At 67.2% G+C, this 113,864-nt stretch carries 100 protein-coding genes (2 of these 100 only partly in view); 63 read left to right on the top strand and 37 right to left on the bottom strand.

Annotated features, from left to right (window positions below):
* The 4 genes from WIX39_RS22060 to WIX39_RS22045 form a co-directional block, all read left to right on the top strand.
* Positions 1-274: the final stretch of a Bug family tripartite tricarboxylate transporter substrate binding protein gene (locus WIX39_RS22060; protein WP_106933919.1), read on the top strand. 719 nt of this gene lie to the left of the window's left edge; 274 of the gene's 993 nt are visible here — the last part of the coding sequence; the start codon falls outside the window, past its left edge; the stop codon is at positions 272-274.
* Positions 275-348: 74 nt separating this feature from the next.
* On the top strand, positions 349-936 hold the full coding sequence (locus WIX39_RS22055; RefSeq protein ID WP_106933920.1) for a TetR/AcrR family transcriptional regulator: 588 nt from the start codon (positions 349-351) through the stop codon (positions 934-936).
* A 94-nt stretch (positions 937-1,030) separates the two neighbouring features.
* Positions 1,031-2,164 (top strand): thiolase family protein, encoded by a 1,134-nt coding sequence (locus tag WIX39_RS22050; protein ID WP_106933921.1) that lies wholly within the window; start codon positions 1,031-1,033, stop codon positions 2,162-2,164.
* A 39-nt stretch (positions 2,165-2,203) separates the two neighbouring features.
* Positions 2,204-2,683 (top strand): MaoC family dehydratase, encoded by a 480-nt coding sequence (locus tag WIX39_RS22045; protein ID WP_106933922.1) that lies wholly within the window; start codon positions 2,204-2,206, stop codon positions 2,681-2,683.
* Positions 2,684-2,757: 74 nt separating this feature from the next.
* Here WIX39_RS22045 and WIX39_RS22040 read toward each other — a convergent pair whose 3' ends face one another.
* On the bottom strand, positions 2,758-3,570 hold the full coding sequence (locus WIX39_RS22040; protein WP_081267228.1) for a ferritin-like domain-containing protein: 813 nt from the start codon (positions 3,568-3,570) through the stop codon (positions 2,758-2,760).
* A gap of 37 nt (positions 3,571-3,607) precedes the next feature.
* Here WIX39_RS22040 and WIX39_RS22035 point away from each other — a divergent pair, with 37 nt between their 5' ends.
* On the top strand, positions 3,608-4,132 hold the full coding sequence (locus WIX39_RS22035) for a gamma carbonic anhydrase family protein (RefSeq protein ID WP_081267227.1): 525 nt from the start codon (positions 3,608-3,610) through the stop codon (positions 4,130-4,132).
* A gap of 39 nt (positions 4,133-4,171) precedes the next feature.
* Positions 4,172-5,170 (top strand): Hsp33 family molecular chaperone HslO, encoded by a 999-nt coding sequence (locus tag WIX39_RS22030; protein WP_106933923.1) that lies wholly within the window; start codon positions 4,172-4,174, stop codon positions 5,168-5,170.
* A 27-nt stretch (positions 5,171-5,197) separates the two neighbouring features.
* Here the strand turns inward: WIX39_RS22030 and WIX39_RS22025 are convergent, their stop codons facing one another.
* Genes WIX39_RS22025 through WIX39_RS21995 form a run of 7 tightly spaced genes read right to left on the bottom strand, consistent with a single transcriptional unit; the run spans position 5,198 to position 11,168 of the window.
* Positions 5,198-6,172, bottom strand: coding sequence for a hypothetical protein (locus WIX39_RS22025; RefSeq protein ID WP_106933924.1), 975 nt, complete (start codon positions 6,170-6,172; stop codon positions 5,198-5,200).
* 37 nt (positions 6,173-6,209) lie between these two features.
* Entirely contained in the window at positions 6,210-6,881 is a 672-nt protein-coding gene (locus WIX39_RS22020; protein ID WP_106937394.1) for an AAA family ATPase, read from the bottom strand.
* The gene (pnuC, locus tag WIX39_RS22015; protein ID WP_106933925.1) at positions 6,878-7,507 is read right to left on the bottom strand and encodes a nicotinamide riboside transporter PnuC; all 630 of its coding nucleotides are present in this window, start codon (positions 7,505-7,507) and stop codon (positions 6,878-6,880) included. The genes WIX39_RS22020 and pnuC overlap by 4 nt, the downstream gene beginning before the upstream one ends.
* Before the next feature lie 54 nt (positions 7,508-7,561).
* Complete coding sequence (ftsB, locus tag WIX39_RS22010; protein ID WP_106933926.1) at positions 7,562-7,840, bottom strand: cell division protein FtsB; 279 nt, start codon at positions 7,838-7,840, stop codon at positions 7,562-7,564.
* 19 nt (positions 7,841-7,859) lie between these two features.
* Positions 7,860-9,143 carry a phosphopyruvate hydratase gene (eno, locus tag WIX39_RS22005; protein WP_081267222.1) on the bottom strand — a complete coding sequence of 428 codons (1,284 nt, stop codon included), beginning with the start codon at positions 9,141-9,143 and terminating at the stop codon, positions 7,860-7,862.
* A 55-nt stretch (positions 9,144-9,198) separates the two neighbouring features.
* Positions 9,199-9,489: a DUF1330 domain-containing protein gene (locus WIX39_RS22000; RefSeq protein WP_081267221.1), complete on the bottom strand. Its 291-nt coding sequence runs from the start codon at positions 9,487-9,489 to the stop codon at positions 9,199-9,201.
* Positions 9,486-11,168, bottom strand: coding sequence for a CTP synthase (locus WIX39_RS21995; protein WP_081267220.1), 1,683 nt, complete (start codon positions 11,166-11,168; stop codon positions 9,486-9,488). Before WIX39_RS21995 ends, WIX39_RS22000 begins: the two co-directional genes overlap by 4 nt.
* A 123-nt stretch (positions 11,169-11,291) precedes the next feature.
* On the opposite strand from WIX39_RS21995, the gene coaBC reads away from it, so the two are divergent.
* The 4 genes from coaBC to WIX39_RS21975 all read left to right on the top strand — a co-directional run bounded on the left by coaBC (position 11,292) and on the right by WIX39_RS21975 (position 14,105).
* On the top strand, positions 11,292-12,515 hold the full coding sequence (coaBC, locus tag WIX39_RS21990) for a bifunctional phosphopantothenoylcysteine decarboxylase/phosphopantothenate--cysteine ligase CoaBC (RefSeq protein ID WP_409195840.1): 1,224 nt from the start codon (positions 11,292-11,294) through the stop codon (positions 12,513-12,515).
* Entirely contained in the window at positions 12,515-12,985 is a 471-nt protein-coding gene (locus WIX39_RS21985) for a hypothetical protein (protein WP_409195839.1), read from the top strand. Before coaBC ends, WIX39_RS21985 begins: the two co-directional genes overlap by 1 nt.
* A 2-nt stretch (positions 12,986-12,987) precedes the next feature.
* Positions 12,988-13,434 (top strand): dUTP diphosphatase, encoded by a 447-nt coding sequence (dut, locus tag WIX39_RS21980; RefSeq protein WP_409195838.1) that lies wholly within the window; start codon positions 12,988-12,990, stop codon positions 13,432-13,434.
* A gap of 170 nt (positions 13,435-13,604) precedes the next feature.
* Entirely contained in the window at positions 13,605-14,105 is a 501-nt protein-coding gene (locus WIX39_RS21975) for a glycine zipper 2TM domain-containing protein (RefSeq protein WP_409195837.1), read from the top strand.
* Positions 14,106-14,183: 78 nt separating this feature from the next.
* On the opposite strand, the gene WIX39_RS21970 is transcribed toward WIX39_RS21975, so the two are convergent.
* Positions 14,184-14,708: an FKBP-type peptidyl-prolyl cis-trans isomerase gene (locus WIX39_RS21970; protein ID WP_081267216.1), complete on the bottom strand. Its 525-nt coding sequence runs from the start codon at positions 14,706-14,708 to the stop codon at positions 14,184-14,186.
* A gap of 14 nt (positions 14,709-14,722) precedes the next feature.
* Between WIX39_RS21970 and WIX39_RS21965 the strand changes: the two genes are divergently transcribed.
* From WIX39_RS21965 to WIX39_RS21955, 3 genes are all read left to right on the top strand, one after another.
* Positions 14,723-15,865: a JmjC domain-containing protein gene (locus WIX39_RS21965; protein ID WP_081267215.1), complete on the top strand. Its 1,143-nt coding sequence runs from the start codon at positions 14,723-14,725 to the stop codon at positions 15,863-15,865.
* A complete protein-coding gene (locus tag WIX39_RS21960) occupies positions 15,862-16,362 on the top strand; it encodes a hypothetical protein (RefSeq protein WP_409195836.1) in 501 nt (166 codons plus the stop codon). The genes WIX39_RS21965 and WIX39_RS21960 overlap by 4 nt, the downstream gene beginning before the upstream one ends.
* A 94-nt stretch (positions 16,363-16,456) precedes the next feature.
* Complete coding sequence (locus tag WIX39_RS21955; RefSeq protein ID WP_081267213.1) at positions 16,457-16,762, top strand: hypothetical protein; 306 nt, start codon at positions 16,457-16,459, stop codon at positions 16,760-16,762.
* Between the two features lie 86 nt (positions 16,763-16,848).
* Here WIX39_RS21955 and WIX39_RS21950 read toward each other — a convergent pair whose 3' ends face one another.
* The 6 genes from WIX39_RS21950 to WIX39_RS21925 form a co-directional block, all read right to left on the bottom strand.
* Positions 16,849-17,625: an MBL fold metallo-hydrolase gene (locus WIX39_RS21950; protein ID WP_285409687.1), complete on the bottom strand. Its 777-nt coding sequence runs from the start codon at positions 17,623-17,625 to the stop codon at positions 16,849-16,851.
* Positions 17,626-17,630: 5 nt separating this feature from the next.
* Positions 17,631-18,722: an outer membrane protein assembly factor BamC gene (gene bamC, locus WIX39_RS21945; RefSeq protein ID WP_081267211.1), complete on the bottom strand. Its 1,092-nt coding sequence runs from the start codon at positions 18,720-18,722 to the stop codon at positions 17,631-17,633.
* Positions 18,723-18,864: 142 nt separating this feature from the next.
* A complete protein-coding gene (dapA, locus tag WIX39_RS21940; protein WP_106933931.1) occupies positions 18,865-19,755 on the bottom strand; it encodes a 4-hydroxy-tetrahydrodipicolinate synthase in 891 nt (296 codons plus the stop codon).
* A gap of 78 nt (positions 19,756-19,833) precedes the next feature.
* Positions 19,834-20,403 (bottom strand): class I SAM-dependent methyltransferase, encoded by a 570-nt coding sequence (locus WIX39_RS21935; protein ID WP_106933932.1) that lies wholly within the window; start codon positions 20,401-20,403, stop codon positions 19,834-19,836.
* 19 nt (positions 20,404-20,422) lie between these two features.
* On the bottom strand, positions 20,423-20,563 hold the full coding sequence (locus tag WIX39_RS21930) for a hypothetical protein (protein ID WP_199851906.1): 141 nt from the start codon (positions 20,561-20,563) through the stop codon (positions 20,423-20,425).
* Positions 20,564-20,581: 18 nt separating this feature from the next.
* Positions 20,582-21,805: an MFS transporter gene (locus WIX39_RS21925; RefSeq protein ID WP_106933933.1), complete on the bottom strand. Its 1,224-nt coding sequence runs from the start codon at positions 21,803-21,805 to the stop codon at positions 20,582-20,584.
* A gap of 158 nt (positions 21,806-21,963) precedes the next feature.
* Between WIX39_RS21925 and WIX39_RS21920 the strand changes: the two genes are divergently transcribed.
* Genes WIX39_RS21920 through WIX39_RS21900 form a run of 5 tightly spaced genes read left to right on the top strand, consistent with a single transcriptional unit; the run spans position 21,964 to position 28,019 of the window.
* A complete protein-coding gene (locus WIX39_RS21920) occupies positions 21,964-23,961 on the top strand; it encodes a DNA topoisomerase IV subunit B (protein WP_106933934.1) in 1,998 nt (665 codons plus the stop codon).
* A gap of 30 nt (positions 23,962-23,991) precedes the next feature.
* On the top strand, positions 23,992-24,450 hold the full coding sequence (locus WIX39_RS21915) for a hypothetical protein (protein WP_155742456.1): 459 nt from the start codon (positions 23,992-23,994) through the stop codon (positions 24,448-24,450).
* Between the two features lie 19 nt (positions 24,451-24,469).
* On the top strand, positions 24,470-25,372 hold the full coding sequence (locus WIX39_RS21910; RefSeq protein ID WP_106933935.1) for a lytic transglycosylase domain-containing protein: 903 nt from the start codon (positions 24,470-24,472) through the stop codon (positions 25,370-25,372).
* A 50-nt stretch (positions 25,373-25,422) separates the two neighbouring features.
* Complete coding sequence (gene parC, locus WIX39_RS21905; RefSeq protein ID WP_409195835.1) at positions 25,423-27,828, top strand: DNA topoisomerase IV subunit A; 2,406 nt, start codon at positions 25,423-25,425, stop codon at positions 27,826-27,828.
* Entirely contained in the window at positions 27,828-28,019 is a 192-nt protein-coding gene (locus WIX39_RS21900) for a hypothetical protein (protein WP_081267203.1), read from the top strand. Before parC ends, WIX39_RS21900 begins: the two co-directional genes overlap by 1 nt.
* A 29-nt stretch (positions 28,020-28,048) precedes the next feature.
* Here WIX39_RS21900 and WIX39_RS21895 read toward each other — a convergent pair whose 3' ends face one another.
* Positions 28,049-29,170 (bottom strand): MBL fold metallo-hydrolase, encoded by a 1,122-nt coding sequence (locus WIX39_RS21895; protein ID WP_409195834.1) that lies wholly within the window; start codon positions 29,168-29,170, stop codon positions 28,049-28,051.
* A 458-nt stretch (positions 29,171-29,628) separates the two neighbouring features.
* On the opposite strand from WIX39_RS21895, the gene WIX39_RS21890 reads away from it, so the two are divergent.
* The 10 genes from WIX39_RS21890 to WIX39_RS21845 all read left to right on the top strand — a co-directional run bounded on the left by WIX39_RS21890 (position 29,629) and on the right by WIX39_RS21845 (position 38,680).
* Positions 29,629-31,221: an esterase/lipase family protein gene (locus WIX39_RS21890; RefSeq protein ID WP_409195833.1), complete on the top strand. Its 1,593-nt coding sequence runs from the start codon at positions 29,629-29,631 to the stop codon at positions 31,219-31,221.
* A 22-nt stretch (positions 31,222-31,243) separates the two neighbouring features.
* Positions 31,244-31,780 carry a cysteine hydrolase family protein gene (locus tag WIX39_RS21885; protein ID WP_106933939.1) on the top strand — a complete coding sequence of 179 codons (537 nt, stop codon included), beginning with the start codon at positions 31,244-31,246 and terminating at the stop codon, positions 31,778-31,780.
* A gap of 128 nt (positions 31,781-31,908) precedes the next feature.
* On the top strand, positions 31,909-32,580 hold the full coding sequence (locus WIX39_RS21880) for an amino acid ABC transporter permease (protein ID WP_081267197.1): 672 nt from the start codon (positions 31,909-31,911) through the stop codon (positions 32,578-32,580).
* Between the two features lie 28 nt (positions 32,581-32,608).
* Positions 32,609-33,262 (top strand): amino acid ABC transporter permease, encoded by a 654-nt coding sequence (locus WIX39_RS21875; RefSeq protein ID WP_081267196.1) that lies wholly within the window; start codon positions 32,609-32,611, stop codon positions 33,260-33,262.
* Between the two features lie 62 nt (positions 33,263-33,324).
* Entirely contained in the window at positions 33,325-34,122 is a 798-nt protein-coding gene (locus tag WIX39_RS21870; protein WP_106933940.1) for a transporter substrate-binding domain-containing protein, read from the top strand.
* Between the two features lie 25 nt (positions 34,123-34,147).
* Entirely contained in the window at positions 34,148-34,903 is a 756-nt protein-coding gene (locus tag WIX39_RS21865) for an amino acid ABC transporter ATP-binding protein (RefSeq protein ID WP_409195832.1), read from the top strand.
* Positions 34,903-35,652 carry a sugar phosphate isomerase/epimerase family protein gene (locus tag WIX39_RS21860; protein ID WP_106933942.1) on the top strand — a complete coding sequence of 250 codons (750 nt, stop codon included), beginning with the start codon at positions 34,903-34,905 and terminating at the stop codon, positions 35,650-35,652. Before WIX39_RS21865 ends, WIX39_RS21860 begins: the two co-directional genes overlap by 1 nt.
* A gap of 10 nt (positions 35,653-35,662) precedes the next feature.
* Positions 35,663-36,616: a sugar kinase gene (locus WIX39_RS21855; RefSeq protein WP_081267192.1), complete on the top strand. Its 954-nt coding sequence runs from the start codon at positions 35,663-35,665 to the stop codon at positions 36,614-36,616.
* 5 nt (positions 36,617-36,621) lie between these two features.
* Positions 36,622-37,605, top strand: coding sequence for a 2-hydroxyacid dehydrogenase (locus WIX39_RS21850; RefSeq protein WP_409195831.1), 984 nt, complete (start codon positions 36,622-36,624; stop codon positions 37,603-37,605).
* A 52-nt stretch (positions 37,606-37,657) separates the two neighbouring features.
* Complete coding sequence (locus WIX39_RS21845) at positions 37,658-38,680, top strand: LacI family DNA-binding transcriptional regulator (protein WP_409195830.1); 1,023 nt, start codon at positions 37,658-37,660, stop codon at positions 38,678-38,680.
* Positions 38,681-38,966: 286 nt separating this feature from the next.
* On the opposite strand, the gene WIX39_RS21840 is transcribed toward WIX39_RS21845, so the two are convergent.
* Entirely contained in the window at positions 38,967-40,619 is a 1,653-nt protein-coding gene (locus WIX39_RS21840) for a GMC family oxidoreductase (RefSeq protein WP_106933945.1), read from the bottom strand.
* Between the two features lie 102 nt (positions 40,620-40,721).
* Positions 40,722-42,227 (bottom strand): FAD-dependent oxidoreductase, encoded by a 1,506-nt coding sequence (locus WIX39_RS21835; RefSeq protein WP_409195829.1) that lies wholly within the window; start codon positions 42,225-42,227, stop codon positions 40,722-40,724.
* A 46-nt stretch (positions 42,228-42,273) separates the two neighbouring features.
* On the opposite strand from WIX39_RS21835, the gene WIX39_RS21830 reads away from it, so the two are divergent.
* The 3 genes from WIX39_RS21830 (at position 42,274) to WIX39_RS21820 (ending at position 44,131) form a co-directional block, all read left to right on the top strand.
* Positions 42,274-42,762, top strand: a complete 489-nt coding sequence (locus WIX39_RS21830; RefSeq protein ID WP_106933947.1) for a MarR family winged helix-turn-helix transcriptional regulator — start codon at positions 42,274-42,276, stop codon at positions 42,760-42,762.
* Positions 42,763-42,815: 53 nt separating this feature from the next.
* Positions 42,816-43,463, top strand: coding sequence for a response regulator transcription factor (locus tag WIX39_RS21825; protein ID WP_409195828.1), 648 nt, complete (start codon positions 42,816-42,818; stop codon positions 43,461-43,463).
* 92 nt (positions 43,464-43,555) lie between these two features.
* Complete coding sequence (locus tag WIX39_RS21820) at positions 43,556-44,131, top strand: hypothetical protein (RefSeq protein ID WP_409195827.1); 576 nt, start codon at positions 43,556-43,558, stop codon at positions 44,129-44,131.
* A gap of 12 nt (positions 44,132-44,143) precedes the next feature.
* On the opposite strand, the gene WIX39_RS21815 is transcribed toward WIX39_RS21820, so the two are convergent.
* Genes WIX39_RS21815 through WIX39_RS21800 form a run of 4 tightly spaced genes read right to left on the bottom strand, consistent with a single transcriptional unit; the run spans position 44,144 to position 51,169 of the window.
* Entirely contained in the window at positions 44,144-45,982 is a 1,839-nt protein-coding gene (locus WIX39_RS21815; protein ID WP_409195826.1) for an ATP-binding response regulator, read from the bottom strand.
* 58 nt (positions 45,983-46,040) lie between these two features.
* Entirely contained in the window at positions 46,041-46,586 is a 546-nt protein-coding gene (locus WIX39_RS21810) for a hypothetical protein (RefSeq protein WP_409195825.1), read from the bottom strand.
* Positions 46,587-46,590: 4 nt separating this feature from the next.
* Positions 46,591-48,405 (bottom strand): LysM peptidoglycan-binding domain-containing protein, encoded by a 1,815-nt coding sequence (locus tag WIX39_RS21805; protein WP_409195824.1) that lies wholly within the window; start codon positions 48,403-48,405, stop codon positions 46,591-46,593.
* Positions 48,406-48,418: 13 nt separating this feature from the next.
* The gene (locus WIX39_RS21800; protein WP_409195823.1) at positions 48,419-51,169 is read right to left on the bottom strand and encodes a type VI secretion system Vgr family protein; all 2,751 of its coding nucleotides are present in this window, start codon (positions 51,167-51,169) and stop codon (positions 48,419-48,421) included.
* Positions 51,170-51,638: 469 nt separating this feature from the next.
* Between WIX39_RS21800 and WIX39_RS21795 the strand changes: the two genes are divergently transcribed.
* The 9 genes from WIX39_RS21795 to WIX39_RS21755 are packed head-to-tail and all read left to right on the top strand — an operon-like array spanning position 51,639 to position 59,823.
* On the top strand, positions 51,639-52,670 hold the full coding sequence (locus WIX39_RS21795; RefSeq protein ID WP_081267183.1) for an ABC transporter substrate-binding protein: 1,032 nt from the start codon (positions 51,639-51,641) through the stop codon (positions 52,668-52,670).
* Positions 52,671-52,676: 6 nt separating this feature from the next.
* Positions 52,677-53,459 (top strand): ABC transporter ATP-binding protein, encoded by a 783-nt coding sequence (locus tag WIX39_RS21790; protein WP_081267182.1) that lies wholly within the window; start codon positions 52,677-52,679, stop codon positions 53,457-53,459.
* 10 nt (positions 53,460-53,469) lie between these two features.
* On the top strand, positions 53,470-54,333 hold the full coding sequence (locus tag WIX39_RS21785) for an ABC transporter permease (RefSeq protein ID WP_285409724.1): 864 nt from the start codon (positions 53,470-53,472) through the stop codon (positions 54,331-54,333).
* Between the two features lie 51 nt (positions 54,334-54,384).
* Positions 54,385-55,767 (top strand): FAD-dependent oxidoreductase, encoded by a 1,383-nt coding sequence (locus WIX39_RS21780; RefSeq protein WP_409195822.1) that lies wholly within the window; start codon positions 54,385-54,387, stop codon positions 55,765-55,767.
* Positions 55,764-56,933 (top strand): CaiB/BaiF CoA transferase family protein, encoded by a 1,170-nt coding sequence (locus WIX39_RS21775; protein WP_409195821.1) that lies wholly within the window; start codon positions 55,764-55,766, stop codon positions 56,931-56,933. The genes WIX39_RS21780 and WIX39_RS21775 overlap by 4 nt, the downstream gene beginning before the upstream one ends.
* Positions 56,930-57,706 (top strand): enoyl-CoA hydratase-related protein, encoded by a 777-nt coding sequence (locus tag WIX39_RS21770; protein ID WP_409195820.1) that lies wholly within the window; start codon positions 56,930-56,932, stop codon positions 57,704-57,706. The genes WIX39_RS21775 and WIX39_RS21770 overlap by 4 nt, the downstream gene beginning before the upstream one ends.
* Before the next feature lie 28 nt (positions 57,707-57,734).
* The gene (gene fdxA, locus WIX39_RS21765; RefSeq protein WP_285409730.1) at positions 57,735-58,070 is read left to right on the top strand and encodes a ferredoxin; all 336 of its coding nucleotides are present in this window, start codon (positions 57,735-57,737) and stop codon (positions 58,068-58,070) included.
* A 27-nt stretch (positions 58,071-58,097) separates the two neighbouring features.
* A complete protein-coding gene (locus tag WIX39_RS21760; RefSeq protein ID WP_106933957.1) occupies positions 58,098-59,012 on the top strand; it encodes a LysR family transcriptional regulator in 915 nt (304 codons plus the stop codon).
* 49 nt (positions 59,013-59,061) lie between these two features.
* Positions 59,062-59,823 carry an SDR family NAD(P)-dependent oxidoreductase gene (locus WIX39_RS21755; RefSeq protein WP_409195819.1) on the top strand — a complete coding sequence of 254 codons (762 nt, stop codon included), beginning with the start codon at positions 59,062-59,064 and terminating at the stop codon, positions 59,821-59,823.
* 16 nt (positions 59,824-59,839) lie between these two features.
* On the opposite strand, the gene WIX39_RS21750 is transcribed toward WIX39_RS21755, so the two are convergent.
* Positions 59,840-60,850: a CbrC family protein gene (locus WIX39_RS21750; protein ID WP_409195818.1), complete on the bottom strand. Its 1,011-nt coding sequence runs from the start codon at positions 60,848-60,850 to the stop codon at positions 59,840-59,842.
* Between the two features lie 301 nt (positions 60,851-61,151).
* On the opposite strand from WIX39_RS21750, the gene WIX39_RS21745 reads away from it, so the two are divergent.
* Together WIX39_RS21745 and WIX39_RS21740 are read left to right on the top strand one after the other, a co-directional pair.
* Positions 61,152-61,910: a hypothetical protein gene (locus tag WIX39_RS21745; RefSeq protein WP_409195817.1), complete on the top strand. Its 759-nt coding sequence runs from the start codon at positions 61,152-61,154 to the stop codon at positions 61,908-61,910.
* Positions 61,907-62,911 carry a hypothetical protein gene (locus WIX39_RS21740; RefSeq protein WP_409195816.1) on the top strand — a complete coding sequence of 335 codons (1,005 nt, stop codon included), beginning with the start codon at positions 61,907-61,909 and terminating at the stop codon, positions 62,909-62,911. Before WIX39_RS21745 ends, WIX39_RS21740 begins: the two co-directional genes overlap by 4 nt.
* Here WIX39_RS21740 and WIX39_RS21735 read toward each other — a convergent pair.
* From WIX39_RS21735 to WIX39_RS21710, 6 genes are all read right to left on the bottom strand, one after another.
* Complete coding sequence (locus WIX39_RS21735; RefSeq protein WP_409195815.1) at positions 62,883-63,464, bottom strand: nucleotidyltransferase family protein; 582 nt, start codon at positions 63,462-63,464, stop codon at positions 62,883-62,885. The genes WIX39_RS21740 and WIX39_RS21735 overlap by 29 nt on opposite strands.
* A gap of 5 nt (positions 63,465-63,469) precedes the next feature.
* Positions 63,470-63,928, bottom strand: a complete 459-nt coding sequence (locus tag WIX39_RS21730; protein ID WP_409195814.1) for a RidA family protein — start codon at positions 63,926-63,928, stop codon at positions 63,470-63,472.
* On the bottom strand, positions 63,925-64,893 hold the full coding sequence (locus WIX39_RS21725) for a transglutaminase family protein (protein WP_081267170.1): 969 nt from the start codon (positions 64,891-64,893) through the stop codon (positions 63,925-63,927). Before WIX39_RS21725 ends, WIX39_RS21730 begins: the two co-directional genes overlap by 4 nt.
* Positions 64,894-64,915: 22 nt before the next feature.
* A complete protein-coding gene (locus WIX39_RS21720) occupies positions 64,916-65,752 on the bottom strand; it encodes a basic amino acid ABC transporter substrate-binding protein (RefSeq protein WP_409195813.1) in 837 nt (278 codons plus the stop codon).
* Between the two features lie 122 nt (positions 65,753-65,874).
* Positions 65,875-68,637, bottom strand: a complete 2,763-nt coding sequence (locus WIX39_RS21715; protein WP_409195812.1) for a circularly permuted type 2 ATP-grasp protein — start codon at positions 68,635-68,637, stop codon at positions 65,875-65,877.
* A 63-nt stretch (positions 68,638-68,700) separates the two neighbouring features.
* Positions 68,701-72,225 (bottom strand): DUF2126 domain-containing protein, encoded by a 3,525-nt coding sequence (locus tag WIX39_RS21710; protein ID WP_409195811.1) that lies wholly within the window; start codon positions 72,223-72,225, stop codon positions 68,701-68,703.
* A gap of 140 nt (positions 72,226-72,365) precedes the next feature.
* On the opposite strand from WIX39_RS21710, the gene WIX39_RS21705 reads away from it, so the two are divergent.
* From WIX39_RS21705 to WIX39_RS21670, 8 genes are all read left to right on the top strand, one after another.
* Positions 72,366-74,840 carry a DNA internalization-related competence protein ComEC/Rec2 gene (locus tag WIX39_RS21705; RefSeq protein WP_106933965.1) on the top strand — a complete coding sequence of 825 codons (2,475 nt, stop codon included), beginning with the start codon at positions 72,366-72,368 and terminating at the stop codon, positions 74,838-74,840.
* Between the two features lie 143 nt (positions 74,841-74,983).
* Positions 74,984-75,832, top strand: a complete 849-nt coding sequence (locus tag WIX39_RS21700; protein ID WP_081267166.1) for an oxepin-CoA hydrolase, alternative type — start codon at positions 74,984-74,986, stop codon at positions 75,830-75,832.
* 100 nt (positions 75,833-75,932) lie between these two features.
* Complete coding sequence (locus WIX39_RS21695; protein ID WP_081267165.1) at positions 75,933-77,432, top strand: circularly permuted type 2 ATP-grasp protein; 1,500 nt, start codon at positions 75,933-75,935, stop codon at positions 77,430-77,432.
* Positions 77,433-77,445: 13 nt separating this feature from the next.
* Positions 77,446-78,402: an alpha-E domain-containing protein gene (locus tag WIX39_RS21690; protein ID WP_081267164.1), complete on the top strand. Its 957-nt coding sequence runs from the start codon at positions 77,446-77,448 to the stop codon at positions 78,400-78,402.
* 263 nt (positions 78,403-78,665) lie between these two features.
* Positions 78,666-89,216, top strand: a complete 10,551-nt coding sequence (locus WIX39_RS21685) for a filamentous hemagglutinin N-terminal domain-containing protein (protein ID WP_409195810.1) — start codon at positions 78,666-78,668, stop codon at positions 89,214-89,216.
* A 15-nt stretch (positions 89,217-89,231) separates the two neighbouring features.
* Positions 89,232-89,735 carry a contact-dependent growth inhibition system immunity protein gene (locus tag WIX39_RS21680; protein ID WP_234382990.1) on the top strand — a complete coding sequence of 168 codons (504 nt, stop codon included), beginning with the start codon at positions 89,232-89,234 and terminating at the stop codon, positions 89,733-89,735.
* A 19-nt stretch (positions 89,736-89,754) separates the two neighbouring features.
* Positions 89,755-90,477, top strand: coding sequence for a hypothetical protein (locus WIX39_RS21675; protein WP_234382479.1), 723 nt, complete (start codon positions 89,755-89,757; stop codon positions 90,475-90,477).
* A 117-nt stretch (positions 90,478-90,594) separates the two neighbouring features.
* Positions 90,595-92,310, top strand: coding sequence for a ShlB/FhaC/HecB family hemolysin secretion/activation protein (locus WIX39_RS21670; RefSeq protein WP_106933968.1), 1,716 nt, complete (start codon positions 90,595-90,597; stop codon positions 92,308-92,310).
* A 28-nt stretch (positions 92,311-92,338) separates the two neighbouring features.
* On the opposite strand, the gene WIX39_RS21665 is transcribed toward WIX39_RS21670, so the two are convergent.
* Positions 92,339-93,973, bottom strand: a complete 1,635-nt coding sequence (locus tag WIX39_RS21665; RefSeq protein ID WP_409195809.1) for a phosphoethanolamine transferase — start codon at positions 93,971-93,973, stop codon at positions 92,339-92,341.
* A 250-nt stretch (positions 93,974-94,223) separates the two neighbouring features.
* Between WIX39_RS21665 and WIX39_RS21660 the strand changes: the two genes are divergently transcribed.
* Positions 94,224-94,691: an SH3 domain-containing protein gene (locus WIX39_RS21660; RefSeq protein ID WP_106933970.1), complete on the top strand. Its 468-nt coding sequence runs from the start codon at positions 94,224-94,226 to the stop codon at positions 94,689-94,691.
* A gap of 25 nt (positions 94,692-94,716) precedes the next feature.
* On the opposite strand, the gene glpK is transcribed toward WIX39_RS21660, so the two are convergent.
* Positions 94,717-96,213 carry a glycerol kinase GlpK gene (gene glpK, locus WIX39_RS21655; RefSeq protein WP_409195808.1) on the bottom strand — a complete coding sequence of 499 codons (1,497 nt, stop codon included), beginning with the start codon at positions 96,211-96,213 and terminating at the stop codon, positions 94,717-94,719.
* 24 nt (positions 96,214-96,237) lie between these two features.
* Positions 96,238-97,008 carry a DeoR/GlpR family DNA-binding transcription regulator gene (locus WIX39_RS21650; protein WP_081267160.1) on the bottom strand — a complete coding sequence of 257 codons (771 nt, stop codon included), beginning with the start codon at positions 97,006-97,008 and terminating at the stop codon, positions 96,238-96,240.
* A gap of 191 nt (positions 97,009-97,199) precedes the next feature.
* On the opposite strand from WIX39_RS21650, the gene glpD reads away from it, so the two are divergent.
* The 10 genes from glpD to WIX39_RS21600 all read left to right on the top strand — a co-directional run bounded on the left by glpD (position 97,200) and on the right by WIX39_RS21600 (position 106,619).
* Positions 97,200-98,780, top strand: coding sequence for a glycerol-3-phosphate dehydrogenase (gene glpD, locus WIX39_RS21645; protein ID WP_409195807.1), 1,581 nt, complete (start codon positions 97,200-97,202; stop codon positions 98,778-98,780).
* Between the two features lie 124 nt (positions 98,781-98,904).
* Entirely contained in the window at positions 98,905-99,909 is a 1,005-nt protein-coding gene (locus tag WIX39_RS21640) for a dialkylrecorsinol condensing enzyme (protein ID WP_409195806.1), read from the top strand.
* Complete coding sequence (locus WIX39_RS21635) at positions 99,899-101,035, top strand: beta-ketoacyl-ACP synthase III (protein ID WP_409195805.1); 1,137 nt, start codon at positions 99,899-99,901, stop codon at positions 101,033-101,035. Before WIX39_RS21640 ends, WIX39_RS21635 begins: the two co-directional genes overlap by 11 nt.
* Positions 101,036-101,037: 2 nt before the next feature.
* The gene (locus WIX39_RS21630; RefSeq protein WP_106933974.1) at positions 101,038-101,433 is read left to right on the top strand and encodes a hypothetical protein; all 396 of its coding nucleotides are present in this window, start codon (positions 101,038-101,040) and stop codon (positions 101,431-101,433) included.
* Entirely contained in the window at positions 101,430-102,410 is a 981-nt protein-coding gene (locus WIX39_RS21625; protein WP_409195804.1) for a BtrH N-terminal domain-containing protein, read from the top strand. Before WIX39_RS21630 ends, WIX39_RS21625 begins: the two co-directional genes overlap by 4 nt.
* Positions 102,411-102,711: 301 nt before the next feature.
* The gene (locus WIX39_RS21620; RefSeq protein WP_409195803.1) at positions 102,712-103,620 is read left to right on the top strand and encodes an ABC transporter ATP-binding protein; all 909 of its coding nucleotides are present in this window, start codon (positions 102,712-102,714) and stop codon (positions 103,618-103,620) included.
* A gap of 11 nt (positions 103,621-103,631) precedes the next feature.
* Positions 103,632-104,789: an ABC transporter permease gene (locus WIX39_RS21615; protein WP_409195802.1), complete on the top strand. Its 1,158-nt coding sequence runs from the start codon at positions 103,632-103,634 to the stop codon at positions 104,787-104,789.
* Positions 104,786-105,067, top strand: a complete 282-nt coding sequence (locus WIX39_RS21610; RefSeq protein ID WP_081267238.1) for an acyl carrier protein — start codon at positions 104,786-104,788, stop codon at positions 105,065-105,067. The genes WIX39_RS21615 and WIX39_RS21610 overlap by 4 nt, the downstream gene beginning before the upstream one ends.
* Positions 105,064-106,134, top strand: a complete 1,071-nt coding sequence (locus tag WIX39_RS21605; RefSeq protein ID WP_409195801.1) for a beta-ketoacyl synthase N-terminal-like domain-containing protein — start codon at positions 105,064-105,066, stop codon at positions 106,132-106,134. Before WIX39_RS21610 ends, WIX39_RS21605 begins: the two co-directional genes overlap by 4 nt.
* Entirely contained in the window at positions 106,131-106,619 is a 489-nt protein-coding gene (locus WIX39_RS21600) for a hypothetical protein (RefSeq protein ID WP_409195800.1), read from the top strand. Before WIX39_RS21605 ends, WIX39_RS21600 begins: the two co-directional genes overlap by 4 nt.
* A gap of 9 nt (positions 106,620-106,628) precedes the next feature.
* On the opposite strand, the gene WIX39_RS21595 is transcribed toward WIX39_RS21600, so the two are convergent.
* The 5 genes from WIX39_RS21595 to WIX39_RS21575 are packed head-to-tail and all read right to left on the bottom strand — an operon-like array spanning position 106,629 to position 112,332.
* Positions 106,629-107,249 (bottom strand): HD domain-containing protein, encoded by a 621-nt coding sequence (locus WIX39_RS21595; RefSeq protein ID WP_409195799.1) that lies wholly within the window; start codon positions 107,247-107,249, stop codon positions 106,629-106,631.
* A 5-nt stretch (positions 107,250-107,254) separates the two neighbouring features.
* A complete protein-coding gene (gene mltB / locus WIX39_RS21590; protein WP_106933982.1) occupies positions 107,255-108,358 on the bottom strand; it encodes a lytic murein transglycosylase B in 1,104 nt (367 codons plus the stop codon).
* A 53-nt stretch (positions 108,359-108,411) separates the two neighbouring features.
* The gene (locus tag WIX39_RS21585) at positions 108,412-110,433 is read right to left on the bottom strand and encodes a transglutaminaseTgpA domain-containing protein (protein WP_106933983.1); all 2,022 of its coding nucleotides are present in this window, start codon (positions 110,431-110,433) and stop codon (positions 108,412-108,414) included.
* Between the two features lie 16 nt (positions 110,434-110,449).
* Positions 110,450-111,415 carry a DUF58 domain-containing protein gene (locus WIX39_RS21580; RefSeq protein ID WP_106933984.1) on the bottom strand — a complete coding sequence of 322 codons (966 nt, stop codon included), beginning with the start codon at positions 111,413-111,415 and terminating at the stop codon, positions 110,450-110,452.
* A complete protein-coding gene (locus WIX39_RS21575) occupies positions 111,412-112,332 on the bottom strand; it encodes an AAA family ATPase (protein ID WP_106933985.1) in 921 nt (306 codons plus the stop codon). Before WIX39_RS21575 ends, WIX39_RS21580 begins: the two co-directional genes overlap by 4 nt.
* A 73-nt stretch (positions 112,333-112,405) precedes the next feature.
* Here WIX39_RS21575 and WIX39_RS21570 point away from each other — a divergent pair, with 73 nt between their 5' ends.
* Both WIX39_RS21570 and WIX39_RS21565 read left to right on the top strand, forming a co-directional pair.
* On the top strand, positions 112,406-113,359 hold the full coding sequence (locus WIX39_RS21570; RefSeq protein WP_106933986.1) for a histone deacetylase family protein: 954 nt from the start codon (positions 112,406-112,408) through the stop codon (positions 113,357-113,359).
* Positions 113,360-113,398: 39 nt separating this feature from the next.
* Positions 113,399-113,864 carry the 5' portion of a mechanosensitive ion channel family protein gene (locus WIX39_RS21565; protein WP_081267145.1) on the top strand. It continues 818 nt past the right edge of the window, so 466 of the gene's 1,284 nt are visible here — the first part of the coding sequence; the start codon lies at positions 113,399-113,401; its stop codon lies off the right edge, out of view.

Below are 113,864 nucleotides of genomic sequence, written 5' to 3'. Positions count from 1 at the left end.
CCAGGTGCCCACGCTGGGCGAGTTGGGCTACAAGGCGGCCAACATCAACTCGCTGTTCGGCGTGTTCGCGCCGGCCGCCACGCCGGCTGCGCTGGTCGCGCGGTACAACGCCGAGATCAACAAGGCGCTGGCCAGCCCCGAGCTGCGCGCCAAGCTCACGGCCACCGACAACGTGCCGACCGGCGGCACGTCTGCAGCCTTTGCGAAGGAAATCGCCAGCGAGTTCGAAAGCAACGGCCGCATCATCAAGGCGGCGAACATCAAGGCCGACTGAGCCGCCTCGCACCACCTGACGCCTGGAAGACACCTGCGCTTGTGGTTCGATTCTCCCTACCTTATAGTAGGTAGATGACCAGCGCCACAGCAGCCGTTCCCGCCCTTGCCACCGGCAGCACCCGCGAGCAGATCCTCGCGGTGGCGCGCGGCTTCATCGAAACCCGTTCCTACCTGGGCTTCAGCTTCCAGGACGTGGCCGATGCGGTCGGCGTGCGCAAGGCCAGCCTCTATCACCACTTTCCCAGCAAGGAAGCACTGGGCATCGCGGTGATCCGCTCCGCCACCCAGGGCTTCAAGGACTGGGATGCCGCCCGCGAGCGTGAGCCCAAAGACGCGCTCGAATCGTATTTCCGCATGTACCGCAACACGCTGAATGCCGGCTCCGGCATCTGCCCGGCAGGCGCGCTTGCGCCGGGCTGGGACGTCATCAACGACGAACTGCGCGAGGCGGTGCGCGAACTGCGCAGCACCCAGGTGACGTGGCTCACGGGCGTGCTGGGTGCGCTGATGCCGGAACGCAAGAAGGGCGTTTCGGTCGCTTCGCTGGCGGCTTTCGTGTTTTCTTCCTGCCAGGGTGCGCTGCTGTCGGCGCGCATGACAGGGCGCGTGGACGAGTTCGACGAAGCCATCGCGCAACTCAGGAGTTCATTGCCCGGCTGAGCGCCGGGCCTGACGCAGGCGCGCCTCGGCGTGCCTATTTTTTGACCTCGTAGCCTACCGATTGGATGGTAGGTTTCATCTGTTGGAGCCATTCATGAAAGCCGTCATTTCCGCCTATGCCCGTTCTCCCTTTCACTTCGCGAAGAAAGGCGCGCTGGCCGAGGTGCGCCCCGACACGCTGGCCGCCGACGTGGTGAAGGGCCTGCTGCAGCGCACCGACCTCGATCCCGCGCTGCTCGAAGACATCATCCTGGGCTGCGCCTACCCGGAGGCCTCGCAGGGCAACAACCTCGCGCGCATCGTCGGTCTGCTGGCCGGCCTGCCGCACGAGGTGGGCGGCATGACGGTGAACCGCTTCTGCGGCTCGTCGATGCAGGCGGTGCACATTGCCGCCGCGCAGATCGAGGCGGGCATGGGCGACGCGTTCCTGTGCGTGGGCGTGGAATCGATGACGGCGGTCCCGCAGGGCGGCTTCAACTTCTCGCCCAGCCCGGAACTGCTGGCCGACACCGACGCCTACATCTCCATGGGCGAAACCGCCGAGAACGCGGCGCAGCGCTGGAACGTGAGCCGCGCCGACCAGGAGGCCTTCGCGGTGGAGTCGCACCGCAAGGCCGCCGCCGCACGCGCGGAGGGCCGGCTGGCGGGCGAGATCGTGCCGGTGCGGCTGGCCTCGGGCGACATCGTCGATGCCGACGGCTGCATCCGCCCCAGCACTTCCGCCGAGGCGCTGGCGAACCTCAAGCCCGCATTCCGCCCCGACGGCGTGGTGACGGCCGGCACCTCGTCTCCGCTGACCGACGGCGCGGCGGTGGTGCTCGTCACCAGCGATGCGTTTGCCGCCAGGCATGGCCTGCAGGCGCTGGCACGCATCCGCTCGTTCGCGACCGTGGGCGTCGATCCCGCCGTCATGGGCATCGGCCCGATCCCCGCGACGCGCAAGGCGCTGGCCCGCGCCGGCCTGAGCGCCGCCGACCTGGACGTGATCGAGATCAACGAAGCCTTCTCGTCGCAGGCGCTGGCCTGCATCCGCGACCTGGGCCTCGACCCCGCGAAGATCAACCTCGACGGTGGCGGCCTCTCCATCGGCCATCCGCTGGGCGCGACCGGCGCACGCATCACCGGCAAGGCCGCGTCGCTGCTGGTGCGCGAGAAGGGGCGCTATGCGCTGGCCACGCAATGCATCGGCGGCGGGCAGGGCATCGCGACGATCCTCGAGCGCGCTTGAACGGTCCGAGAATGCGGCCACGAACCCCAAGGAGAACCGATGACGGCAACCCCTGAAACCGGCGCCAGGCCCAAGCTGTACCTCGAAGACCTGTCCGTCGGCGACCGCTTCCGCAGCACCGAACACGCGCTGGACGTGGCGCAGATCCAGGCCTTCGCGCGGCAGTTCGACCCGCAGCCCTTCCACACCGACGAAGAGGCCGCGAAGAAGACTTTCTTCGGCGGGCTGGCCGCGAGCGGCTGGCACACCGCGGCGCTCACCATGAAGCTGCTGGTCGAAAGCGGCATCCCGCTGGCCGACGGCATCATCGGTTCAGGCGGCGAGCTGCAATGGCCCAAGCCCACGCGGCCCGGCGACGTGCTGCATGTGGTGAGCGAGGTGGTCGATATCGTGCCCTCGCGCTCCAAGCCCGGCCGCGCGATGGTCACCATGCGCTGCCAGACGCTCAACCAGCGCGGCGATGTGCTTCAGCACTTCACGCCCAGGCTGGTGGTGCACGCCAGGCCGGCGGCGGCCTGAGTCGGGGTTTCAAAACACCCGCAGGCCCAGTTCCTCGACCAGCGAGGCGACCTGCCGGTGCGAGATCGCCTCGGTCATTCGGGGCGGGAGTCGGCCAGGGCGCGCAGTTCTTCGGGGCTGAAGCCGGCCCGGCTGCGCGCCTCGAGATTGAAGGGCGGCTTGTGGCGCGGCGCGTCGTAGCGCGCGACCAAGGCCGGATAGGTGGCCTCGGGGTCGATGCCGGCGCGCTCGCACAGCCAGCGGTACCAGTGGTTGCCGATGGCCACATGGCCCACTTCGTCGCGCAGGATGATGTCCAGGATCTCGACCGCCCGCAGCGCATCGGGCGTGTTCACCCGCTTGAGCTTGGCCTGGATCAGCGGCGTGGCGTCCAGCCCGCGCGCCTCCAGCGTGCGCGGCACGAGCGCCATGCGGCCGAGCACATCGTCCTTGGTCTTCTCGCACATGTTCCAGAGGCCGTCATGGCCCGGAAAGTCGCCGTAGCGCCAGCCCATGTCCTGCAGGTGCGTGTGCAGCAGCGTGAAGTGCAGCGCTTCTTCGTCGGCCACGCGCAGCCAGTCGCGGTAGTAGGCCTCGGGCATGCCGTCGTAGCGCCACACGGCGTCGAGTGCGAGGTTGATGGCATTGAACTCGATGTGGCAGATCGAATGGATCAGCGCGGCCCGGCCATCGGGCGTGAACGGCGAGCGCTTCTGCACCGCGGTGGCGGCCACGCGCACGGGCTTTTCCGGGCGGCCGGGCACGCCGGTGTCGTCGCCGGGTGTGCGGATCGGGTCGGTTGCTATGGAATCGGTAGCGCCGTGCAGAGAAATGGCGCGCGTTGCAGCCACCTTCTGTTCGGGATCGGAGAGGCGCAGCGCGGCCAGCGCGCTCAATCGGGGGTGCATCCCTACAATTCTAGTTTTGCCCCCGGAGACAACCACGATGGCGATTTATGAATTGGACGGCGTTGCACCGACCCTCGGCGAAGGCGCATGGGTGGCCGACAGCGCGCAGGTGATGGGCAACGTCAAGCTGGCCGACAACGCGAGCGTGTGGTTCGGCGCGGTGCTGCGCGGCGACACCGAGACGCTGACCATCGGACGCAACAGCAACATCCAGGACCTGTCGGTGCTGCATGCCGACATCGGCTGCCCGCTGACCATCGGCGACAACGTCACCGTGGGCCACCAGGTGATGCTGCACGGCTGCACCGTCGGCGACAACTCGCTCATCGGCATCCAGGCCGTGGTCTTGAATAACGCGAAGATCGGCCGCAATTCGATCGTTGGCGCCGGCAGCGTCGTGACCGAGGGCAAGGAGTTTCCGGACAACTCGCTCATCATCGGCTCGCCGGCCAAGGTGGTGCGCACCCTCGATGACGCCGCGGCCGCCCGGCTGCGCCAGAGCGCCGAGCACTATGTAGAGAACGCCCATCGCTTCGCGAAGGGCCTCAAGAAGATCGCCTGACCGGTTCGGTTGCAGGCACACAGAGAGAAAGAAAACGTTTTGAGCGAGCTGCACAAATTCCTGTTCGATGGCCTGCCGGTGCGCGGCATGATCGTGCGCCTGACAGATGCGTGGCAGGAGATCCTTGCGCGGCGCGCCTCCAACACCGCCACCGGCGCCTACCCGCCGCCCGTGGCCGAACTGCTCGGCGAAATGACGGCCGCCGCCACGCTGATGCAGGCCAACATCAAGTTCAACGGCGCGCTGATCCTGCAGATCTTCGGCGACGGCCCGGTCAAGGTGGCCGTGGCCGAGGCCAGGCCCGACCTGAGCCTGCGCGCCACCGCCAAGGTGATCGGCGAGCTGCCGGCCGACGCGCGGCTGCCCGACATGGTCAACGTGAACAACAAGGGCCGCTGCGCCATCACGCTCGACCCCAAGGACAAGCTGCCGGGCACGACGCCCTACCAGGGCGTGGTACCGCTGTTCGACGACAACGGCGAAAAGCTCGGCAAGCTCAGCGACGTGCTGCAGCACTACATGCTGCAGAGCGAGCAGCTCGACACCACCCTGGTGCTCGCGGCCGACGACAAGGTGGCCGCGGGCCTCTTGATCCAGCGCCTGCCCGTGAAGGGCGAGGGCAACCTCGAAGGCACTTCCAGCAAGGACCACGACCAGGCCAACGAAGACCAGATCGGCCTGAACGAGGACTACAACCGCATCTCGATCCTCGCCTCCAGCCTGACGCGCGACGAATTGCTCACGCTCGACATCGAGACCATTCTTCGCCGCCTTTTCTGGGAAGAGAGGCTGCTGCGCTTCGAGCCGCAGGCCGGCCTGCTGGGCCCGCACTTCGCCTGCACCTGCGGGCGCGAGCGCGTGGCGCAGATGATCCGCGGCCTGGGCGTGGAGGAGGCCGAGAGCATCCTCGCCGAGCGCGGCGACATCGAGGTGGGCTGCGACTTCTGCGGCAAGCAGTACCGCTTCGACGCGGTCGACACCGCGCAGATCTTCAGGCCGCCGACGGACCAGATTCCGGGCAGCCCGGTCGTCCAGTAGGCAGCCTGTCGAAGCGCGCTCGCGGACTCAGCGCGCTTCGCTGCTGTCGAAGCCGCCGAACGAAATGTCCGGCGCGCTCGTGTTGTGCTTCGACGGCAGGCTTCGGCCGAAGCGCACCTGCGTGGCCTGCAGGCTCTTGACCTCTGGCAGCGGCAGCACCTGCTGCGCGGCTTGCGGCGCGGCCTGCCAGCGCACTTCGCTCACGTCGGCGTTGTCCGGCGTCACGTACATCGAGCGCAGCACCGCGAAGGGCTGCGCATTCACCGTCGGCTTCGACAGGGTGACGTCGAGCGCGGTGCGCGTGCGGCTGATTTCGTCGACACGCGCCACCGCGCTGCCGCCGTTCGCAAAGCGCACGTGGATCGCCAGCGGCTTCGGCACGATGCGGATCGACGCGATGCTCACCACCGGCCGCGCGGCCGCCTCCACCGGCCCGAGCAGGAACGAAGAGCCGTACACGCCGTCGCCGAAGCGCGGGTCCGGCAGCGGCTTGAGCCGCCAGTAGCCGTCCGACGGATAGAGCACGATGGCCTCGAGCGCCTTGCCGTTCTCCTTCCTGAACACCTGCAGCAGATGGAAGCCACGGTCGCTGCGCTTGCCCACGGTCACGGGCACGCTCTGCGGGCGCCAGAAGGTCGGCAGCGTCATGCCGACGATGCGCCACTCGGCGTTGTCCAGCAGCACCACGGTGCGCTTCTTGAAGCGGTGCGCGGGGTCGGTGGGGTGGGCGCCGCCGTCGAAGTTGCAGCCCGAGAAGTCGGGCGCCGTGACGTCGTTGCCGATCTTGTCGAGATAGTCGGGCTGCAGCGCCTCGATGCGCATGTGGCGGATGCCGTCGCCGCGCAGGGTGAGGGAGACGTTGTCTTCCTCGGCGCAGGCGGTGGTCGTGGTGCCGTTCTCTATCGTGGCCGCGACGGGGGCGGCAGCGGCATGGCCGGCGGCCAGCAGCAGGGCGATGAATGTGGTGGCAGGGGCGAGGCGCGCGGCTGTCGAAAGGGGCATCGGGTCTCCGGTGAAGGGGATGGTGCGCGCCGCTGGGTTACTCGCGGCGCGCGATCAGGTCGCTGAAGAGCTTATGTTCGCATTCCGGGTCGGAGCATTTCTCGCAAGGCCATGACCACGAGGAGGGCTTGGCTTCGAGCCGGCCGCGTGCGCGCGTGCGGCCTTCGTTGCCCGCGATCGAGTTGATCGCGTTCCAGGCGTTGGCAAAGCGCTCGCCGCCGCTGCCATGCACCACGGCGAACGAGAGCCTGGCGCCGATGAGCGCGGCGCGCACCAGCGTGTCGGTCGGCTGCTGCGCATGCGGGCCGTCGCGCATGTCGTCGGCCACCCAGGGCAGGTCGAGCGCGGTGAGCAGCGTGATGGCATAGCGCCGCTGCGCGGCCAGGGCGCCTTCGTAGAGCGAGGTGTCGGCGAACAGCTGTTCGCTGTAGACCGCCGTCATGAGCGCGGTGGTGTCGGCCACCACAACGCCCGACGCGGCGGCGACGCCGATGCGGCGGGTCTGTTCGTCGGCGATGGCCTGCTGTTCGTCGGGGCGCGGCGTGCGGCCTTCGCGCTCGCACCATTCGCGCAGGTATTCGCCAACGAGCGTTACCGGGGTTCCGCGGTCCCGCAGGCGCTGCGCGATGGCGCGCGCCAGCTCGGTCTTGCCGGTGCTTTCGGCGCCCAGCAGCGCGATGACGCAGCCGGTCGGCAGGGTGGGCGTCATGCGCGTGCCGCCTGTGCCGCTTGCGGCAGGCGCTGCCGCCATGCCAGGTAACCGGCCACGCTGAGCGCGGCGAACACCGCGTACAGCCCGACCGTGAGCCAAAGGCCCTTGTGGATGAACAGGCCCACGCTGACCACGTTCACCGCCAGCCAGACCAGCCAGTTCTCGATGAACTTGCGCCCGAGCAGGAACTGCCCGACCAGGCTCAGCCCGGTGGCGAAGCCGTCCCACCAGGGCACGTCGGTGTCGGTGAAGCGGCGCAGGAAGAGGGCGACGGCCGGCCACGCCAAGGCGCAGGCGGCCAGCGCGAGGGCAATGCCGCGCGGCGAAAGCCGGCTGACATGCAGGGCGCTCCCGTCCGCCCGGTGGCCGCGCAGCCACTGGGCCCAGCCCCACAGGGCGACGAAAGCGAAAAAGACCTGGAGCGAGGCGTCGCCGTAGATGCGCGCCTTGGCGAAGACGGCCACATAGAGCAGCGAACTGACGATGGCCAGCGGCCATCCCCAGTGGATCTCGCGCATGTTGCACCCGACCATGGCGAGCGCGAGGAGCGCGGCGACAAGTTCGAGCCAGCTGACGGGAGAGCCCCAGAGCAGGAATGCAGGGGCCGAGAGAAGCTCAAGGATCAGATTCGCCCCCAGAGGGCACCGACACGAAGTGCGCGAAGACTGGGGGTCATCTTAGTGCGCGATCTGGACGAACACTTCGTTCGGCTTCACCATGCCGAGTTCCGCCCGCGCGCGTTCCTCGACCATTTCGAGGCCTTCCTTGAGGTCGTTGACCTCCGAGGTCAGGCGCTCGTTGTTCAGCGCGGCCTTGGCGTTGGCTTCCTTCTGGTCGGCCAGCTTGGTCCGCAGCTGCGCCACGTCGCGCACGCTGCCGCGCCCGTTCCACAGCTGCCACTGCAGGACGCCCAGCAGAAGCAGCAGGATGATCGGTGGAACGAGTCGGGCGCGCATGCGCGGGGCGTCCAGTGCGTTACTTCAGGTTGTAGAACGCGCCGCGGCCCGGGTACACGGCGATGTCGCCAAGGTCTTCTTCGATGCGCAGCAGCTGGTTGTACTTGGCGATGCGGTCCGAGCGCGACAGCGAGCCGGTCTTGATCTGGCCGGCGTTGGTGCCCACCGCGATATCGGCGATGGTGCTGTCTTCGGTTTCGCCCGAACGGTGCGAGATCACGGCCGTGTAGCCCGCGCGCTTGGCCATCTCGATGGCGGCGAAGGTCTCGGTCAGCGTGCCGATCTGGTTGATCTTGATGAGGATCGAGTTGGCGATGCCCTTGTCGATGCCCTCTTGCAGGATCTTGGTGTTGGTGACGAACAGGTCGTCGCCCACCAGCTGCACGCGCTTGCCCAGGCGTTCGGTCAGGTGCTTCCAGCCGTCCCAGTCGCCTTCGTGCATGCCGTCTTCGATGCTGATGATCGGGTACTTGTCGACCCAGGTCGCGAGCATGTCGGTCCAGCTTTCGGACGTGAGCGAGAGGTTTTCGCCCGACAGCACGTACTTGCCGTCCTTGTAGAACTCGCTGGCCGCGCAGTCCAGGCCCAGGGCGATCTGCTCGCCCGCCGTGTAGCCGGCCTTGTCGATGGCTTCCAGGATCAGCTGGATGGCCGCTTCATGGCTCTCGACGCTGGGGGCGAAGCCGCCTTCGTCGCCCACGGCCGTGCTGATGCCGCGGTCGCCCAGGATCTTCTTCAGTGCATGGAACACCTCGGCGCCGTAGCGCACGGCCTCGCGGAAGCTCTTGGCGCCCACGGGGATGATCATGAACTCCTGCAGGTCGAGGCTGTTGTTGGCATGCGCGCCGCCGTTGATGACGTTCATCATCGGCACCGGCAGCTGCATGCCGCCCATGCCGCCGAAGTAGCGGTACAGCGGCAGACCGGACTCTTCGGCCGCGGCGCGGGCCACGGCCATCGACACGGCGAGGGTGGCGTTGGCGCCCAGGCGGCCCTTGTTGTCGGTGCCGTCCAGGTCGATCATCGTGCGATCGAGGAAGGCCTGTTCGCTGGCGTCCAGGCCGAGCACGGCTTCCGAGATCTCGGTGTTGATGTTCTCCACGGCCTTGAGCACGCCCTTGCCCAGGTAGCGGCTCTTGTCGCCGTCGCGCAGCTCGATGGCTTCGCGCGAACCGGTCGACGCGCCCGAGGGCACGGCCGCACGGCCCATGGTGCCCGACTCCAGCAGCACGTCGCACTCGACGGTGGGGTTGCCTCGGCTGTCGAGAATTTCGCGGCCGACGATGTCAACGATTGCACTCATCTTTTGTCTTTCTCTTTCGGTTCTCTTTGGCGGATGAATAAATGGGGCAGGGGGCTCAGAGGCCCTCGACGGCGATCATGTTCATGATCGCGGCGCCGGCGCGCGCTTCGCGGGCCTTGAGGTATTCGGGCGTGTCGTAGAAGGCCTTGGCCTTCTCGAAGCTGGCGAACTTGAGGATGACGACGCGCGTGGGCTTCCAGTCGCCCTCCAGCGGCTGCACCTGGCCGCCGCGCACGCACACCTCGGCGCCGTGCGCCTGCATGGCGGCGCTCGACCACTTCTTGTATTCCTCGTACTGCGTCGGGTTGGTCACCTCGACGTGGGCGATGACGTATCCGCTGCTCATGCGACGGCCTTCAATGCCTTGTTGGTGCTGCCCGCGCCCTTTTCCTTGTGTTCGAGCGCCGCCTTGATGAAGGCGTTGAACAGCGGATGGCCGCCCCACGGGGTCGACTTGAACTCGGGGTGGAACTGCACGCCCATGAACCACGGGTGCACGTCCTGCGGCAGCTCGACGATCTCGGTCAGGTGCTCGCGCTGCGTGAGCGCCGAGATCACGAGGCCGGCCTTGCGCAGTTCGTCGAGGTAGTTGACGTTGGCTTCGTAGCGGTGGCGGTGGCGCTCGGTGACCACGTCGCCGTAGATGCTGTGGGCCAGCGTGCCGGGCGAGACGTCGGAGCTCTGCGCGCCCAGGCGCATGGTGCCGCCGAGGTCGGACTTCTCGTCGCGCGTCTTCACGGTGCCGTCGGCGTCCTTCCATTCGGTGATCAGCGCGATCACGGGGGTGGGCGTCTCGGGGTCGAACTCGGTGCTGTTCGCGTTCTTCAGGCCGGCCACGTGGCGGGCGTACTCGATGGTGGCAACCTGCATGCCCAGGCAGATGCCCAGGTAGGGGACCTTGCCTTCACGGGCGAAGCGGGCGGCCGAGATCTTGCCTTCCACGCCGCGCTGGCCGAAGCCGCCGGGCACCAGGATGGCGTCGTACTTGGCCAGGCGGGACACGTCCTGCGCGTTGATGGTCTCGGAGTCGATGTAGTCGATCTTCACGCGGGCATGGTTCTTCATGCCGGCGTGGCGCAGGGCTTCGTTCAGCGACTTGTAGCTGTCCGACAGGTCGACGTACTTGCCGACCATGGCAATCGACACTTCCTTTTGCGGGTGCTCGACCTCGTAGACCAGGTCGTCCCAGCGCTGCAGCTTGGCGGGTGGGGTGTTGATGCGCAGCTTGTCGCAGATCAGGCCGTCAAGGCCCTGCTCGTGCAGCATGCGGGGCACCTTGTAGATGGTGTCCACGTCCCACATCGAAATCACGCCCCATTCGGGCACGTTCGAGAAGAGCGAGATCTTGGCGCGCTCGTCGTCGGGGATCGGGCGGTCGGCGCGGCACAGCAGGGCGTCGGCCTGGATGCCGATTTCGCGCAGCTTCTGCGCGGTGTGCTGCGTGGGCTTGGTCTTGAGTTCGCCGGCGGCGGCGATCCAGGGCACGTAGCTCAGGTGCACGAAGGCCGAGTTGTTCGGGCCCATGCGCAGGCTCATCTGGCGCACGGCCTCGAGGAAGGGCAGCGACTCGATGTCGCCCACGGTGCCGCCGATTTCGACGATGGCCACGTCCACCTCGTGCGCAGTGCCGATGCCGGCGCCGCGCTTGATGTATTCCTGGATTTCGTTGGTGATGTGCGGGATCACCTGCACCGTCTTGCCGAGGTAGTCGCCACGGCGCTCTTTTTCGAGCACGGTCTTGTAGATCTGGCCGGTCGTGAAGTTGTTGGCCTTGCGCATCCGCGTGTTGATGAAGCGCTCGTAGTGGCCGAGGTCGAGGTCGGTCTCTGCGCCGTCATCGGTGACGAACACTTCACCATGCTGGAAGGGCGACATCGTGCCGGGGTCGACATTGATGTACGGATCGAGCTTGATGAGGGTGACTTGGAGGCCGCGCGATTCGAGGATCGCGGCGAGCGAGGCGGAGGCGATTCCCTTGCCAAGGGAAGATACGACACCACCGGTGACGAAGACAAATTTGGTCATGCCAGTTCCGGACTTTGCAATCCGGGCAGTGGGAAATTGCGATTATAGGTGTGCCCTTCGCGACACTTTCCGCCAGGGGCTTGTTGCCGCGGGTCGGATGGCATGTGAGCAACAATACAGCCCATGCAAGATCTCGCCGGCAAACACATCGTCCTGGGCCTCACCGGAGGCATCGCCTGCTACAAGTCGGCCGAGCTGTGCCGGCTGTTCGTCAAGGCGGGCGCGACCGTCCAGGTCGTCATGACCGAGGCGGCCGAGCAGTTCATCACGCCGGTGACCATGCAGGCGCTCTCGGGGCGCACCGTCTACACCTCGCAGTGGGACACGCGCGAGCCCAACAACATGCCGCACATCAACCTGAGCCGCGAGGCCGATGCGATCGTGCTGGCGCCCTGCAGCGCTGACTTCATCGCGCGGCTGGTGCAGGGCCGCTCCGACGACCTGCTGAGCCTGATGTGCCTGGCCCGCCCCATGGACCGAATTCCGCTGCTCATCGCGCCGGCCATGAACCGCGAGATGTGGGGCCATCCGGCCACGCAGCGCAACCTGGTGCAGGTGGCGGCCGACGGCGCCACGGTGCTGGGCGTGGGCAACGGCTGGCAGGCCTGCGGCGAAACCGGCGACGGGCGCATGCTCGAACCCGCCCAGCTGCTCGAGGACATCACGGCCTTCTTCAGCCCCAAGCTGCTGGCGGGGCAGAAGGTGCTGGTCACGGCGGGGCCGACCTTCGAGTCGCTCGACCCGATCCGCGGCATCACCAATCATTCGTCCGGCAAGATGGGCTTTGCCATTGCCCGCGCGGCCCGCGAAGCGGGCGCCGAGGTCACGCTGGTGGCCGGCCCGGTGCACCTGCCCACGCCGCGCGGCGTGACGCGCGTCGACGTGCTGTCCGCGCAGGACATGCTCGAAGCCACCACCCGTGCAGCGGAGTTTGCTAGCATTTTCGTAGCAACGGCCGCCGTGGCCGACTGGCGCCCGGCCACGCAGAGCGACCAGAAGATCAAGAAGGACGGCAGCGGCAAGACCCCGGTGCTGGAGTTCGTCGAGAACGCCGACATCCTGCTGACCGTCGCGCGCAGCGAACGCGCCCAGTCGAAGAAGCTCTTCTGCGTGGGCTTCGCGGCCGAAAGCGAGAACCTCGCGGCGCACGCCAAGGCCAAGCGCGAGCGCAAGGGCATTCCGCTGCTGGTCGGGAACATCGGCCCGCTGACCTTCGGGCAGGACGACAACGCGCTGCTGCTGGTCGATGCCGACGGCGTGCGCGAACTGCCGCGCGCGCCCAAGCTCACGCTGGCCCGCGAACTGATGACCGAGATCGCCGCACGACTTCCCGACTGGAGGGTCTGATGAACCTGAATCCCCAATGGAACACGCCGCCCAATGGCGATTTCGCGTGTTACGTCGAACGGCTGTCGGCCCAGGCCGCATTGCCCAGGCGCGCGCCGAAGGAGGGCGAACCGGGGCTCGACGTCGGCATGACGCAACCGCCCGGCCAGCAGGGCCCCGTCACGGCAGCCATGCAACGGCAGCAGCAACAGCAGGAACTCCCCAACGGCGAAGTACCCAAGGCCCAGCCCGGTGCGTTCGATCCGAAGGTGCTCAAGGTGATGGGCGTGGTCGGCGCGCTGGTGTTCCTCGTCCTGTGGGCTTCGGGCGTGCCTTTCGGCGTGCTCGTGCTCCTGCTGGGCGTGGCCCTGTGGTTCGCCAAGAAATTGAAGGGCGTGAAGTTCACCCCCGGTGTCGCCAAGTGGCAGCAGCTGCTGGAAGAGGCGAACCGCAAGCAAAGAGAACAGCAACAGAAGCAAGGCAGCAATTAAAAGTGAAAGTCGACGTCCGTATCCTCGATCCGCGCATGGTGGATCAATTGCCCGCTTATGCCACCCCCGGCAGCGCCGGCCTCGACCTGCGGGCCTGCCTCGACGCCCCCATCACGCTGGAGCCCAACGGCTGGCAGCTGGTGGGCACCGGCATCGCGATCCACCTGGCCGACCCGGCCTATGCGGCGATGATCCTTCCTCGGTCGGGCCTGGGTCACAAGCACGGCATCGTGCTGGGCAACCTCGTCGGCCTGATCGACAGCGACTACCAGGGCGAACTGAAGATCAGCGCCTGGAACCGCAGCGACACGCCCTTCGTGCTCAACCCGATGGAGCGGCTCGCGCAACTGGTGATCGTGCCCGTGGTGCAGGCACAGTTTCGGGTCGTCACAGAATTTGCACCTACGCAACGCGGCGAGGGCGGCTACGGCTCCACCGGCAAGAATTGAGCGATTCCTGAGCGGAGCCTGAGTTTCCGGGTGGTAAAGAACGGAACCCGGGCAGCCCCATTGCCTCGAAGGTTTCAACGTGTGTTTTGCGTCATCGTGGCTCTGGCTGCGGCGTTAGACACACGCAGGCGCATTGTTCGTGCGCCGTTCTATCCGAGGAGCCTCTCAACATGAAGATTTCAATGCGCTTCGTTTCCGTTACCGCTTCCGTGCTGGCAGTGGCCACGCTCACGGCGTGCGTGGCGCCGGCGCCCGTCTACCAGACCTCGCGCTACCCTTACCAGGCACCGCCGCAGGCCATCCAGTACCGTGAAGCCTCCTACGTCGAATACGGCCATGTGGCCAACATCGAGGTGCTGCGCAGCGAAACCGCCGGCACCGGCACCACGGGCGGCGGCGCAGTGGCCGGCGGCGTCATCGGCGGCGTGGTGGGCAACCAGTTCGGACGCGGCAACGGCCGTGCCGCGGCCACCGCGCTCGGCATCGTGGGCGGCGCCTTGCTGGGCAACACCATCGAGGCCCAGCAGAACGGTCCCCGGGTCTACGAGATGTATCGCGTGTCGGTGCAGACCGACCGAGGCGGCTATCGGGCCTTCGACGTGCAGAGCCCCGGCGACCTGCGCATCGGCGACCGCGTGCGCATCGACAACGGCCAGATCTCGCGCATGTGACGGATCCGCTCCCCGACCCATCGGGGGCATGAGAAAGCCGGGCAGTGCCCGGCTTTTTCATGGGCGCCACCGCCGTCGTCAGTGCAGCGTCTCGTTGCCCGGCGCCATCGGCGCGACCTTGAAGAAGCCGGTGCCGGCAGTGCCGCGACCGACTTCCTCTTCCGTTGCCTCGCGCACCGAACGCACGGTGATGTCGAGCCGGATCGCGATGCCGGCCAGCGGATGGTTGCCGTCGAGCACCAGGTGGTCGGGGTAGATCTCGGCCACGGTGTAGATCGCGTCCTTCGGAATGTCGGCGTTCACGCCCTTGGGCAGGGCGGAGCCGTCGAATGTCATTCCTTCTTCCGTGCCTTCGGGGAAGAGCGAGCGGGGCTCCAGGAAGAGCAGTTGATCGTTGAAGTCGCCGAAGCCCTGTTCGGGCTCGATCTGCAATTGGACCCGGGCACCGGGCTCATGGCCCTGCAGGGCCGCTTCGATCACGTCGAAGAGATCGTCGCCGCCGACCATGAATTCCACCGGCTCATCGAGCACGTCGAGCACATCGCCGAGCGTGTCTTTCATCGTCCAGGTCAAGCCGACCACGCATTGTTCAGAGATTTCCATTGCAGAATTCTCCCATGGAGATTAATCAACCGCTGCCGTTGCTCGGCGGCCTGAGCGCCGCGCAGTTCATGCGGCGGTACTGGCAGAAAAAGCCCTTGCTGGTTCGCCAGGCCATCCCCGCCATGGTGCCACCGATCGAGCGCAATGCGCTGTTCGCGCTGGCCGAGCAGGAAGAAGTCGAGTCCCGCCTGATCCGGCACGGCAAGGCCGGCTGGTCGCTCAAGCACGGCCCGCTGCCGCGCCGTGCGTTGCCGCCGCTCAAGCAGCCGGCCTGGACGCTGCTGGTGCAGGGCGTCGACCTGCACCACGAGGGCGTGCACGAACTGTTGCGGCAGTTTCGCTTTTTGCCGGATGCCCGCCTCGACGACCTGATGATCAGCTATGCGAGCGACACCGGTGGTGTCGGCGCGCATTTCGACAGCTACGACGTGTTCCTGCTGCAGGCGCAGGGCCGGCGCCGCTGGTCCATCGGCAAGCAGAGCGACCTGCGGCTGCAGCCCGGCGTGCCGCTCAAGATCCTCGAGAACTTCGAGCCCGAGCAGACCTTCGTGCTCGAGCCCGGCGACATGCTGTACCTGCCGCCTCGCTATGCGCACGACGGCGTGGCCGTGGGCGACGACTGCATGACCTGCTCGATCGGCTTGCGTTCGTCCGCATTGGGCGAGCTTGGTGCCGACCTGCTTGCGCGCATGGCGCAGGCCTACTCGGAAGACCTGGAAGACGCCGGCCCGGCCGAACTGGCGCGCTACCGCGACCCCACGCAACCGGCCGTCGACAACCCCGCGCAGATGCCCGCCGCATTGCAGGGCTTCGCGCGCAAGGCCGTGGAAGCCGCGCTGCGCGATGCCGACGCCGTCGATCGCGCGCTCGGCGAGTCGCTCACGGAGCCCAAGGCCAACGTGTGGTTTGGCGAAGGCCGCCAGGCGCCCGGCAACATGCAGCGCGTGGTGCTGGACCGCCGCACGCGCATGCTCTACGACACGCGGCACGTCTACATCAACGGCGAGAGCTTTCGTGCAGGCGGGGCCGACGCCACGCTGATGCGCCGCCTTGCCGACCAGCGCAGGCTGGGCCCGCGCGAACTGGGCCGCGCCAGCGAGGGTGCGCTCGCGCTGCTTGCCGATTGGTCGGAAGCGGGCTGGCTCCATGCCGAATGAATGACGAGGCCGCACAACCGCTGAGCGAAGGGCGCTTCGACGGCCGCGAGGCCTTCGACGCGATCCTGCGCAAGGCACTGGCCGCCGCCGCGCGCGAGGGCTGGAAAGAGATCGTCTTCAGCGATCCTGACTTCGCCGACTGGCCGCTCGGCGAGCGCGCGAGCATCGAGGCGCTGCAGGCATGGTCGGCCAGCGGACGACGCCTGGTGCTGCTTGCGCAGCGCTTCGACATTCTCGAGCGCGGCCATGCGCGCTTCGTTCCATGGCGCCGCATGTGGGACCACATCATCGAATGCCGCGCGACCGGCAAGGCCGCCGGCTCCGAAGTGCCCAGTGCCATCTGGACGCCCACATGGTTCGTGCATCGCATCGACCCCGAGCGCAGCCGCGGCGTGAGTGGCACCGATGCACGCGCGCGCCGTGCGCTGCGCGAGTCGATCGACGAGTGCTGGCGCATCGCGCGGCCCGCGTTTCCTGCGTCGACTCTGGGCTTGTAAGCCAATGCCGCGAATGCGGCTGCCAGACATATTCGAGGCGATATGCAGGTCTAGAATTTTTTCGTTCCAGACCTTCATTGCCAAAGGAGATTCCATGAAGAAGTCATCGTCCGTCCTGATCGCCTCGCTCATCGCCGCTGCCGCGCTCGTCGCCTGCGGAAAGAAGGAGGATGCAGCGCCGGCTGTCGTGACGCCGCCTCCTGCGCCCGTGACCGAACCCGCGCCCGCTCCTGCGCCCGCACCGTCTTCCGACGCGACTCCCGCGCCTGCCACCACCACTACGCCTGATGCGAGCACTTCGTCCGCTACGCCGGCGCCCGGTGCTTCGTCTTCGCTCGATGCCGCGAATGCAGCCACCGAGGCCGCGAAGAAGAACAACGAAGCGCCGAAGCAGCAATGAGCAAGGCACTTTCGCCAGCGCGATAAAAAAACCGCCACGAGGCGGTTTTTTTTATTAGCGGAGAGTGAGCAAGGCCGATCCGAGGCTCACACGTCGAGCCAGGGCGAGCCCTCGGCGGCATCGGCTGTGAGCATCTCCGACTCGTCGCCGCCCAGTGCCTCGGCCATCAGGCGGCGCACGATCTCGGGCCGGTTGTTCTGCTCGCTCAGGTGCGCGGCGACCACATGGCGCAGGCCGCCGTGCAGCACCGCGCGCGCGATGTCCGCCGCGGCCGTGTTCGACAGGTGCCCGTAGTTGCCGCCCACACGGTGCTTGAGAAAGGCCGGGTAGGCCGAGCCGGCCAGCAGTTCGCTGTCGTGGTTGAACTCGAGCAGCAGCGAATGCACGCCGCTCAGGCGCGCGAGCACGTGCGCCGTGGCATGGCCGAGATCGGTCAGCACGCCGAGCGTGCGATTGCCGTCGGTGCAGCGCAGCTGCAGCGGCTCGCGCGCATCGTGGGGAACCGTGAAAGGCTGCACGCCGATGTCGCCGACCGTGAACTCGGCGTCGTCGCGCGCGATGTTCAGCAGGCCCTCGAAATCGCGCCCGCCGGTGGCGAGCCACGTGCCTTCGCTCATCCACACGGGAATGCGGTTGCGCCGCGAGAGCGAATGGGCGCAGCCGATGTGGTCGCCGTGCTCGTGCGTGACGAAGACTGCATGGATGTCGCTGGCGGCAAGGCCTGCGCGGGCCAGCCGCAGGTCGAGCTGCTTGAGGCCGAAGCCACAGTCGACCAACATGCGGGAGGTGCGGCCGCCGCTGGTCGCTTCGACCAGCGCGGCGTTGCCCGTGCTGCCGCTGCCGAGACTTCGGAAGCGGAGCATGCGGGTTACTTCAGGTCGTCGGCGATGACCTTGACGATGCGGTCGGCGTTGGCCGACGTTTCAGGCGCGCCGGCTTCGTTCATCACGACGACCGTGCTGCTCTCGCCCTGGCTCTTGACCGAGATGCGGAACTTCAGGGGTGCCTCGGCCTTGCTCGAGCCGCTGAACAGCTTGCCGAAGAAGCCGGGTTCCTTCTTGTCGGGGTTCGGCGGCACGTAGCGCACGAAGTACACGCCGGCGCTGCGGTCGCGGTCTTCCACGGTGAAGCCGGTGCGGTCGAGCGCCAGGCCGACACGGCGCCATGCGCGGTCGAAGCCTTCGCTGATCTGCACGGCCGGCTGGTTGCCGATCTTGGTGATGGTGGCGGTGCGTGCCGGCGCCGTGGTGGCGGCCAGGATCTTCGACTGTTCCTGCGACACGCCGAGCTTGACCATCAGGCGGCGCAGGAATTCGGTCTCGAGCTCGGGATCGCTGGGGCGGGGCTGCCACACGGTCTGGTCCTGGCGGGAGTTGTTGTAGACCTCCTGCATGCCGCGGTGGCTGATGAAGATCTCGGTGCCGTTGGGCGTGCGTTCCAGGCGGGTGCGGAAGCGGTCGAGTTCGCCGGTCGAGTAGACCGAGTCGACCAGCTTGCCCAGCGTGCCGCGGATGATGTCCTGCGGCAGCTTGGCGCGGTTCTCGGCCCAGTCGGTTTCCATGATGCCCAGGTTGCGCTGGTCGGTGGTCAGCAGGAAGCCGCTTTCCTGCCAGAAGTCGCGAACCGGCTCCCAGAGCTGGTCGGGCGTGCGGTTGACGACGATCCAGCGCTGCGTGCCCGAGCGTTCCATCTTGACGTCGCCGATGTTGCTCACCGCGGTGGGCACGCCCGGGGCGTTGGCAATGCCGGCCTGGTAGGCGTTGGCGGTCACGGCGCCGCCGGGAATGGCGTAGCGGTTGTCGCGCGAGAGTTGGGAGAGGTCGGGAGGGACTTCGAGCGTCGGGGCCTTGCCGGCGCTCTTGTAGTCGATCTTGTCGCTCTCGAGGACGGAGCAGGCGGCGAGGCTGGCGACCAGGGTGGCCAGCAATGCATATCGCGAAATTTGCGAAAGGTTCTTCAACGTCGTCTTCCTTGTTGGAATGGTTCGGTCTATCTGTGGGCCGCAATGCCCGCCATCTCAGAGCATGGTTCGGGCAAAAGGTTGCTTAACCTTGTTGCAGCCAGGGAAAAAGCAGATCGCAGGTCTGGAATGGTTTGGGGGCTCAGTTCTTGAGCAGGCCGGTGGCACGCAGCGCGCCTTCGACCGCCGGACGGCTGGCTTCGCCCAGTTCGGTGAGCGGCAGCCGCAGCGCGCCGCCGCACAGGCCGAGCCTGGCCATGGCCCACTTGAGCGGGATCGGGTTGGGCTCGACGAACAGGTTGCGGTGCAGCGGCATCAGTTCGAACTGGATCTGCATGGCGCGCTTGACGTCGCCCGCCAGCGCGGCGACGCACAGCTCGTGCATCTTGCGCGGCGCGATGTTGGCCGTGACGCTGATGTTGCCCTGGCCGCCGCACAGCATGAGCGCGACCGCGGTCGGGTCGTCGCCGGAGTAGACGGCGAAGTTCTTGGGCACGTCGCGGATGAGCCACTGGGCCCGCTCGATGTTGCCCGTGGCTTCCTTGATGCCGATGATGCCGGGCACCTGCGCCAGGCGCAGCACGGTGTCGTGCGCCATATCGGCCACCGTGCGGCCGGGCACGTTGTAGAGCACGATGGGCAGGTCGCCCACGGCCTCGGCGATGGCCTTGAAGTGTTGGTACTGGCCCTCTTGCGTGGGCTTGTTGTAGTACGGCACGACCTGGAGCTGGGAGTCGGCGCCCACGCCCTTGGCGAACTTGGCGAGCTCGATGGCTTCCTTGGTGGAGTTGGCGCCGCAGCCTGCCATCACGGGGACGCGGCCCTTGGCCTGTTCGACCGAGACGCGGATGATTTCGCAGTGCTCTTCGACATCGACCGTCGGCGATTCGCCGGTGGTGCCGACCACGCCGAGGCAGTCAGTGCCTTCGTCGATGTGCCAGTCAATGAGCCGCCGCAGGGCGGGGTAATCGACACTGCCGTCGTCGTGCATCGGCGTGACGAGCGCGACGATGCTGCCTGTCAGTTGCTCCAAGGGGAATCTCTTTGTCGGTGGACGAAAGCGCCGATTCTACTTACTCCGGCGCCGCCGGAAACACGCCCCCCGGCCCCCTCAGTTTCCCTTAAGGGCGTGGCGGGGCGGCTGGCCGGGGGCGTTTCCGGCCTCCCGCACGGCGGCGATGCGCTGGACGAAGCGGGCCGGCTCGGGCTCGAAACCGTCTTCATAGGCCACCACGCGCAGGCCGGTGCAGGCGGCGAGCAGCTCGCCCGGCTGCAGCAGGAAGTCGGGCCGCGAGGGCTTGCCCACGGTCTCGTTGCCCGCCGCGAAGGTCTCGTAGAGCAGCACGCCGCCAGGCGCCACCGCGGCCACGATGTCGGCCATGCGCGGCCGCCAGAGGTAGTGCGTGACGACCACCGCGCCGAAGGCTTGGCCGGCAAACGGCCATGGCCCGGATTCGATGTCGGCCTCGACAACGCGGCCAAAGGCGCCGGCCGCCGCCACGGCTTCGGGCGAGCGGTCGACGCCCGTCACGGCGTGGCCGCGCCCGGCGAACCAGCGCACGTGCCGCCCGGATCCGCAGGCCACGTCGAGCACGCTGGCGCGGGGCGCGAGCAGGTGCGACCAGTGGACGATCCATTCGGAAGGCGCGCCCGAGCCGTGCGCAGTGGCTGCATCTTTCATGGCGGATCAAGAAACGGGGTCAGAAACAGGACCAGATCTGGTCCACCAGCGTCACCAGGAACTCCGGATGCACGTACATGGCGAACACGCCGCCCAGCACCACCAGCGCGGCGGCGAGCCAGCCGGCGTGCACGATGTGGTGGCGCATCCGTGGTGTCATGGCGCTCTTTATACGCAATCAGCCCGCCGCGCCCAACGGCCGGGGCGCCCGGGCGATGGCGCTTTCCTTCACCGGCAGGTTGATCAGCGCCGCGAACACGCCCAGCGCAATGGCGATGTACCAGACGATGTCGTAGCTGCCCGTGGTGTCGTACAGGTAGCCGCCCAGCCATACGCCCAGGAAAGAGCCGACCTGGTGGCTCAGGAACACGAAGCCGCTGAGCATCGACAGGTGCGCCACCCCGAAGATGCCCGCCACGATGGCGTTGGTCGCGGGCACGGTGGAAAGCCACAGGAAGCCCATGGCCGCCGAGAACACATACACGCTCATCGGTGAAATGGGCGCCAGCAGGAACAGCGCGATCGACACCGCCCGCGCGAAATAGATCGCCGCCAGGATCTTGCGCTTGGCCAGCGTCTGGCCCAGCAGGCCGACCGTGTAGGTGCCGAACACGTTGAACAGCCCGATCAGCGCCAGCGCATAGCCGGCCACGTCGGCCGGCAGGCTCTTGTCGCGCAGGTAGGTCGGCATGTGGATGCCGATGAACGCCAGCTGGAAGCCGCAGACGAAATACCCCGCCATCAGCAGCCCGAAGCTGGGGTAGCGGAAGGCTTCGCCCACGGCCTGCAGCACCGACTGGTCGCGGTGGCCGGCCAGGGCTTCGGTCCTGGGCTCGCGCAGGCCGAAGGCCAGGGGGACGATGACCAGAACCAGCACCGCCACCACGGCCAGCGCCGTCTGCCAGCCCAGGTGGCCGATCAGCCAGCCTTCGACGGGCGCCATCAGGAACTGCCCGAACGAGCCGGCTGCCGCCGCCACGCCCATGGCCCAGGAGCGCCGCTCGGCCGGGATCTGCCGGCCGATCACGCCGTAGATCACCGCGTAGGTCGAGCCCGCCTGCGCGGCGCCGATCAGCACGCCGGCGCTCAGTGTGAACAGCAGCGGCGTCGGCGAATGCGCCATGCCGAACAGCCCCAGCGCATAGAACACCGAGCCGCCGATCAGCACCCGGAACGCGCCGAAGCGGTCGGCCAGCATGCCCGCGAACACGCCGAAGATGCCCCACGACAGGTTCTGCACGGCAAGCGCGAACGAGAAGGTCTGTCGGCTCCAGTCCTGCGCCTGCGTGATGGGCTGCAGCCACAGGCCGAAGCCGTGGCGGATGCCCATGGAGAGCGTGACGATCATCGCCCCGCAGAAGAGGACTTGCTTGATCGAAAGAGTGCGGACTGGCGTTTGCATGATGGCGTCGAATGTAGCGACATGGCTGCTTCGGCAGGCGGCCCGGCGGCCAAAGCCATTGATGATTTATAGGCGTCGTTTCAATGCGCGCCGGGCATCAAAGCGCCTCCTGTATGGGTATCCAGTTGTTTGGCGGCGACTGACTACAATCCGCCCCCATGGCGACTCCCCCCAAGACTCCCCCCAATTCTTCGTCCGCGTCCTCCGGCTACTCGGAAGGCTCCATCCGCGTGCTCAAGGGCCTGGAGCCCGTCAAGCAGCGCCCGGGCATGTACACCCGCACCGACAACCCGCTGCACATCATTCAGGAAGTGATCGACAACGCCGCCGACGAGGCGCTCGCGGGCTACGGCAAGAAGATCAAGGTCACGCTGCATGCCGACGGCTCGGTCAGCATCGAGGACGACGGCCGCGGCATTCCCTTCGGCCTGCACCCCGAGGAAAAAGCGCCCGTGGTCGAGCTGGTCTACACCCGGCTGCATGCCGGCGGCAAGTTCGACAAGGGCTCGGGCGGCGCCTACAGCTTCTCGGGCGGCCTGCACGGCGTGGGCGTGTCGGTGACCAACGCGCTGTCGAAGCGGCTCGAGGTGTCGACCCACCGCGAGGGCTCGGTGGCGAAGCTGGCCTTCAGCGGCGGCGACGTGATCGAGCAACTCGAGGTGCGCAAGCTCGAGGCCGGCGAGCGCAAGCAGGGCACCACGGTGCGCGCATGGCCCGACGCCAAGTACTTCGAGACCTCCGCGCTGCCCATGGGCGAACTCACGCACCTGCTGCGCAGCAAGGCCGTGCTGATGCCCGGCGTGAGCGTCACGCTCACGAACGAAAAGACCAAGGAAAGCCAGCAGTGGCTCTACAAGGGCGGCCTGAGCGACTACCTGATGCAGACGCTCAACGGCGACCCCGTCATTCCGCTGTTCGAAGGCGGAGGCCATGCCGACAAGAACGCCGACAACTTCGCCGAAGGCGAGGGCGCCGACTGGTGCGTGGCCTTCACCGAAGACGGCCAGCCGGTGCGCGAGAGCTACGTCAACCTGATTCCCACCAGCGCCGGCGGCACGCATGAAAGCGGCCTGCGCGACGGCCTGTTCACCGCGGTGAAGGGCTTCATCGAACTGCACTCGCTGCTGCCCAAGGGCGTGAAGCTCCTGCCCGAAGACGTGTTCGCGCGTGCTTCTTACGTGCTCAGCGCCAAGGTGCTCGACCCGCAGTTCCAGGGCCAGATCAAGGAGCGCCTGAACTCGCGCGACGCGGTGCGCCTGGTGTCGAGCTTCGTGCGGCCCGCGCTCGAACTGTGGCTCAACCAGCACGTCGACTACGGCAAGAAGCTGGCCGAGCTGGCCATCAAGGCCGCGCAGACGCGCCAGCGCGCCGGCCAGAAGGTCGAGAAGCGCAAGGGTTCCGGCGTGGCCGTGCTGCCCGGCAAGCTGACCGACTGCGAGAGCAAGGACATCAGCCACAACGAGGTCTTCCTGGTCGAGGGCGACTCCGCCGGCGGCAGCGCCAAGATGGGCCGCGACAAGGAAAGCCAGGCCATCCTGCCGCTGCGCGGCAAGGTGCTCAACACCTGGGAAGTGGAGCGCGACCGCCTCTTCGCCAACACCGAAATCCACGACATCTCGGTGGCCGTTGGCGTCGACCCCCACGGCCCCAACGACACGCCCGACATGAGCGGCCTGCGCTACGGAAAGATCTGCATCCTGAGCGATGCCGACGTGGACGGCTCGCACATCCAGGTGCTGCTGCTCACGCTGTTCTTCCGCCATTTCCCCAAGCTCATCGAAGCCGGCCACGTGTATGTCGCAAAACCGCCATTGTTCCGGGTGGATGCCCCCGCGCGCGGCAAGAAGCCGGCCTCCAAGGTCTACGCGCTGGACGAGGGCGAACTGACCGCCACGCTCGACAAACTGCGCAAGGACGGCGTGCGCGAAGGCGCCTGGAGCATCAGCCGCTTCAAGGGCCTGGGCGAAATGAGCGCGGAACAATTGTGGGAAACCACGCTCAATCCAGACACCCGCCGCCTGATGCAGGTCCAATTGGGCCGTTTCGACTTCACGTCCACCCAGGGCGAGATCACCAAGCTGATGGGCAAGGGCGAAGCGGCGGCGCGGCGCGAGCTCATGGAACTGCGCGCCGACGACGTCGATATCGACGTCTGATTCCGACCGGAATATTCCTCAAGACAGGGCATGGACAGTCACAAGATCATTTGTGGTTCGCTGGCAGGGGCTTGCGCTTCTGGCGCAATCCTGATGCTGGTGCGCGCCTATCCGGAGGTCACGCCGCCAGACCTGTTCTTTGCCGGCCTCGTCCTGTTGCTGGCGTTCCTATTCGTCTGGATGGGGTGGTGGGATGACGCGGTCAATGACAACGCCGAGCCCAGCCGAATCGAACGGATCGCCGCTGCCACGTGGCTCTGGACGCGCCGTATCCTTTGCTGGAGCGCCGCGCTGGTCTTCTTGGGCCTGGCCGTGTCGATGATCTTCACCGGCGTCGAACTCGAACACGTGCCCGTCTTTTTCCTCGTGCTTGCGCTGGGTGGCATGTCGCTCTGGGTCGGACTGAAGGGCGGCGGCCACGCACAAAGCATGGGCGACGACGCTGCGGTCCATGCCGAGCGCCGCAAGCGCTACGGCTGGCGGCTGTGACGACCAGGACCGCATCGCAATGAAACGCTGGTTCCGCCCCTTCATGCTTTGTGCAGCCCTGGTGCTGTCGCAGCAGGGCGCGCACGCCGCCGACATCTACGGCTACATCGACAGCAAGGGCGTCGCGCACTTCGCCTCCGAAAAAATCGACGAGCGCTACCAGATCTTCTTTCGCGGCGGCCAGAGCTTCGACACGACCAAAGGCATTTCTCCGCTCGGGCGCGGTGCGCGCGGCATCGACGGCAAGGTGCCGCAGGCCTCGCAAACCTTGCTCGCCATGTTCGAGGCCTCGCCCGGCTACAAGACCGCCAAGGCCGCGCTGCGCGACGCATCGAGCAAGCACGCCATCGACTACGAACTGCTGCAGGCGCTGGTCGCCACCGAGTCGGGCTTCGACGCGCAGGCGGTCTCGCCCAAGGGCGCGATGGGCCTGATGCAGCTGATGCCCGCCACCGCGCAGCGCTATGGCGTGTCGGCGGACAAGCGCAGCACCATCGAGAAGAAGCTGTTCGACCCGCGCATCAACATCGCCGCGGGCTCGCGCTACCTGCGCGACCTGATCGCGATGTTCCCGGGCCAGATCGAACTCGCCATTGCCGCCTACAACGCGGGCGAGGGCGCCGTGCAGCGCGCTGGCAACAAGATCCCGAACTACAAGGAAACGCAGAACTACGTGCAGACCGTGCTGCAGCTCTATGCGTACCTGAAGCCCTCCGTGGCGACGGGTGGCAGCGTGCGCGGCGGCAAGACGCCGGGGCGCATCCGCATGGAGCTGACGGTGCCGCAGGGCGGCGCGATCAACCGGGGCAACATGCCGTCGGACACGCCGCGCAACATGCCGACCATGCCCGACATTCCCGAGACGCCAGCCACGCCGACCGGCGCGGCCGAGGCATCGGACGAGGCAGTCAATCCGGGCTGAGCGCGCAAGCAAGCACGCAGCCCGCAACAGTTTTTCTTTCTCTCTTCTTCATGGACTCCCAACCACCGCTCGATCTCCAGGGTCCCACCGACGGCGACACCACCCTCACCCTTGCCGACTACGCGCAGACCGCCTACCTCGAATACGCCCTCAGCGTGGTCAAGGGCCGCGCGCTGCCCGATGTGTCCGACGGCCAGAAGCCGGTGCAGCGGCGCATCCTGTATTCGATGTCGCGCATGGGGCTGGGCTTCGGGGGCACCAACGGCACCGTGGGCGCCAAGCCGGTCAAAAGCGCGCGCGTGGTCGGCGACGTGCTCGGCCGCTTCCACCCGCACAGCGACCAGGCGGCCTACGACGCGCTGGTGCGCATGGCGCAAGACTTCTCGCAGCGCTATCCGCTGGTCGACGGCCAGGGCAACTTCGGCAGCCGCGACGGCGACGGTGCCGCCGCCATGCGCTACACCGAAGCACGCCTGGCGCGCATCACCAGCCTGCTGCTCGACGAGATCGACGAGGGCACGGTCGACTTCATTCCCAACTACGACGGCAGCACCGAAGAACCGCGCCTGCTGCCCGCGCGGCTGCCGTTCACGCTGCTCAATGGCGCGAGCGGCATCGCGGTGGGCCTGGCCACCGAAATCCCGAGCCACAACCTGCGCGAGATTGCCGACGCCTGCGTGGCGCTGATCAAGTCGAACGGCAAGCTCAGCGAGGAAGAACTCTTCGCCATCGTGCCCGGCCCCGACTACCCCGGTGGCGCGCAGATCATCAGCAACGCGAGCGACATCGCCGATGCCTACCGCACCGGCCGCGGTTCGCTGAAGGTGCGCGCGCGCTGGAAGATCGAGGAACTCGCGCGCGGCCAGTGGCAGCTGGTGGTCAACGAGCTGCCGCCGGGCGTCAGCACGCAGAAGGTGCTCGAGGAAATCGAGGAAATCACCAACCCCAAGGTCAAGGCCGGCAAGAAGGCCCTGAGCGCCGACCAGACCCAGCTGAAGGCCGCGATGCTGTCGGTGCTGGACGTGGTGCGCGACGAGTCCAGCAAGGACGCCGCCGTGCGCCTGGTGTTCGAGCCCAAGACCTCGCGCATCAGCCAGGAAGAGTTCATCACCACGCTGCTCGCGCAGACCTCGCTGGAGACTTCGTCGCCGATCAACCTCACGATGGTCGGCATCGACGGCAAGCCCACGCAGAAGTCGCTGCGCCAGATGCTCAACGAGTGGATCGCGTTCCGCGAAGTCACCGTCGAGAAGCGCTCGCGGCATCGGCTCAACAAGGTGATGGACCGCATCCACATCCTCGAAGGCCGGCAGCTGGTGCTGCTGAACATCGACGAGGTGATCGCCATCATCCGCGCGGCGGAAGACCCGAAGGCGGCGCTCATCGCGCGCTTCAACCTCAGCGAACGCCAGGCCGAAGACATCCTCGAAATCCGGCTGCGCCAGCTCGCGCGGCTCGAAGCCATCAAGATCGAACAGGAACTGTCGGGCCTGCGCGACGAGCAGAAGAAGCTCGAAGACATCCTCGGCAGCCCCGCCGCGCTGCGCCGCCTGCTGGTGAAGGAAATCGAGGCTGACGCCAAGACCTTCGAGGACCCGCGCCGTACGCTCATCCAGGCCGAGAAGCGCGCCGTGGCCGAGGTGAAGGTGGTCGACGAGCCCGTCACCGTCATCGTGTCGCAGAAGGGCTGGGTCCGCGCGCAGAAGGGCTGGGCCAGCGAGAAGGCGGCCGCCGCGAACGGCGGCAACGGCGCTTCGGCCCCCGAATACAGCTTCAAGTCGGGCGACTCGCTGTACGGCGCCTTCGAATGCCGCAGCGTCGACACGCTGCTCGTGTTCGGCAGCGCCAAGGACAAGAGCGTTCGCGTCTACACCGTGCCGGTGGCTTCGCTGCCCGGCGCGCGCGGCGACGGCCAGCCCGTCACCACGCTCATCGAGCTGGATGCCGGCACGCACGTCACGCACTTCTTCGCCGGCCCGGTGGGCGCCAGCGTGCTGCTGGCCAACACCGGCGGCTACGGCTTCATCGCCACCGTCGAGAACATGATGTCGCGCCAGCGCGGCGGCAAGGCCTTCATCGACGTGGGCGAGGGCGAACAGCTCTGCCGTCCGTCCCTGGTCGGCGGCGCGAGCGGCGCCGAGCCGATGCCGGCCGCCACGCACGTGGCCTGCGCCTCGACCGGCGGCCGCATCCTGACCTTCGACATCACCGAGCTCAAGAGCCTGCCCAAGGGCGGCCGCGGCCTGACGCTGATCGACCTCGAGCCCAAGGACACCCTGGCCGGAGCCGCCGCCTACACGCGCAGCGTGAAGATCGAAGGCATCGGCCGCGGCGGCAAGGAGCGCGAAGAGACCCTGGAGATCCGCACCCTCAACAACGCCCGCGGCAGCCGCGCGCGCAAGGGCAAGGCGGCCGACCTCGGCTTCAAGCCGTCGAGCATCGTGCGGGTGCAGTGATGGGCGGCATCGACGTCAGCGTCATCGGCATCTTCATTGCCGTGGTGACCGGCATCGGCAGCTACGTGCTGGGCAAGCGCATGCGCGAGAAGCGGGCCGCCAAGAAGCGCGAGAAGGACCGCATTGCCGCGCAGGCTGGTGAGAGCCGGCAGGTGCGAAGGGCGCGGGAGCGCAAGGAGCGCGGCGAATAGGCGGCTGCCTGGTTTAGGCGGTGGGACGCTCAGCGCAGCCCCTGCCACCACCGCGTATTCGTCCGCGCCTGCCCCACCGTCACCACCTCCCCGATCACCGGCGTCGCCAGCTCGATCTTCTTCGCGGCGGTAAGGTCGGCGATGCGGTCCAGCGGGTTGTGCCAGGTGTGGAATGCGAGGTCGAAGGTGCTGTTGTGCACCGAGAAGAAGACCTTGCCGCGCAGGTCTTCGAAGGCCTGAACGCTTTGTTCCGGCGTCATGTGAACGGCGGGCCACATGGCGTCGTAGGCGCCGTTTTCCATCAGGGCGATGTCGAAGCCGCCGAAGCGGTCGCCGATCTGCTTGAAGCCGGGGAAGTAGCCCGAGTCGCCGCTGTAGAAGATGCGCTGGTCGCCGCTCTGCACCACCCATGAGGCCCAGAGCGTGCGGTCGCGGTCGCCGAGGGTGCGGCCGGAGAAGTGTTGTGCGGGCGTGGCGGTGAGCTTCACGCCGTCGTGCTCGCTGTCTTGCCACCAGTCGAGTTCGGTCACGCGCTCGGCGGGCACGCCCATGACCACCAGCCGCGTGCGCACGCCCAGCGGCACGAAGTAGCGCTTCACGTCTTTCGCGAGGTATTGGATGGTCGCGAGGTCGAGGTGGTCATAGTGGTCGTGCGAAAGAATGACACCCTCGATGGGCGGCAGTTGCTCGAGCGTGATCGGCGGCTTGTGAAAGCGCTTCGGGCCGGCCCATTGCACGGGCGATACGCGCTCGCTGAACACGGGGTCGATGAGCCAGTATTTGCCGCGCAGCTTGAGCAGGTGCGACGAATGGCCGAGGCGCACGACGTGGTTGGTGTTTGTGTCGAGTGCATCTAGTGCGCTGCGTTCGAGGGCCCGGACGGGAATCGCGTCGATGGGCACGCTGTCGACTTTGCTGCCGACGATGAAGCGGGACCAGATGCGCCAGGCGCTGGCCTGTTGGGGCAGGTCGGGGTTGGCCATGTTGTGGAAGCCGCCGTCGCGGAATTGGGGCGAGCTGTCGTAGCGTGTTTCGCCGCTTCCGGCGGCGCCGCATCCCGCGACGAAGGCGCAGCCGGCGGCCGCGAGTGCGGTGCCGCGGCGCAGCAGTTGAGGCAGGTAGGAGCCCTGCGAACCTGAGTCGTCAGCCATGGGAGTGCCTTCTGGATTTGTGTTTGTCGGATGGTGCAAGACTAGTCACTAAGCGCGGTTCAATGGTTTCAGCGGTAGAAACATTTGGGGAGCGGGGGATTGTTCGGGGCGCGTACACAGGCCGCCGGGTACTCCCCTCCGCGAATGTCCCCCGGCCTGCGGCCTCCTCCTTTATTTCGCTGCGGGGAGCACCCGGCGCCCTGTGCACAACGAGCGCTGCTGTTATGCCGTTCGATCAACCAGTGCTCTGAACGCTCACGACGATGGGGTGCCTTGCGCAGCGAAATAAAGGAGGAGGGCGAAGCCCGGGGGACATTCGCGGAGCAAGGTACCCCGCCGGCGTGAGCGCCCCCCGAACAGCGAACAAACCAGTCCTATGCCATGCGCGATATGGCGCCCCAGACCACGCCTCGTCAAACTGGAAAGCTTCATAGACCAAAGACAAGGCGGCAAGGTTCATGAGCAGTAATCGCTATCCCATCATCTACGTGCGCGGCTACGCCATGACCGAGGCCGAGCGCGACGACACCGCCGCCGATCCGTTCTGCGGCTTCAACGTCGGCTCCACCGTCTACCGCGCCACGGTCAAGAAAGAAGCGCCGGCGCAGAAGTTCGTCTTCGAATCGCCCGTGGTGCGGCTGCTGGCCGACTTCCAGTACCAGAGCGTCTACCAGAACGGCCTCGACATCATCGACCCCGACTGGAAACCCTCGCCCGACGAGAACGGCAACGACGTCGACGGCATTCCCGCCGCCTCCTTCATCATCTACCGCTACTACGACGCGGGCTCCGAGCTGCTCGGCGACGGCCAGGCGCGCGATGTCAAGATCTATGCGCAAGGCCTGAGCCAGCTGATCCTGCGTGTGCGCGACCTCGTGGCACTGCGCGAAGGGCCGGGCTACTCGAAGGACGACTTCCGCTGCTACCTCGTCGCGCATTCGATGGGTGGGCTGGTGGTGCGCGCCTTCCTGCAGAACCCCGCGCTCGGCGACGCGGCCGCGCGTGCCTGCGTCGACAAGGTGTTCACCTACGCCACGCCGCACAACGGCATCGACATGGGCGGCATCAACGTGCCGGCCTGGCTCTCGGTGGCCGAGATGAACACATTCAACCGCGAGAAGATGTCCGACTTCATGGCCACCGCGCCGGTCAACGGGCGCATGGACTACCTGCCGGCCTCGTCCTTTCCGGCCGAGCGCTTCTTCTGCATGGTCGGCACCAACCGCGGCGACTACGAGACCGCCAAGGGCTTGTCGCGCATGTTCGCGGGCCACGGCAGCGACGGGCTGGTGCGCATCGAGAACGCCTCGCTCTGGTCGCTCGACGATGCCGGCAACACCCAGCCGGTGGCCACCGCCTTTGCCTACCGCTCGCACTCCGGCTTCTTCGGCATCGTCAACTCCGAGGAGGCCTACCAGAACCTCACGCGCTTCCTGTTCGGCGACGTGCGCGTGGACATCTGGTTCGACATCGACGGCGTGACCCTGCCGCCGGACCTGCCCGCCGGTGCCGACGTCGATGCGCTCTACCAGGTCGAGCTGCTGGCCGCGCCGCGCGGCAAGCGCTGGTACCTGAGCCGGCGCGTGGCGGAAGAAGACTCGCCGGCCTGCCGCACGCACAAGGAGCTGACCGACCCCGCCACCGCCGCCCGCCGCGCGGTCTATCTGTCGACCGTGTTCCTCGCCAACAGGGCCCGCGTGAAGCAGGACCGCCCGACGCTCGCCTATGCCATGACGCTGGGCGTGCGCGTGCCCGACTACCAGGTCAACAACAAGTTCTGGCTCGACGGCCATTACGAGGGCAGCTCGCTGTTCCGCGACACGCTGGTGATCGAGCTCGCACCGCCCGCCGCGGACGACCCCGCGCAGAACTGGAACGTCAAGTACGGCTGGCAGACCGACACGGCGGGGCAAGCTTCGCTGCCGATGAACCCCACGCAGCTGGCCAGCGGCAAGCTGCGCTTCACCGTGCCGCTTTCCAGCCTCGGCGCTGCGCCGGCGGCGCCCGGCATCACCGGGAAAGTACGGCTCGAAGTGAGCGCCTGGAACTGAGGCGCGCCGCTACGATGGCTGCATGAAAACAGCCGTCCTCGTCATCGATGTGCAGCGCGGTCTCTGCGACGACCCGCCGCGTCCCCATGAAGCCGCCCAGGTGGTGCAGCGCATCAATGCGCTCACGGCCCGGGCGCGCGCGGCCGGCGTGCCGGTGGCGTTCATCCAGCATGAGAACGCGGTCGACCTCGTGTTCGACTCCGAGCGCTGGCAGCTCGTCGGCGCGCTGGACACCGACTCGCGCGACGCCAAGCTGCGCAAGACCACGCCCGATTCGTTCCTGCGCACGCCGCTCGATGCATGGCTGTCGGAACACGCAGTGAAGCGCGTGGTCGTCTGCGGCTACTCGTCGGAGTTCTGCGTCGACACCACCGTGCGCCGCGCCGCCGCGCTGGGCTACGAGGTGGTGCTCGCGGCCGATGCGCACACCTCGCACGACAAGCCGCACGCCACCGGCGCGCAGATCCGCGCGCACCACAACGCCACGCTCTCGGACATCACGAGCTTCGGCGTGCCGATCCGCGCGGTGGCCAGCGCCGACATCGCATTCGGCGGCTGATCCGTTCCCTCGGAAGCGCCTCCCCGGTAGGACAAAACGACCACCTAGGGGAATCCCTAATCGGGTCTGAAACCGGTTTCATATAAGCTGCAAGCATTGCTTTCGAGGCTCGCACGCGCTCGCCCACCATGAACTACCAGTTTCAATTCGACGCCGTCTTTGCCGCCTGGCCGCTGCTGCTCAAGGGCACGTGGATCACGGTCCAGCTCTCGCTCATTGCCACGGTGCTGGGCCTGGTGGTGGCCATCTTCTGCGCCTGGGGCAAGACTTCGGGGCCGGGCTGGCTGCGCTTCGTCATCAACGCCTACATCGAGGTGATCCGCAACACGCCGTTCCTCGTGCAGCTGTTCTTTTTCTTCTTCGCGCTGCCGGCGATCGGGCTGCGCTGGTCGCCGCAGACGGCCGCGCTGGTGGCCATGGTGGTGAACCTGGGCGCCTATGCCACGGAAATCATCCGCGCGGGCATCGAGTCGATTCCCAAGGGGCAGATCGAGGCGGGCAGGGCGCTGAACCTCAAGCCCTGGGAAATCTTCCGCTTCGTCATCATCAAGCCGGCGCTCAAGGCCATCTATCCGGCGCTCACCAGCCAGTTCATCCTGCTGATGCTGAGCTCGGCGGTGGTGTCGGTCATCTCGGCCGACGACCTGACCTCGGTGGCCGCCAACCTGCAGTCGCAGACCTTCCGCAGCTTCGAGATCTACATCGTGGTCGCCGCCATCTACCTGGCGCTGGCGCTTGCCTTCTCCGCAATGTTCAAGCTGATCTACAAGCGCACGCTCAACTACCCGGACCGCCGGTAAGCCCAGACGACGGACGGAGCCCAACACCATGCGTACCTTCGGTTTTCCCGAATTCCTTTTCATCCTCGAAGCGGCCAAGTGGACGCTCGCGCTGTCGGCCATCGCCTTTGTTGGCGGCGCGATCCTGGGGCTGGCCATCGCGCTGATGCGCACGTCGGAATCGACGTGGGCGCGCGGCATCTCGACCACCTTCATCCAGATCTTCCAGGGCACGCCGCTGCTGCTGCAGCTGTTCCTGGTGTTCTTCGGCGCGCCGGTGCTGGGGCTGGACATCAACCCGTGGGTGGCCGCGGGCGTGGCGCTCATCCTCAACAGCGCGGCCTTCCTCGGCGAAATCTGGCGTGGCTGCATCGAGGCCATTCCGCGCGGCCAGTGGGAAGCGGCCGAGGCGCTGAGCCTCAAGTACAGTTCCCGCATGCGCGACGTGGTGCTGCCGCAGGCGCTGAAGATCGCGCTGGCGCCCACGGTGGGCTACGTGGTGCAGATCATCAAGGGCACCTCGCTCGCGGCCATCATCGGCTTCGTCGAAGTGACGCGCGCCGGGCAGATCGTCAACAACGCCACGTTCCAGCCGCTCATCGTGTTCTCGGTGGTGGCCGCCATCTACTTCGTGATCTGCTGGCCGCTGTCGCTGCTGGCCGCGCGCATGGAGCGCAAGCGCGCCCGCGCGCTGGCCCGCTGATTTCCTTTTTTTCTCGCTTTTTCTTTCTCGTCGTTCCTTTCTTTATTCAGGAGACATATTCCATGACCCGTACCACCACCCGCCGCGCGGCGATCGCAGCCCTCGGCCTCGGCGCCGCCCTGACCGTGTTCGCTCCCTTCGCTTCCGCGCAGAGCGTGGCCGACATCAAGAAGAAGGGCGAGATCACCATCGGCATGCTGGTCGACTTTCCGCCCTACGGCACCACCGACGCCAAGAACCAGCCCGACGGCTACGACGCCGACGTGGCCAAGCTGCTGGCCAAGGACTGGGGCGTGAAGGCCAACATCGTGCCGGTCACGGGCCCGAACCGCATTCCCTTCCTGCTGACCAACAAGGTCGACCTGCTGGTGGCTTCGCTGGCCATCACGCCCGAGCGCGCGAAGCAGGTGCAGTTCTCGCAGCCCTACGCGGCCGCCACCATCGTGCTGTACGGCGCGAGCAAGACGCCGATCAAGGCCGCCGCCGACCTGAAGGGCCTGCGCGTGGGCGTGGCCCGTGCGTCCACGCAAGACGTGGCCGTGACCAAGGCCGCCCCGGAAGGCACCGAGATCCGCCGCTTCGACGACGACGCATCGGCCATGCAGGCGCTGATCTCCGGCCAGGTCGACGCCATCGGCTGCTCGGTGACCGTGGCCGCGCAGATCGCCAAGCGCGTGCCCGCCAACACCTTCGAGAACAAGTTCACGCTGGTGCAGCAGTCGATGGGCATCGCGATGCGCCCCGGCCAGGAAGAGCTGCACAAGGCGGTGAACGAGTTCGTGCAGAAGAACACCGCCAACGGCGAGCTGAACAAGCTGTATCAAAAGTGGCTGCAGGCCGATATGCCGAAAATGAACTGAGACCCGAGCTGAAGGAAATCCTGGCATGACGACGGAATCGATCATCCGCATGGAAGCGGTCAACAAGTGGTACGGTGAATTCCAGGTGTTGACCGGCATCGACCTGTCGGTGCGCCAGGGCGAGCGCATCGTGATCTGCGGGCCCTCGGGCTCGGGCAAGTCGACGCTGATCCGCTGCATCAACCGGCTGGAGACGGTGCAGAAGGGCCGCATCGTGGTCGATGGCATCGACCTCACGGCCGGTGGCAAGAACATCGACGCGGTGCGCGCCGAGGTCGGCATGGTGTTCCAGCAGTTCAACCTGTTCCCGCACCTCACCATCCTGGAGAACTGCACGCTCGCACCGATGCGCTCGCGCGGCATGACCAAGGCGCAGGCCGAGGAAATTGCCATGAAGTACCTCACGCGGGTGCGCATTCCCGAGCAGGCCGGCAAGTACCCGAGCCAGCTCTCCGGCGGCCAGCAGCAGCGCGTGGCCATCGCGCGCGCGCTGTGCATGACGCCCAAGATCATGCTGTTCGACGAACCCACGTCCGCGCTCGACCCGGAGATGGTCAAGGAGGTGCTCGACACCATGATCGGCCTGGCCGAAGACGGCATGACCATGCTGTGCGTGACCCACGAAATGGGCTTCGCCCGCAGCGTGGCCGACCGCGTGATCTTCATGGCCGAAGGCAGGATCATCGAGCAGGCGCCGCCCGAAGAGTTCTTCGGCAACCCGAAGGATGAGCGCACGCGCCAGTTCCTCGGCCAGATCCTGAGTTCGCACCAAGGCCACTGATGTCCTTCGAGGTCCTGATTTCTCTGTCGTCCTTCGGCGCGGCCGAGGTGGGCCGGCACGGCCAGCTCTGGTGCTCGCAACTGGCATTGGCCGCCGGTGCCGATTCGGTGGAGGTGCGCGGCGAGATGCTGCGCGACGCCGACGCGGAACTGCCCGCGCTGAACGGGCTGGCATCCGTTTACTCCAGCCCCGAGGGCCTGTGGGCCCAGGGCGGCTGGCTCGACAGCGCCGCGCTCAAGCGCGGCATCGCGGCCGCCACGCGCGTGGGCGCCAAGCGGCTGAAGATGTCGATCGGCGACTTCCAGGCTTCGTCGCACGGCTCGCTCTGGGGCCTGAAGGTGGAGCTCGCGGAAACGCGCATCGAACTCGTCATCGAGAACGATCAGACCGTGCGCGCCGGCACGCTGGCCGCGCTGCAGACCTTCTTCGACGTGGCCGACCGCGCCGGCGTTTCGCTCGGCATGACCTTCGACATGGGCAACTGGCACTGGGTCGGCGAATGCCCACTGCAGGCCGCGCAGGCACTCGGCCACCGCGTGCGCTACGTGCATTGCAAGGGCGCGCAGCGCATGCCGCACAAGTGGGTGGCGGTGCCGCTGGGCGATTCCGTGGCGCCATGGCGTGCCGTGCTGCGCGCGCTGCCGGCCGACGTGCCGCATGCCATCGAATACCCGCTCGTGGGCGACGACCTGCCGGCCGTCACCCGCGCGCAGATCGACTTCATCCGCGCCGCGCGCGCACAGAGCTAGAACAACAGACATGACAGAACCCACCGCCTTCGACGTCGCTCTCTTCGGCGAAGCCATGCTGCTGCTGGTGGCCGACCGGCCGGGGCCGCTGGAGGACGCCCAGTCGTTCCACAAGCGCACCGCCGGTGCCGAGACCAACGTGGCCATCGGCCTCTCGCGCCTGGGCCTGAAGGTGGGCTGGGCCAGCCGGCTGGGCACCGACTCGATGGGCCGTGCGCTGCTGGCCGCGATGCGCGCCGAAGGCATCGATTGTTCGCACGTGATCACCGACGCCACGCAGCGCACCGGCTTCCAGTTCAAGGGCCGCGTCACCGACGGCAGCGACCCGCCGATCGAATACCACCGCAAGGGCTCGGCCGCGAGCCACATGGGCCCGGCCGACGTCGACGAAGCCTGGCTGCGATCAGCGCGCCACCTGCACGCCACCGGTGTGTTCGCCGCCATCTCCGACACCAGCCTGCAGGCCGCGCTGAAGAGCATGGACGTGATGCGCGCCGCCGGCCGCACCATCTCGTTCGACACCAACCTGCGCCCCACGCTGTGGTCGTCCACCGACACCATGCGCCACTGGGTCAACGAACTGGCCTCGCGCGCCGACTGGGTGCTGCCCGGCATCGAAGAAGGCCTGCTGCTCACGGGCCACGACAAGCCCGAGGACGTTGCCAGGTTCTACCGCGAGCGCGGCGCGAAGCTGGTGGTGGTGAAGCTCGGCGCGGCGGGCGCCTACTACGACAGCGACGTGGCCGGCACCGGCCGCGTCGACGGCTTCCCGGTGAAGGAAGTTATCGACACCGTGGGCGCGGGCGACGGCTTCGCGGCCGGCGTGGTGAGCGCACTGCTCGAAGGCCGCAGCGTGCCTGACGCGGTGCGCCGCGGCGCCTGGATCGGCGCGCGCGCCGTGCAGGTGCTGGGCGACACCGAAGGCCTGCCGACGCGGGCGCAACTCGAAGAAGCGGGGCTCTGAACGCCATGACGCAGCAAAAGAACATCCTCGTCTTCCGGCCGCTGCCTGAAGACCAGCTCGCGCGCCTGCGGGCCGCGCACCATGTCACCGTGGCAGATCCGCGCAAGGAGCCCGAAGCCTTTGCCGCCGCGCTGCGCACCGCGAACGGGCTGATCGGCTCCAGCCACCCGGTCGATGCCGCGCTGCTCGACGCGGCGCCGCAGCTGCAGGTGATTTCGAGCGTGTCGGTCGGCGTCGACAACTACCCGCTGGCCGAACTGCACAAGCGCGGCATCGTGCTGTGCCACACGCCCGACGTGCTGACCGAGACCGTGGCCGACACGGTGTTCGCGATTCTCATGGCCACGCAGCGCCGCGTGGTCGAACTGTCGAACCTGGTGCGCGAAGGCCGCTGGACCAAGAACATCGGCGAAGAACTCTTCGGCACCGACGTGCACGGCAAGACGCTGGGCATCCTCGGCTTCGGCCGCATCGGGCAGGCCGTGGCGCGCCGCGCCGCACTGGGCTTCGGCATGCCGGTGCTGTACCACGCACGCCGCCCTGTCGACCTGGCCGCGCAGGCGCCCGAGTTGCAAGGCCGCGCCACGCACACGCCGCTGGACGACCTGCTCGCGCGCGCCGACATCGTGCTCGCGATGCTGCCGCTGACCGATGCCACGCGCGGCATGATCGACGCCGCCTTCTTCGCGCGCATGAAGCCGGGCGCCGCCTTCATCAACGGCGGCCGCGGCGCCACGGTGAACGAAGACGCGCTGCTGAACGCACTCGACCACGGCACGCTGCGCGCCGCCGGCCTCGACGTGTTCGCGAAAGAGCCGCTGCCGGCCGATTCGCCGCTGCGCACGCATCCGCGCGTGACGCCGCTGCCGCACATCGGCTCGGCCACGCACGAGACGCGCCACGCCATGGCCGAGCTGGCGACGACCAATCTGCTGCAGGTGCTGGCCGGCGAGAAGCCGACGGCGCCGTACGACACGGCGAGCGCATGACCGGTGCCAGGCTTTTCTCCCTTCCCCGCTGGGGGAGGGCAGGAGCAAGACCATGAAGCCCACCGGCCGCGCCACCATCGCCGACGTCGCCGAGGCGGCCGGTGTCTCCAAGGCCACCGTCTCGCGCTTCCTCAACCACCGCGAGCGGCTGCTGAGCCCCGACATCGCCGCGCGCGTCGAAGTGGCCATCGCCAAGCTGGCCTATTCGCCGAGCCCGATGGCGCAGGCGCTGAGCCATGGCCGCTCGCGGCTCATCGGCCTGATCGTGGCCGACATCACCAATCCGTATTCCGTTGCGGTGCTGCGCGGCGCCGAGAAGGCCTGCCAGGACGCCGGCTACCTGGTGATGCTGTTCAACCTCGGCAACGAGAGCGAACGCGAGCGCGAAGCCATCGATGCGCTCGCGGGCTACCAGGTCGACGGCTTCATCCTCAACACGCTGGGGCGCGGCAGCAACGTGGTCGACGCGGTCACGCTGCACGGCAAGCCCGCCGTGCTGGTGGACCGCCGCCACACCGGCATGCACACCGACTTCGTCTCTCTCGACAACCATGCCGCGATGACGGCCACCTGCGGCCATCTGGTCGAGGGCGGGTATCGCGAGCTGCTGTACGTCACCGAGCCGCAGAAGGGCGTGAGTTCGCGGCGCGAGCGGACGGCCGCATTCGGCGCATGCGTGGCGGCGCACGAGCCGCGCGTGGCGGGCGAGATTTTCGAATGCGTCGAGGGCGAGAGCGACGCGCTCGACGAGGCCCTGCGCGCCTTGCGCCAGCGCGCCAGGCGCGGCCGCCGCGCGGCGGTGGTCGCGGGCAATGCGGTGGTCACGCTGCGCGTGGCGCAGGCGATGGCACGGCTGGGGTGGCAGTTCGGCAGCGACCTGGGCTTCGTCGGCTTCGACGATCCCGAATGGGCCTCGCTCATCGGTCCCGGCCTGAGCACTGTGGCCCAGCCCACCGACGCCATCGGCCGCACGGCGGCTACCTGCCTCATCGAGCGGCTGCGGGGGCTGGAGGAGCCGCCTCGTCAGTTGTTGTTGCCTGGGGAGTTGGTGGTGCGCGGGTCTTCTCACGCTTAGCTGCGTGGTTGTGTTTGTTCTGGGCGCGCTCACGCCGACGGGGTACCTTGCTCCGCGAATGTCCTCCGGCCTGCGGCCTCCCCCTTTATTTCGCTGCGCAAGGCACCCCATCGGCGTGAGCGTTCAGAGCACTGGTTGATCGGCAGGCACCAGAGCCGCGTCCATCGTGCACAGGGCGCCGGGTGCTCCCCGCAGCGAAATAAAGGAGGAGGGCGAAGCCCGGGGGACATTCGCGGAGGGGAGTACCCGGTGGCCTGTGCACGCACCCCCGAACAACGCACAAGCATCAAGCAACAAGAGACCGAGCATCCTGCACAGCACGGTCAAAAGTGATCGGCCCCCGCATCCAGTCAGCCGCACGCTCGGCAATCATGATCGTCGGCGCGTTCGTGTTCCCGCCTATCAGCGTCGGCATCACCGAGGCGTCGACCACGCGCAGGTTCGCGATGCCGTGCACGCGCAGCTTCGCGTCGACCACGGCCATGGCGTCGGTGCCCATCTTGCAGGTGCCCACCGGGTGATAGATGGTGTCGGCGCGCGCGCGGATGTGCCGCTCCAGCTCTTCGTCGGTCTGCACGTTCGCGGTGTAGAGCTCGCTGTGCCGGTAGGGCGCGAGGGCAGGGGCGCGCAGTATTTCGCGCATCTTCTTCACGCCCTGCAGCAGCAGCGCCACGTCCTGCGCGTCGGACAGGAAGCGCGGGTCGATGCGAGGTGCGGATGCCGGGTCGGCGTCGTGCAACCGCACGTCGCCACGCCCGTTGGGCCGCAGCACGCATGCGTGGCACGAGAAGCCGAAACCTCCATGCAGCTTGCGCGCATGGTCGTCCACCAGGCTGATCACGAAATGCAGTTGCAGGTCGGGCCGGCGCAACTCGGGCGATGACTTGATGAAAGCGCCGCCCTCGGCAAAGGGCGTCGAGATCAGGCCCTTGCCCGTGCGCCGCCACTGCGGAATGGCCTTCACGAAATTGAAGAGCCCCGCGGGCCCCAGTCCGGGCAGGCCCTTGGCCTTCGTGCGATAGGACAGGATGAAATCGACATGGTCCTGCAGATTGCGGCCCACGCCCGGCAGCGCATGCCGCACCGCGATGCCGTGGCGCTGCAGTTCCTGCGGGTCGCCGATGCCCGAGAGCATCAGCAGCTGCGGCGAGTTGAACGCGCCGCCGCACAGCACCACCTCGCGCCGCGCCGAGAGCGTGTCGATGTTGCCGCCCCGGCGCACTTCGACGCCGGTGGCGCGCCGGCCGTCGAGCAGCACGCGCTGCGCCTGCGTGCCGGTCAGTACCGTGAGGTTGGGCCGCGTGCTCATCACCGGATGCAGGTAGGCCGCAGCGGCCGAGCAGCGCTCGCCGTTCCTGTCGCCGCCATGGAACTGCGTGACCTGGTAGAGCCCGGCGCCTTCCTGCACGCTGCCGTTGAAGTCGTCGTTGCGTGGAATGCCGCACTCCATGGCGGCGCGCACGAAAGCCTCCGTGATCTCGCGCGGCGACTGCTGGTCCGCCACCTGCAGCGGGCCGTGCGCGCCGTGCATGGCGCTCTCGCCGCGCTGGTTGCCCTCCGCATGCTTGAACCACGGCAGCACGTCGTCGAACGACCAGCCCGCGCAGCCGGCGCGCTCCCAGTCGTCGTAGTCGCCGGGATGGCCGCGCACGTAGAGCATGGCGTTGATGGCGCTCGAGCCGCCGAGGCAGCGCCCGCGCGGCTGGTAGCCGCGGCGTCCGTTCAGGCCCGGCTGCGGCACGGTCTGGTAGGCGTAGTTGTTGATGCGCGGGCGCCCCGACAGCATGGCCGCCGCGCCGGCCGGTGCCCGCACCAGCACGCCGCGGCCGTCGCCGCCGGCCTCGATCAGGCAGACCTGTACGGCGGGGTCTTCGCTGAGCCGCGCGGCCAGCGTGGCGCCGCCGGACCCGCCGCCCACGATCACGTAGTCGAATTCCATGGCGTGTCTCTTCCTTTTGTTATTTGCCGCCTGCGCTCGCTCTGTGGAGCGGACGAATGCGACTGTAGGAATGAACGCGGGGGCGGGGCTTGGCGTTTTCCCTCAGTGCGGCAGGCCCAGGCCAACGGTCTGCAGATAGGCCTCCAGTGCCTCGATGCGGGCCGAGGCCACGATGGCGCCGACATAGCCGTCGGGGCGCACCAGCACCCAATCGCCGGGCATGGGTTCGTAGGCTTCGCGGAAGTGGCCGCCGTCGTCGTGCAACTCGCCCCCGTCGCCGAAGGTATGAATGTGCAGGCCCGACCGTGGCGCGATGCCGCGGCGATCGGTCTCCCAGCCCAGCAGGGTCCAGTGCGCACCCTTGAACAACTGGAACAGGCGCGTCGGTTGTCCGGCGGCGCCGCGCACCGGCGCATCGGGCGCGCGATCGCCCGCGCACAGACGGCTGCCGGCGCGTTCCGGCTGCTCCATCGCGAGCGACGACCCGGGGTAGCCCAGGTCGAGCTGATGCACCTCGCGTCCGCGCCGCATGTCGCCGCGCTTCGCATCGACGAGCAGCTTCGTGGAGAGCCCGAGCACTTCCGCCGCAACCGGGCGACGCTCTTCCTCGTAGCTGTCGAGCAAGGTCTTGGGAGCGCCAGCTGCAACGGCCGCCAGTTTCCAGCCGAGGTTGCAGGCGTCCTGCACGCTGGTGTTCAGTCCCTGGCCGCCCGTTGGCGGATGGACGTGCGCGGCGTCGCCGACCAGCAGCACGTTGCCTGCCCGGTAGCGGTCGGCCAGGCGAGCGTTCATCTGAAAGGCCGAGGCCCACGAGACCGAGTGGATCCGGATGTCGTTGCGGCCGGTGCGCGCGGCAACCATGGCAGAGAGGCCCTGCGCAGAAAGATCGATGTCGCCTTCCAGCGGTATCGGCGCCTGCAGCTGGAACAGCTGCGTTCCGGCGAGTGGGCAGAGGGACATCTGCGCATCCATCGAGCCCTCGTTGAAACGGTGCCAGGCTTCGCGCTCCAGGCCGGACAGCACGACATCGGCCACCACCGCGCGCACGCCCAGCGTCTTGCCAGGAAAGCCGATGTCCAGCGCATGCCGCACGAAGCTGCGGCCACCGTCGGCGCCGACGAGAAAGCGCACGCGAAGCGTCTCTTCGCCTGCCGCACTGGCCAGCCGCGCGGTCACGCCGCTTTCGTTCTGCTCGAACGCCACAAGCTCGCAGCCGAATGCCGGTCGGTGTCCGAGCTCGGCCAGCCGCTCGCGCAGCACGCCTTCGGTGAGGAACTGCGGCACCATCAAAGGAATGCCGTAGGGCTCCGCTGGCGTCGGTGGCGTGTGCGTCATCACCGGCGAATCGACATGGCTACCGTCGGGGTGGTATTCCCGCGAGGGCGGATACAGGCCGCCGGCTGCGACGACCCGGTCGAGGATGCCCATGTCCTCGAAGACTTCCTGCGTTCGCGGCTGGATTCCCTTGCCGCGCGAGCCCTGGAAAGGCGCGTCCATCTTCTCGATGAGTCGGAAGGAAACACCCCGCCGCGCGAGGTCGATGGCGAGCGTGAGGCCGGCTGCGCCGGCGCCGCAAATGAGCACGTCCGTGGAAAAGTCCTGGGTCATGGCAAGCTCCGATGTGTGTAATATGCACCTATTAGGAGCGGATGCTATGCCAAAGAAAATAAATGTGCAAGATGCACATATCTCCGCGCAGCTGCGCGCGTTGCACGGTGCGTTGCTCACCGTGGTGAGCGTCATGAACCGTCCGCAGCGAGACGAGGCGATGGTGCGCGAAGCGGGCATTTCTCTCGACCGCGCGTTGTTCCCGCTGCTGGTGGGCATCGAACGGGTCGGGCCCATCGGCGTGGTCGAACTCGCCGACCGTGCCGGGCGCGACCACACGACGGTCAGCCGGCAGGTCGCGAAGCTGGAGAGCCTGGGTCTGGTCGAGCGCCAGGGCGGCGCGCACGACCGGCGCGTGCGCGAGGCGGTCGTGACGCCTAAAGGCAAGGCGATGACCGATGCCGTCGATGCGGCGCGCGAACGGCTTGCGCGCGGCATCTTCGACAAGTGGGAGCCACAGGATTTCGAGGACCTGGTGCGGCTGCTGCAGAAGTTCGCGGCGGACATCGAAGGCGCACCCGCGGGCGGGAAGTGACCGCGCGCAGGGATGAGCCGGAGCTGCTATCGGCTTGCGGCCAGAATCGGCGGATGCCCTCCACGATTCTGCTGATCGACGACCACGCCATGTTCCGCGAGGGCCTGCGCCTCGCGCTGCGGGAGGCGCAGCCGTCGATGACCATCGAAACCGCCAGCACCGGCAGCGAAGCGTTGCAGGCGTTGTCTGCGCTGCCCGTGCTCGATGCCGTCATGACCGACTACTACCTGCCCGACCTTGGCGGTGCCGCGCTGGTGCAGCAACTGCACCGGCGCAGGGGCGGGCTGCGCATCCTGGTGCTGTCGGCCTCCGAAGATCCGCATGACGTGGAGACCGCGCTCGAGGCCGGCGCGCAAGGCTTCGTCCACAAGTCCGCCGACAGCCGGCAGTTGCTGGATGCGCTGCGCCGTGTGGTCGGCGGTGAGGACAACGTGGTGCATGTGTCGCCACAGGGCGCTTCGCCGCTGCCGGTGCTGTCGATGCCGACCGACAGCCTGAGCCAATTGACCGCGCGGCAGACCGAGGTGCTGCACCTGCTGTGCGAGGGCCTGCGCAATGCGCAGATCGCAGAGCGGCTGGAGACCTCCGAGAAGACCGTCAAGGCCCACATCTCCGCAATCTTTGCGGCGCTCGGCGTGTCCAACCGCACGCAGGCCACGATCGTGGCGCGCCGCGCCGGCATGCTGGGCAAGCCTCGCTAGGCAGCGCGGCGCCCCTTTCCGCCGGCCGCCTTTACCCGCGGTTCACCCGGCAGACAACTTGTGCCGCTTCGCACGTGGCTCAATTTGGCCTCATGCATTCGGACGCAACGGTATTCACGGAGATGCGCTTCTGGGGCCTGGTGCTCTGCTCGCTGGTGCTGCCCACCGCCATCTTCATCATGCTCTTCGTGAGGCGCGAGTTCTCGAAGGTCACCGTGCTGGGCTTCGGCCTTCTGCTGATCATGCTGGCGGGCGTGGACATCTTCCTGCTGCGCGCTCTGGCCACCATGGCCCGGGCCACGCCGTCGCTGGCCGACGACCTGGTGTTCTCGTCGGCGCTGTCGATCGCGCTCTATATCTTCCCGGCCGCCTTCGGCACCTTCGGCCTCAACATGGTCTCGCATGTGCTCATGCACTACCTGAAGCAGAAGGAACTGCGCTTCGAGCGGCACCAAGTGCCGCAGCGCCAGCGACAGACCGGCGCGCCTTCGCGGACGCGCGCACTGGCCGTGCGGCGGATACGGCCACAGGCCGATGCTGAGGAAGATGCCCGACCCGATGAATCCCCAGGCCGTGCGCCTCGCTCGCGCTGGCTCCACGCCAGCCCGGGCGTTCGCCGGCGGCGCGGCGCCGTGGCGCGCCCGCCAAGTGCATCGAGATCTTCGTGAGCAGGAACAGCATCAACCCGGCTCTGCCTCTCGAGGCCGAGCGTTCCCGTCGGCCGCGAGCAGCAGCCTGTCGACCCACTCGCGCAGCGCATCCACTTCCACCGGCTTGTGCAGGATCGGAATGGAACGCGCGGCCGCCTCGATGAGGCGCGCAGGATCGGTGTCGCCGCTCACCAGCAATGCGGGAATCGCAGAGTCGTTGTATTCCTCGTGCAAGCGGTCGATGGCCTCGATCCCGGTCTCGTGATCGCGCAGGCGATAGTCGCTCACGATCAGCCCGGGCTTGCCGGGTACCTCGGCTATCTGCTCGACAAGTTCGTCCGGCCCGGCGGCCGCGATCACGCGATGCCCCCAGCTTTCGAGCAGCAGCCTCAGCCCTTCGCGGTTCTGCGCGTCGTCGTCGATCACCAGGATCAGTTGCCCTGTGGCCGGCTTCGCGTGCGCTTGCGTGGCGGCAACGGGTGCGCGCGCTTGCGTCGCGGCTGTCACGCCGCCCTCGGCACCAGTGATGTCCGGCGCCGATGCCTGTTGCTGCGCATCGACGCTCAGCATGAAGACCGTGCCGCGGCCCTCGGCCGAGTGCAGCGACAGCGAGTGCCCCAGCAGCGCGGCGGTGCGCCGCACGATGGCGAGGCCCAGGCCCAGCCCCTTGCCGCGGTCGCGCTCGGGATTTCGCAACTGATGGAACTCCCAGAAGATGCGTTCATGCTCGTGCTGCGGAATGCCCGGGCCGGTGTCCCAGACCTCGATGCGCACCGCGTCCCCGCCGCGCCTGCGGCAGCCGATCAGCACGCGCCCGTGTGGTGTGTGCGCTATGGCGTTGCTCACCAGGTTGCGCAGGATGCGCTCCAGCAGCATCGGGTCCGAGCGCACGAAGGCGGCGCAGGGCCGCACTTTCAGCACCAGTCCCTTCTGCCGGGCCTGCGGCGTGTATTCGGTACGGATCTGGTCGAGCAACCGGTCGAGCGCAAAACCCCGGATGCGCGGATGGATCACGCCCGCATCCAGCCGCGAGATATTGAGCAGGGCATCGAACAGATGCCCCATCGCGGCACTGGCCTTGGTGATGTTGTCCAGCAGGTAGCGGCCATGCGGCGACAGCCGCTCGTTTGCCAGCAGGCCGAGGAAAAGGCTCATCGCGTGAACCGGCTGCCGCAGGTCGTGGCTCGCCGCCGCGAGAAAGCGCGACTTCTCCAGGTCGCTGCGTTCGGCGGCTTCCTTTTCAAGGCGCACTTGCTGCAGCAGCGCCAGGTTCTCATAGCCCAGCCGCAGCGCGTTCAAATGCGTGCGGTTCATGCGATGGATGAAGGCAACAGTAGCCACCAGGTAGGCCGCGCCGCTTGAAACCAGCGCCAGGTTCACCGCCGAAGGCTGGGCCGCGAGCGCGATGAAGGTCGGCGCAAAAGTCGGCACGACGAACGCATACACGGCGGGCAGCACCATGTAGTTCGAATAAGTGGCGCCGGTGCCCAGGCCGAGCAGTATCACGAGAAAAAAGAGTTGGTACTCCAGTGGGACGAAGAAGGTCCAGTAGGCGAACGGCAACCCCCACAGGATCCCCGAGGCGATGTTGCCGAACACCATCTGCCGCAGCCATCGCTCGCCCGCCCCAGGGCGGCTGCGTGTCCGCGCGTAGTACAGCATCGCGCCGAACCGGAAGGCCGCGACAAGCAGCGTCGCCGAGATCCATGCGGCCACCTGCGTGCGCGGCACGACCGCCAGCATCACGTACGCCACCACGCAGGCCGAGATGACAGAGCCGGCCAGCGCGAACGGGAAGCTGCGCAGGAGGACGGAGAGTTGGACTTCGAAGATGCGTTCGGATTCGGACGGGGAGGAGGGGGCTGTCATGCGCGGTCGGCGTGGAGATCGGACTTCGAATCCAAGAGACTATCTCCGCAGTTGAAAACTACGGAGCTCGAACAATCGGGGGAAGAAGAGTGCAAAAAGCGCGTTCAATCTTTCTGGGGTCGGTGCTTGCCTTCAATATGGAAGGATAAACTTTTATCTTTCGTTGACCCGTGGTGAAGCTCATCATGCGCAATGAATTTTCTTCATCATAGAAAAACAGGCCATCCAGCCCGTCGCGAACATTGGCATCCGGGTCTCTGAAAGACCTCAATATAAGGCTTAATTCCTTGAATGATGAGTTGTCTCTTTCGATGAAAACCCTTCTTGTCAATTCTGCTGGAATCTTCAATTGGCGGCTGTTCAGATACAGGAGAGAGTCGTTGTTTTCCCATTCTATGTTGCAGGTCGAATCGATTCGATTGCTGTTGGCGAAACTATCAATTATTTTTGAAACGGCTTTTCCATTCGCGGTTGTTTCAAGGTTGATCCATGCTGCGAAGTGATCGCTTCTGCTCCCCGCGAAAGAATTCACGGGGAAGAACAAAATGATCGAGATGAGCCATGCTGCCGTAGCGCAGTGGCTGGATTTGGATTTTGAATTCATGCCTTTAATTGGTTTTGGTTTTATGAACTTTGCCCTTCTCGCGGGGAGGTATGCCAATCAATTTATTCAAATCGTCAACATCTAGCTGATCCAGCCCGGGCTCCGCCAGATCTCTCTGAGCTTGTCTGAAGTAGGAAACCGGTACGAAGTACCGTAAAAACTTGGAATGCTTGATTGTCTTTTTAATTTTTCTCCCATCCTTTCCATAGGTTTCTAGAGTTTGTAGCAGCGACATGTTGAATGGGGAAAACTTGATCTTGTCGTCCTGATTCCCTCCGAGCAGGATGAGGTTTCCCGGCCCCTCCTTGCCATACGCGAAGCCTACGTGGTATCCGTGCCCGCCTCTGTATGTAGCAACCGCAATGGCTCCGTATATTGGCTTATCCAATTCCGCGAACAAGGGGTTCCTTATTTTTTCTTTTTCGTCCATTTCGTAGAAGCCGTGAGCACGGCCTAGAGTGGCTCGGCGGTCTCGAAAGCCGGTGTTAGTTACCGGATAGCCGGATTTCGACAGGCACCAGTTGGCAAAGGCGGCGCACCACGCCATGTTCGAGAGAGATCTGGATCCATCTCCGATTTCAACGTGGTAGTCGATCTCCTTTTCAATCACTTCCTCTCGCTGTCCATATCTGAGCTTGGCTTCTGCAATCGCTATGGCCATCCATGGTGCCCGGCCCGGTATTGGATGGATCAATGCCAAAATCTTTCCGACTCCTTCTTTGGAGCGTACCGAATCCGAAACACCCTGGCCGAGCAATGGTGCTGGCGGCGGGGAATTTAATGCTCTGGAATTTTTCGCCGAGAGGGCCGGGGCTGTAGACAACGATTTTTTGGTAGCCGAGGGCGCTGTTGCTGATGGACTTTTCTTGCTGATCCCGCTGATCAACAATACTTCACCCGGGTAAATTCTGTCGTTGTCTAAATTGTTGTTGGCTTTGATGGCGGCAGTACTGGTGCGGTAGAGCTTCGCAATCTTGGAAAGATTGTCTCCGGGCTGGACCACGTACCGGATCGATTTTTCATTTGCCATCGTCGAGCTATTGATCTTTTCCGATCCCGCAACGCCCTTCCATTTCCTGAACTTCGCCAGCAGGTTGAAATCCTTGCCCGTCTCGCCGCCGACAGATCCAATCTGCACCGGCTCCTTGGCTTTGGGACCGATCACCTTGACGGCCACGGTCGATCTGTCCGCCGGATGAATCACCGGAGGAAACCGCCCGGTGGCATCCGACTTCAACCTCTCCTCGCCGTTTTCCCTCTGCAGAATGATTTCCGCATCAGGCAGGGGCTGGCTGCCATCCGTCGCGTTGATCCTGCTCACGGCCACCCATGTCTCCTTGCGGGTTTCCGGCCGTGCGTGAAAGCCTTCGATCGTCGCGATGCTGTCGACGATCTTTTCAATCTCGGCGCCGGTGCATTCGTTGATCTTCCTGATGGCCGGGATGCCGCTCGTCCTGAGCAGGTCGTCGATGTATTTCCCGGTGTTGTTCTCGTGCTTGGGTGCGTAGGCGGGAATGGCCTCCGGAATGGTCCGTTCGCCGTGCATGCGCTTCAGGTTCGCCTTCAGCTCGGCTCGACCCGCGTCTTCGTCGGGGAATATCAGGAATGTCCTGCCCGATCGGGTGGTGGCGAACCCGACGTAGCCCCGCGCTTTTTTCGGAGCAGGCAGGCCGTTCACCATCCGGGCTGTCAGGTCCCCGGGGTTGTTGATGCGCCATGGCAGCGTTCCGCCCGAGCGCAGCAGGTGCCGGCCGTCTTCGCAGATGAACTCGGCGACTTCGATGTTGGGGTGGTAGGTGGCGGATATCAGCTTGGGCATGGTCGTTGACTTTTCAGCCCGGTCCGTTCAGGTAAGCCTGCACGGAGGACTCGGAGAGAAAGTGGTCGGGCCCCGTGCTCCCCCCAGGCTGTGCGTACTTCCAGCCTTCGAGATCCGGCGGGTCGTCGTCCAGACCGTCGCTCTCCTCGGGCCCGGCTGCGTCGGAGTCGGCGTCACGCGTGCTGGTCGTCGGAACCTCGCTCCAGTCCCAGGCCTCCTCGCCCACGATCAGCACGGCCTCGTCGGGCGTGTCGAATTCGATCCGGGGCAGCCGGCCGTCCTCGGGGATGACGCCTTCGGCCCTGGTCTGCTGCTTCTCGTCGACGATCCGGTAGGGCAGGCCGGTCATGGCCATGTGCCCGAACACTTCGTCGCTGCCCAGCGGCGCGAAGCGCACGCTGTACTTGTCGTCGTGGCTCACGCCTTCCATGCGCTGGAGCTTGGCCATGTCCATCGGGCCGGCGTAGCTGTGGGTGCGCGCATGCTCACGCCAGAGGCCTTGGGTGCCATGCACGATGCCGGCGCGGTTCCACTTGGTGAAGCTGCCGCCGCCGCTGACCACGATCTCTTCCCGGGCGGTGATGCTGATCCGGTCGGCCTCCTGCTTGATGTCGAGCCTGGCCAGCAGGTTGATGCTGTTCTGCAGGGCGACGATGTCGATGCCGGCGGTGGCGGCAGTCAGGCGGATGGCCTTGTAGGCGAAGAGTCGCGCGGCTTCCCTGACGCTGACCAGGAAGCTCCTGCCCGCGCTGATGCTGGTGTGGCCGCCGCTGCTCAGTGCGTTGTGCGTGATGCTGGCGATGTGGGTGGCGCCGGCCGCGGTGCTCTGGATGCCGGCCGCGCTGGCGAGCACGAGGTGCGGCTCGCGGAGCTCGGGAAACGTGCCGTGTTCCGAGCCGCCCTTGATGGCGTCGTTTTGTTCCTTGAGAGCTTGCGTGACCGCGTCCTGGTCGCCCGCTTCGTGCGCCTTGGCCTCCTGCGCGGTCCGGCTCTGGCGTTCGTGCAGGTCGCGCGCCGCCGTCAGGCGGGCGACGGTCTCCCCGAGGTCGGTGATATGCGCTTGCGCATCGGGGCGCGCCTCGGTGGTGAGCAGCAGTCCTTTGGCGGCGCGAACCGACGCATGGCCGTCCGTGCGCAGTTCCGCGCCTTCGCCCCGGTCGTCCGCGCGGCCTTCCGTGCCGTCGATGCGCCCGATATGGCCAAGGCTCAGGCTGCTGCAGAGGTGATCGCTCTTGAGTTGCGCCTGGATCTTGCCGGGGTGGTCGTCCAGTGCCAGGTGGTTGCCGCGCGCGCCGCCTGCACGGCCGGAGCCGTCGTCGGCACGCAGTTCGCGGCTGCGGATGCCTGACAGGTTCGCTTGGTCGGGCAGGCGCCATGCAGGCATGTTCGTGGCGTTGAACACGCGCCCGGTGACGATGGGGCAGTCGGGGTCGCCGTTCAGGAAATCGACGACGACCTCATGCCCGACGCGGGGCAACGCCGCCGTGCCGAAGGTGTCGCCCGCCCAGGACATGGACACGCGCACCCAGCAGCTGGAGTTCTCGTTGCGCGCGCCAAGGCGATCCCAGTGGAACTGCACCTTGACGCGGCCATGGCGATCGGTCCACGTCTCTTCGTTCTTCGGGCCGACCACGATGGCCGTTTGCGGCCCGCGCGTGCGAGGCCTCGGCGTGACGCGCCGGGGCCGCCATGCGTGGTCGGCAGGTTGCGCTTCGAAGGCAAAGCGTTGGACGGAACCTTCGCCGGCACCGGCACCTTCGCTGGCCTGGATGTTTTCCTGCAGTTCGTATTCGACGCTGGTCAGCAGGTACTTGCGGTTCTGGTCGTCCCTCGGGTGATTGGCGAGTTCGAAGACATGGCCCGGCGCCAGTTCGCGCCTGTTCGAGCGCCCGCTTGCAACGCAGCGTTCGCTCAGCTGCTCTTCGGTGCGAATGCGCGTGTGGATCTCGCCGTCGTCGTGCTGCGTGTAGCCGCCGGGCCATTCGTAGCATTCGAAGTCGTCGTGCGTGTGCCCGGCTGGCGCCTGTCGCTGGCTCGAGAGATCGGCCGCGGGCTTGAGAAAGTCGTAGTCGTCGGTGAAGTGAAGGCCGGAGCGCACTTCTTCACCGGGCTTCCATTCGAAGATGCGCTCGCCCGGGTTGGCGCGGTTGCCGCCGGTCATGCCCGCCTTCTCCGATGGATGGAAGCGCACCGTCTCGCCGCCCGGCAGCGGGTCGTGCGAGGCTGCGATGTCGTCGGCGAGCACCAGAACGTGGCGCTGCGCCTCGTGCCTGAAGTAGTAGCAGATGCCTTCCAGTTCGCACAGGCGAGAGACATACGAGAAATCGCTCTCGTGGTACTGAACGCAGTAGTCCCGCACCCGGTATTCGCGGCTGAGCCTTTGCTCCACCGGATATTCATAGCGGCCGAGCACTTCGGCGAGGATGTGGGGAACCGTCTTGCCCTGGAAGATGCGGAAGTCGCTTCGAAGCGTTGCGAGCCACAGCCACGGGCGCAGCCTCATGCGGTAGAAGCTCTGGCGGGCGTCCACTTCGGTCAGCCCGAAGAACGCGGTGATGCCGCCCAGGTAGCGCGCGCCGCCGCTCTCGGTCTGCACTGCCACGGTGGCGGGCTTTCCGAGCAGCATCTTCGCGTCGATGCCGTTGCTGTTGCCGAGCAGGTCGACTTCGAAGTCGTAGAGCCGGCTCAATGCCTCGCGCCCCGCCAGCCGGTGAAACTGAAGCGCCTCTCCCAACGGCGTTTGAATGGTGACCCGGCGCGTCATGGCAAAGCCGGGCTATCGAAGATGGACATGGTGGTTCCTCCCTGATATCGCGGCCGCTTCAGTCGTAATCGGCCATTGGTTTTTGCGGAGTATGAAAGCGCTCGGGGTTTCCCTGGTGCCCGTTGCGAGATACGCCGCGGATTCGTGAATGAGTACACGTGCCTGTGTGCGCCTGCAAGCATTGGCAATCTGTGTGAGCCGAATGTGCGCGGGGCGGCAGGACTTGTCGCGTGCTCATGGTTTTCCCGAAGCTGGTGCATGCGCTCGTGCCGCATGCACCGCAATGTCGCTGGGCGCGCGCGAGGGGAACTATTTTTTAGTTCGCCCGTTGCGAAAAACGGTGCTTGGTGCGCGCGCACCGCACTCCTAGCATTCGCCTCGCTGCCTCACATGCCTTCGTCCGCATCGCAAGGCGGCACACAAGAGCCGAACGACTTCACCTCATCGCATCGAAGAAAAGGAATCCGACATGGCCAACCTCCGCGACCCGGGTCGCCGCAGCCTTCTCAAGACGTCGCTCATCGCGGGCGGGCTCTCCGCCGGCGGACTGCTCTCGGTCGACGCCTTCGCGCAGGGCAAGGCGCGCATCAACATGCAGCTGGGCTGGATCGTCGGCGGCAACCAGATCGGCGAAGTGGTCGCCAAGCGCATGGGCTTCTACGAGCAGGAAGGCATCGACTTCGCGATCCAGCCCGGCGGCCCGAACATCGACGGCGTGGCCATCATCGCCTCGGGCCGCTACGAGGTGGGGCAGGTGTCGTCGAGCCCGTCGATCATGCTGGCGGTGTCGCAGGGACTGCCGATCAAGTGCTTCGCGGTGGGCGCGCAGAAGCACCCCTACACCTACTTCTCGCTCGCCAGGAACCCGGTGCGCAAGCCGGCCGACCTGATCGGCAAGCGCGTGGGCATTCCTTCGACGGCGGCCATTCTTCTGCGCGCGCTGCTGGCCAAGAACAAGATCGCCGAGAAAGACGTCAAGGTGGTCTCCATCGGCGCCGACATGTCGCCGCTGCTCACCGGCCAGGTCGACGTGGTGACGGGCTGGCTCACCAACACCACCGCCATCAAGGTGCTGGGCCCCGACATCGCCTCGCTCACGCAGTGGGACGCGGGCGTGCGCCTCTATGCGCTGCCTTACTACGCATCGACCAAGACGCTGGAGACGCAGCCCAAGGTCATCGAGGCCTTCCTGCGCGCCACCGCCAAGGGCTGGCATTACGTGCGCGCCAACCGCGATGCGTCGGTCGACATGCTGGTGAAGGAGTACCCGAACCTCAAGCGCGAGGACGAGCGCGTGGCGGTCGACGCGATGCTCGAATACGCCTTCGGCGGCCTCGCGCAGACGCAGGGCTGGGGCGCGATGGACCCGGCCGTGTGGCAGGAGCAGATCAACACCTACGCGGAGCTGGGCCAGTTCACCGCGCGCACGCCGAAGGTGGAAGACGTGATCTCGCTCGACGCGCTCAAGGCCACCGCCGCCGCGCGCGCCATGAAGGGCTGACGCGCCATGGCCGCCGTTCTCAGTACACCGCCCGCCATCGCCTGCCGCGACATCGGCGTGCGCTTCTTCACCGAGCGCCGCGACGTCACCGCCATCAAGAGCCTGGACCTCGACGTGGCGCAGGGCGAGTTCCTCACGCTGCTGGGCCCCTCGGGCTGCGGCAAGTCGACCTTCCTGCGCGTGGTGGCTGACCTGCTGCAGCCGAGCAAGGGCCGCATCGAGGTGCTGTCTTCCACGCCGCAGGCCGCGCGCAAGAACCGCGACATCGGCTTCGTGTTCCAGGACGCGGCGCTGCTGCCCTGGCGCACCGCACTGCAGAACGTGGAACTGCCGCTGCAGGTGGGCGGCGGCGCAAGCCGCAAGGGCCGCCGCTCGCCGCGGGAGCTGCTCGAGCTGGTGGGCCTGAAGGACCGCCTGAACGCCTTTCCGCACGAGATGTCGGGCGGCCAGCGCCAGCGCGTGTCGATTGCGCGCGCACTGGCCAGCGACCCCAAGATCCTGCTGATGGACGAGCCCTTCGGCGCGCTCGACGAGATCACGCGCGACAGGCTCAACGAAGAGATCCTGCGCGTGTGGCGCGAGACCGGCGTGACCATCCTCTTCGTCACCCACAGCATCCACGAGGCGGCCTTTCTCGGCCAGCGCGTGCTGATGCTGGCCGCCAACCCCGGCCGCGTGCGCGAGATCGTGCCGGTGGAGCTGCCCGCCGAACGCACGCTCGAAATGCGAGAGACCCCCGAGTTCGTCCGACTCACGAGCCACCTGCGGCGCGTGCTGGAAACCTGCTGAGGCCGAAGCCATGAATACCCGTTCCATCGATACGACCGTGCCCGGGGCGCCGGGCGCCATCGGCGCGCCGCCCTCGGCCGATCCCGAATACCTGGCCTGGGCCGCCGCGCGGCAGAAGCGCATCTGGCGCCGCCGCATCCTGCCGGCGCTGGGCATCGTCGGGCTCATCGCCCTGTGGTGGCTGGTGATCGTCGCGTTCGGCGTCAAGCCCTTCATTGCGCCCACGCCGTGGGCCGTGCTGGAAACGCTGTACGCCAAGCGCGACGTGCTGCTCGACAACCTGCTGCCCACGGCCTTCGAGGCGGCCGGCGGCTTCGTGCTGGGCAACCTCGCGGCCATCGCCGTTGCGACGGTCTTCGTGCACAACAAGACGCTGCAGGACATCTTCTTTCCGGTGGTGCTGATGTTCAACGCCGTGCCGCTGGTGGCCAAGGCGCCGGTGCTGGTGCTCATCATGGGCAACGGCATGGAGCCGAAGATCACCATCGCCGCGCTGGTGTGCTTCTTCCCCACGCTGGTGAACATGGTGCGCGGGCTGGAGTCGGTCAACCCGCAGGCGATGGAGCTGATGCGCGTGCTGTCGGCCAGCAAGACCGAGATCTTCTTCCGCCTGCGCCTGCTGAACGCGTTGCCCTACCTGTTCTCGGCCCTGCGCATCGCGGCGTCGATGTGCGTGATCGGCGCGGTGGTGGGCGAGTGGGTGGGTGCCACGGTGGGCATCGGCGCCATGATTCTGCAGGCCACCTTCAACTTCGATTCGCCGCTGCTCTACGCCGCGATCGTGATGAGCGCAACGCTCTCGGGCCTGTTCTTCCTGCTCGTGACGCTGGCCGAACGCTGGGTCATCCGCTGGCAGCCGGAGGCCGCGCCCTGACCGTTCGGGCGCATTCCAAAAACACAACCAGACATTCAACAGGAGATTTTTATGAGCCGTATTGGCGACTGGATGCAGGAGCCCGCGCACGACGTTCGCGTGGCAGCCGAATCGGACGTGGTGGTGGTCGGCGGCGGCCCCGCCGGGCAGGCCGCGGCTTTGGCCGCCGCGCGCAACGGTGCGAGCGTGACGCTGCTGGAGCGCTACAACCACCTGGGCGGCCTGGCCTCGGGCGGCATGGTGCTGGTGCTGGACGACATGTGGGACAGCCACCAGCAGGAGATTTCGGTTCGCGGCATCTGCCTGGAAATGATCGAGCGCATGTCCGCGCTCGGCCTGGCCGAGTACCCGCGCCAGCAGGACTGGGGCACGCTGCCCGAATCGGTGCGCCGCTGGAAGCGCTGGGGCACCTACGACTTCCACAGCAAGGAGAAGCCGCACCCCATCTGCTTCGCCGCCGCCTTCGACCCCGATGCGTGGAAGCGCACGTCGCTGGAGATGGTGCTGCAGGCCGGCATCGACCTGCGGCTGCACTCGTGGTTCTCGCGCACGCTGGTGGAAGACGGCAAGGTCAGGGGCGTGGTCTGCGAAACCAAGGGCGGGCGCGAAGCCATCCTGGGCAAGGTGGTGATCGACACCACCGGCGACCTCGACGTGGCGGCATCGGCCGGCGCGCCGCACATCAGCGGCAGCTACATCGTGACGACCGTGTTTCGCCTCGGCGGTGTCGACACCGAGGAAGCCGAACGCTTCGAGCGCGAGGAGCCCGTGGCCTGGCAGGCGCTGGACCGCGAGATCAAGCACATGCTCGGCGGCGCCTGGGAAGCATGGTGGCTCAAGACGCCGCTGCCGGGCGTGGTGTGGTGCAACTGCCCGCACATGCCGGGCCTCGACGGCCTGAAGGTGAGCGACCTGACGCGCGCCGAGGTGCAGGGCCGCGCCACCATCCACAAGGTGATCGAGTTCGTGCGTGCCCATCTGCCGGGCTTCTCGAAGTGCGTGCTGATCGACATGGCACCGCAGACCGGCATCCGCCAGACCCGACTGCTCGAAGGCGCCTATGTGATGACCAAGGAAGACGTGGCCCAGCGCACGCGCTTCGAGGACAGCGTGGCGCGCGGGCGCGACTACTACTACCCCTACCGCACGCTGCTGCCGCGCAGCGTCGAGAACCTGCTGGTGGCCGGGCGCCACTACTCGGCCACCTCGGCGGCGCAGAAGATCTCGCGCGAGATTCCGCCCTGCATGGCGATGGGCGAGGCCACCGGCACCGCCGCGGCGCTGGTCCTGAACGCCGGCGTGACGGTGCGCGAGGTCGACATCGCGAAGCTGCAGAAGACGCTGCGTGCCCAGGGCGCCGACCCCGGCGACCAGAAGGGGCCGAACGCCGACGTGCCGGCCATCGCCCGTTCTTTCGCGAAGGAGGCCGCATGACGACCGCTGCCGATGCACTGCCGCTGGACGGCATCCGCGTGATCGACTTCACGCAGGTCATGATGGGCCCGGTCTGCACGCAGATGCTGGCCGACCACGGCGCCGACGTGATCAAGGTCGAGCGCAAGGGCGCGGGTGACCTGAGCCGCTCGACCTTCGCGCCGGTGGCGGGTGAAGACAACCCGATCTTCTGCAGCCTCAACCGCAACAAGCGCAGCGTGGAAATCGACCTGCGCGACGCGGCGCAGATGGAGCTGGTGAAGGCGCTGATCGCCGGCGCCGACGTGGTCACCAACAACTTCCGCGCCGGCGTGATGGAGCGGCTGGGCCTGGGCTACGAAGACTGCAAGCGGCTCAACCCGCGCATCATCTACGCGGTGGGCACCGGCTTCGGCGAGACCGGCCCCTACGCCCACAAGGGCGGCCAGGACGTGTTGGCCCAGGCGCTCACCGGCGTGATGGCGCGGCGCGCCGACGCCTCTGTGCCGGTGTCGATCTACCCCACGGCACTGGCCGACTACACCGCCGGCATGCACATGGTGCAGGGCATCCTGCTGGCGCTGCTGCAGCGCGAGCGCACGGGCGAGGGGCAGAAGATCTCGGTGTCGCTCTACAACTCCATGCTGGCCATGCAGATGCAGGAGGCGGCCATGGTGATGATGGAAGACTCCGAGGTGAACTGGGCCGCCATGCCGCTGTCGGGCGTGTTCGACACGCAGACCGGGCCGCTGGTGCTGGTGGGCGCTTTCAAGGCCAACCCGCTGCGCGACATCTGCACCGCGCTGGGCATCGAAGACCTCTCGCTCGACGCGCGCTACGCCACGCTGTCGGCGCAGTTCGAGAACAAGGCGGCGCTGCATGCGATCTTCCACGAGCGCTTTGCGAGCAACACGCGCGAGCACTGGCTTGCGAAGCTCGAAGAGCAGGACCTGCTCTCAGCCCCCGTGCGCGACATGCGCGAGGCGCTGGTCGATCCGCAGACGCTGCACAACGCGATGATCCTCGAGGGCGGCACGCCGTCGGGCCGTGCGCTGAAGTTCATTGCCAGCCCCATCCACATGTCGGGCGCCAGGGCCGGCCTGCGCCGCGCGCCGCCCAGGCTCGGGCAGCACACGGCCGAGGTGCTGGCCGAAGCCCGCGCGCTGATCGAGGAGGCCGATGCATGAGCGTGCTCTACGAAGTCATCGACCACGTCGCCACGGTCACCATCGACCGGCCGGAGGTGCTCAACGCGGTCGACCTGCCGACCGAGGCCGAATTGCAGCGCATCTGGAGCGACATCGAGTCGCGCAGCGACATCCGCGCCGTGGTGCTGACCGGCGCGGGCGAGCGTTCGTTCTGCGCCGGCGCCGACCTGAAGAACACCTCCAACCTCAAGGGCGTGGACTACTGGGCGGCGGCGCGGCCAGGCGGCTTCGGCGGCATCGCGCTGCGCGAGACGCTCGACGTGCCGGTGATCGCGCGCGTCAACGGCCTCGCGCTGGGCGGCGGCTTCGAGATGGTGCTGGGCTGCGACATCGTCGTGGCCTGCGAGGAGGCCAGCTTCGGCCTGCCCGAGCCATTGGTCGGCCGGCTCCCGCTGGACGGCGGCATGCTGCTGCTGCAGCGCCAGATTCCCTACCGCCAGGCCATGGGCATGATGCTCACCGGCCAGCGCGTGAAGGCGCAGCGCGCGCTGGAGATGGGCCTGGTCAACGAGGTGGTGCCCCGCGCCGAGCTCGACACGGCCGTCAACCGCTGGGTGCAGCAGATGCTGGCCTGCGCGCCGCTGTCGCTCAAGGCCATCAAGCAGGTGGTGCGCCGCACCGGCACGCTGGCGCCGGCCGAGGCGCACCGCGTGCGGCTGCCGGCGCTGGTGGCGGCACTGCAGTCGCAGGATGCCGACGAGGGCGTGCTGGCCTTCCAGCAGAAGCGCAAGCCGCAGTGGCTGGGCCGCTAGGCCGGCCGCGTCAGCGAAGGTACGTGCCATGCCCCACGTCATCACCGGCGCCTGCATCGACATCAAGGACGGCGCCTGCGTCAAGTGCTGTCCGGTCGATTGCATCTACGAAGGCGAGCGCACTCTGTACATTCACCCGGATGAATGCATCGACTGCGGCATTTGCGTGTCCGCCTGCCCCACGCAGGCGATCTACGAAGACCTTCGGCTGCCGCCCGAAATGGCACATTTCACGGCCATCAACCGCGAGTTCTTCGCGGCCGGCGTCAGCGGGCTCGGCTCGCCCGGCGGGGCGGCCGACACCGGGCCGGTGGCCTGCGACCACCCCGGCATCGCCCTGGAGCGCGCGAGGCCGGCCGGATGACGCCTGCGCGCGAGGGAGGGCCGGCTGATGCACGCCAGCATCCTCAAATACTTCATCGAAGTGGCGAGCTGCGGCTCGGTGCGCAAGGCTTCGGAGCGGCTCTACGTCGCGGCGAGCGCGGTCAACCGGCAGATCCACAAGCTGGAAGACGAGCTGGGCGTGGAGCTGTTCGACCGCATGCCCAACGGCCTGCGCCTGAACGCGGCCGGCGAGCGCCTGCTCAAGCACGCGCAGGAAACGCTGCACCAGTACCAGGTGATGCGCACCGAGCTCGACGCGCTCAAGGGCGAGCGCACCGGCCACGTGAAGGTGGCGGCCATGGACTCGTTCTTCGAGGAGCTGCTGCCTTCGGCGGTGGAAGACTTCCTGCAGGTGTTCCCGGCCGTCACGTACACCATCACCGCCGTGCAGCCGATGGACGTGCCCCAGATGGTGATGTCGGGCCAGGTCGACGTGGGCATGACCTTCGTGAGCCGGCTGCCCGGCGGCGTGGCGGCGGTGGCGCTGGCCAACCTGCCCATCGGCGTGGTGATGCCGCCGGGCCATCCGCTGGCCAACCACGCGCGCGTGTCGCTGAAGGAGTGCGCGCGCTATCCGTTCCTGCGATCGAGCTCGCACCCGGTCATCAGCGCCGCGCTGTCGCCCGAATTCGCTGCGTTCTGGGACGACATGGAGCCGGCCGCCACCTGCAATTCGACGCCCATGCTCAAGCGGCTGATCATGGCCGGCAAGGGCATCTCGTGCTTCTCGAAGATCGCCTTCATCGAAGACCTGAAGCGCGGCGACCTGATCTGGCGGCCCTTCGAGCTGCCGGCGCTCGACCAGCTGCAGGTCGGCATCGTGGTGCCGTCGCAGCGGGTGCTGCCGCACGTGACGCAGAACTTCGTCGGCCGCATGGCGCGCCGGCTGACCCAGCTGGAGATCGCAGCCGCCGCCGTGTGAACGCGGGTGGCGGGTGCGCCCGTTTTTCAACCCAAGGAGACACGACGACATGAACGATCTGAAGGACAAGGCGGTACTGGTCACGGGCGCGAGCACCGGCATAGGCGCGGCGGTGGCGCGCGCGCTGGGGCAGGCCGGCGCGCGGGTGGCGGTTCACTACCGGGGCAGCGCCGACGAGGCCCGCAATGTGGCGCGCGACATCGAGGCCGCCGGCGGCCGCGCGCTGCTGGTGCAGGCCGACGTGACCGACACCGCCGCCGTCGACCGCATGGTGAAGACGGTGCATGCCGAGTTCGGCCGCATCGACGTGCTGGTCAACAACGCGGGCGGCTTCGTGAAGCGCTCGCCCATCGTCGATGCGGACGACGACTACATCGACGCGGTGTTCCGCCTCAACGCGCGCTCCGTGGTGGCGGTGAGCCGCCGCGTGATTCCGCTGATGGCCGCCAGTGGCGGCGGCGCGATCATCAACGTGACCACGCAGGCCGCGCGCACCGGCGGCGGGCCGGGCGCGGGGCTTTACGCGGCTTGCAAGGGCTTCGTGTCGACCATCACGCGCACCATGGCCAAGGAACTGGTGAAGGAGAAGATCCGCGTCAATGCGGTGGCGCCGGGCGTGATCGAGACGCCTTTTCACGACGGGCATTCGAGCCCCGAGGTGCTGAAGAACTTTGCCAATGCCATTCCCATGGGGCGGCTGGGCACGGCCCAAGAGTGCGTCGGCGCCTTCGTGTTCCTGGCGAGCGAGGCGGCCAGCGGTTATGTGACCGGGCAGGTCATCGAGGTCAACGGCGGGCAGGTGATGCCCTGACGGCCGTGCGCGCCGCTCAGCTCAGGTCGACGTAGCCGCCCAGCTTGCCGCAGTGCAGGCAGCCGAACACGAACACCGCGAAGCTGCGTTCGCGCGAGGGCGTGTCGAGCAGCCATTGCCAGCCTTCGCCGGCATCGAGGTGCGCGTCGTCGCAGGTCTCGCGCACGAAGTCGGCGGCCGGCTCCGACGCCAGCAGCGCGCGGTCGACGTGCTCGATCTCGCCGAGGAAGCGGCCGGCGTCTTTGCAGTGCGCCCACCATCGCTCCTGCTGCCAGCTGAAGAAACTGGGCGTGCGTTGCGACACTTCTTCGATGATGCGCATGGGCAGCTCGACCTCGCCCATGCCCACGCCGGCCGCGTCGTTGAATTCGCCGTCGAACTTCGCCGCGGCCGAGCCGTCGGCGATGCACCAAGGGCAGAAGTGCGATTCGTCGCCGATGGCGTAGAAGCTGCCGTCGTAGATGTAGCCGGTGGCCTGGCCGCAGCACTGGCAGGTTTCGCCGGAAGTACGCATCACGCCCGATTCGAACGGATCGGCGTAGTAGCGGAACACGGGTAGCGCACGCGCAGGGTCGGGCTGCACGGCCTCCGGCACGCGGGCCTGATCGATGGCCGCCTGCAGGTCGCTGGCGTACGGCGCAGAAAATTCGCCGGTGTGCACGTCGAACAGCAGGATGTCTTCGGCGATGCTGCCGCTCGCGGGGTCGCGGCGCACGAAGAGCTGGCGGTACATCGAGTAGTCGTGCGCAATGCTGATGCCGTCGCGCGGAAAGCGCGCGTCCTGCAGCGCGAGCCGTGTGTGGTGGAGAACATCTTCGGCGGTGCGCTTCATCTGCTTGCGGTCGCTGGCGTCGAAGACCGGATGCAGCTGCCACTCGGCATCGCGTTTGCGCGGGTCGCCGAAGCTGCCGCCGTTGGACGCGGCATAGCAGCCTCGCAGGATCGGGGGCAGGGCGGCGCCCAGTTTTTCTTCGAGCGCGCGCAGTGCGCTTTCGGGTGCGGGTGGGGGCTGAGTGTGTCGATTCATGGAGACGAATGAAGGACCGGGTTGCAGTATGCCGAACACCGCGCGGCCGTTCGAACGCCTTCTAGAATCGTCCTCGCATTTCTTCTTGCGGCTGCATGCGGCTCGCCCGGAGCGCAACGCTCCTCCTCACGTTTTTTTCCTTTTGATGCCTTCCAGATTCCGACTCGCTCTTTCTTCCTTTTTTCTTACCCTGTCCGCTGCCACCGTCTGCGCCGCATCCACGCCTCAGCTCGTGCGCGTGCCCGAATCCGAGTCCGAGCGGCCGACGCAAGCTTCACAGGTTCCGGCGCTCGACCGCGCCGTGACCGATTTCGCCGGCCTGGCCTCCGGCTCGTATTACTGGCCTGAAGGCCTGCTGGCAGAACAGCTGATCGCGGGACTTGCATCGCGGCGCCACCGGCAGCAGCAGGCGCTGCCGGACGGCAAGCGTCTGCTGTCGTCGTACCGCTTGCCCAACGGCGGCAGCGAGCGCTCGGCCCTGCTGGTGGACGACCGCAGCGGCGAGGTGCTCGCCGCCGCGCTGGCGCACCGCGAATGCGGTGTGAAGTCGTCGTCCACCGGTTGCCGCGACGACCAGCACGCGGTGCTGTCGATCTTCCTGCGCCCCGGCGTCGATCGCGCACAGGCGCAGCCGCTGGTCGAATGGAGCCGCACGGTGCCGAAGGAAGACCTGGACTCCGGCAAGGAAGAGAAGTTCGAGAAGACCGAGTACACGACCATGGACGCCGCGCACACCAACGCCCGGCCGGTCGCGCGGCCAAAGGGCTTTTCGCAGTCCGTGCCGCTGTATCCGAGGGCTGTGCTGCACTACACCGGACAGGACGCCCTGAGCGACGCGAAGGCCAGGCGCGTGCTGCGCCTGCAGACCGTCGACACCGTGGCGCAGGTGCTCGACTTCTACAAGAAGCTGTCGCCGCCGCTCGAGGGCATGCAGTCTGAAGCGGACGAGCGTTCAGGCTATGTGCTCGGCAGCCTCAAGGGCACCGCCTTCTCCGTCAACGCCAAGGTGCCGCGCGACATGCCGGCCATCACCAACATCGAAATCGAGATCGCCGAATGAGCGCGCTGTTTCCAGGGAAGGCACTGGCCTCGCTGCTGCTCGCCTGCGCGCTCGGCGCCTCCGTGCACGCGGCGCCCGTCACCACCGAGCTGCCTCCGCCCCGGCTGAAGCTCAGCGAACAACCCAAGATCCGCAGCGCCGTGATTGCCATGGTCGGCTATGCGCGCGGCAGCTACACCGATGGCGACAGGCTCATCGCGGCGCAGGTGCTGGACGGCATGCGCTCGCGCTTCGACGTCACGCGCACTGTGTGGCCCGACGGGCGCACGGTGATCGCGTCGGTGAGCGGCGAAGGCCACGGCGAGGAGCGCTCCGCGCTGCTGCTCGACGGCGAAGGTCGCCTGCTGGCGATCGGGCTGGTCAACGGCCACTGCCGCGATTCCACCAAGCGCGACGAACCCAAGGTGTGCAACCCCGACCCCCAGGCCGTGCTGACGATCTTCCATCCCGCCGACGCCAGGCCGTCGGATGCCGAGCCGCTCATCGCATGGGCCAGGACACTGCCTTCGTACCACGCGCTCATGGCCGAGAGCGATGACCCCGCCGAAGCGGCGGCCGCGCAGAAGATCGCCACCGTCGAATACATCGCGGGCCAGCCGACGGCGCCGGGGTGGCGCGATGCGGAGCTCCCGGCGGGTTTTCCGGCTTCGTTGAAGCCGCTGCTCGTGCAGGCGGGGGAAGTGAACAGCACCGCCAGCGCCGGCAAGATCGTGATGCCCAAGGGGCTGGCCGGCAAGCCGATGTACACCGACCGCGAGAACGCCGAGCTCAAGGGCGCCCGCTGGCCCGATGCCGAAGTGACGCTGCGCAGCTACGCGGCATTCGACGACCTGGTCGCCACCTACCGCGAACTGGCCAAGGGCGCGACCCTGGAAGCCGGCAACAGCGAGCGCGAGGCCGTGTTCAGCGGCACCGACGGCGCGGGCCGCTACACCGTGCGGCTGCGCGATGCGAAGGAAACCGGCGTGTTCATCACGGTGTCGAGCTGGAAGCGCAAGTAGCGATGCGCAGCCAGGGCCAGCGCGACTGGTAGTCGCGCGCCTTCGCGTTGAACATCTCCGGCATCGGCAGCAGCGGATTCATGCGCAGGATGCCGGCGGCCAGGTCATCGAGCCCGTCGGGCGCGTAGAGCGAGCCGTCGGCCAGGTCGATACCCACGCGGGTGCAGGCGATGAGGTAGCGGTCGATGCCGTCGCGCGCGGACCGCAGGCGCGGGTACGGCGCCTTGAAGCGCTGTTCGTACCAGAGGTGCACGCGCGCCTGGTTCTTGACCTCGACGGTCGCACCCAGGTCGGCGACGGCTTCGTGCACGCGGCGGATGACGGCGTCTTCAGCCTCCCATGACAGGTCGCTGTCGTCGAAGTAGAAGACGTCGTAGTCCTTCACGCCCCAGCCCGGCGGCCGGCCGGCAGTGTGGTTCCAGGTGGCCTGGAACAGGCAGCCGGCGGTGAGAAAGCCCTGTTTCAGGCCGAGGCCGGGGAGGCGTTTTGCGAGCGCCGCATTGACGGGGTCCTGCATCGCCTGCGCGATGAGGCCGTCGGGCGTCAGCGCCAAGGCGATCAGCCGATCTCGGCGATCAGTTCGATTTCCACGCAGGCGCCCATCGGGATCTGCGCCACGCCGAAGGCGCTGCGTGCATGCGCGCCCTTTTCGGGGCCGAAGACTTCGGCGAAGAACTCGCTCGCGCCGTTGGTCACGAGATGCTGCTCGGTGAAGGTGCCGACCGAGTTCACGAGGCTCATCACCTTGAGGATGCGCTTGACCTTGTTCAGGTCGCCCACGGCGGCGTGCAGCGTGCCCAGCAGGTCGATGGCGATGGCGCGTGCGGCCTGCTTGCCTTCTTCGGTGCCGATGTTGGCGCCCAGCTGGCCGGCCCAGACCTTGCCGTCCTTCTTGGCGATGTGGCCGGAGAGGAACACGAGGTTGCCGGTCTGCACGAAGGGCACGTAGGCGGCGGCGGGGGCGGCGACCGGGGGCAGGGTGATACCGAGGCTGGAAAGTTTGTCGTAAACGCTCATGGAGACTCCTTGTCTTGGGATTGCGATTGTGTCTGTGTTTGCGGTACCGCCTCGAGCACTTCCCCCACCGGCTGCACGGTCACGCCGACGCGCAGCGTGTGCCTTGCGCCGCCATGGAGTACGCCGCGCATCGGCGACACGTCGGAGTAGTCGCGGCCGATGGCCAGCGTGACGTAGTCCTCGCCGGGCTGGCGGCCGTTGGTGGGGTCGAAGTCGGCCCAGCCGCCGGGGCTGTTGCCGCCGTCCCCGCTCTTGCCGGGCAGGTACACCGACACCCACGCATGCGAAGCGTCGGCGCCCACCAGCCGGGGCTGGCCGGGCGGCGGCTGCGTGAGCAGGTAGCCGCTCACGTAGCGCGCCGGCAGGCCCATGGTGCGGAAGCACGCGATCATGATGTGGGCGAAGTCTTGGCACACGCCCTTGCGCTGCGCGAGAGCCTCGACGGCGGGGGTGTTGATCTCGGTGCTGTCGGCGTCGTAGTCGAAGTCTTCGTACATGCGCACGGTGAGGTCCATCGCCACGTCGAAGGCGGGCCGACCGGGCACGAAGCTGGCGCGCGCATAGGCGGTGAAGTCGTCGTGCCGCGGCACGTAGGGCGACGGAAAGACGAACTCCGAGGCGGCGTCGAAGGTGGCGTCCTTGCGGAAGCGGAAACGCTCGCGCACCGCCTCCCAGGGCAGCTCGCGCGCGATGGCCGGCGAGAGCACGGGCACCGAGGTCTCGACCACGCTCTCGGCGGTGACGACCAGCTTGTCGTGCGTGGCCTCGAGCGCGAAGAAGGCGCGGGTGTTGCCGTAGAGGTCGGGCGTTTCGTTGCGCTGCGCGGGCGTCGGCTCGATGGAGAGCTTGTGGCTCACCAGGCGCTGCGAGTCGGTGGCCAGCGGCCTCAGGTGGGCCAGGTGCTGTGCCGTCTCGACCGGCGGGGAGTATTCATAGCGGGTTTCGTGCGTGACGTGCAGCAGCATGGCGTTGGCCCCGGCTCGTTGGCTACTTGCCCGCTTGCTTCGGCTCGGTGCCGAAGTGCGAGGCGTAGATCCTGGCGTAGGTGCCGTCGGTGCGAATTGCCTCGAGGCCCTGGTTGATCCTGGCGAGCAACTCGGCGTTGCCCTTCTTCACGGCAATGCCGTACTTCTCCACCGGGAAGCTGGCGTCGCTCACCGTCTTGAAGCCGCCCGCCGCGTTGTTCGCGAGGTAGTGCACGACCACGCCGTTGTCGGCCACCACGGCTTGCACGCCGCCGGCTTCCAGCTCCTTCAGCGCGAGCGGGGTCGACTCGAAGCGCTTGATGGCGGTGCTCGACTTGCCGAGCAGCTTGCCGACCACTTCGTCGCCGGTGGTGCCGTTCTGCACGCCGACCTTCAGGTTCTTGATGTCCTCGAACCTGGCCACGGGCGAATCGCTCTTGACTGCGATCAGCTGCTTGGCGTCGAAGTACGGCTGCGAGAAGTCCATCGTCTGGCGGCGCTCGTCGGTGATGGTGATGGCCGACACCAGCAGGTCGCGGTCACCCTGGTCGAGCGAGTTGAAGATGCCTTCCCACGGCGTGTTGACGAACTTGACTTCGAGCCCGGCCTTCTGCGCGACCGCTTTCACCACGTCGATGTCGAAGCCCACGATGTCGCCCTTGTCGTTCTGCGATTCGAAGGGCGTGTAGGCGGCGTCGGTGCCGACCACGAGCACGCGGGCGGCGGCCGGCGGTGGCGGCGCGCTGGCGGAGGCGGCGGGCGTGGCCGCATCCTGCTTGCCGCAGCCCGCAATGGCCAGGGCCGTGAGCAGCGCGGCGGCGGTGAGTGCGAAGCGGCGGTTGATGATGTTGCTGGGCATGGATGTCTCCTGGATCTGTCGGGAAACGCCGCGGAACCGGCTTTGCCGGGCCGCGGGCGTTGCCCCCGGTGAGGGGGAGTGCGAAGCGACACGAAGTGCGCGAAGCATGGGGGAGAGCGAGTTCACGCGCCGACCGAGCGCAGCGATTCCGAAGTGAGGGTGAAGTAGCGCGTGCCGATGGCGTCGGACACGTGGTACGCGGCCGACTCGCAGTTGGCCAGCAGTTCGGCCAGGGCCGGGTAGTTGGCGTCCGGGCCGGCGGCGCAGAGGTGTTCGAGCGTCCAGCCGGCCGGGTCGGGCAGCTCGTACGACAGGGCGGTGAGCTTGCCCGGCGCGCTGCCGGCCAGCCGCGCGATGCGTCCGCGCAGCGTCTGCGTGACCCAGGCGAGCGAGCGCGGGTTCTCGGCGTCGAGCACCAGCAGGTCGACCATGGTGGCGACGTCGCGGCGCTGCTGGTAGCGCGCATGGAAGGTGATGGTGCTGTCGAACAGAGCCACCATCGCCTCGAAGCCGCTCACCTCGTGCACCGCGCCGTTCTCGAAGCCGGCCTGCAGCGCGTTCGACAAAAAGCCCAGGCGCTCGATGTGGCGGCCGATCGACAGCAGCCGCCAGGCGTCGTCGCGCGTCATGCGGTCGGTCTGCGCGCCGGTCATGGCGGCCAGCGCGGTGCTGGCGGATTCGAGCGCGCGCAGCGCGGCGCTGGAGGCGAAGCTGCCTTCGCCGGCCTGCTCGGCGGCGCGGCGCAGGAATTCGGTCTCGGCGCGAACGATCTGGTTCCAGTTGTCCTGCGACAGCCGCTCGCGCACGGCGGCCGCGGCCTGCCGGATGCATCGCAGGCTGAAGCCCACGCTGCCGCCGCGGTCGACGTCGCCCAGCTCGGCGATGAGCGCGCGCTCGAACACGCGGCGCGACTTCGGCGCGCTGGGCGCCTCGGCCGGCACCAGCGCATTGCGCAGCGCCACGCGGTGCAGCCAATCGAGCAGCGGACGCGACGACTGGTCTTCGCCGCCCAGCAGGTTGAGCGTGAGGCGCGCCATGCGCACCGCGTTCTCGGCGCGCTCGGTGTAGCGGCCGAGCCAGAACATGTTCTCGGCGGCGCGGCTGGTGACCGGCGCGCGGTGCCGTGCCAGCGATGCCGGCGTGGCATGCGGCTGCAGCAGCGTGGTGCGGTCGACTTCGCCGAGCGTCTGCACCCACACGTCGGCGCTGCTGCCGCCGCGCTGCATGGAGGCGATCTGTGCGTCGGGCCCCGCGAGCCGGGCCAGGCCGCCGGGCAGCACGCGCCACGACTGCGCGCCGTCGCTCACCGCGAACACGCGCAGCATCACCGCGCGCGGCGCGATGTGGCCCGGGCCCAGGTCGTTGGCCCAGGTGGGCATCTGCGACAGCGGCTGGTAGCCCTGCACGGTGTGGACGTCGCCCTCGCGCACGATGCGGCCGGCCCACTCGTCGAGCTCGCGCCGGCCGAGCTGGCTGCCGAGCACCGCGTCGAAGCTGGCGCGGCCTTCGAACCCGGGGTAGGTGGGCTTGATGGCGCAGTCGGCCAGTTGCGGCAGCACGGCTTCGAGCGCGGCGCGCTCGCCGCACCACCAGGTGGGCAGTGCGGGCAGCTTGAGCTTCTCGCCGATCAGGCGGCGCGCCAGCCCCGGCAGGAAACCCAGCAACGCCGGCGATTCGAGGAAGGCCGAGCCCGGCATGTTGGCCACCAGCACGTTGCCGGCGCGAATGGCCTGCAGCAGGCCGGGCACGCCGAGCGTGGAGTCGGGCCGCAGCTCCAGCGGGTCGAGGAACTGGTCGTCCAGCCGCTTGATGAGGCCGTGCACCGGGCGCAGGCCCTGCAGCGTCTTGAGGTAGAGCCGCTGGTCGCGCACGGTGAGGTCGCTGCCCTCGACCAGCGTGATGCCCAGGTAGCGCGCGAGGTAGGCGTGCTCGAAGTAGGTTTCGTTGTACGGGCCGGGCGTGAGCAGCGCGATGTGCGGCGGCACGCCGGCCGGGCACATGCGCTGCAGGCCTTCCATCATGGCGCTGTAGGTGGCGGCCAGGCGCTGCACCTGCAGCGCCTCGAAGGCCTGCGGAAACTGCCGCGTGATGGCCAGCCGGTTTTCGAGCAGGTAGCCCAGGCCTGAGGGCGCCTGGGTGCGCTGCGACACCACCCACCAGTTGCCGTCGGGGCCTCGCGCGAGGTCGAAGGCGGCGATGTGCAGCCAGGTGTCGCCCGGCGGCTTCACGCCGTGCAGGGCGCGCAGGTAGCCGGGGTGGCCGCGCACCAGCGCCGGGGGAATGAGCCCCTCGGCCAGCAGCTGCTGCGGGCCGTAGACGTCGGCCATCACCCGGTCGAGCACCCGCACGCGCTGCAGCACGCCGGCCTCGATCTGGCTCCAGCTCTCGGGCGAAACGATCAGCGGGAACAGGTCGAGCGACCAGGGGCGCTGCGGGCCGTTGGCGTCGGCGTAGACGTTGTAGGTGACGCCGTTGTCGCGGATCTGCCGCTCCAGGCTGACGGCGCGCCGAGGCAGGTCGTTGAAGCCGCCGGGGCCGAGCTGTTCGAAGAAGTCGTGCCAGGCGGGCGTGAGCGGCGGTTGCTCGCTGGAAGGCTCCTGGGACTGTGACTGCGTCTGGGACTGAGATTGCGACTGAGAAGACGAAGGCGAAGGCGAAGGCGACTGCGAAGGCGCCGGCCGCTGCTCCGCGGCGGCGTCGTAAAGCAGCGGGGCTGCGGCGGGCGCGGCCGCGCCACCCGCCGGCCGGGAGGCCGTCACCGGGGTGGCCTGCCCGCGCAATTCGTCGAAGTGTCCGGGCTGGGCGGCCGGGGCGAGCGCCGACGCCAGGGCCGCTGGAAATTCCAGTGCCTGGGCGCCGAACAGGGATTCGTTCAAGGGTTCCACAGGAGGGGGATTGTCACACCGCCGTCACGGCCCGGCCGCTTCGGCGGTGTGGTAGGCACCCCTTCAGCGCCGCAGGTCGAGCGTGAACGGGAACTCGCGGCTGCCCGGCAGCTCGATGGTGGCCGGCGGCGTGCGCATGAGGCCGGGCGTATGGCCGGTGCGCGTGAAGCGCGAATGGCGGCGGCTCTCGGCCTCGTAGGCGTTGACGGGGAAGGTGTCGTAGTTGCGGCCACCCGGGTGGGCCACGAAATACTGGCAGCCGCCCAGCGAGCGCTTCATCCAGGTGTCGACCAGGTCGAAGGTCAGCGGGGCATGGGCCTTGATGCTGGGGTGCAGCGCCGAAGGCGGGTTCCAGGCCTTGTAGCGCACGCCGGCCACGAATTCGCCCGTCACGCCCGTGGGCTGCAGCGGCAGCACCTTGCCGTTGACGGTGACGACGTGGCGGCTTTCGTTCAGCCCGGTCACGCGCACCTCGATGCGCTCCAGCGAGGAATCGACATAGCGCACCGTGCCGCCGGCCGAGCCTTCCTCGCCCATCACGTGCCAGGGCTCCAGCGCGTTGCGCAGCGACAGCTCCACGCCCATGGCCTGCATCTGGCCCACCAGCGGGAAGCGGAACTCGAAGTGCGGCGCGAACCAGTCGGGGTCGAAGGCGAAGCCGGCCTGGCGCATCTCGCTGATGACGTCGTCGAAGTCCATCTTGACGAAGGTCGGCAGCAGGAAGCGGTCGTGCAGCTCGGTGCCCCAGCGGGTGACGGGCGCCTTGTAGGGCTCGTCCCAGAAGCGGGCCACCAGCGCGCGGATGAGCAGCTGCTGCGCAATGCTCATGCGCGCATGCGGCGGCATCTCGAACGCGCGCAGCTCCAGCAGGCCGAGGCGGCCGGTGCTCGAGTCGGGCGAATACAGCTTGTCGATGCAGAACTCGCTGCGGTGCGTGTTGCCCGACACGTCGATCAGGATGTTGCGCAGCGTGCGGTCGACCAGCCATGCGGGCATGTTCTGGCCGTAGATCTCGCGGTTCTTGGCAATTTCCTTGAGCGCGATTTCGAGCTCGTAGACCTGGTCGTTGCGGGCCTCGTCCACGCGCGGCGCCTGGCTGGTCGGGCCGATGAACATGCCCGAGAACAGGTAGCTCAGCGACGGATGGTTGTGCCAGTAGAGCAGCAGGCTGGCCAGCAGTTCGGGCCGGCGCAGGAAAGGGCTGTCGGCGGGCGTGGCGCCGCCCATCACGAAGTGGTTGCCGCCGCCGGTGCCGGTGTGGCGGCCGTCGGTCATGAACTTCTCGGCCGACAGGCGGGTTTCGAACGCGGCGTTGTAGAGGAACTCGGTGTGGGCGACCAGTTCCTTCCAGTTTTGGGCCGGGTGGATGTTGACTTCGATCACGCCGGGGTCGGGCGTGACGGCCAGCATCTTCAGGCGCGGGTCGCGCGGCGGCGGATAGCCTTCCATCACGATGCGCACGCCCAGGTCGCGCGCGGTGGCTTCCACCGCGGCGACGAGGTCGAGGTAGTCCTCCAGGCGCGCGAGCGGCGGCATGAAGACGTAGAGCACGCCTGAGGCGTTGCCCTTCTTCTCGGCCACCGGGCCGTTGGCGCGGCGCGGGTCGCGCACTTCGACGCACAGCGCGGTGCGCGTGACCCAGTGGGCGGATTCGCCGCGCAGCGGCTGGCGGGTGGTGGGCTTGTCGGTGGCGTCGTCGGTTGCCGATGCTTCGCCGCTTGCCGCATCGCCGGGGCTTTGCATGCGCAGCGAGGCGGGCACCACGGGCGGCGTGCCGAAGGTGTAGGGCACGTCACCGAGGCCGGCGGCACCAGCGGCGGCACCAGCACCGGCGGCGGCTGCGCCGGCGGTGTAGCGCGCGCGGTAATCGGCCGCGCTCGGCAGTGCGCCGCGCGGCGCGGTCGGGTCGCGCTCGATCAGGTAGGGGTAGTCGCCCTTGCTGGCCCAAGGCTGGGAGTCGAGCGGCAGGCGGTAGCCCATGGGCGAGTCGCCGGGAATCAGGTAGAGCCGGTCGTCGCGCAGGAACCAGGGGCCGGTCTTCCAGGCCGGGCCCGCCAGCGCGGGAGCGTCGCCGTTCGCATTGCCGGGCTCGATGGGCAGCATGTAGCCGATCACCGCGTCGAGCTTCTGCGTGAACACGCGGCGCAGGCGCACGCGTTCGAGTTCGTCGTCGAGCTTCGAGTCGAAGGGGTCGACATTCACCGGCAGGCGGCGTTCGCGCCAGAGGTAGTAGTAGATGTCTTCGTAGCCGGGCTGGATGTAGCGCTCGGTCAGGCCGAGCTTGTGCGCCAGCACGGTGGTGAAGCGGCGTGCGTCTTCGCTGGTGTAGTGGGTGGGAAAGCGTTCGTCGGCGAACAGCTCGGGGTCGTGCCACAGCGTCTGGCCGTCGGCGCGCCAGAAGATCGACAGCGCCCAGCGCGGCAGCTGCTCGCCCGGATACCACTTGCCCTGGCCGAAGTGCAGGAAGCCGCCCTTGCCGTACTCGGCGCGCAGCTTGTGCACGAGCTCGGTGGCGTAGCCGCGCTTGGTGGGGCCGAGGGCGTCGGTGTTCCACTCGGGCGCGTCGCGGTCGCTGGTGGCCACGTAGGTCGGCTCGCCGCCCATGGTGAGGCGCACGTCGCCGGCCTTCAGGCGCGCATCGACCGCGTCGCCGAGGGTCAGCACCTCGGCCCATTGCTCTTCGGTGTAGGGCTTGGTGACGCGCGGCGATTCGTAGATGCGCGTGACCTTCATCTCATGGCCGAACTCGACCTCGGATTCGTCCACGCCGCCCTCGATGGGCGCGGCGCTCGATGGCGTGGGCGTGCAGGCCAGCGGGATGTGGCCTTCGCCGGCCAAGAGGCCCGAAGTGGCGTCGAGGCCGATCCAGCCCGCGCCCGGCAGGAACACCTCGCACCAGGCGTGCAGGTCGGTGAAGTCGACCGTGGTGCCGCTCGGGCCGTCGAGCGCCTTCACGTCGGGGGTGAGCTGGATCAGGTAACCCGAGACGAAGCGCGCGGCCAGTCCGCAGTGGCGCAGCAGTTGAACCAGCAGCCAGCCCGAGTCGCGGCAGGAGCCGCTGCCGTTGGCCAGCGTTTCTTCCGGCGTCTGCACGCCGGGCTCCATGCGGATCAGGTAGTTGACGTCTTTCTGCACCTGCTGGTTGATGCCGACCAGGAAGTCGATGGTGCGCTGTTCCTTGCGCTCGACCTTGTCGAGGTAGGCCTCCAGCAGCGGCGTGACCGGGTCGGCCACGAGGTAGGGCGCGAGCTCCTCGGCCTGCGAGGCCGTGTACTTGAAGGGGAAGTTCTCCGCCTGCGGCTCGAGGAAGAAGTCGAAGGGGTTGTAGACCGCCATTTCGACCACGAGGTCGACAGTGACCTTGAACTCGCGTGTCTTCTCGGGAAACACGAGCCGCGCCTGGTAGTTGGCGAACGGGTCCTGCATCCAGTTGACGAAGTGCTCCGCGGGTTCGACCCGCAGCGAATACGAGATGACGTTGCTGCGGCAATGCGGCGCGGGACGCAAGCGCACGACCTGAGGGCCCAACTGCACCAGGCGGTCGTATTTGTAATGGGTGACGTGGTGTAGAGCGGCGTGGATAGACATGCGTTTTTGTGTGCAGTACTGGCAGATTGCATCGGAAAGATGTCTCTGGTGAGACGCATACTAGCCGAGATGCTTAGCAATTAACGCGCCACTGAGCGTGAGTCGGGGAGGGTTTGCATCATGTGTACGGACGTTCTTTCATGACGCGATTTCACGCGTCGGGCAATGCCGTGGGCGGGTCGCGAGGCTTCGCCGCATTGGGCGGATCGCTGCTGGGCGCGGCCCTGCAATTGCAGCAGCCGTCGCTCTGGCCCGCATGGGTCTATGCCGTCTTGCTGCTGGCGGCCGTGGCGGGTCTCGGGCGATGGCGCCGGCCTTTTTTCATCGAACGGCGCCTGCCGGCCATGGTGCTCGCACTGCTTTGCGGAGCCATGGCCGGGGCGGGGCTGGCGGGCTGGCGCGCGGTGGTCTACGCGGGCGGCGCGCTGGCACCGGCGCTCGAAGGGCGCGACCTCGTGGTCACGGGCGTGGTCGCGGAGATGCCGCAACGCAACGAAGCCGGGACGCGGTTTCGGCTCGATGTGGAGTCCGCACGCTGGGCCGATGCGTCCGTCGACGAGCCATTGCCGGTTCCGGGCCACGTCTCCCTCGGCTGGTATGCGGAGAACACGGGGCTGTGGGGGCGCTCATCCGCCGGCAAGGCCGCGTCCGCGAGCCCGGTCGCTTCCGTGCACGCCGGCGAGCGATGGCTGCTTGCCGTGCGCCTCAAGGCGCCGCACGGCAACGTCAATCCCTTCGGCTTCGACGGGGAGCTGTGGGCCTGGGAGCAGGGCATCCAGGCCAATGGCTATGTGCGCACCGGTGCGCGAGATGCCGCGCCGAAGCGCATCGCCGTCACCTGGCGGCATCCGGTCGAGCGTGCGCGCGAAGCCGTGCGCGACGCGATCTTCGAGCGCGTGCCCGACCGCGCGCGGGCCGGCGTGATCGCGGCGCTGGTCACGGGCGACCAGCAGGCCATCGACCGCGCGGGCTGGGATGTGTTCCGTGCCACCGGCGTGGCGCATCTCATGTCGATCTCGGGCCTCCACGTCACGATGTTCGCGTGGCTGGCGGCCCATGTCGTTGGCTGGCTGTGGCGGCGCTGCCCGCGCCTGATGCTGGGCCTGCCCGCGCAGCAGGCCGCGCTGGTCGGCGGCGTGTTGCTGGCGGGGCTCTATGCGCTCTTCAGCGGCTGGGGCGTGCCGTCGCAGCGCACGGTGTGGATGCTCGCGACGGTCGCCACGCTGCGGCTCACCGGGCGGCGCTGGCCCTGGCCGCATGTGTGGCTGCTGACCGCGGCGGTGGTGGTGGCGCTCGACCCATGGGCGCTGATGCAGGCCGGCTTCTGGCTCAGCTTCGTGGCGGTGGGCGTGCTGTTCGCCACCGATGCGTCGGTGCCCGGCGAGCCGCGCGCGCGGGCTTCGGCGCGGCTGCTGGGTTTCTTTCGCGAGCAATGGGTCATCACGTTGGCGCTCGCGCCGCTGAGCCTGCTGCTGTTCCAGCAGGTGTCGCTGGTCGGGCTGCTGGCCAATGCGGTCGCGATCCCGTGGGTCACGCTGGTCGTCACGCCGCTGGCGATGCTGGGCGTGTCCATCGCGCCGCTGTGGGACGCGGCCGCGTGGGCGGTGCATGCGCTTTCGGTGCTGCTGCAATGGTGCGCCGGCTTGCCGCTCGCCACGCTGTCGATGGCCGCGCCGCCGCTGTGGATGGCGGCTTGCGGCGTGGCTGGCGGCGCATTGCTCGCGATGCGCCTGCCGTGGTCGCTGCGCGTGCTCGGCCTGCCGTTCCTGCTGCCGGTGTTGCTGTGGCAGGCGCCGCGTCCCGCGGCGGGAGAGTTCGAATTGCTGGCCGCCGACATCGGGCAGGGCAACGCTGTGCTGGTTCGCACCGCCACGCACAGCCTGCTGTACGACACCGGTCCGCGCTACAGCCTCGAAAGCGATGCCGGCCACCGCGTGCTCGTGCCGCTGCTGCGCGCCTATGGCGAGCGCCTCGACATGCTGGTGCTGAGCCATCGCGACACCGACCACACGGGCGGAGCGCAGGCCGTGCTCGCGATGCAGCCGCAAGCGGACTTGCGCAGTTCGATCGAAGCCACGCATCCGCTGCAGGCCCTGCGTCCGGCGCGGCGCTGCGAGGCCGGCCAGCGCTGGACATGGGACGGCGTGGATTTCGAGGTGCTGCACCCCGCGGCGGACGACTACCAGGCCTTCACCGCCAAGCCCAATGCCGTGTCGTGCGTGCTGCGCATCGGCAACGGCCGTGCCGCCGCGCTGCTGGTGGGCGATGTCGAGCGCATGCAGGAGTCCGCGCTGGTCGCGCGCGCGCCGGAGTTGCGCGCCGACGTGCTGCTGGTGCCTCATCACGGCAGCAAGACCTCGTCGAGCGAAACCTTCCTCGACGCCGTGCAGCCGCGCATTGCACTGGTCCAGGCAGGCTATCGCAACCGTTTCGGCCACCCGGCGCCCGAGGTGGCGGCGCGGTACGCGGCCCACGGGGTACGGCTGGTCGACAGCCCCCGCTGCGGTGCCGCCCACTGGCGCAGCACGCAGCCTGACGATGTCGCCTGCGAGCGCGAGCGCCATGCGCGCTACTGGCGGCATCGTGTGCCTGAACGCGTTGAAATCGTGAATTAATTGTCAAATTAAACGTAAAGTACTCATCACTGAGGTAGCGCCGGCGAGTGGTCGCGTGCGTTATACGGTCTGAAACAACGCAAAGGGAATGCCATGCAAGATCGCAGCAGTTGCCGGTGGGGCCGGTTTTCCGGGCCCGCGCCATGACCACCGCCGTCCCGACCATCACCAGCGCGAGCGCCACGGCCACGTCCGGCGCAAGGCTCAAGACGCACCGCGAGGGTCCGGTGCTGGTGCTGACCCTGAGCAACCCGGCCGCGCGCAACGCGGTCAACCCGGCGGTCTACCGCGCGGCGGCCAAGGCGCTGCGGGCCACCTCGGGCTTTCGCACGGTGCGCGCCATCGTGCTGTGCGGGGAGGGCGAGCACTTCAGCGGCGGCGGCGACCTTCGGCGGCTGGCGCGGCAGCGCAAGTTGCCCGAGGCCGAGCAGCACGGCCACCTCGAGGCGCTGAACGAATGGATCATGGCGATCCAGGAAGCGCCCCAGCCCGTCATCGCGGCGGTCGAGGGTGCGGCCGTGGCGGGCGGTTTTTCGCTGTGCCTGGCCTGCGATCTCATCGTGGCGGCGGAAGACGCCAGGTTCGCGATGTCTTACGTCAACCTGGGGCTCACGCCCGACGGCGGAGGTTCCGATTCGCTGGTGCGTTCGCTGCCGCCGCAGGCGGCCCTGGAGATGCTGCTCGACGGCAAGCCCTGCAGCGCCAGGCGGCTGCACGACTGGGGCGTGGTCAACAAGGTGGTGCCGCGCGGCAGTGCCTGCGCCACGGCGCTCGAATGGGCGCAGGAGCTTTCCCGCGGGCCGTTCGAAGTGCAGGCGCGCATCAAGCAGCTCGTGCACTCTGCCCGGGGCCGCAGCCGGCGGGAACAGCTCGATGCCGAGCGCGAATCTTCCGTTGCCAGCCTCTACGGCGACGAGAGCGGGGAGCGCATCAAGGAATTCCTCTCGCCGCGCAAGAAGCAGCAGCCGCCGGCCGAAACCCCGGTGCGGTAGCCCGCAAAAAAAAGAGCTTCGACCCGTCTCCGGCCGCCGCATAAGGGGTTCTACTGGCCTCGAACTTGCTAAGCTACGGCTCAAGGAGATTGGTCGTTCCATGCACAAATTCGACGAGATGTATGAGCAGTTGCCCTATGCGGGGGCTGCGATCCGACAGCATTACAAGCGCTACGACCAATGGCTCGCGAAGCAACCCGGTGAGGTGATGCGTTCGCGGCGTGAAGAGGCGGAAATGATTTTCCGCCGGGTCGGTATTACCTTTGCCGTGTACGGCGCGAAGGACGAAGACGGTTCCGGCACCGAGCGGCTCATCCCGTTCGACCTGCTGCCGCGGATCATTCCGGCCAACGAGTGGGACAGCATGGAAAAAGGGCTGGTTCAGCGCGTCACGGCGCTCAACCGCTTCCTGCATGACGTCTACCACGACCAGGAAATCATCAAGGCCGGCATCATCCCGGCCGAGCAGATCCTGAACAACGCGCAGTTCCGCCCCGAGATGATGGGCGTCAACGTGCCGCACAACGTCTACTCGAACATCTCGGGCATCGACATCGTCCGCGCCCCCGATGCCGAGGGCAACGGCGAGTACTACGTGCTCGAAGACAACCTGCGCGTGCCCAGCGGCGTGAGCTACATGCTCGAGAACCGCAAGATGATGATGCGGCTCTTCCCGGAGCTGTTCAACCAGAACCGCATCGCGCCGGTCGCGCATTACCCCGACCTGCTGCTGGAGACGCTTCGCGCCAGCGCGCCGCCGGCCACGGCCGAGCCCACGGTGGTGGTGCTCACGCCGGGCATGTACAACAGCGCCTACTTCGAGCACGCCTTCCTCGCGCAGCAGATGGGCGTGGAGCTGGTCGAAGGGCAGGACCTGTTCGTCAAGGACAACTTCGTCTACATGCGTACCACGCGCGGGCCGAAGCGCGTCGACGTCATCTACCGCCGCGTGGACGACGACTTCCTCGACCCCGAGGTGTTCCGTCCCACGTCCACGCTGGGCTGCGCGGGCCTGATGCGCGCCTACCGCGAAGGCAACGTCGTCATCTGCAATGCGGTGGGCACCGGCGTGGCCGACGACAAGTCGATCTACCCCTACGTGCCGAAGATGGTGGAGTTCTACCTCGGCGAGAAGCCGATCCTGAAGAACGTGCCCACCTACATGTGCCGCAACAAGGACGAGCTGCAATACACGCTCGACAACATGAAGGACCTGGTCGTCAAGGAAGTGCACGGCGCCGGCGGCTACGGCATGCTGATCGGCCCGGCCGCCACGCAGGCCGAGATCGAGGACTTCAAGAAGGCCGTGATCGCCAAGCCCGACGGCTACATCGCCCAGCCCACGCTGAGCCTGTCGACCTCGCCCACCTTCGTGGACGCAGGCATCGCGCCGCGCCACATCGACCTGCGGCCCTTCGTGCTCTCGGGCAGCGAGGTGCAGATGGTGCCCGGCGGCCTCACGCGCGTGGCGCTGAAAGAAGGCTCGCTGGTGGTCAACTCGTCGCAGGGCGGCGGCACCAAGGACACCTGGATTCTCGAAGCCGACCGCGCGCCCAAGCCCAAGGCGGCGCCCGCGCAGTCGCAAAGCCAATCGCTGTAGGAGCACGACGAAGATGCTGTCACGTACTGCCGACCATCTCTACTGGATGTCCCGCTACACCGAGCGCGCCGAGAACACGGCGCGCATGCTCGACGTCAATTACCAGACCTCGCTGCTGCCTCAATCCGCCGAAGTCGCCAAGTACGGCTGGCAGGGCGTGCTCTCCATCAGCGAGCTGCTGCCCTGGTACAACCAGAAGTACGACCAGATCGCGCCCAAGGAAGTGATGGAGTTCATGGTCAAGGACGAGAGCAATGCCTCGTCCATCGTGTCCTGCCTCAAGGCCGCGCGCGAGAACGCACGCGCCGTGCGCGGCGCGCTCACCACCGAAGCCTGGGAAACGCAGAACACCACCTGGCTCGAAGTGAACCGCATGCTGCGCGCGGGCGACTTCGAGCGCGACCCGGGCCAGTTCTTCGAGTGGGTGAAGTTCCGCTCGCACCTGTCGCGCGGCGTCACGCTGGGCACCATGCTGCAGGACGAAGCCTTCTACTTCTCGCGCCTGGGCACCTTCCTCGAACGCGCCGACAACACCGCGCGCCTGGTCGACGTGAAGTTCCACGCGCTCAACAGCGAGTTCTTCGGCGCCGCCACCGAGGAAGACCAGGAGTACGACTTCTATCACTGGAGCGCCATTCTTCGCAGCGTCTCGGCCTTCGAGGTCTACCGCAAGGTGTACCGCGACGTCATCAAGCCCGAGCGCGTGGCCGAGCTGCTGATTCTTCGCGCTGACATGCCGCGCTCGCTGCATGCGAGCCTGGTCGAGGTGGTCAACAACCTCGCGAAGGTGCAGAACGAGCAGAGCGCCGAAACCCAGCGCCGCGCCGGCAAGCTGCTGGCCGACCTGCAGTACGCGCGGGTCGACGAGATTCTTGCGACGGGGTTGCACGCGTATCTCACGCAGTTCCTCGACCGCGTGAACGAGCTGGGCGGCCGGATCAGCCAGGATTTCCTGGTGCCTGCGCATTGAAAATCGTGAAAGCGTCATCTCTCTTGAGGGAGATGACGCCCGCTCCGTTCGGAGCAGAGTTTTGACAATTGTTGACGCAACGACATCGGCAACGTCAAAAGTAAACAATATGAATTAACTCGCCTGATTTGATGTTTTTCAGGCGTTTAAAAGCGTGCATTAATACCTTGTAAACACGCGCTGCCCTCCCATAATCGCGGTCCTCAGTTTTCATTTGGTCACAAATGATGCTGAGCTATGACAACTGTGAGGGAGTGTGAGCGATGAATCGGCACTTGCACCGCGTGGTATTCAACGCGGCCAGAGGGATGCGCATGGTGGTCCAGGAAACGGCCACCAGTATTGGGAAGGGCGCTAGCAGGGCGACGACCGCCGCAGGTGCTGCAGCACTCGCAGGTGTACTGATCGCAGGTGCCGCACACGGCCAGATCGCCGGAGCCCCGAACGTCCCCGGCAACCTGCGGCCGACTGTGCTGACGGCCCCCAATGGCGTGCCGCTGGTCAACATCCAGACCCCTTCCTCCGCGGGCGTCTCGCGCAACGTCTACAACCAGTTCAGCGTCGGCGCGAACGGCGCCATCCTGAACAACAGCCGGGTGAACGTGCAGACCCAACTGGGTGGGTTCGTTCAGGGCAACCCCAATCTGGCGACGGGCCCGGCGCGCATCATCCTCAACGAGGTCAACGGCGGAACGCCCAGCCAGCTGCGCGGCTACATCGAAGTGGGTGGGCAGCGCGCGGAAGTGATCATCGCGAACCCGGCAGGCATCAGCGTCGACGGCGGCGGCTTCATCAATGCCAGCCGCGCCACGCTCACCACCGGCACGCCGCAGTTCAACGCCGTGGGCGGTCTCGACAGTTTCCTGGTTCGTGGCGGCACCGTCACCATCGACGGCGCGGGCCTCGATGCCAGCAAGACCGACTACGCCGCCATCCTCGCGCGCGCCGTGCAGGCCAATGCGAGCATCTGGGCCAGCGAGCTCAAGGTGGTGACTGGTGCGAACCAAATCAGCGCGGACCATAGCCAGATCACGCCCACGACAGGTACTGGCACTGCGCCGACATTTGCGCTCGACGTCGCTGCCTTGGGCGGCATGTACGCAAACAAGATCGTCCTGATCGGAAGCGAAGCGGGCCTGGGCGTACGCAACGCGGGCAGCATCGGCGCTGGTGCCGGGGGGCTTGTCGTCACGGCGGCGGGGCGGCTGGAGAACATCGGCACGCTGGAAGGGCAGCGCGTTGAACTGACCACGCCTGGTGACATCTCCAACCGTGGCGGCACGATCCGCCAGGGCAGTTCGGCGGGCCTGACGATTGCTTCGCCGGTCCTGAGCAATACCAATGGTGGAGTGGTCGGTGCCGAGCCCGTGAGTAGCGGTGCAAGTGGCGGCGGAACCGCAACTCCAGAGGCCTCGATGCCGAGCAGCGGTGGGGGCACGGCCACACCATCGACAACGGACGCAGGCGGCACCAGCACCGGGGGTAGTTCCACCCCGGCGAACTACACACCACCCGCACCAGGCCTCATCGCCGCAGGCGGCACCATCTCCAACGACGGCGGCAAGATCTACGCGGGCGGTCCCATCACGCTCAACACACCGCAGGTCAACAACGCGGGGGGCTCGCTCAATGTGGCGACGATGGCTGTCGCGGGGCCGAGCTTCAGCAATGCGGGCGGTACGCTCAATGTCAGCCAAAGCTTCGGGGCGAACGTCGGTACGTTCGACAACACGGGTGGCAAGCTCAATGCGGGCAGTCTGAACATCGCCACCTCCGGCGATCTGCTCAATACCGACGGCGTGTTGAGCAGTGCAACCGATACCGGCCTCACGGTCGGCGGCATGCTCGAGAACACACGCGGCTCGCTATCGGCCGCGGGTGCGATGAGCGCGAAGGTCGCGGGGGCCAGCATCAACAACAGCGGCACTCTGACGTCCAATCAGGCGCTGACGCTGAACGCCGGCTCGCTGCAGAACACCCAGGGCAGCATTCAGTCGGCGCAGTCCAGCGTTCAACTTGGCGTGACCAGCGTGCTGAGCAACGGTAGCGGGGGCAGCATCGATGCGGCCACCGACGTGAACGTCCAGGCCGGTTCGCTCGCCAACAGCGGCAGCATGCGCGGTGCTAATGACGCGAACATCGCGGTCGGTACGGCGCTGACCAACGACGGCAATGTCACAGCGGGCCGCAACACGACAATTACCGCAGGGAGCGTTCAAGGGGGCTCGGCCAGCGTGTTCGGCGCGGGCGTGCAGAGCGACGGGAAGCTCGGCGGTACTGGCGACCTGCGCATGACCGTCAGCGGCGCATTGGCTGCCAACGGCACCAACCTCGCGGCGGGCAACGCCACGCTGCAGGGCGCAAGCGTCGATCTATCGAGGAGCCAGACCAGCGCCGCCGATGTCGTGGTCACTGCGACGCAGGGCAATGTCGTGACGAGCAAGGCCTCCGTCGTCACGCCAGGTACCTTGAGCATCACCGCCAATGCCCAGCCCGGCCAGACGCTGGTCAACGAGGGCGGCCAACTCAACGCCGGCCAGCTCAACCTGAGCGTCTCGAACATCGCCAACACCGGCGGCGGCGAGATCGTGCAGACAGGCGCCGGCGTCACCCGCATCGTGACATCAGGGGCCATCGACAACAGCGGTGCAACGCTGGCGAGCAATGGCGGCCTCGACCTCGCCGCTGCCAGCCTGACCAACAAGGGCGGCACTCTTCGCGCGGCCCAGACGTCGGACCTGACGGTCACGGTAGCAGGCCTGGTGGACAACCGCCAAGGCGAGATGAGCGCCGGCGGCAACGCCGCGCTTAAGGCGGGCAGCCTCGACAACGATGCGGGCCGCCTCACGGCTGCGGGGGATGTGTCGAGCACCACGAGCGGAGCGACCAGCAACCAAGGCGGCACCGTTGCCGCGAACCGCAGCACCACGCTGACTGCCGCAAGCCTGGACAACACGGGCGGCACCGTTTCCGCGCTGAACACGCTCACGGCCCAAGTTCAAGGCGCCGTGACGAATACGACGGGTACGCTGGTCGCCAACCAAGCGCTTGTGCTCGGTGCGGGCTCTCTTGGCAACGACAAGGGCTCGATCCAGTCGACCCAGGCCGCGGCGCAATTGAACGTGAGCGGCGCGCTGGCCAATGCCTCTGGTTATGTCGCAGCAGCAACCAATCTGACGGTCAAGGCAGGCAGCCTCTCCAATGCAGGGAGCCTGCGCGGTGGCAATGACGCCAGCTTGTTGGTGGACGGGCAACTGGCCAACGATGGCAGCATCACCGCGAGACGCAACACCAGCGTCGCAGCTGGCAGTGTGCAAGGCGGCAGTTCGGGTGTGATGGGGGCCGGCATCGAGAGCGATGGCAAGCTCGGCGCAACGGGGGTCCTCCGCGTGAGCGCCAGCGGCGCGCTCGTGGCGATGGGAACTAATCTCGCGGCCGGCAACACCACCTTGCAAGGCGCGAGCGTCGATCTTTCGGCCAGCCAGACCAGCGCCGCGAACATTGCGATCACGGCCACGCAGGGCGATGTCATCACCAGCAAGGCCAAGGTGTTTACCCCCGGCGTGCTGGTGATCACCGCCACCGGCAACTCTGCGCAAACCCTTGTCAACGAGGTTGGTCAGCTCAACGCGCGTCAACTCCAGATCAGCGCGTCGAACATCGCCAATACGAATGCTGGCGAGATTGTGCAGACCGGCGCGGGCGCGACCACCATCGCCGTGAGCGGCACGTTGAACAACGATGGTTCGCGCATTGCCAGCAATGGTCAGGACCTGACTCTGCAGGTGGGGGCGGCGACGAACAACGCCGGCAGGATCGAGCATGCGGGCAACGGCACCTTGACCATCGCAGGCGGCAGCTTCGATGGCGCCAACGGCCAGATCACGACGAACAACGCCCTGGTCGTCGCCATGACAGGGGCTTTCAACCAGGACGGTAGCAAGGCAGCAACCAGCGCCAAACAAATCACCATCGACGCAGCCTCGCTGAGCAATCGCGGTGGCCAGATTGTCCAGACCGGCAGCGATGCGACGCGCATCACCGTGGTCGGTGCGCTGGACAACAGCAACGCGGGTGTCATTGCCAGCAACGGCAACATAAGCATTCGCGCAGGCGGCTTGTTGAATAGAGGCGGCTCCATTCGCGCCGCGGAGGCTTCCAGCCTCGGCCTGAACGTCGGCGGCCTTCTCGACAACAGCAGCAAGGGTGTGATCGGCGCAGGCGGCAACACCACGATCGCAGCAGGCAGCCTCAACAACAACGCTGGCAGCGTAACTGCGGTCGGTGACCTCGGCGCCACCATCGCAGGCACTGCAACGAACGTCGGTGGCACGCTCGCGGCCAACGGCAACACCACGGTTGGCGCCGCCAGCCTGGACAACAGCGCGGGAACTACCGCCGCAGTCAACGGCAAGCTGGCTGTCACGACGATGGGCCAGACGATCAACAACAGTGGCACCCTGCAAGCAGGCGCAATCACCACCTTGAGCAATGGGGGACTGCTGAACCGATCGGGCAAGGTGTTCGGTGACAGTCTGAGCGTGGACACCCGCGGCAACGCGCTGGACAACGGTGCGAGCGGCACGATGGCCGCAACCACGACGGTTGCCATCAGCTCCGGCGCTCTGACCAACGACGCCGGATTGATCCAGTCGGGTGGCGCGATGACCATCAACACAAATGGTCAGAGCCTGAGCAACACCAATGCGTCGAGCTACAGCAACCAGCAGGGCGGCATCACCAGCGCGGACACACTCGACCTGAAGACGGGCGCGCTGAACAACACAGCCGGCTTCGTCGGCTCGAAGAATGCGCTGACCGCCGACACACTGGCATTCACCAACACCGGCGGTGGCCTGGTGCTTGGCCAGTCCGCGGTGTCCATCAACACGCATGGCGCGAGCTACAAGAACAACGGCGGTAAAACACAGGCAGCGGGCAATGTCTCGATCAATGCTTCAGACATCCAGAACTCGAGCGGCCTTGTGCGCTCGCTGGCCACGACGACGCTGAATGCCGGCTCCATCGTCAACACCAATACCCAGGGCACCGACCAAGGCATTGAAGGCAAGAACGTCGTCATCGGCACCGGTGCGCTGAACAACGACGCGGGGGCGATCCGCGCCGATGTCAACGCCACCATCACCAGCGGAGGGACTGTCAGCAATAAGAGCGGGCTGGTCTCGGCCGGCGATACGCTGGCTGTCGTCGATCCGAATGCCGCGAATCCCGGTGCCAAGACGCTGAACCTCGTGAACACCAACGGCACGTTGGTGGCCGACAAGAGCCTGAAGATCGATGCAGCCACCTTCAGCGGCGACGGCAGGGCTGTGTCGGGCAAGGACCTGGGCATTGCACTCAAGCAGGACATCGTCAACAACGGCGAGGTGAGTGCCAATGGAAACCTGAGCTACACCACCACAGGCAACTTCACCAACAACGGCAAGCTGCTGGCCGGCCAGACCCTCACGGTAGGCGGCAACAACGTCGACAACACCGCCAATGCGGAGATGTCCGGTCCGAATACCGTGGTAAACGCTAGCGGTACGCTGACCAATCGAGGCCTGATCGACAGCCGAGGTGCAACGCAGATCAACGCCGGCACGCTAAAGAACATCGGCACGGGTCGAATTTACGGCGACGCAATTTCCATTGGCGTGGGCGCGCTCGAGAATGGTGCGGAGACTGCCAATGGCGTGACAAAGGCCGCGACCATTGCGGCGCGCGACACCTTGGACATGGGCGCAGGCTCCATCACGAACCGCGAGCACGCACTGATTTTCAGCTCGGGTGACATGTTCATCGGAGGAGGCCTAAATGCCAACCGCCAGGCCACTGGCCAAGGCGGCACGCTCGATAACCTGAGCGCCGACATCGAATCTCTGGGCGACATGACCATATCGATGGCCAACGTCAACAACAGGGACGTGCACATTCAGATGGGTACGCTGAAGGTGACGTCTGAAGTGCTGACCGGCATCGCCCCCAAGACGCTCGTGGGCAGCGGTGTAGGCAGGACCACGACTTACCCCTTGAACGAAGTCAATGTCGATCCGGCCAGCGGCTCCGTGTTCCGGAAAGACACCGGCGAACTCGTCGGTATCGGCGGCTATGCCATCTGGACCAACAACCTCACGACCACTGAAGACACCGCGATCAACATCGACCCTGCTCGCCTTGTGGCGGGCGGAAACCTGAGCGTCAATGGGCGTCTCTACAACGAGAACGGCCAGGTTCTGGCTGGCGGAACGATCACCGCGACCAGCTACCAATCAAGTCAGCTGAACGGCCAGCGCACAGTCACGGGCCTTGCGAATGTGATCGACAACCAAGGCGCGGTCCAGGGCGTAAACATTCCGCTCTTTGCCGCCCCGACATCGGTCTCTCTGGGCGCGTACAAGTACCAGGAACACATCAACGCCAGTCAAGGCTTCAACGCCGGGGTCGCACCTGTTGGCGGTGCGACGGGCAACGCAAGTGGCGCCGGGGCTGTCAACGGTGGAAGCGGCCCGGGCGTCGTAGTTGAAGTCGCTGCCAATGTTGGGGGCGTGATCAGGGCCGACGGCCAGCGTGCGGGCGGAGCGTCAGGCGCAAGCGGACCTGTCGGCACGGCAGGAACAGTTGCTGGCACGAGCACTACGAATGTTGCCGTGAGTGGGCCGGCACAGGGGGCGGATTCGTCGGCCCAAGCCGGTGCGAGCCGGACCGTGCCGATGGTGGTGCGAACCAGCACGCCAGGCATCGGCATACCCACGGCCAGCCTGTTCAGCATTCGTACGGGCGGGAGCTACTTGGTCGAGACTGATCCGCGCTTTGCCAATTACCGCAATTGGCTCAGCAGCGACTACCTGTTGAACAGCCTCAGTCTTGACCCCAACCACATCCTCAAGCGGCTGGGCGATGGCTTCTACGAGCAGAAGCTCATTCGCGAACAGGTTGCCCAACTCACGGGCTATCGTTACCTGGACGGCTACAGCAACGATGAGGAACAATACGCGGCGCTGATGAACGCGGGCGCGACCTTCGCACAGCAATACGGCCTGCGCCCCGGAGTCGCACTGACGGCAGCGCAGATGGCTCAGCTCACCAGCGACATCGTTTGGCTGGTCGAGCAGACCGTGACCTTGCCAGACGGGACGACGCAGCGCGTTCTGGTGCCGCAGGTCTATGTGCGCGTGCGGCCCGGCGACATTGACGGATCGGGGGCGCTGCTGGCGGGCAACCAGGTCAAGATCGATGGCAAGGACAACAACCTGGTCAACACGGGCACCATCGCCGGTCGCCAGTTGGTCAGCATCAACGCCAACACCATCGACAACCTGGGCGGCCGCATCAGCGGTGGTCAGGTGGGGCTGAAGGCCCAGCTCGACATCAACAACCTCGGCGGCGTGATCGATGCTCGGGACAAGCTGACGCTGGAGGCCGGGCGTGACATCAACGTCCGCACGACGACGGCCTCCGGTCCACTCGGCAACACGGGCATCGACCGTGTCGCAGGCCTGTATGTGACGAACCCCGGCGGCACGCTGGTCGCCAGCGCCGGGCGCGATATCAATCTGGTCGGTGCCATCGTATCCAACCAAGGAGGAGGTGGTCTCACTTCCTTCACGGCAAAGAACGACATCAACCTTGGGACCGTTACGACGTCCTCGGCGATCCTCGCCCTGGGCGAAAAATGGAGCGGCTACTCCATCACAAACAAGGAAGTCGGCACGACGATCACGACCAACGGGACTACGCTCCTGAATGCCGGCCGCGACATCAACGCCCGGCAGGCGACGGTCGATGCAGGCAACGGCCTGTTGAGCATGCACGCCGACCGCGACATCAACATCGCGGCGGGGCAGATCGATGTGTCGGGCGCTTTCATGCGCGAGTGGAAGGAAAAGGGGCTCTTCAGCCGGACCGACAACACGCTCTCCGGCGAATACAACTTCAGGGCCAGCGTGGGTAGCCGATTCTCGGGCGGAGTCGTGTCCATGGATGCCGGTAGAGACATCGGCATTGAAGGCTCGCACATCAGCGGTACGCAGGGTGTGGCGATCAGCGCCACCAGAAACCTCGCCATCGTCGAGGGCCGTAACACCGGCAGCGTCAGCGCCGAATTGCAGAGCAACAAGAAAGGCATCGGCGGCCTGACAGGATTGCTTGCTGGTACGCCGACCATGCCGTCGCTGCCCTATGGCAAGGCCACCACCACAAGCGCTAGCGTCCAGACTGACACGGCGTCCGCAAGCACGATCACCAGCAGCCAGGGGGGCGTGCTGCTCCAGGGAGGCAGCGTCTTTCTCCAAGGTGTGCAAGTCGATGCGGCCAAGGACATCAGCATCAAAGGCGGCAATGTCGTCATTCAGGCCGCGACCAACAGCAGCTCGGTCACTGGGTCGACCAATTCGCGCACCAGGGGCATTGAACCGGGCCAGATCCTCTGGCATGACCCCAGCACAGGCATCAACGCCCGCAAGGCGACCGAGACCAAGGTCGAAGACAGCAGCCTGACGCGCACGACCCTCAACGGGGCGAACGTGTCTATCGAGGCCGTCGATACGCTGGCCATGGCCGGTACGACGGTGAACACGCCCGGCACGCTGACCTTGCAAGCCGATCAGCTCCTTCTTGGCACTCAGACCACCGAGCACAGCGAGCAGACCACGAGTCAAGGTCGTGACTTGGCCTACCAAAAGAACAAGGACAAGGGGCAAAGCGACCAGACCACCAACTACAACCAGTTCAATTCTGGCAACCTGACGGTCACTGCAAACCACATCCAGGCTGGTCTGGGCGCCAGGGACAGCGTCGAGCAGTTGGCCAAGCAGCCGGGCATGGGATGGGTGGACCAGCTGACGAACGATCCCAAGCTCAAGGACAAGATCGACTGGCAAAGGGTTGAGGAGGCTCACAAGAACTGGAACTACGACCAGCAGGGGCTCACGCCGGAGGGGGCGGCCATTGTGACGATCGTGGCCGCGTACTTCACCGCAGGCGCGGCTTCCGAGCTTGGTGCTGCTGCTGGCGAGGCGGCGGGTACGGCCGTGAACGGTGGCGTGGCTGTCCTGGGCGAGGGGGGATTCATAGCGTCCACGGGTTTCACCGTTTCCACTGTGGTGAGCGGCGCCGTCACAGCAGGCATTTCAGCGTTGGCCGGCCAAGCCGCAGTCGCTCTCATCAATAACCAAGGCGATCTGGCGGCCGCTCTGCACGATCTGGGCAGCAGCGCCAATGTGAAGAACCTGCTGACGGCCATCGTCACCGGGGGCGTTCTCGGGGTGATGGATCTCAATCCGACTGGTTCACCTACGCTCAATGGCGGAGCGCAGCCATTTGTTGATCAGTTGCGGCAGAACCTGATCGCAAGCGCGGCACGGGCGGTGATCGGAACGGCTATCAACGGGGGGAGCTTCGAGAAGAACCTGAAGGAAAGCCTCGAAAACGCCATTCTCGACACTGTGGCTGCTCAGACGGCGTATGAGATTGGGAATCTCACACAGGCTGGCGTCATTGACGATTTCACCAACAAGGTCGCCCATGCGATTGCTGGATGCATGGTCGGGGCTGCGCGTGCGGACAACGCGGCTGGGTGTGGTGCTGGTGCCCTGGGAGCCGCCATTGGCGAACTGGCTGCAGAGACCTATGGCAAACGCGCGGACACGACTCAGTTTGCAGCCATGATTTCCGGGCTTGCGGTTGCCATTACGGGAGGCGATGCTGCGCAGATCAATCTAGGCAGCCAAGCAGGGTCCAATGCGGCGGCAAACAACTATTTGAGCCATGACGAGGATGTCGCTCGGAAAAAGGCGCGCGCCGATTGCTACAGCGGCAACGACAAAGCCTGCGCTGAGGCCGCTCGGCTCGACAATTTGGACTTCCGGCGCGATCAACGCGTTACTGCGTTGGCCAGCAGTTGCACCGTGGACTGCTCCAAAGTTGTGGAATTCATCAACAAAGAGATAGCAGCTTTGGGGTGCGGCAATGGTCCCTACGTGTGTGACGATGCCACGCTCAGGCAAGCATGGAGCACCGCGCAGGTCAACGCACAAGCGCTTCAGGCCGGGATGGGGCCCGAAGATGTAGCGCTCCTGGCGTACGGGTTGGCTCGTGGTGGGATTCGATTGATCGAGGTTCTCGGTAGTGCTGGCAGAGAGACGCGGATATTCGTGCCCGAGGCGTTGAGCTCTGCACGGGCGGCATCTGAGAGCGCCGCGGAGGTCGGTGCCGGTTCTGCGGCTTGGAAAGCGCCTGCGGGCTATGACGCTTTCAATTTGCCCGGTCTGCCGGCGCGCTCTCGCGGCATTGTGGACACCACGACAGGTGAGGTAAAAGTGCTGTCTGGGACAGGACAGATCGTCGATGTGCCTCCGAGTCCACTGCCACCATGGACTGCCGCGGTGGACAACAGCAATATCAGGATTACGTGGGGTAGAGGAAATCAAGCGCAGGGCATGCCTTGGGAGGACTATATAGCGACGCAGATGCCTGCCAATGCAAGGTTGCCCCAGAATTTTGATGTATTTGATTTCTTCGACCCAAGAACCGGTATTGCGACCAGCGCAAAGACTCTTGATACGCTTACTGCTGCAAAAATAAAAGACCCAACCAGCGTTTATTATTCAATCAAGAAAAATGTCGATGCTGCAGCCAATTTCACCGATGCCACATTGAGCGGGGTGACTCTAGACTCAAGTAAAATAGTCGGACGAGAGTTGGTGATTGCTGTGCCCGCCGCCACAACCCCGGCGCAGTGGGGGCAGATATTTAATGCAATCTCGTATGGTCAGTCCGTGGGCGTCAAAGTGATCGTATCGGCAATTCATTAGAAGAGGTATTTGATTGTGGATCCAGTGCATGAAAAATGGGCTTCAGCGTTTTTTAATGGTGATTTTTTTCTTGTCGAAGCTAAATCAGGATATCGAAGCTGCGTAAGTGATGCAGAGCGATATCAATGTCAAATGGCTGCTGGTGCTACAGATGAAGAGTTGGGGCAGGCGGTCGTTGAGGCTTTGACACAAAGTCGTTTCGTAACGCCAGAAAATTCGGAAGAATTTGATCGTCTCTTTGATCCAGCGAGGATTGCGGCAAGCTACGCGGCTTGGGTAGCCTCGCTCCTTGAGAAATATCAATACAAAAACAAAAATTCACTGTTTAAAAAGATGTTGCTTTGCAATGTCTCGATGGTCGCTGATGAGATAAAGATATCTCCCACGATTCATAAAAAATTAGAGCTTTGGGGGCGCGAAAAAGGCGACGGAATTCAGGATTCTTTTGTTGCAATCGATAGCCCAGTTGAGAAGATTGGTCAAACATTGCGAGCAGCCTTCAGTCGATGCGAGCAGTAGTGCGTTGATCAAAGTTTCCATGCGTATCAAGCTCTTAACCGCTCTTCTGACATTCGGCCTTTTGGTAGGTTGTGCCCGATCGCCTGTCACGCCTGTGCAGCAGCCTCCGGTGGCACGCGTGGTGGTGGTTCCCGTGGCGCCCATCGATAAGATGCATACCGAGAACAAGGGCATCCCGCTCGGCGTGCTGTGGCAGTCGCTGGCAGACCGCATCAAGAGTTCAGACTTCAATGAACGCATGGAAGCCACGCGAAAAGACATGGGGCCGAAGCTCACGGCAGCATTGGTTCGGCAGTTGACTGCGCAAGGCTATGAAGCACAGGTGGTCGAAGGCGCATCGGAGCGAGCAGCGCAGTCTGCAATTGATGAAAGCAAGCTGCCTCCGACCGAGGCAGTGCTGCGCGTCTACCTCAACGAGGTCGGCATGTTTTCCGCTCGCTTCTCAAGAGACTATGTTCCGCGCGTCAACCTGAGTGCCTATCTGGTTCGGGGCGAGACGGAAGATAGCCTCTACAGCGAAACGCTTTACTACGGTGCTGACGCGACAAACAACAAGGCGTCGTGGAGCGTGCCTGCGAACCCTGACCATCACTGGTCAAGCTTCAATGAACTGTTTGAGCATCCGCAGGAGGTTGCTCAGAGCTACGACCATGCTGTCAATGCGCTGGCGGCAAGAATTGCTCAGAACATTCGCGCGCAGGTCTCACCAGGTGCGGTGGTGGTTCGGTCGGCAGGACCTTGAGTCCGAGGTCGAGCGAGGATCGACACGCGCGACTCTTGGCACTGCTTGCATCACCTTTGTGTGGTGCAAGCAGACAAAAACAATCAGGGAGAGAAATTGAAAACGTATTCGCGTGCCGTGTTGGCCGGCGTGCTGATTGGTGGACATTTGCTGGCTCAAGCCCAGGTGCCAAGCACGCCACAACCCTTCGTCGAGCAGCAGCGCCAGCAAGAGCGTGAGCGTGCCCTGCGTGAGCAGAACGAACGCACCGTCGACCAGCGTCCGCAGGCTGCACCACCAACTCCGGCGCAGCGCATTCCCGAATCCGAGTCGCCGTGCTTCCGCATCGACCGCGTGTTGCTGGTCGGCGAACAGTCAGAATCTTTCCAATGGGCCGTTGCCGATCTGTCCGGCCCTGAGGGCAATGATTCGCCGGTCGGCCGTTGCCTCGGTACTGCCGGCGTCAATGTGGTACTGGCGCGTGCGCAGCAAGCCGTCATTGCTCGCGGCTTTGTTACCACCCGTGTGCTGGCCGCGCCGCAGGATCTCTCTGCCGGCGCGCTGACCCTCTCGCTGGTCCCCGGCCGCATCGCAGCCATCCGCACGACGTCTGATTCTTCCTCCGCGCTACTTGGCAGTTCCGCCTTGCTGGCAACGGCCATCCCCGCGCGCCCCGGCGACCTCTTGAACCTGCGCGACATCGAGCAGGGCCTGGAGAACTTGAAGCGCGCCCCCACCGTCGAAGCCGATATCCAGATCGAGCCTTCGACTGCGCCCAATGCCAAGCCCGGCGACAGCGATCTCGTCGTCAAGTACGTCCAGTCCAAGAAATGGCGCGCCACCTTGAGCCTCGACGACAGCGGCACCGAAGCCACCGGCCGATATCAGGCCGGCGCCACCCTGTCTTTGGACAACCCCTTCGGCTTGAACGACCTGTTCTACGTCAGCGCCAACCACAACGTCAACAACCACGTGTTCAGCGATCCGGCCAAGGGCACCGAAGGCCAGACCGTTCACTACTCGCTGCCTTATGGCTACTGGCTGCTGGGCCTCACGGCCTCCAACAGCCAGTACCACCAGAGCGTGACCGGCCTGAACCAGGACTACGTCTACGCTGGCAAGTCCAACAACGCGGAGGTCAAGCTCTCGCGCCTGCTCTACCGCGACCAGCGCCGCAAGACCACGGTGGCCGTCAAGGGCTGGCGCCGCGAGTCGCGCAACTTCGTGGACGACACCGAGGTCGAGGTGCAGCACCGCGTGGTCGGCGGCTGGGAGTTCAGCCTGAACCACAAGGAGTTCATCGGCGAGGCGACGCTCGAAGGCACGCTGGCCTACAAACGCGGCACCGGCGGCTTTGGTTCACGCGCTGCGCCGGAAGAAGAGTTCGGCGAGGGCACCTCGCGCCTGAAGCTCTACACCGCCGACATCAGCCTGAACGCTCCATTCAAGCTTGGCGAACAGAAGCTGCGTTACTCCGGCCTGATCCGCGCTCAGTGGAACCGCACGCCACTCACGCCGCAAGACCGCTTCGCCATCGGCGGGCGCTACACGGTGCGCGGTTTCGACGGCGAGACAAGCCTGATGGGCGAGCGCGGCTGGCTCATCCGCAACGACATCGGCTGGGCCGTGGGTCAAAGCGGGGCTGAGCTGTACGTCGGTGCCGACTATGGCCACGTCGGCGGCCGTTCGACGGTCGACCTGCTCGGCCGCAGCCTGGCCGGTGCCGTCATCGGCGTGCGCGGCCAGTGGAGCAAGCTGAGCTACGACTTCTTCGTCGGCGCGCCGATCAGCAAGCCGGAGGGCTATCGCACAGCGAAGGTCACGCTGGGTTTCAATCTCAACGCGAGCTTCTGATGCGTCAAGTGCTTGTGCAGCTTACGAGCTAACGCGAGAACGACTCCACCGCCACCGGAATCTCCGGCGCCTGCCAGCGGTAGGCGCCGCCCAGCACGTCGCGCTCGGGCTTCTGCCCGTTCCACTGGATGTGGAGCAGGTCCATCAGGGTCCAGCCGGTCCAGTCCGCGCGAAACGGCTGCTGCATCTCGCTGGCCGGCAGCGGCTGCTGGTTGCGCCACACCACGGCCGGAATGCGGTAGCCCGACGCGGTCGAGGGGCTGTGGCCCGCCCGGTCGCTCACATGGCCCACTTCCTGCCCGTGGTCCGACAGGTACATCCATGCGCGGTAGTCCTGCGGCTTGCCCGCGCTGCGCGTCTGCTGCAGCAGCTCGGACACCACGAAGTCGTGATAAAGCAGCGCCGCGTCGTACTCCTGGCGGAAGCGCCGCACCCATGAGGAGCGGCCGTTCTTCACCAGGCCGTTTTCCACCGCGTCGATGTCGTCGTCGAAGGGGTTGGCGTTTGCCGGAAAGCGCAGGCTGTAGTGCGGATGCGCGCCCATCAGGTGGACCACGATCAGCTTGCGCTCGGTGCTGGTGTCGGCCAGCGCTTCCTGCACGCAGTCGAGCACCTCGCCGTCCAGCGAGGCGCTGGCGCGGCCCGGCGTGCGGTTGACCATGTCGACCACGTCGGCGAAGCGCGCATGCTGCTGCTCGATGGCCAGGTCGTCGTGGTTGCTGATCCACCAGACCTTGTAGCCCGCGGCGCGCGCCAGTGCCAGCACGTGCGGCGGGTTCTCGCTGTCGGGCAGGCCGAAGCGGAACATGTTGCGCAAGGCGGGCAGGGTGCTCGCGTCCACCGACCATGCGTTCTTCAGCACCGCCATCTGCTCGCCGGTCTGCGCCTTGTGCGCCTGCAGGCGCGGCGTGGTCGGGCGGCCGTAGCCGTACAGGCCCATGTTGTCGCGGTTGATGCTGTCGGTGATGACCAGCACCACGGTGGAAGGCCCGGCCCGCGTGATGACGGGCGCAATGGCCTTGGCCTGCGCCGTCAGGCGGTCGCGTTGCTGCTGCTGGTCGGCCCAGGCGGCCTGCAGCGTGCGCAGCGACTGGGCCCACTGTGTCCAGAAGAACGCGGGATGCAGCCGCCTCCACGGCTTGCTCGCATAGGCCACGCAGGACACCAGCAGCGCCAGCGCCAGCAGCGCGGTGATCCAGCGGGCGGGGCGCGCTGCTGTCGGGGCCACCGCGCCGCGCCGCGCGAACATGCCCACCAGCAGGCCCGAGGCGATCAGCAAGGCGCCCCACACGGCCGCCGAGCGCCAGTGCATCCACAGGTACTCCGTGCTCTCGCGCGCGTTGGTGTTGGCTGCCGCGCCAAGCACCATCGCGCCGTCGGGCGCGGCTTGATAGGTGTCGAGCAGGTAGGCCCGCACCGTGGCGTCCAGCGCAAAGCCCATGGCCCAGAGCCAGACCAGCACCGTGCGCAGCCGACGCATGCGCGCGCTGCGCAGCGGCCATGCGAGCCACAGCACCATCGGCAATGCCAGCACCGCGAGCTGCGCGATGCGCCGGCCGTCGTGGCCCAGCGCGATCAGCGCCAGCAGGGTGGCGCCGACCACGCCGCAGGCAAGCCATGCGCCGTGGCGGGGCTGGGGTGGGGCAGCGGGGAGGGAGGTCAAGCGGGCAGCGCCGGCAGCGCGAACAGGGATGGGCGGGGCGGATTCTGCCCCGGCCGAAGCGCAGGGCACCGCAGTCTCCCCGGCTGCGCAGGGGGCTATGAGGCAGCGGGGCTCGCGGGGGGAGAGGTGGGGGAGGGAGGCTGTCGGGGAAATCCCCGCGGAACTTATTGAGCCGAGGGCGCCCAGACGGGCTCGCCCGGCTCCGCCGGACATTCACTCCTTACGTTCGATAGAAAGGAACCCCAGCTCCATGGATAGATTCAGTCGATGGCCCGCGCTCCTGCTCGCATTCTTTCTCGCATGGGTGGCCGCGCCGTCCGTGTTCGCGGCGGCGCCGTCCTCGCAGATGGTCAGTGCCGCCGTTCCCACGCTCAACATGCGCACCGGCCCCGGACAGCGCTACGAGACGCACTGGACAGTGAGCAAGGGCTACCCCTTCCGCGTGATCGGCAGGAAAGGCGACTGGCTGAGGGTCAGCGACTTCGAGAACGACAAGGCCTGGGTCTACCGGCCCATGACCAGCAAGACGCCGCACCACGTCGTGAAGGCGAAGGTCGCCAACCTGCGGCGCGCGCCGAGCACCCGCAGCCCCGTATTGAAGAAGGCCGGCTACGGCGACGTGCTGCGCACCATCGAGCGCCGGGGCGACTGGATCAAGGTGCGGCACGAGGGCGGCGCCACCGGCTGGGTGCAGAAGCGCCTGACCTGGGGCTGGTAAGCGGCGACGTGCGCCGGGCCGCCGTTCAGGTCGCGGTGGCCTGGCGCACCGCGCGTTCCCAGCGCGCCATCGATTCCTCGGCCTGCGCGCGGCCCATGGTCGGCAAGAAGCGGCGCTCCACCTTCCACAGCCTGGAAAGCTCGCGCGCGTCGCTGTAGAAGCCGGTCGACAGGCCCGCCAGGTAGGCGGCGCCCAGCGCGGTGGTCTCGACCACTTCGGGCCGCACCACCGGAATGCCCAGCAGGTCGGCCTGGAACTGCATCAGCAGGTCGTTCACGCTGGCGCCGCCGTCCACGCGCAGTTCGGCCACCGGCTTGCCGCCGGCGGCCACGGCGTCGCGGCTCATGGCCTGCAGCAGCGCGGCGCTCTGGTAGGCGATGCTTTCCAGCGCGGCGCGCGCGATGTGCGCGACCGTGGTCCCGCGCGTGAGTCCGGTGATCGTGCCGCGCGCGTCCGCGTCCCAGTAGGGCGCGCCCAGGCCGGTGAAGGCCGGCACCATCATCACGCCGCCCGCGTCGGGCACGCTCTCGGCCAGCGACTGCACTTCGGCGCTGCCCTTGATGGCCTTGAGCCCGTCGCGCAGCCACTGCACCACCGCGCCGCCCACGAACACGCTGCCTTCCATGGCGTACTGCGGCGTCGCATCGGTCTGCGCGGCGCTGGTCACGAGCAGGCCGTTGTGCGAGGGCTGGAACGCGCCGCCGGTGTGCATCAGCAGGAAGCAGCCGGTGCCGTAGGTGTTCTTGGCCATGCCGGCCTCGAAGCAGGCCTGGCCGAAGAGGGCGCTCTGCTGGTCGCCGGCCACGCCGCCGATGGGCAGCGTGTGGCCCAGCAGCGTGGTGTCGGTATCGGCGAAGTGCGAGCTCGATGGCTGCACCTTCGGCATCAGCGCGGCGGGAATGTCCAGCGCCTTCAGCAGCTCGGCGTCCCACGCGTTGTCATGCACGTTGAAGAGCATGGTGCGCGAAGCGTTGCTCACGTCCGTCACGTGGGCCTTGCCGCCGGTGAGCTGCCAGATGAGCCAGCTGTCGATCGTGCCGAAGGCCAGTTCGCCGCTCTGCGCCTGCGCGCGCGCGCCGGGCACGTTGTCGAGCAGCCAGCGCAGCTTGGTGCCGGAGAAGTACGCGTCGATCACCAGGCCGGTCTTCCGGCGGATGGTGTCGCTCATGCCTTCGTCGCGCAGCCGGGCGCACAGCGGCTCGGCGCGGCGGTCCTGCCAGACGATGGCGTGGTGCACCGGCTGGCCCGTCTTGCGGTTCCACAGCACGGTGGTCTCGCGCTGGTTGGTGATGCCGATGGCGTGGATGTCGGTGACCTGCAGCCCTGCCTTTGCAAGCACCTCGCGCGCGGTGGCGAGCTGGCTGTGCCAGATTTCCATCGGGTCGTGCTCGACCCAGCCGGGCTGCGGATAGATCTGCGTGAGTTCTTTCTGCGCGATGGCCACGATGCGGCCTTCGCGGTCGAACACGATGCTGCGCGAGCTGGAAGTACCCTGGTCCAGGGCCAGCAGGTAGGTCGTCATGTCGTCTCCGTGTTTCTTCGTTCTTCAGTTGTCGCGTGCGATCTCCAGCCGGACCTGCGCCGCGAGCAGCAGGTCGGGGAAGGGCGGCGGCGGCTCGGCGTCGGTGAACAGCCGGTCGATCTGCGAGAGCGTGCCCAGCTGGATCATCGCGGGCCGGTTGAACTTGCTGGCGTCGGCCGCGAGCCACACCTCGCGCGCCTGCGCGATGATGGTCTGCGCCACCTTCACCTCGCGCAGGTCGAAGTCGCGCAGCGAGCCGTCGGCCTCGATGCTCGACACGCCGATCAGCGCGATGTCCACCTTGAACTGGCGGATGAAGTCGATGGTGGCCTCGCCCACGATGGCGCGGTCGCGCGGGCGCACCGAGCCGCCGGCCACGATCACCTCGCACGAGCTGTTGCCGCTCAGGATGGTGGCCACGTTCAGGTTGTTGGTGATCACGCGCAGGCCGGTGTGGCGCAGCAGCGCCTTGGCGACGGCCTCGGTGGTGGTGCCGATGTTCAGGATCAGGGAACAGTCGTTGGGCACCAGCTCCGCCACGCGGCGGGCGATGCGCGCCTTGCCCTCGGCGTGCAGGGTCTCACGCTGCTGGTAGCCGATGTTCTCGGTGGTGGAGCTCGGCACCCGCACGCCGCCGTGGAAGCGGGTCAGCAATCCCTCGTCGGCCAGCCGCTGCACGTCCCGGCGGACCGTCTGCAGCGTGACGCCGAGCATTTCGGCCAGTTCTTCGACGGTGACGGAGCCGCGCGTGCGCACGGTTTCCAAGAGATTGATCTGTCGGGGATTGGAGTTCACAGGGGCGTCGCGAAGGGCAGGAAGACTGCGGCAAGGTTACAGTGCGCGTCAATTTAAAACGAAAGAAAGCGAATCCCGATTGAGCGAATTTTCGGGGAAAATCGCGCTCAAAGGAATGAAATTGAAAGAATTCGAAAATACAATGGCTTCCGTCAGCAAACCCAAGCCATGAACCAACGGATCCATCTGCTGTGAGCGATTTTTCCTCGAATCCGCCTGCGCCCGCCACCGATTGCGACGTTCTCATTGTCGGCGGCGGCATCAACGGCTGCGGCATCGCACGCGACCTGGCCGGCCGCGGCTGGCGCGTGGTGCTCTGCGAAAAAGACGACCTTGCCTCGCACACCTCTTCTTCCTCGACCAAGCTGATCCACGGCGGGTTGCGCTACCTCGAGTACTACGAGTTCTCGCTGGTGCGCAAGGCGCTGCAGGAGCGCGAAGTGCTGCTCAAGAGCGCGCCCCACATCATGTGGCCGCTTCGCTTCGTGATGCCGCACGACCCGTCGATGCGCCCGGCCTGGATGATCCGCATCGGCCTGTTCATGTACGACCACCTCGCCAGGCGCGAGGTGCTGCCGGGCTCGCGCAGCGTCGACCTGCGCCGGCATGCCGCCGGCAAGCCGCTGAAGGAGCAGTACAAGCGCGGCTTCGTCTATTCCGACGGCTGGGTCGACGATGCGCGGCTCGTGGTGCTCAACGCGCTGGACGCGCGGGCGCGCGGCGCCGAGGTGCTGACCCGCACGCGCTGCGTGCACGCCCAGCGCGACGCCGACGGCTGGACCGCCACGCTGGAAGGCGCCGACGGCAACAGGCGCACGCTGCGCGCGCGCGCCGTGGTCAACGCGGCAGGGCCGTGGGCCGAGTCCTTCCTGCGCGGTGTGGCGCAGTCGGCCAAGGGCGAGGCACTCGCCACCAAGAGCCTGCGGCTCGTCAAGGGCAGCCACATCGTGGTGCCGCGCCTGTTCGAGCACGACCATGCCTACATCTTCCAGAACCCCGACAAGCGGATCATCTTCGCCATTCCCTACCAGGACGAGTTCACGCTGATCGGCACCACCGACATCGAACTGACCGGCGACGACCCCGGCGCGGCGCGCATCGCGCAGGAAGAGATCGACTACCTCTGCACCCAGGCCAGCCGCTACTTCGACAAGCCCATCGTGCCGAGCGACGTGGTGTGGACCTATTCCGGCGTACGCCCGCTGCTGGACGACGCGTCGGGCGATCCGTCCGCCGTCACGCGCGACTACCTGCTCGAGTCGAACACCACCGCCGCGCCGCTGCTGTCGGTGTGGGGCGGCAAGATCACCACCTTCCGCAAGCTGGCCGAGGACGCGGCCGACGAGGTCGGCAAGATGCTGGGCCAGTCGAGCGCGCAGCGCCCGGCCTGGACCGACGGCGCCTTCCTAGCGGGCGGCGACCTGTCGGGCTGGATCGGCACCGCTAAGCGTCCCGACGACGACTTCGAGCGCTTCGTGTCTGCCGTGCAGGCAAAGCACCCCTGGCTCTACGGCCAGCTCGCGCGGCGGCTGGCGCGGGCTTACGGCGCGCGCATCGCCGACGTGCTGGGCGATGCGAAATCCTTCGCCGGCCTGGGCGCCGAAGTGGCGCCCGGCCTGTTCGAGCGCGAACTGCGTTTCCTGCAGGACAACGAGTGGGCCGTGACCGCCGACGACGTGCTCTGGCGCAGGTCCAAGCTGGGGCTGCACTACACGCCCGCGCAGCGCGAACAGGTCGCGCGCTGGCTGCAGGCCAATTCCAGGCGCGGCTGAGGCCCGGCGCAGGCCTGGCGGAGGGCTGGCCACCCCAACCATCGGCAGTCGTAGACATGACTGATGGCAGATGCTTTTGGCGCTTGCTTCGCGTACATTCGACGGCCCCCGAAAGCCACCGCCAGTGATCTCCAGCCTTTCCAGTCTCTCCAGCCCCGTCGCCGCGCCTCGCAACAACGTCCCCAAGCGGGTCCTGGTTCTCCGCTATTCGCAGTCCGGCCAGCTCGACCAGGTGGCCGAGCAGATCGTGGCGCCGCTGCGCGCCGACCCGTCGATCCAGGTGCATGAAGAAGTGTTGCGGCCGCTGCGGCCGTTTCCCTTTCCCTGGCCCTTCCTGACCTTCTTCGACGCCTTCCCGGAGTCGGCCCACATGAAGCCGCGGCCGCTGGCGCCGCTGTCGCTCGGCGGCGATGAAGACTTCGACCTCATCGTGCTGCCTTACCAGGTGTGGTTCCTGGCACCTTCGCAGCCGGTCGCGGCGTTCCTCAAGCATCCGGTGGCCGCGCGCCTGCTCGAGAGGAAGCCGGTGGTCACGGTCATCGCGTGCCGCAACATGTGGCTGCTGGCGCACGAGAAGCTCAAGGGCATGCTGGACGACGTGGGCGCGCGCCTGATCGACAACGTGGTGCTGACCGATCCCGGCCCCACGCTCGCCACCTTCTTCACCACGCCGGCCTGGCTGATCTGGGGCCGCAAGCGCGGCTTCTGGGGCATGCCCGACGCGGGGCTCAGCGCCGAACAGATCCGCGGCAGCGGCCGCTTCGGCCGCGCGCTTCGCGATGCGCTGCACGCCGGCCTCGAACGCGGCACGCAGCCGCTGCTGGCCGGCCTGGGCGCGGTGCGCGCCGATGCCCGGCTGCTCGTCAGCGAGAAGGCCGGCACCCGCAGCTTCTACCTGTGGGGCAAGCTCATCATGGCGGCCGGCCGCCCCGGCGCATGGCAGCGCAAGCCGCTGCTGCTGCTGTACGTGCTGTTCCTGCTGGTACTGATCATCACGGTAGTGCCCGTGAGCCTCACGCTCCAGGCGCTGCTGCGGCCTTTGTTCCGGGGGTGGCTGACTAGAATGACCGCCCAGTTCGAGTGCCCGTCGGGCTCCGCCACGGACCGCTCCCATCTCTATGACGACTGATGTCTTCCTGACCCGTACCGCCGCCTTCCTGCCCTTTTCCCCGGTCGGCAACGACGACATCGAAGACGTGCTCGGCCGCATCGGCGGCAAGGCTTCGCGCGCGCGGCGGCTCATTCTTCGCAGCAACGGCATCCAGTCGCGCCACTACGCCATCGACCGCGCCACCGGCGAACTGGCCATGACCAACGCGCAGCTCACCGCCTCGGCCATCCGCGCGCTGGGCGACGACGTGGGGCCCGTCGACTGCCTTGCCACCGGCACCTCGCTGCCCGACCAGCTGATGCCCAACCATGCGGTGATGGTGCACGGCGAACTCGGCTGGCCGCGCCTCGAAGTGGTGGCCTGCGCGGGCATCTGCCTTGCCGGCGCCACGGCGCTGAAGCATGCGTGGCTGTCGGTGCGCGCGGGCGACGCGCGGCGCGCGGTGGCCACCGGCTCGGAGCTGGCCTCGGCCGTGATGCGCGGTTCTCGCTTCGAGGCCGAGCTGGAGCACAAGCTCGAAGCGCTAGAGGCTCGGCCCGAGCTGGCCTTCGAGAAAGACTTCCTGCGCTGGATGCTGTCCGACGGCGCCGGAGCGGTGCTGCTGGAGCGCGAGCCGCGCGGGCCGCTGTCGCTGCGCATCGACTGGATCGACCTGTCGTCGGCCGCGCACGAACTGCCGGTGTGCATGTACGCAGGCGCCGAGAAAAACGCCGAAGGCGGCCTCGACGGCTGGGCCCGCAAGTCGCCCGAAGACTGGCAACGCGAGTCGACCTTCGCCGTCAAGCAGGACGTGCGCCTGCTCAACGACAACATCGTGCGCGCCACGCTGGGCGAGCCGCTCGCGGCCATCATCGAGCGGCGCGGGCTGAAGTCGGCGGACATCGACTGGTTCCTGCCGCATCTGTCATCGCACTATTTCGTCGAACCGGTGAGCCGGTGCCTCGAGTCGCTGGGCCTGCACATTCCGCGCGAGCGCTGGTTCAGCAACCTCGCGAGCAAGGGCAACACGGGCTCGGCGTCGCCTTACATCATGCTCGACGAGCTGTTCCGCTCGGGCCGCATCAAGCCCGGGCAGAAGCTCTTGATGTTCGTGCCCGAAAGCGGCCGCTTCTCCAGCGGCTTCATCTACATGGAGGCGGTGTAGCCATGGATCTCGACGCGGTACCTCAGGAGGGCAATGCGACCCTCGATGGCCATTCCAAGCTGATGTACGCGCGCGACGCGCAGGGCCGCGTCGTCACCGCCACCTCGCGCGGCTGGGAGGCCGAAGAGATCGTCACCAGCCACGCCGTCGACGTGCTCGTCGAACAGGCGCAGGCCGCAAGGGAACGCGTGAAGGCGGGCCAGGCCTCGCCGCTCGAATACTGGATGTACGAGCGCCGCATGGACGTGGCGCTGCTCTCTCAGACCAGCGGCTTCTGGCAGTGGCGCGTGCGGCGCCACCTGCAGCCGCGCCATTTCGCCGCGCTGTCCGAAGCGCAACTCGCACGCTACAGCGAAGCGCTGGGGCTGCCCGTTTCCACCCTGCAAGGCTTGCCGTGAAGTTCCAACACCAACAGGCGGCGCACTGCGAGAGCGGCGTCATCTCCAGCCTGATGCGCCACCACGGCGCGCCGATGAGCGAGAGCATGGCGCTGGGGCTTTCATCGGCGCTGTCGTTCGCGTACCTGCCGTTCATCAAGCTGTCGGGCCTGCCGCTCATTTCGTACCGCATGCCGCCCAAGGCCATCATCAAGGGCCTGCTGGCGCCGATGGCCGCGCGCTTTCGCTTCGAGACCTTCCGCAGCCCCGAGGCCGGCCAGCAGCGGCTCGACGCCTTGCTGGCCGACGGCCAGCTGGTGGGGCTGCAGACCTCGGTGTACTGGCTGCCGTACTTCCCGCCGAACATGCGCTTTCACTTCAACGCGCACAACCTGCTGGTCTACGGCAAGGACGGCGACGACTACCTGATCAGCGACCCCGTGTTCGAGGAGCCCGTGCGCTGCGCCAGCGGCGACCTGGCCCGCGCACGCTTCGCCAAGGGCGTGCTCGCGCCCAAGGGGCTCATGTACTACCCGCAGGCCATCGACCGCAAGGCGGTCGACGCGGCCAGCGTCGTCAAGGCCATCCGCAAGACGGTGCGCAACATGCTCGCCCCGATTCCCATCGTCGGCGTGCGCGGCATGCGCACGCTGGCCAGGCGCATGCAGGCGCTGTCGCCGACCGACCCGCGCAGCGTCGACTTCATCGGCCACGTGGTGCGCATGCAGGAAGAAATCGGCACCGGCGGGGCGGGCTTCCGCTTCATCTACGCGGGCTTCCTGCAAGAGGCCGCGCACCTGCTCGACAAGCCGCAACTGCAGCAGATGTCGGAGCGGCTGATCGCGATCGGCGACGGTTGGCGTGCGTTCGCACTCAAGGCGGCGCGGATGGTGAAGGGGCGCGAGGCGGTGGACCCCGCAGCGCTTGCTGCGAAGCTGCGTGAACAGGCTCAGCAGGAAGAAAGCTTCTTCCGCGATCTCAAGGCTGCCGTCGCCTGATGATTCTTTGTCTGGTTTCAAGTCGTTCGGGGGGCGATCACGTCGACGGGGTACCTTGCTCCGCGAATATCCCCCGGCCTGCGGCCTCCTACTTTATTTCGCTGCGCAAGGCACCCCATCGACGTGATCGTTCAGAGCCGTCGTTGATCAGCCAGCACGACAGCCGCGTCCATCGTGCACAGGGCGTCGGGTGCTCCCCGCAGCGAAATAAAGGAGGAGGCCGCAGGCCGGGGGACATTCGCGGAGGGGAGTACCCGATGGCCTGTGCACATGCCCCGAACAACACGCAGATGGCAAACCGATGCTAGAGCTGAAGAGCCTCAGCTACCGGTATCCGCATGCCGACGCGGCCGCACTGGCCGACGTATCGCTCGCAGTGCCGAGAGCTTGCGTGCTCGGTCTTCTGGGCCCGAACGGCGCAGGCAAGACCACGCTCATCTCGCACCTGTCGGGCGCGCTGGCCGTCCAGTCGGGCGAGATCCGGATCGACGGTCAACCGCTGCAGCAGGTGCGTGCAAAGACCCCAACAAGGATTGCCGTCGCGCCGCAGGAGCATGCGTTCTATCCCATGCTGACCGTGGCCGAGAACCTCGCATGCTTCGCGGCGGCGGGTGGCCTGTCTGGCGCGAAGAAGAAGGAGCGCATCGCCGCCTGCACGGAGTTTGCGCAACTCGAACAGTTCTCTGGCGTGCGCGCTGAAAGACTCTCCGGTGGCCTCAAGCGGCGCCTCAACCTCGCCATTGCGTTGCTGCCCGAGCCCGAGCTGATGCTCTTCGACGAGCCCACCGTCGGCGTCGACCCGCAGTCGCGCGCCTTCATCCTCGACGCCATCAAGAGCCTTGCGCAGCAGGGCGCGGCGGTGATCTACGCCTCGCACTACATGGAAGAGATCGAGGCGATCGCCGATCGCGTCGTCATCCTCGACCGCGGCCATGTGCTGCGCGAAGGCGCGCTCGACGACCTGCTCTCGAAGAGCGCGATGCTGCTCACGCTCGCGGCCGACGGGCTCGACGCGGGCATGCTCTCGCGCTTCGGCACCGTGGAAGAGGGCGGCGTGCACTGGCGCATCCACCTGGACAGAGGCATCGGCCCCGGTCCCGTGCTGGCAGCGCTGGAGGCGCAGGGCATCGAGGTGCGTCACGCGGAGTTCGGCCGCCATGACCTGGAGCAGCTGTTCATGGCGCTCACCCATCGCTCGCTGCGCGACTGACCGACGTTCCCATGCTACTCGCGCTCATCAGGAAAGAACTGCTCGCCCTCGTGCGCGACATGCACGGGCTGGCCGCGCTGTTCGTGATGCCGATGGTCTTCATCGTGCTGATGTCGCTCACGCTGAAAGACATCTACCGCCCGCCGCTCGCCGAGCTGGTCTATGCCATCGACATGCGCGACACCGCCACGCCGGCGCAGTGGCTCAAGCAGCTCTGGCAGCGCAACCACGGCACGCCGCAGCCGCTGGGCGACGACTGGCAGGCGCGGCTGCGCAACGGCTCGCTCAAGTACGTGATCGTGATGGAGCCGGGGCTCTCTCAAGAGCTGGAATCGGCCGCGCTGTCGACCCAGGCGCGCATCCACCTGCTGACCGAGCCCGGCATCGACGCCAACCTGTTCAATGCGCTGCGTGCCGAGCTGGTCGGTGCGTCGGGCGAGCTCAAGGCACGGCTCGCGCTGGCGGTGCCCGGCACGGCCAGCCCCGCGCCCGATGCGTCGATCCAGGCGATGGTGCACGCCCAGCGCTTCTCCGCCGCCGGGCCGCGCCCGACCTCGGTGCAGCAGAACGTGCCCGCATGGCTGGTCTTCGGCATGTTCTTCGTGGTCGCGTCGCTGTCCAGCCTGTTCGTGCAGGAGCGCAGTTCGGGCGCGCTCGGCCGGCTGCAGAGCCTGGGCGTCTCGCGCTTCACGCTGCTGGCGTCCAAGGCCTTGCCCTACCTTGGCGTGAATGCGCTGCAGACGGTGCTGATGCTCGCGGCCGGCATCTGGTTCATGCCGCTGATCGGCGGCGACGCGATGTCGCTTGCCGGCATCCACTGGGGCGCGCTGGTGCTGTCGCTCGCGGCGGTGAGCCTGGCGGCGGTCAGCTTGTCTCTCGCGCTGGCCTGCCTGGTGCGCAGCCATGCACAGGCGGCCACCATCGGGCCGATGGTCAACGTGCTGATGGCGGCTGCCGGCGGCATCATGGTGCCCAAGTTCGTGATGCCGGGCTTCATGCAGCGGCTGGTCGAGATCTCGCCGATGAACTGGGGGCTCGAGGCCCTGCTCACCGTGCTGCTGCGCGGGGGCGGCGTGGCCGACGCGCTGCCGCAGATCGGCCGGCTGGCCGTGTTTGCGGCGCTGATGTTCCTCATCGCCGTATTTCCGTTTCGCAGGCGCGCACCATGAGCACCCTTGGCACCGTCACCCCTGAATTCATCGCCAGCCTCAAGGCCATGGTGCTCGAAGCCGTCGAGAAAACGGCGCCCCCCGGCGGCCTCGGCGACGACGAGCCGCTGTTCGGCCCCGAGGCGCGGCTCGACCTCGACTCGCTCGATGCGCTGCAGGTGTCGATGGCGATCCAGCAGCGCTTCGGCGTGCGCATGCCCGACAGCAAGGAGACGCGCCGGGCGCTCACGTCCATCGCGCATCTGGCGCAGCATCTCGCGCAAGCGGGCAAGGCATGAGCCAGGTCTTCCTGGCCGGCGTCGGGCTGGCCTGCGCGCTGGGGGAAGACATGCCGCGCGCACTCGCTTCCTTGCGGCGCGGCGGTGTGCCGCCGGTGCCCGTGGCCATTGCCGATGACGTGCGCTGGCCCGTGCATGCGCTGCCGCCATCGGAGGGCGACTGGACCGAGCGCCTGCGCCGCATCGTGCGCAACGTGGCCGCGAAGACCGGCGACTGGGGCGAGCGCACCGCGCCGCTGTTCGTGGCATCGTCGTCGCTCGACATCGGGTTCATGGAACACATGGAACAGTCCCGGCGGCTCGGCGGCGATCTGCAGGACTTCGCCGACATCGTGGCCGGCGCGCTGGACTGGCAAGGACCGGTGTTCACCGTGTCGACCGCCTGCACATCGTCGCTGAACGCGGTGCTGACGGCCTGCGACATGATCCGCGGCGGCGAGGCGCAAGAAGCGCTGGTGATCGGCGCCGAACTGGACAACCGCTTCACCGTCGCCGGCTTCGGCGCGATGCAACTGCTGGCGCCCGATCGCGCAAGGCCCTTCGGCGCCGGACGCAAGGGGCTGGTGCTCGGCGAGGCGGTGGCTGCGCTGCGGCTGCAGTCGCGCGCCGCGCGCTGGCAGCTCATGGGCGGCGCCAACGTGGTCGACGGGCGCAACCCCTCTGGCACCGAAGCCAGCGCGGTGCTTGCGATGTGCCACGGCGCGCTGGCGCAGAGCGGGCTGCGGCCGGTCGACATCGACCTCGTCAAGGTGCAGGCCGCCGGCAGCCCGGTCAACGACGCGATCGAGGTGGAGGCGCTCAAGCAGGTGTTCGATCCGCTGCCGCCGCTGGTGTCGTTCAAGTCGGTGATCGGCCACACGCTGGGCGCCGCGGGAGCGGCCGAACTGGCGCTGCTGGTGGGTTGCATCGAAGGCGGTGCGTGGCCGCTGGTGGACTATCCGCTCGACAAAACGCTCGGCATCTCGCTGTGCGCGCAGGCGCCGCGGAGGCTGCGCCACATGCTGCTCAATCTGGTGGGCTTCGGCGGCGGTCATGCCTCGCTGGTGCTGAAGGACTGCTCGGCATGACGGCTTGGCGCACCGCTGCGCACTTCGTCGCGCATCCGCCGGCGCAGGAGTGGCGCGACGACCTCGCGCGGCGCATCGGCCGCCGACCGCGCCGCGTCGGCTTGTGGACGGAGCTTGCGATGTACGGCGCGCGCTGCTGCCTGGACGCGGCCGGCGAGAGCGCGCTGCCTGACGATGCCCGCCTGCGCGTGGCCAGCCTGCGCGGCGCACGGGAAGCCACGCTGGCGGGGCTTTCGCAGCTAGACACGGGCATGCCGATGCCTTTCACCTTCATGCAGAGCCAGCCCGCGCTGATGCTGGCCGAGGTGGGGCGGTGCCTGGAATGGCAAGGCGATGCGAGCTTCATGCTGTGCCGCGATCCGCAGCGCCTGCTGGCGTTGTCGAAGCTGGGCGCGTCAAGGGGCGGCCTGCTGTTGGGCACCGTCGAAGAGGCGCACGCCGGCGAGCCGCCGCGTACCGAATGGTGGCGGCTGGTGCCGTCCTGAGGCCGCGGGTCAGCCCGAGATCGAGCGCTGCAGGTTGATGCGTGCCTGCGCCTCGAGCTGCGCATGCATGCGCGGCGTGGCGTAGATGGCCTTGCGGTCGAGAAAGCGCTGCAGGATGGCGCGCCGGCGCGGCAGGCGCACCTCTTCGGGCACGAAGCCGTATTCGGCGTGCACCTGGCGCTCGTATTCGTCGAAGCGCTCGCGCGCTGCGCCGAGGATCGACAGGTCGATGTCGATCAGCAGTTCGGCGTCGCGGCCTTCGGGCACCGCGTCGTGGCGCGTGGCCATGACGAGCGCGTGGACGCGTTCGGCCGCTTCCGCGTCGACGCCAGCAGCCAGCAAGGCCAGCCGCGCCCAGTCGGCGCTGCGTGCTTCGTTGTCGTGTGCATGCACGTCGTAGATCGCGTCGTGGAACCACAGCGCGAGCGCAACTTCCGCGGGGTGTTCTGCCAGCGCCTGTTCGCGCTCGAACCAGGCGAGGCATTCGCCCAGGTGCTGCATCGTGTGATAGTGGCGCTGGGGTTCGGCGTAGCGCCGCTGCAGCTCGGCGCACAGCGCCTCGTCGGGCGCCGTCACGCCCAGCGCATGCCAGGCCGCGTTCCAGTTCGCTCGCAGTGCCTCGGGCGACATGGTGCCTATTGCTCCATCGCGGCCTTGACCTCTTGCCCGAGGTCGAGCACGGACATGGCGTAGTAGCTGCTCCAGTTGTAGCGCGTGATCACATAGAAGTTGCGCGTGCCGGCCACGTAGGTGGGCGGTGCGTCGGCGCCGTTCTGCAGCTCGACCAGCGCGAGCAGGCCCTTGTGGCGGATGCCGTCGCCCTCGGGCACCGCGCCCGCGGCCACGAAGCTGTCGGCGCTGAATGTCGGCAGGATGTCGGGCGCCAGCAGCAGCGCCTTCTGCAGCCGCGCTTCCTCGAAGTGCACCGGAAAGATGGCGGGCATGCCCGGCTGCCAGCCGAAGGCCTTGAAGTAGCTGGCCACGGAGCCGATCACGTCGGCCGGGTTGTTGACGAGGTCGATGCGGCCGTCGCCGTCGAAATCGACCGCGTACTTGGCGATGCTGCTGGGCATGAACTGCGGCATGCCCATGGCGCCGGCGTAGCTGCCCAGCGGGGTGAGCGGGTCGTCGGCGGTGCGGCTCTCGGTGCTCAGGAAGCTCTCGAGCTCGCCGCGGAAGAAGGCCTCGCGCTCGGCCGCTCGCGGGTGTCCCTGGGGAAAATCGAAGGACAGCGTGGCCAGCGCGTCGATCACGCGGAAGCTGCCCATGTTGCGCCCGTAGATGGTTTCCACGCCGATGATGCCGACGATGATTTCCGGCGGCACGCCGTACACCTGCTGGGCGCGCGCCAGCGTGTCGGCATTGGCGCGCCAGAAGCGCACGCCGGCCGCGATGCGCACCGGGTCGATGAAGCGGCTGCGATAGGTCTGCCAGTTCTTCACGGTGCCCACCGGGCCCGGCAGCATGAGCCGCGGCACGTTGGGCAGGAAGCGCGCGCTGCCGATGGTGGCGCGAACCCATTCGCGGTCCAGGCCCCGGCGGGCCGCCACTTCGTCGGCGAACTGCATGGCGTCGTCGCGCGTGGCGTAGGGCGTGCTGCCGCGCACCGGATTGACCGCGGCGGCGGCACGGCCGCTGGAGGACTTCTGTGCTGCAGCCCCCGTGGACCATGCGCAGCAGGCGGCGAGAAGAGCGGCTGCCGCGGCGGCGCGGGACGGCTTGGGGAGAAAGAATCGCATGGGTCGATTGTGCCGCCCGCCCGCACGGACCCCTTTCGGGGACACATGTGGTTTCAGCCGCGCGGGTTCGCGGCGGGCCAGGCGAGGCGTCGGAATTCGGCGCGCAGGGAGGAAAGGGAATCCGGCGTGGCCGGTGCGTAGCGTTGTGCCTCCAGCTTCAGCAGCCAGTCGCGCACCGCCTGCGCAGACGGGCCGAAGCGCGCGTCGGCGGCCTGGGCCATCTGGCGCGGCGGCGCGGTGTCGGGCAGCTGCAGGCCGGCCCTGGCGAGCCGCGCGCGGGCCTGGCCCAGCAGGCGCAGCCACGGGTCGTGGCGGCTGCGCTCCCACAGCGTCCAGGCGGCGCCGGCAAGGCTCGCGCCCACCAGCAGATAGAGCAGCACATAGGCCAGGTCTTCCAGGCTCGGCGCCTCGAAGCCGATGTTCTTCAGCAGGTTCAGCTGGCGGCTCTGCGTGTAGTTGAGCACCCACTGGTTCCAGCCGTTGTTCACCGCCTCCCAGGCGGCGCGGATGTTCTGCGCGAGCGTGGGGCTCATCGCGCCGATGGCGCCCGCGAACAGCCCCGGCTGCGGCACCAGCCGCTGGAACTGGCCGATGCGGCCCGGCGCGACGGAACCCGTGGGATCGACGCGCACCCAGCCCGTGCCTTCCTGCCAGACCTCGGCCCAGGCATGCGCGTCGCTCTGGCGAATGATCCAGTAGTTGTCGACCGTGTTGAGGTCGCCGCCCTGGTAGCCGGTGACGATGCGCGACGGCACGCCCAGGTTGCGCATCAGCACCACGAAGGCCGAGGCGATGTGTTCGCAGAAGCCTTCCTTGCGGTCGAACCAGAACTCGTCGGCGGTGTTGTCGCCGTACACGCCTGGCTCCAGCGTGTAGCTGTAGCCGCCGGTGCGCAGCCGTGCGAGCGCGGCCTGCACGAAGGCCGGCGTATCGGCACCGGCCAGCGCGGGGTCGGCACGCATCTCGGCGGCCAGTGCTGCGGTGCGCGGATTGGTGCCGGGCGGCAGCGCCAGGTAGGCCTGCAGCTGGCCGCCGGCGCGCTTGAGCGGGCCGCTGTGGAACTGCGTGTAGCTCTCGGCGCGGTAGCGCACCAGGTCGTTGAGCGGGCGGTTCGCCAGCCATTGCAGGTCGGGCGTGCCCGTCACCTCGAAGCCCGGAGCCTCGGGCGCGCGCGGCGCGGCATCGAGCGTCAGCAGCAGCGGGCGGTTGCTGGGCTCGAGCGTGACCTCGTAGCGCACCGGCTCGCCGCTCACGCGCAGGTTCGGCGTCCACTGGGTGCCGCGCGCCCATGACGGCAGCGCGGTCCATTCGCGGCCGTCGAACTGCGCGAGCACCGGGCCGCGGAAGTAGAGCTGGCTTTGCGGCGGCACCTTGCCGGTCTCGAAGCGCACCCGCGCGGCGATGCTGTCGTCCAGCGCCAGTTCGGCGATGGTGCCGACACGCATGACGTTCGACAGGCCGCTGCGTCCCACCATGGCGTCGCTGGGTGTGCCCCACAGCGGCGCGAAGCGCGGGAACAGCAGGAACAGCGCTAGCATGATCGGCGCGCCGGCCAGCGCCATCCAGCCGGCGGTGCGCGCGGCCTGCCACAGCGGCGGCCGGCCTACCGGCATGTGCGCGTTGACCAGCGCGGTGAGCAGGCCCAGCAGCGCTAGCAGCATGGTGAACGCGGTCAGCAGCGACTGCGAATAGAAGAAGTTCGTGAGCATCGCGAAGAAGCCCAGGAAGAAGATGACGAAGGCGTCGCGCCGGGCGCGCAGCTCCAGCGTCTTCAGCGCCAGCAGGATGACGATGAGCGTGACGCCCGCGTCGCGGCCCAGCAGCGTGCGGTGCGTGGCGAAGGTGGCGGCCAGCGTGAGCGCCAGCAGCGCGGCGCGCCACCATCTGCCTGGCAGCGGGCGTGCCTGCACCGCGAGCATCCCGCGCCACAGCAGCACCATGGCCGTGATGGCGGTGCACCACCAGGGAATGTTCTCGACCTGCGGCAGCACGATCAGCGCGATCACCGCGAGCAGGAACAGCGTGTCCCGGGCATCCCGGGGCAGGGTGGCCAGCCGCGTCATGAGCTTGTTCATGGTCGTGGTCCCTCGTTCAGCAAAGGGCCAGGGCTTCGAGGCATGCGCGCCGGTGCGCCTCGCCCTGAGAGGGTTTCACCACCCGGCCCGCCACGCGCATGCCGTAGTCCACGCCCAGCCGGTCGGCCATCAGCACCCAGGCGCACAGGCGCGAGATGCGGGCTTCGGTGTCGGGGAGGCCGGCGGAATGGGCGTCGAGCCAGAGTTCCTCGCGTTGCGTCTGCTGGGTGTCGCGGCTCACCAGGTCTTCGGAGCCGGCCGCCTGGGCGCGCGCGGCCTTCTTCCAGACCACGAGCTTCAGCGGGTCGCCGCGCCGGTAGGCGCGCACGCCGTCGTATTCGCCGGAGCCGGCGGCGCGCAATGCGGCCGATGCGGCGGCCGGGCCGGACAGCGGCTCGCCCGGCGGCAGCGGCGGCGGATGGGCTTCGGGCGTGGGGTAGACCAGCATCCGCGCCGCCGGCCGCCACACCGTCCACACGCGGAAGGTGCCGAGCGGAAAGCGCGTCTCGGCGGTGAGCGGCGGCACCGGGTGCAGGCCGCGCCGCTCGGGCTGGAACGCGATCTCGACGGTGGCGGTGCCTTCGGCCGGCACGTCGGTCCAGGCCCACTGGCCGCTGCCGCGCACCGCCATGCCGATGCCGTAGCGAACGCTGCGCCGCGTGTTGTGCAGCACCACCTTGAAGACGGCCGCCGCGCCCGCGTAGTGCGCATCGGGCGCCACCATGTGCATCGACAGCCCGCGCAGCGTGCCGTGGCACACGTGCATGCCCACCGCCACGCTGCCGGCCAGCAGGAAGGTCAGCAGGTAGCCCAGGTTGAGCTGGTAGTTGATCGACGCGACCAGCAGCACCAGCAGCGTGGCGGCCAGCGTCCAGCCTGCCCGCGTGGGCACGATGTAGACGTTGCGCTGGGTCAGCTCCAGCGTGTCCGACGGCGGCCGGCGCGACAGGAACCAGCCGTCGATGCGCGAGCGCAGGCTCACGGCAAGGGCACGGCGGCGATCATGGCGCGCACCTGCTCGACGGCGCCCCGGCCCGCGTCGCCCACCGGCGTGAGGCGGTGCGCGATGGTCTGCGGCAGCACGGCCTGCACGTCGTCCGGCGCGACGTAGTTGCGGTTGGCCAGCAGCGCCTGCGCCTTGGCCGCGCGCAGCACGGCGATGCCGGCGCGCGGCGACAGGCCCTGCAGGAACCAGCGGCCCGAGCGGGTGGCGGCGATCAGGTCCTGCACGTAGTTCAGCAGCGGGTCGGCCGCATGCACCTGCTGCACGCGCTGCTGGATCGCGGTCAGCTCGCCGGCGGTCAGCAGGGCGGGCAGGCTGGCCAGCATCTCGCGGCGGTCGGTGCCCGCGAGCAGCTGGCGTTCGGCCGCGCGGTCGGGGTAGCCGAGCGAGATGCGCATCAGGAAGCGGTCGAGCTGCGACTCGGGCAGCGCAAAGGTGCCGAGCTGGTCCTGCGGGTTCTGCGTGGCGATCACGAAGAAGGGCGTGGGCAGCGGGCGGGTCTCGCCCTCGACCGTGACCTGCTTTTCTTCCATCGCCTCGAGCAGCGCGCTCTGCGTCTTGGGGCTGGCGCGGTTGATTTCGTCGGCCAGCAGCACCTGCGCGAAGATCGGCCCGGGGTGGAACACGAAAGCCTGCTGCCCCCGGTCGTAGATGGCCACGCCCGACAGGTCGCCCGGCATCAGGTCGGCGGTGAACTGCACCCGCGAGAACTGCAGGCCGAATGTGTGCGACAGCGCATGGGCGAGGGTGGTCTTGCCGACCCCCGGCACGTCTTCGATCAGCAGGTGGCCGCCCGCCAGCAGGCAGGCCACGCAGTCGCGCACCTGGGCCTCTTTGCCCACGATCACCGTGTTAAGCTGACTTAACAAAGTGGCTAGCTTTGCAGCAACGTCCATATTTGTATCCATATGCAAACGATACCGTAAGACCATGCGGCCCCATGCCGCGTGAGGTCTACACGCGAGAGACATGGGCAAGACAGGCTACTTCACACATCGCGACTTCTGGAAGCACGACATGGGCGGCGGCCATCCCGAATGCCCGGGCCGCCTGGATGCCATCGAAGACCGCCTGCTGCTGACCGGCGTGGGCGACGCGCTCGAGCACCGCGACGTGCCGCTGGCCACGCTGCAGCAGCTCACGCGGGCGCACAGCGCCGCGCACGTCGAGCACCTCGAGGAACTGCACCAGCGCCTGGTGGCCGACGAGCCCGCCGGCGGCCCCGACCATGCGCAGGTCGACCCCGACACCGTGCTCACCCGCTTCACCCTGCTGGCCGCGCGCCGTGCCGCCGGGGCCGCCATTGCCGCCACCGACGCGGTGGTGGCAGGCGAGCTGGAAAACGCCTTCTGCTCGGTGCGCCCGCCCGGCCACCATGCCTGCCGGGACCAGGCGATGGGTTTCTGCTTCTTCAACAACATCGCCATTGCCGCGCGGCACGCCATCGAGGTGCACGGCATCGAGCGCGTGGCCATCGTCGATTTCGACGTGCACCACGGCAACGGCACCGAGAACATCCTCTCGAACGATCCGCGCGTGCTGATGGTCGGCTTCTTCCAGCATCCGTTCTATCCGTACAGCGGCACCGACCATCCGGCGCCGAACATGTTGAACATGCCGATCCCGGCCTACACCAAGGGCATGGACGTGCGCGAGATGATCGAGGCCGTGTGGATGCCGCGGCTGGAGGAATTCAAGCCGCAGATGATCTTCATCAGCGCGGGCTTCGACGCCCATCGCGAAGACGACCTGGGCCAGCTCGGGCTCAACGAGAACGACTTCGCCTGGATCACCGGGCGCGTGCACGACGTGGCCAGGCGCCATGCCGGGGGCCGCATCGTCTCGATGCTCGAAGGCGGCTACAACCTCGACGCCCTGGCGCGCAGCGTGGAAGCCCACATCCGCGTGCTGGCCGACCTGTAGTGCAGGCGGCGTCAGCGGCGCCCATGTTTTTTTGAACCGATGAATTTCAACGACTTCACCCAACGCCTGAGCCAGGTCGATGCACGCGGCATCGGCATCGAACTGGCCGTGCTGGTGGCCTGCGTCGCCCTGGCCTGGGGCGTGTGCAAATGGTTCGGCCGCGACCAGCCCAAGGACTCGATCTGGTTCGGCGAACGCACCTTCGACGGCGTGCTGTTCCCGCTGCTCGCGCTGGTGCTCACCGACCTTGCCCGGCGCGTGGTGGGCGATTTCCAGACCGTGCTGGTGCTGCGCATCGCGGTGTCGATGTTCCTGTCGCTGGCGGTGATCCGGTTGTTCGCGCGCGTGCTGCGCGCGGTGTTCCCGGCCTCCAACATGGTGCGGCTGCTGGAGCGCACGGTGTCGTGGCTGGCCTGGATCGCGGCGGTGCTGTGGATCGTCGGCCTGCTGCCGCCGGTGCTGGCCGAGCTCGACGACATCACGCTGGCCTTCGGCAAGACCCGCG

Origin of the sequence: Variovorax sp. AB1(2024) (genome assembly GCF_037482385.2) — a bacterium.
Taxonomy (GTDB): Bacteria; Pseudomonadota; Gammaproteobacteria; order Burkholderiales; family Burkholderiaceae_C; genus Variovorax.
Note: the sequence above shows the minus strand (reverse complement) of the source record. Positions and strands in the feature narration are given on the sequence as shown.

Bases quoted from the DNA above. Each gene is read 5' to 3' on its own strand.
- WIX39_RS22050 (WP_106933921.1), top strand. From the start codon at position 1,031: ATGAAAGCCGTCATTTCCGCCTATGCCCGTTCTCCCTTTCACTTCGCG.
- WIX39_RS21830 (WP_106933947.1), top strand. From the start codon at position 42,274: ATGCCAAAGAAAATAAATGTGCAAGATGCACATATCTCCGCGCAGCTG.
- WIX39_RS21885 (WP_106933939.1), top strand. From the start codon at position 31,244: ATGAAAACAGCCGTCCTCGTCATCGATGTGCAGCGCGGTCTCTGCGAC.
- WIX39_RS21855 (WP_081267192.1), top strand. From the start codon at position 35,663: ATGACAGAACCCACCGCCTTCGACGTCGCTCTCTTCGGCGAAGCCATG.
- coaBC (WP_409195840.1), top strand. From the start codon at position 11,292: ATGCAAGATCTCGCCGGCAAACACATCGTCCTGGGCCTCACCGGAGGC.
- WIX39_RS22040 (WP_081267228.1), bottom strand. From the start codon at position 3,570: ATGCACCCCCGATTGAGCGCGCTGGCCGCGCTGCGCCTCTCCGATCCC.
- WIX39_RS21630 (WP_106933974.1), top strand. From the start codon at position 101,038: ATGGATCTCGACGCGGTACCTCAGGAGGGCAATGCGACCCTCGATGGC.
- WIX39_RS21770 (WP_409195820.1), top strand. From the start codon at position 56,930: ATGAGCGTGCTCTACGAAGTCATCGACCACGTCGCCACGGTCACCATC.
- WIX39_RS22000 (WP_081267221.1), bottom strand. From the start codon at position 9,489: ATGAGCAGCGGATACGTCATCGCCCACGTCGAGGTGACCAACCCGACG.
- WIX39_RS22045 (WP_106933922.1), top strand. From the start codon at position 2,204: ATGACGGCAACCCCTGAAACCGGCGCCAGGCCCAAGCTGTACCTCGAA.
- WIX39_RS21660 (WP_106933970.1), top strand. From the start codon at position 94,224: ATGGATAGATTCAGTCGATGGCCCGCGCTCCTGCTCGCATTCTTTCTC.
- WIX39_RS21840 (WP_106933945.1), bottom strand. From the start codon at position 40,619: ATGGAATTCGACTACGTGATCGTGGGCGGCGGGTCCGGCGGCGCCACG.
- mltB (WP_106933982.1), bottom strand. From the start codon at position 108,358: ATGCGATTCTTTCTCCCCAAGCCGTCCCGCGCCGCCGCGGCAGCCGCT.
- WIX39_RS21805 (WP_409195824.1), bottom strand. From the start codon at position 48,405: ATGCCCAAGCTGATATCCGCCACCTACCACCCCAACATCGAAGTCGCC.
- WIX39_RS21900 (WP_081267203.1), top strand. From the start codon at position 27,828: ATGGGCGGCATCGACGTCAGCGTCATCGGCATCTTCATTGCCGTGGTG.
- WIX39_RS21780 (WP_409195822.1), top strand. From the start codon at position 54,385: ATGAGCCGTATTGGCGACTGGATGCAGGAGCCCGCGCACGACGTTCGC.
- fdxA (WP_285409730.1), top strand. From the start codon at position 57,735: ATGCCCCACGTCATCACCGGCGCCTGCATCGACATCAAGGACGGCGCC.
- WIX39_RS21605 (WP_409195801.1), top strand. From the start codon at position 105,064: ATGAGCCAGGTCTTCCTGGCCGGCGTCGGGCTGGCCTGCGCGCTGGGG.
- WIX39_RS21935 (WP_106933932.1), bottom strand. From the start codon at position 20,403: ATGAAAGATGCAGCCACTGCGCACGGCTCGGGCGCGCCTTCCGAATGG.
- WIX39_RS21825 (WP_409195828.1), top strand. From the start codon at position 42,816: ATGCCCTCCACGATTCTGCTGATCGACGACCACGCCATGTTCCGCGAG.
- parC (WP_409195835.1), top strand. From the start codon at position 25,423: ATGGACTCCCAACCACCGCTCGATCTCCAGGGTCCCACCGACGGCGAC.
- WIX39_RS21875 (WP_081267196.1), top strand. From the start codon at position 32,609: ATGCGTACCTTCGGTTTTCCCGAATTCCTTTTCATCCTCGAAGCGGCC.
- eno (WP_081267222.1), bottom strand. From the start codon at position 9,143: ATGAGTGCAATCGTTGACATCGTCGGCCGCGAAATTCTCGACAGCCGA.
- WIX39_RS21865 (WP_409195832.1), top strand. From the start codon at position 34,148: ATGACGACGGAATCGATCATCCGCATGGAAGCGGTCAACAAGTGGTAC.
- WIX39_RS21775 (WP_409195821.1), top strand. From the start codon at position 55,764: ATGACGACCGCTGCCGATGCACTGCCGCTGGACGGCATCCGCGTGATC.
- WIX39_RS21795 (WP_081267183.1), top strand. From the start codon at position 51,639: ATGGCCAACCTCCGCGACCCGGGTCGCCGCAGCCTTCTCAAGACGTCG.
- glpK (WP_409195808.1), bottom strand. From the start codon at position 96,213: ATGACGACCTACCTGCTGGCCCTGGACCAGGGTACTTCCAGCTCGCGC.
- WIX39_RS21595 (WP_409195799.1), bottom strand. From the start codon at position 107,249: ATGTCGCCCGAGGCACTGCGAGCGAACTGGAACGCGGCCTGGCATGCG.
- WIX39_RS21810 (WP_409195825.1), bottom strand. From the start codon at position 46,586: ATGAATTCAAAATCCAAATCCAGCCACTGCGCTACGGCAGCATGGCTC.
- WIX39_RS21570 (WP_106933986.1), top strand. From the start codon at position 112,406: ATGGGCAAGACAGGCTACTTCACACATCGCGACTTCTGGAAGCACGAC.
- WIX39_RS21695 (WP_081267165.1), top strand. From the start codon at position 75,933: ATGCACAAATTCGACGAGATGTATGAGCAGTTGCCCTATGCGGGGGCT.
- WIX39_RS21740 (WP_409195816.1), top strand. From the start codon at position 61,907: ATGAGCGCGCTGTTTCCAGGGAAGGCACTGGCCTCGCTGCTGCTCGCC.
- WIX39_RS21925 (WP_106933933.1), bottom strand. From the start codon at position 21,805: ATGCAAACGCCAGTCCGCACTCTTTCGATCAAGCAAGTCCTCTTCTGC.
- WIX39_RS21820 (WP_409195827.1), top strand. From the start codon at position 43,556: ATGCATTCGGACGCAACGGTATTCACGGAGATGCGCTTCTGGGGCCTG.
- WIX39_RS21610 (WP_081267238.1), top strand. From the start codon at position 104,786: ATGAGCACCCTTGGCACCGTCACCCCTGAATTCATCGCCAGCCTCAAG.
- WIX39_RS21710 (WP_409195811.1), bottom strand. From the start codon at position 72,225: ATGTCTATCCACGCCGCTCTACACCACGTCACCCATTACAAATACGAC.
- WIX39_RS21755 (WP_409195819.1), top strand. From the start codon at position 59,062: ATGAACGATCTGAAGGACAAGGCGGTACTGGTCACGGGCGCGAGCACC.
- WIX39_RS21995 (WP_081267220.1), bottom strand. From the start codon at position 11,168: ATGACCAAATTTGTCTTCGTCACCGGTGGTGTCGTATCTTCCCTTGGC.
- WIX39_RS21615 (WP_409195802.1), top strand. From the start codon at position 103,632: ATGCTACTCGCGCTCATCAGGAAAGAACTGCTCGCCCTCGTGCGCGAC.
- WIX39_RS21965 (WP_081267215.1), top strand. From the start codon at position 14,723: ATGGAGATTAATCAACCGCTGCCGTTGCTCGGCGGCCTGAGCGCCGCG.
- WIX39_RS21750 (WP_409195818.1), bottom strand. From the start codon at position 60,850: ATGAATCGACACACTCAGCCCCCACCCGCACCCGAAAGCGCACTGCGC.
- WIX39_RS21895 (WP_409195834.1), bottom strand. From the start codon at position 29,170: ATGGCTGACGACTCAGGTTCGCAGGGCTCCTACCTGCCTCAACTGCTG.
- WIX39_RS21760 (WP_106933957.1), top strand. From the start codon at position 58,098: ATGCACGCCAGCATCCTCAAATACTTCATCGAAGTGGCGAGCTGCGGC.
- WIX39_RS21985 (WP_409195839.1), top strand. From the start codon at position 12,515: ATGAACCTGAATCCCCAATGGAACACGCCGCCCAATGGCGATTTCGCG.
- WIX39_RS21730 (WP_409195814.1), bottom strand. From the start codon at position 63,928: ATGAGCGTTTACGACAAACTTTCCAGCCTCGGTATCACCCTGCCCCCG.
- WIX39_RS21955 (WP_081267213.1), top strand. From the start codon at position 16,457: ATGAAGAAGTCATCGTCCGTCCTGATCGCCTCGCTCATCGCCGCTGCC.
- WIX39_RS21800 (WP_409195823.1), bottom strand. From the start codon at position 51,169: ATGACGCGCCGGGTCACCATTCAAACGCCGTTGGGAGAGGCGCTTCAG.
- WIX39_RS21835 (WP_409195829.1), bottom strand. From the start codon at position 42,227: ATGACCCAGGACTTTTCCACGGACGTGCTCATTTGCGGCGCCGGCGCA.
- WIX39_RS21720 (WP_409195813.1), bottom strand. From the start codon at position 65,752: ATGCCCAGCAACATCATCAACCGCCGCTTCGCACTCACCGCCGCCGCG.
- WIX39_RS21870 (WP_106933940.1), top strand. From the start codon at position 33,325: ATGACCCGTACCACCACCCGCCGCGCGGCGATCGCAGCCCTCGGCCTC.
- WIX39_RS21690 (WP_081267164.1), top strand. From the start codon at position 77,446: ATGCTGTCACGTACTGCCGACCATCTCTACTGGATGTCCCGCTACACC.
- WIX39_RS21860 (WP_106933942.1), top strand. From the start codon at position 34,903: ATGTCCTTCGAGGTCCTGATTTCTCTGTCGTCCTTCGGCGCGGCCGAG.
- WIX39_RS22035 (WP_081267227.1), top strand. From the start codon at position 3,608: ATGGCGATTTATGAATTGGACGGCGTTGCACCGACCCTCGGCGAAGGC.
- WIX39_RS21930 (WP_199851906.1), bottom strand. From the start codon at position 20,563: ATGACACCACGGATGCGCCACCACATCGTGCACGCCGGCTGGCTCGCC.
- WIX39_RS21815 (WP_409195826.1), bottom strand. From the start codon at position 45,982: ATGACAGCCCCCTCCTCCCCGTCCGAATCCGAACGCATCTTCGAAGTC.
- WIX39_RS21575 (WP_106933985.1), bottom strand. From the start codon at position 112,332: ATGGACGTTGCTGCAAAGCTAGCCACTTTGTTAAGTCAGCTTAACACG.
- WIX39_RS21725 (WP_081267170.1), bottom strand. From the start codon at position 64,893: ATGCTGCTGCACGTCACGCACGAAACCCGCTATGAATACTCCCCGCCG.
- WIX39_RS21705 (WP_106933965.1), top strand. From the start codon at position 72,366: ATGACGCGATTTCACGCGTCGGGCAATGCCGTGGGCGGGTCGCGAGGC.
- WIX39_RS21975 (WP_409195837.1), top strand. From the start codon at position 13,605: ATGAAGATTTCAATGCGCTTCGTTTCCGTTACCGCTTCCGTGCTGGCA.
- WIX39_RS21920 (WP_106933934.1), top strand. From the start codon at position 21,964: ATGGCGACTCCCCCCAAGACTCCCCCCAATTCTTCGTCCGCGTCCTCC.
- WIX39_RS22020 (WP_106937394.1), bottom strand. From the start codon at position 6,881: ATGACGCCCACCCTGCCGACCGGCTGCGTCATCGCGCTGCTGGGCGCC.
- WIX39_RS21585 (WP_106933983.1), bottom strand. From the start codon at position 110,433: ATGAACAAGCTCATGACGCGGCTGGCCACCCTGCCCCGGGATGCCCGG.
- WIX39_RS21635 (WP_409195805.1), top strand. From the start codon at position 99,899: ATGACGACTGATGTCTTCCTGACCCGTACCGCCGCCTTCCTGCCCTTT.
- WIX39_RS21970 (WP_081267216.1), bottom strand. From the start codon at position 14,708: ATGGAAATCTCTGAACAATGCGTGGTCGGCTTGACCTGGACGATGAAA.
- WIX39_RS21850 (WP_409195831.1), top strand. From the start codon at position 36,622: ATGACGCAGCAAAAGAACATCCTCGTCTTCCGGCCGCTGCCTGAAGAC.
- WIX39_RS21915 (WP_155742456.1), top strand. From the start codon at position 23,992: ATGGACAGTCACAAGATCATTTGTGGTTCGCTGGCAGGGGCTTGCGCT.
- WIX39_RS21890 (WP_409195833.1), top strand. From the start codon at position 29,629: ATGAGCAGTAATCGCTATCCCATCATCTACGTGCGCGGCTACGCCATG.
- WIX39_RS21790 (WP_081267182.1), top strand. From the start codon at position 52,677: ATGGCCGCCGTTCTCAGTACACCGCCCGCCATCGCCTGCCGCGACATC.
- WIX39_RS22025 (WP_106933924.1), bottom strand. From the start codon at position 6,172: ATGCCCCTTTCGACAGCCGCGCGCCTCGCCCCTGCCACCACATTCATC.
- WIX39_RS21620 (WP_409195803.1), top strand. From the start codon at position 102,712: ATGCTAGAGCTGAAGAGCCTCAGCTACCGGTATCCGCATGCCGACGCG.
- WIX39_RS21910 (WP_106933935.1), top strand. From the start codon at position 24,470: ATGAAACGCTGGTTCCGCCCCTTCATGCTTTGTGCAGCCCTGGTGCTG.
- WIX39_RS21700 (WP_081267166.1), top strand. From the start codon at position 74,984: ATGACCACCGCCGTCCCGACCATCACCAGCGCGAGCGCCACGGCCACG.
- WIX39_RS21685 (WP_409195810.1), top strand. From the start codon at position 78,666: ATGAATCGGCACTTGCACCGCGTGGTATTCAACGCGGCCAGAGGGATG.
- WIX39_RS21845 (WP_409195830.1), top strand. From the start codon at position 37,658: ATGAAGCCCACCGGCCGCGCCACCATCGCCGACGTCGCCGAGGCGGCC.
- WIX39_RS21880 (WP_081267197.1), top strand. From the start codon at position 31,909: ATGAACTACCAGTTTCAATTCGACGCCGTCTTTGCCGCCTGGCCGCTG.
- WIX39_RS21950 (WP_285409687.1), bottom strand. From the start codon at position 17,625: ATGCTCCGCTTCCGAAGTCTCGGCAGCGGCAGCACGGGCAACGCCGCG.
- WIX39_RS21675 (WP_234382479.1), top strand. From the start codon at position 89,755: ATGCGTATCAAGCTCTTAACCGCTCTTCTGACATTCGGCCTTTTGGTA.
- ftsB (WP_106933926.1), bottom strand. From the start codon at position 7,840: ATGCGCGCCCGACTCGTTCCACCGATCATCCTGCTGCTTCTGCTGGGC.
- WIX39_RS21785 (WP_285409724.1), top strand. From the start codon at position 53,470: ATGAATACCCGTTCCATCGATACGACCGTGCCCGGGGCGCCGGGCGCC.
- WIX39_RS21960 (WP_409195836.1), top strand. From the start codon at position 15,862: ATGAATGACGAGGCCGCACAACCGCTGAGCGAAGGGCGCTTCGACGGC.
- WIX39_RS22055 (WP_106933920.1), top strand. From the start codon at position 349: ATGACCAGCGCCACAGCAGCCGTTCCCGCCCTTGCCACCGGCAGCACC.
- WIX39_RS21600 (WP_409195800.1), top strand. From the start codon at position 106,131: ATGACGGCTTGGCGCACCGCTGCGCACTTCGTCGCGCATCCGCCGGCG.